The sequence below is a fragment of the Micromonospora terminaliae genome, from assembly GCF_009671205.1.
Taxonomy (GTDB): Bacteria; Actinomycetota; Actinomycetes; order Mycobacteriales; family Micromonosporaceae; genus Micromonospora; species Micromonospora terminaliae.
Map to the genome: position 1 here is coordinate 5,573,297 of NZ_CP045309.1, position 111,415 is coordinate 5,684,711.

The following is a 111,415-nucleotide window of genomic DNA, read 5'->3' on the forward strand; positions in this document are numbered from 1 at the left end:
GCCGGGCCACCCGGTCGAAGTGGTCGCCATGCAGGTGGGACAGGACCACGGCGTCCAGCGCGGGCAGCTCGGGAATGGTCAGCGCCGGGTCCGTGCTCCGCTTCGACCACAGCCCCTTGCCCAGGTAGGCCCGCTGCCCGCGGTGCAGGAAGTTCGGATCGGTGAGCAGGGTGAATCCGCCGATCCGCAACAGGGTCGTCGCCGTACCGACGAAGGTCACCTCAGGACTCATGCTCCTCGCCGTACCCCTGATCGGCCTCGCCATGCGGATGGGTGCCGGGTTGGGGCAGGCGGTCGACCAGCCGGGTCAGCGCGCCGTTGGCGAAGGTCGCGCCGAGCGCGGAGCCGGCGGCGATGCTCCAGCCCACCGGGCCGAGCGGGGTGCAGCCGAAGAACTGGCTGACCCCGGGCGTCTGCACGACGCCGATCAGGACGCCGACCGAGGCGACGGTGGAGGCCAGCACGGCGGGGCTGGTGCCGCCGGCCAGCACGGTCTGGCCGAGCTGGGTGCCGACCAGCGAGGCGAGCGCGACCGTGGCGGCCCGGCGTTCCCGGCCGGTCCAGCGGGCGAGCGTCCAGCCGGCGGTCGCGCCCAGCGTGGTGGCCGCGGCCCGGAGCGCGATCTCGCGGGTCAGCGTCTCGCCGAGCGAGGTGTCCGGTCCCTCCCGCAGCAGGTGGTCGGCACCGTCGGCGGCGGGCGGCCGGACCGCGATGGCCAGCGCCGGCACGAGGTCGGTGAGCAGGTTGACGAGGAGCAGTTGCCGGCCGGTGAGCGCCGACCGGCCGGTGCCCGCGGCGGTCAGCACGCTGAACGCGATCTCGCCGAGGTTGCCGCCGACCAGGATGCTCAGTGCGTGGCGGACCGACGACCACATGGCCCGTCCCTCCACGAGGGTGGCGATGATCGTCTCCAGCCGGTCGTCGGTGACCACCAGGTCGGCGGCGGCGCGGGCCGCCGGGGTGCCGCGCTGGCCGAGCGCGATGCCCACGTCGGCGAGGCGGATCGCCGGGGCGTCGTTGGCGCCGTCACCGGTCATGGCCACCGTCCGGCCCCGGTGCTGCAACGCCTGGATGATCCGCACCTTGTGCGCGGGGGTGCAGCGGGCCACCACGTCGGTGGTCATGAGCCGCTCCGCGAGGGCCTCGTCGTCGAGCCGGTCCAGCTCGGTGGCGGTGACCACCCGCTGCTCCCCGTGGTCGGGGCTGATGGTGGCGGCGATCGCCTCGGCGGTGGCCGGGTGGTCGCCGGTGATCATGACGGTGTGCACCCCGGCCTGCCGGATCCGCTGCACGGCGGGCGCGGCGCTCTCCCGCACCCCGTCGGCGAGGGCCAGGAAGCCGACGAAGACCAGCCCGTTGACCTGCTCGTCGGTCACCGTCTCGGCCCCCACGGCGCACTCGGCGACGGCCAGGATGCGGTGCCCGGCACCGGCCCGCTCGGCGAGCATCGCGTGCAGCGCGTTTCGGCCGCCCGGGTCCAGCGGGGTGTCGCCACCGGCGGTCCGCCGGGCGGCGCACCGGGGCAGCACCGACTCGGGCGCGCCCTTCACGCTGAGCAGCAGCCCGTCGGCGGTGCGGCCGACGGTGGCGTGGTAGCCGCGCGACGGCTCGAACGGCAGCCCGCCCACCGCGGTCCAGTCCGGCGCGCCGGTCCGCTCCACCACGCCGGCCGTGCCGGCGCCGCGGCGTACCGCGCGGTCGGTCTGCTGGGGCAGCTCGTCCGGGTCGGCCGCCGCGGGGGTGGCCCGCAGCGCCGCGGCCAGGGTCATCCGGAGCGGCGCGTCCAGGCGGTCCGGCGGGGCGTACCGGTCGTCCCCGCCACCCACCCCGGCCAGCAGCAGCTTGCCCTCGGTGAGGGTGCCGGTCTTGTCGAAGCAGAGCACGTCGACCCGGCCCAGCGCCTCGATGGTCCGCGGGTTGCGCACCAGCGCGCCGTGCTCGGCCAGCCGCCGCGCCGCCGCCAGCTGCGCGGCGCTGACCAGGAACGGCAGCCCCTCGGGCACCGAGGCCACGGCCAGGTTCGCGGCGGTCGCCGCCGTCTCCACCAGGGGTACGCCCCGGAGCAGCCCCGCCCCGGCCACCGCGACGGCCGAGCCGGCGGCCAGCGGCACGGCGGCACTCGTCAGCTTCCCGAGCCGGCTCTCCACGCCGCTGGCCGGAGGCGCCTGCCGGGCCAGGGCGAGGCTCCGTCCGGCCTCCGTCTCCTCGCCGGTGGCCACCACCACGGCGGTGCCGTGGCCCGCCGCGACCGTGGTGCCCTCGTAGACCATCGAGTGGCGCTCGGCGACCGCGGCGGCCACCACCGGCTCGGCGCTCTTGCCCACCGGCAGTGACTCGCCGGTCAGGGACGACTCGTCGGTCTCCAGCCCGTCGCTGGTCAGCACCCGGCAGTCGGCCGGGATGGCGTCGCCGGACTCCACGACGACCACGTCCCCGGCGACCAGTTCCTCGGCGGCCACCACCTGCTCGGCGCCGTCGCGCAGCACCCGGGCCGTCACCGCCGAGCGGGACAGCAGCTCGGCCAGCGAACGCTCGGTGTTGCGCTGGTGCACCGCGCCGATCAGTGCCGAGCCGCCCACCACGCCGCCGACCAGGGCCGCGTCGACCAGCGAACCGAACGTGGCGGAGAGCACCGCCCCAGCGGCGAGAACCGGGGTGAGCGGGTTCGACAGCTCGTCCACGAAGGCGCGGAGCAGCCCGGCCGGCCCGTGCCCGTCCCCGGTCGCCGCCCGCCGGCGGCGGGCCGCCTCCGCGCCGGTCAACCCCTCGGCGTGGGTGCCGAGCTGGTCGAGGACCGTCTCCACCGGCATGAGGTGCCAGGCGATGAGCGCGGGCACCGGCGTACGGGTGCGGTCGGGCAGCCGCTGGGCCCGCCAGACGCCGTGGGCGAAGGCGAGGGCGGCGGCGCCGTTCACCGCGGCGAGGGTCCGGCCGGGCAGCCGCTCGCGCTCGGCGGTGAACGCGCCCAGCGCGCCCAGGCCGGTGCCGGCCATCGCGATCCGGATGTTCTGCCCGGTCATCCGCCGGGCCACCCCGGTCGCGTCGATGAGCAGGGCGGGGATCCGCAGGTCGTCGCCGACCAGCAGGTGCGCGCCCCAGGGCGGCAGGTCCTCCGGGGCGGCGACGCCCAGCCCGCAGTCGGCGGCGCCCAGCGCGGCCCGGTCGCCGGAGACCACCATCACCACGGCGCCGTCGCGCTGCAGGTCGCGGACCGACTCGGCGAGCTGGTCGCCGCCGGGCACGAGGGCGTCGGCGAAGTCGTACCGGCCGTCCTCGTCCCCGGCGACCACGAGCCGCAGCCCGGCGTGCCGCGCGGCGGTCGCCAGGGCGTCCACCCCCGGCACGGGCTCCGGCTCGACCCGCAGCACGGCGGCGAGCCGCCCGTCCTCGGCCAGCCCCAGCAGCGGGCCGCCGTCCGCGCGCAGCCGGGCGCTGTCCGGGGTGTCGCCGGGGTCCTCGGCGTCCAGCCGGTCCAGCGGGCCGAGCCGCCAGCCGCCGGCGTTCCGCACGGCCTGCGGGGCGGCCGGGTCGAACAGGGCGAACGCCCGTGCGGCCACCTGACCGGTGTCCGCGCCGGGCAGCGGCGCCAGGTCGGCGAGCACACCCCGGTCGGAGCCGAGCACCGCGGCGTCCAGCAGCACCGTGTCGATCCGGTCCAGCTCGCGCAGCACGCTGCGGTCCATGGCGATCACGCCGCGCCGGGCGAGCATCCGGCCGAGCTGCGCCGCGTACCCCTCCCGGCCGCTGCCGGGCGCCTTCGGCAGTGACGACAGGGCCAGCGCGGCCGCCCGCTTTCCGCCGGCCACCGGCAGCGCCGCCGCCCCGGCCGCCGCTCCCGCCGCGAGCGACCGGCTCACGTAGCGCTCGGCCGGGCCGTCCGGGACCGGGCAGGGCCGCTCGCCGTCCGGCACCCGGGCGACCGCGCGGTCCGCCTCGCCGGTCAGCCTCGGCTCGGCCTTCGCCCACGCGGCGAGCTGGGCTCGCGCCTCGCCCCACTGCACGACCCGCTGCGCGCCGTCGAGCACGATGCCGGCCCAGCCGCCGGTGAGCCCCTGGACCACCGCCTCGGCGAGCGGGAAGAGCAGGTCGGCGCGGGGGTCGGCGCGCAGGCCACGGCCGGCGAACGCGTGCAGCTTCGGGTGCAGGTCGACCGCGCTGAGGAAGCCGGCCACCTCACCGGGGACCGGGGCGAACGGCAGGATCCGGGTGGCCGCCGAGATGGTCAGGCCGAGCGCGTCCGAGACCAGCGCGCCCATGGTGCGCGGCGTGCGCGGCCCCTCCTCGGGCGGATGCGGCGGCGGGATCTCCGGGTCCGGCTCGTGCGGGCACACCCGCTCGGTCCGCGCCACGGTGGCGATCAGGTCGCGCAGCTTCGGCTTCGGCTCCTCGACCGCCACGACCACCCGGCCCGACGGCGCGTTGACCCGGGCCCACGCCACCCCGGGCAGCGCCTCCAGGGCCGCCTCGACCTGCCGGGCCAGCCGGTCCCCGCCGTCCTGGCAGACGCCGTGCACCTCGATGTGGTGCCGGCCGTCCCGCGACCACACCCGGCGCCGGGTCAGCCCCGCGAAGCGGGCCAGCCGGACCGCGGCCCCGCTCACGCTTCCCGCCGCGTCGGCGACGCTGTCCGGCACGGCGTTCCGGGCCGTCTCCGGCAGGGCGGACCCGACGGTACGGGCGGTGTCCGGCACGGCGGTGGCGACGGTACGTGCCACCCGGGCCACCACGTCGGGCACGGTGGCCGGCGACAGCAGGAGGCCGGCGACGCGGCCCAGCGAGGTCATCGAGGCGTACGGCCGGGCTGTCGGCCCCGCTCCCCGGTGCTCCCGCGTTCGTAGCCGTACGCCATCTCGCCTCCCATGCCTGGTCCCGGCGGCCCGACTTCCCGGGGTGGCGTCCGTTATGCCCCTCCGGCGGGGCAAGTTTCCGCACTGCCCGGGGCATGGACGGGGAGGCCGGTGGAATGCCGACCGGAGATCGGTGTCGTCATCGGAACCGGGGAGGCGCGGATGAGCACGCTGACACGAAACCTCAGCGGGTCGCGAGAGATGATCAAAACGTACTGCCGCCGGGTAGAGATCCCGATCCTGGGCGAGGTGGCGGTGCCGCCGCCCGACAAGCTGACCTACTACGCGGGGCTCGGCGTGCTCGCCGCGCTCCAGGTCATCGAGTGGCCGCTGGCCCTCGTCATCACCGCCGGGCACCTCCTGGCCGACCAGCACTACTCGGGACTGGTCAAGGGCATCGGTGAGGCGCTGGAGTCGGCGTAACGAGACGGGGCTCACGGTTGACCTCAATCCCGGTTGAGGAACGAAGCTTGAGCCCATGTCGACCGTCACCGCCGCGCCGGCGGCCCCGCCCGCACACCTCTGGTCGCCGCGGCTGCGGGCCATGACCGTGGGCAGCGTCGCCCTGGTGTCGCTGCTCGCCTTCGAGGCGCTCGCCGTGGGCACCGCCATGCCCACGGTGGCCCGCACCCTGGACGGGCTCGGCCTCTACGCGCTCGCCTTCGGCGGCCCGTTCGCCTCGGGCGTGGTGGCCATGGTCGCCTCCGGCATCTGGTGCGACGCCCGGGGCCCGCGCCCGGCCATGTGGCACGGCGTGGCCTGGTTCGTGGCGGGCCTGGTGGTGGCGGGCGCCGCGCCCACCATGGAGGTACTGGTCGTCGGGCGGGTCGTCCAAGGCTTCGGCTCGGGCCTGCTGTCCGTGGCGCTCTACGTGATCGTCGGCCAGGCGTACCCGGAGGAGCTGCGGCGGCGCATCTTCGCCGCGTTCGCCGCGGCCTGGGTCGTCCCGTCGCTGGTCGGTCCGGCGGTGGCCGGGCTGATCGTCGAGCACCTGGGCTGGCGCTGGGTGTTCCTCGCGGTGCCGGCGGTGGCGCTGCCGGCCGTGCTGCTGGTGCAGCCGGGGCTGCGGGCGCTGGGTGCGGCCGTGCCGGTCCGGCCGCCGGCCGGTGCGCTGGCCCGGATCGGCTGGGCCTGTGGGGCGGGGGCGAGCGCCGCACTGCTGCACTACGGGGGGCAGCAGCGCGGCGCGTTCGCCGCCGGGCTGATCGGCGTGGCGCTGGCCGGGCTGCTGGCCTGCGTACCCCGGTTGCTGCCGGCCGGGTTCCTGCGGGCCGCGCGAGGGCTGCCGACCGTCATCGGCCTGCGCGGCCTGGCCTCCGCGGCATTCGCCGGGGCCGAGGTGGTGATCCCGCTGATGCTGTCCCGGGAGCGGGGCTTCTCGCCGACCGCGGCCGGGCTGGTGCTGACCGTCGGCGCGCTCTCCTGGTCGGTGGGTTCCGGGATCCAGGGCCGGATCGCCGCGCCACGGTCGGCCGCCACCCTGCCCCGGGTCGGGCTGGCCTGCATCGCCGTCGGCACGGCCGGCGTCGCCCTGGCCCTCCTGCCGGCCGTTCCGGTGGCGCTCGCCGTGCTGGCCTGGGCGGTCGCCGGCCTCGGCATGGGGCTGCTCTACCCGTCCCTGTCGGTGCTCACCCTGGCCCTCTCGGCCCCGGCCGAGCAGGGCCGGAACAGCTCGGCGCTGCAACTGGGCGACTCGCTCTCCGCCGCCACGGTGCTGGCGCTGACCGGGGCCGTGCTGGCCGCCGGCTCGGCGCCGGGCCCCGCGAGCTACGCGACCACGCTCGCCGTGGCGGCCGGCTGCGGGCTGCTCGGCGTGGTGCTCGCCGGACGGGTGGTCCTCGCCGACCGGTGATCGGGGCAAAGCGGCCCGGGGTCGGCTGACCGGCCGGGAGGATGGGCGGGCCATGAACTTCCTGACCATCCTGCCGCTGGCCGTGGTGATGGTGGCCGGGACGCAGGTGGTCGCGGCGGTGCTCCTCGCCTCCGCCGAGCGGCCCCGCGCCGCCTCGCTCGGCTACCTGACCGGGGCGGGAGCCGTGGTCGTCACCGGGGTGACGCTGAGCTGGCTGCTCACCAGAGTGCTCCGCGGCCCGGAGGCGAGAGCGGAGACCGACGTCGTACAGCTCGAACGGACCGCGAGCCGGATCGACTGGGTGGTGCTGGCGCTGCTGGTCGTCCTCGCGGTGATCGTCTACCTCCGCCGGCACCGGACCGGCCTGCCCCGCTGGATGGACCGGCTCCGCCGGGCCGAGCCGGGATACGCCCTGCGGCTCGGTGCGGTGCTCATCGCCAGCGCGCCTACCGACGACCTCACCATGGCGGCCGTCGGCGCCAGCGTCGCCCGGCACGACCTGGCGTGGTGGCACCTGCTGCCGTTCGTCCTGCTGACGGTCGGGCTGCTCGCCGTGCCGCTGCTCATCCTGCTGCTGGCCCGCGGGCGGGCCGCCACGGCGCTGCCCCGCCTCCGGGCCTGGACGGACCGGCACGGCTGGGTGGTCAGCGAGGTGGTGATCGCGTTCTTCGCGCTGGTGACCGTGCTCGACCTGGTGGAGTCGACCCGCCGGGGGTGAACTGCCGCACGGCACCCGCACCTGGGCCGACCACCTCGCCGACACGTACGGGGGAACCGGCCGGAGATGAAACCTCTTGCGGTTCCGGGCCGCCCTACCGTGGCCGCATGCTGGTCTTCGTCACCACCGTGATCCTGTACGTCTTCGGCTTCGTCTTCCTCTACGGCGTGATCCGGCTCGGAGTCCGGCACGGCATCGAGGACGTGGAGACCCACCGCGCCCAGGCCCTGCGGGCCGAGGAGCTGGCGGCCCACCAGGACCGCACGTTCGCCCGCGAGAACGCCTTCCTCACCGGCAGCTGACCGCCGGCTCGTGGCCGGCGCGCCGCCCGGCGGGTCGTGTCCGGGGCGCCGCCCGCCGCCCGCCGCGGCCGTCGTCCAGCATCCGGGCCGGTCGGCACGTCGGTCAGCGGAGCCGCTGGCCGGGTGCGAGGATCGCATCCGTGATGGGGACGCTGAAGACCGAGCCCGCCCGCACCCGACTGGACCTGCTGGCGCCGCCGGTGGCCGCCGCGATCGAGCGGTGGCCGGACGAGGCTCCGGTGGACGTGGACGAGGTGCTGGTCGCCGCGATCGACGCCGAGCTGGCCGACACGGCCGCGTTCTGCGCGGCGTACGAGGTGGGGCTGGAGGAGTCGGCCAACTGCGTGGTGGTCGCCGGCAAGCGGGGCGGCGAGACCCGGTACGCGGCCTGCATGGTGCTCGCCACCACCCGGGCCGACGTGAACGGCGTGGTCCGCCGGCTGCTCGACGCGCGCAAGGCGAGCTTCGCGCCCATGGACGACGCCGTCGAGCTGACCGGCATGGAGTACGGCGGGATCACCCCGATCGGCCTCCCCGAGGGCTGGCCGATCTTCGTCGACTCGCGGGTGATCGCCACGCCGCACGTGATCATCGGTTCGGGTGTCCGGCACAGCAAGATCGCGTTGCCCGGGCCGGCGCTCGGTGCGCTGCCCGGGGCAACCGTGGTGGAGGACCTGGCCCGACCGGCCTAGGCCGTCACCCGCATCGATCTTGTTCCACGTGAAACATCACGCGGAGGCTTCGCGCTGCGCCACCTCGTGGAGGGCGGCCAGCATGGTCTCCGGCTCCTGGGCGCCGGTGACGGCGTACTTCCCGGCGAGCACGAAGGTCGGCACGCTGGAGACCCCGAGCTGGTGGGCGGCACTCAGGTCGGCGGCCACCTCCCGGCGGCCGAGGTTCGACTCCAGGTAGTCGCGGGCCTCGGTCTCGTCCAGGCCGACCTCGGCGGCCAGCTTGACCAGCGCGTCGGTCGACCCGACGTCGATCCCGTCCTGGAAGTGCGCCCGGTAGAGCCGCTCGACCAGTTCGGCGGCCCGGCCCCGCTCGGTGGCGAACCGCACCAGCCGGTGCGCCTCGAAGGTGTTCGCGGCCACCGCGCGGTCGAAGTTCATGTCGATCCCGGCGCCCCGGGCGACCTTGGTGACATGGGCGGCCATGCCCTCGGCCTGGTCCCGGCCGCCGAACTTCGCGCCCAGCGCCTCGATGAGCGGCTTCGGCTCGGTCACCGGCGTCGGGTCGAGCTGGAACGGCCGGTACCGGACGGTCACCTCGCCGTCGTACCGCTCCAGGGCCTGCTCCAGGCGGCGCTTGCCGATCCAGCACCAGGGGCAGACGACGTCGGCGTAGATCTCGATCTCCATGACCAGCGACAACCCGTCGATCAGGAGATCTGTTCCCGGACCTGGCGCTTCAGCCGGGCCAGGATGGCGGTGCCGCCGCGGATCCGCAGCGGGCTGATCGCCTGGGCCAGACCCATCCGCTGGTAGAGGTCGTCCGGCACGGCCAGCACGTCCTCGGCGCTCGCCCCGGCCAGCCCCTCGGCGAGGATGCCGGCGAACGCCCGGGTGGTCGGCGCTTCCGGCGGGCAGTCGAAGATGGTGCTCACCGTCTTGTCCGGGTTGACCTCGGCGCGCAGGAAGAACGCGGTCTGGCACTCCGGGACCTGCTCCAGGTCCTCCCGGTCCACGCCTTCGGGCAGCGGTGGGATCACGTCGGAGAACTCCAGCAGCATCTCCAGCACCACGTCGCGCGGGGCGGCGGCGAACTCGTCGACGATCTCGGCCAGCTTGCTCGGCATCTCGGACATGACCGCCAGGCTACCGCCGGTGACCCGGTGCCCTCCGGGGTCGGCCGGGAGGGCACCGGGTCGGGCGGATCACACGTTCGGGGCGGCCTCGCTGATGTCGCTCAGCGCGGAGTTCGGGTCGAGCTGCATGGCCAGGTCGCCGAGGGAGACGATGCCGACCAGCTTGCGGTCGTTGTCGCAGACCAGCACCCGCCGGATGTTGCGCTCCCGCATCAGGGCGGCCGCCTCGTTCGCGGTGCAGTGCTGCTCGATCATCACGACCTCGCGGGTGACGATCGCACCGATCGTGGTGGTCGAGGGGTCGGCCCGCTCGGCCACGGCACGCACCACGATGTCCCGGTCGGTCAGCATGCCGGCCAACGTGGCGCCGTCGGTGACCACCACGTCGCCGATGTCCGACTCCTTCATCACCCTGGCCGCCTCGTCCAGGGGAGTCTCCGCGGGCAGGTAGACCACCTGCTTGGTCATCACGTCACTGACCCGGTACATGAGAGCCTCCGAAACACCTCGGTCGATCCGTGTGCGGTACCCCGTGGCGCGTCCGCTACACCCGGTCGCGGCGCGTGCCACCCGCCTCGTCGAGCAGGCGCTCGACCAGGCCGTCCACCGGCAACTCGATCCGCTCGCCGGAGGCCCGGTCGCGCAGTTCGACGTACCCCTCGGCCAGGCGGCGGCCGACCACGACGGCGCGCGGGATGCCGATCAGCTCGGCATCGGTGAACTTCACCCCCGCCGAGACGTGGGCGCGGTCGTCGACCAGCACCCGCAGGCTGGCGGCGGAGAGGCGCCCGCCGAGCTCCAGCGCCGCGTCGAGCTGCGGCCCCTTGCCGGCCGCCACGAGGTGTACGTCGCAGGGCGCGACCTCGGCGGGCCAGACCAGCCCCCGGTCGTCGTGGTGCTGCTCGGCGACCGACGCGACGGCCCGCGAGACGCCGATGCCGTAGCAGCCCATGGTGGGCCGGACCGGCTTGCCCTCCCGGCCGAGCACGTCGACCGCGAAGGCGTCGGTGTACCGGCGGCCGAGCTGGAAGATGTGCCCCACCTCGATGCCCCGGCGCATGGTCAGCTCGCCGTCGCCGCAGGCCGGGCAGGGATCGCCCGGGCGCACCTCGGCCGCCTCGATCGTGCCGTCTGGCACGAAGTCCCGCCCGCACACCACGTCGGTGGCGTGCCGGCCCGGCTCGTTCGCGCCGGTCAGCCAGGTGGTGCCGGTGACCACCCGGGGGTCGACCAGGTAGCGGACGCCGTGCTTGGCCAGGATCTGCGGCCCGAGGTAGCCCCGGACCAGCTCCGGGTGCGCCGCCCAGTCGTCGAAGACCGCCACGGTGGCCGGGGCGAGGGCCGCCTCGACCCGCTTCAGGTCCACCTCCCGGTCCCCGGGCAGGCCGATCACCAGCAGCTCCGCCCGTTCGGCACCCGGCCGGCGCACGGCCAGCACCACGTTCTTCAACGTGTCGGCGGCGGTCCAGTCGGTCCGGCCGGCCAGCGCGCGGCCGTTGGCCAGGTCGACCAGGGACGCGATGGTCGGCGTCTCCGGGGTGTCGTGCACCTCGGTGGCCGGGTGCGCGTGCGGGTCGCCGGCCGCCGGCGCGCGGGTCACCACGGCCTCGGTGTTGGCCGCGTAGTCGCAGGCGGTGCAGCCGACGTAGGTGTCCTCGCCGACCGGCGTGGCGGCCAGGAACTCCTCCGACGCCGAGCCGCCCATCGCACCGGACATCGCGTGCACCACGGTGAAGTCCAGCCCGAGCCGGGTGAAGATCCGCTGGTACGCCTCGCGGTGCCGGTCGTAGGCGGCCTGGAGCCCCGCCTCGTCGAGGTCGAACGAGTAGGCGTCCTTCATGAGGAACTCGCGCCCGCGCAGCACACCGGCCCGCGGCCGGGCCTCGTCCCGGAACTTGGTCTGGATCTGGAACAGCGTCACCGGGAAGTCCCGGTACGAGTTGAACAGGTCCTTCACCAGCAGCGCGGCCATCTCCTCGTGGGTCGGGGCGAGCAGGTGCTCGGCGCCCTTCCGGTCTTCGAGGGTGAAGATGTCGTCGCCGTACTCCGTCCACCGCCCGCTGGTCCGGTAGGGCTCGGCCGGGAGGAGCGCCGGGAAGTGCACCTCCTGGTCGCCGATCGCCGCCATCTCGGCGCGGACGATCTCGGTGACCCGGTCCAGCACGAGCTTGCCCAGCGGCAGCCAGGTGTAGCCGCCCGGTGCGGCGCGGCGGATGTAGCCGGCGCGGAGCAGGAGCCGGTGGCTCGGCACCTCCGCGTCCGCCGGGTCCTCGCGCAGGGTCCGGAGCAGCAGGGTCGACATGCGCAGCAGCATTGCCGCAGCGTACGGGGCGCCGAGCCGGCCGGGCGATCCAATTGGCTGCACATCGGCGAGGTGGCGGCATCCGGGCCCGTCCGATGCCCCCACCTCGCCGAGCTGGAGTGGATCAGGTGCGCCGGGTGGGTAGGGAGAGGGTCATGGATGAGAGGCCACGGATGACGCTGACGTCCACTGTGCTGGATTCGCCGGACGCGCGGGAGCTGGCCACGTTCTACGAACGCCTGCTCGGATGGTCGCGGCGGGACGACGAGTCGGACTGGGTCGTCCTCGTCCCGCCGGACGGCGGGGCGGGGCTCTCGTTCCAGACCGAGCCCGCGTACGAGCGGCCGGTCTGGCCCGCCGGCCCGGGCGAGCCGCAGATGCTGGCGCACCTCGACATCAAGGTCGACGACCTCGACGCGGCGTCGGCGTACGCGGTGTCGGTGGGCGCCACGGTGGCGGACTTCCAGCCGCAGGACGACGTGCGCGTGCACCTCGACCCGGCCGGCCACCCGTTCTGCCTCTACCTCTGAACCACGCCGAGCCACCCAGGGCTGCTTCGTCCCCGCTCCCGATCAGCGGAGCACGGTGATCGCCCGGTCCGCCACGACGTGCTTCCAGGGCACGATCACCACGACCCCGTCCCGTTCCATGACCTTGGCCTCCTCGCCCTCGAAGCCGGCCGACAGCGGCCCCTCGGCCACCGCGCTGACCGCGCCGGTGGCGGGGTCGATGCGGACCAGCCGTGGCGCCAGCTTCCGCCGGTCACCGGTCTCCCAGGCCAGCAACCCCTGGTCGTCGCGGCGGATGAGCTCGACCTTGCTGGCGTTGTGCCCGGACGAGATCCAGCGCCGCTTCCCGGTGGCCAGGTCGATGGCGATGATCTGGTTGGCCGCCCGGCCCGAGTTGGGGACGTTCTTCGGGAACGTCGGGTAGTAGAGCGTGTCGTCGTCGGCGAGGAACTGGTAGACGGCCGGGCCGTCGATCGCGTTGGACCGGTTGGGTGGCACGTCCCAGAGTTCGGTGCCCTCGATGGGGTCGGTGAACGACCCGGTCTCCCGGCCGGTCCTCGGGTCCCGCACCGTGTAGCTGTCGTGCCCCAGCCCGGGCAGGCTGATCAGCGGCCGCACACTCAGCACGCCGTCGGTGACCTTCGACTCCGGCAGCCGCTGCCGCCAGCGCACCTTGCCGGTGGCCGGGTCCACGCCGTCGACCTCACCACCGATGGAGCAGCCGTAGGTGACCACCACCAGGTCGTCGGCGGCCCGCATGTCCTTGAACCCGCAGTCCCGGCCGGGCAGCAGTTTCTCGCCGGTGGTGCGCCACAGCTGCTTCCCGTCGGCGAGCGAGAACCCGATCATGGTGTCGCCGGAGCGGACGATCACCTGCTGGCCGGCGACGGCGAGGTCCGGTGCGGCGAGCGCGTCCCGGCCCTCCCGGGCCGGTGCCGGGAACTTCGCCTGCCAGGTCACCTTGCCGCTGGTCAGGTCGAAGCCGGCGACGGTGTTGCAGGACTGCTCGGAGCCGACCGCCACCGCGCCCCGGCCCTCGGTCACCGCCTGCGCGGCGACGCAGAGCGAGGTGCCCTCCGGCGCGGGCGCACCCCACGCCTGCCCGCCGTCGGAGAGCCGGTAGGCGAGCAGCCCGTCACCCTGTGCCCGGACCACGTTGTCACTGGCCAGCCAGGCGCCGAACATGTCCTGCTGGTCGTAGGTGGTGAGGCCGGTGTCCTGCCGTTCGGGGAAGTCCAGCACCCAGGCGGTCTTCAGCTCACCGTCCGCAGCGGAGCCGCCGCCGACGAGCCGGGAGACTCCCCAGGCGGTGCCGGCGCCCACGGCCAGCACGGCCACCAGCCCGCCGGCGACCAGCAGGGCCACCCGCCCGCGCCGCTTGGGCGCCGCCGGGGGGTTACCTCCCGGCCCGGCCCAGCCGCTCGGCGGGTACGCGGGCTGCCCTGCCATCGGGTACGCCGGCTGCCCGGCCGGGGGGTAGGGCGGCTGCCCGGCGACCGGGTAGGGCGGCTGGCCGGTCACCGGATACGGCGGCTGGCCGGTCACCGGATACGGCGGCTGGCCGGTCACCGAGTGCGGCGGCTGCGGCGCTCCGGGATATGGCACCTGCGGCGCCGCGGCCGGCTGCTGCGGCCACGGCTGCTGTGGCGCGGCGGGCCAGCCGGTCGGTGCCCCGGGCTGGTTCACGGGGAACTCTGGGTTCGTCATCTCGTTCGCTCCGTTCCCGCTCAGCGCGCCTGCGCCCGCACGTACGCCGCCCAGCCGGTCTGGAACTCGGCGAGCGGGACGCCGAGCACCTGCCGGCTGGCCTGGTCGGCGGTCGCGCCCTGGTAGCGGGCGGTCACGAACTGGAACAGCTTCTGCTCGCCGTACTTCTCCGCCAGGTGGGTCATCGCCGCGTGCCCGAGCCAGTAGTGGAAGCTGACCCGCCCCGGGGAGTCCCAGTCGCCGTTGCCCGGCAGGGTGCCGTCCCAGTCGCCGGCGCGGACCAGCGACCGGGCCTGTGCCGTCCGCCCGCTGGACCGCAGGGGCTCGCCCCGGTGGGCCAGGTACTCGGCGAAGCCCTCCACGACCCAGTTCTCGATGCCGTCGAAGAAGTCCTGCTTGTCGGCGTCCTCCAGGCTGGCGACCAGCGAGTGGCCCACCTCGTGCCGGAAGATCTCCCGTGGCCCGCGGCTGTCGCCGGCGGTGAAGAACGACCGGTCGGCCACGTCGATCACGATCCGGGTGCCGCCGATGTCGACATCCTGCTTCCGGTCGGCGGAGACCATGCCGATCGAGACGCCGGCCTCGGTGGTCTCCTCCTTGTTGATCCGGTAGAGCGAGCCCAGGTCCTGTTTCCCCTTGACCAGGCTGATGACGAAGCCCTTCGGGATGTCCGCGGTGACCCCGCCGGCCTTCCAGGCGGCGAAGTCGTCGGCGACCGCCGCCTCGGCGACCGGGGCGTAGCGCTTCGCCTCGCCGGCCAGCGTGGCGTCGGTGATGACGAGGGTGTGCGGGGTGCGCTCGACGTGGATCTCGCGCCACTTGTCCCAGGGGGCGGGGTAGTAGACGGTCTTCGAGTTGCCCATCGCGGCGGGCGCCCCACTGACGGCGGTGACCTTCAGCGGCGCGCCCTGGCTCTCGCGGACGACGGTCCAGCGGTACCACTCGGCGACCGGGGTGAGGTCGTACCCCTCGAACTGGTGCACGAAGGAGACGTCGAGCTGGAAGCTGACCCCACGGCCGAAGCTGTCGGTGGTCCGCCCCTGCTGGGCGACGGTCCGGTACTGACCGACGGCCAGCGGCAGCTTGCCCAGGTTGGCGAAGAGGCGGCTCTGGGCGGCGACCAGGTCCTTGCGGGCCGGGTCGAAGGGCGCCAGGTAGGCCTTCAGGTCCTTGTCGGCGAGCGCCTTGCTGTGCCGGGCCAGCAGGTCGTCCAGGTCCTGCTGGGTGACGGTCACCCCGTTCGCCGCGGCGGCGGCCTTCGGGGCGTCCTCGCCGCGCTCGCTCAGCCCGACGCCCACGCCGATCGCCGTGCCGGCGCAGAGGGTCAGCACCAGCGCCCCGGCGCCGAGCCCGATCCAGAGCCCGCGCCGGGACTTCGGCCGCGGCGGCGGAACCGGCGGGTACGCCCCGAAGCCCGGCTGCCCCGGCCCACCCGGGTACGCGCCCGGCTGTCCCGGCCCGTTCGGGTACGCCCCCGGCGGCCCGTAGCCGGGCGGGGCGGGGAGACCCGGTGCTGCGGCCGGGTACGCCGGGCCCGGCGGGTGCGGGTGACCGTCGGCCGGGAAGGCGGCCGGGTGTCCCTGGGTCATGCGGTCCTCGTTCGCGCCGTCGCTGCCCAGCCGCAGCGGCGGGCGCCGCCCACCCCCCGACCGGATGACGGGCAACATCATCCCCGGTCGGCCGGACGGATTCTGCCCCGGATCCACCAAGCGGGACATTTGTCCCGATGACCTCCGCCACGTCCGGCGCGGGGGTCGGGCGGCGGGAGCCCGGTCGGTGCGAGACTGGCCGACGCAGCTCTGCCGGGTCAGTCAGAGGGAGGCGCAGTGCGCTGGCGCAGCTTCGTGGCGGTGGGCGACAGCTTCACCGAGGGCATGGACGACGCGTATCCGGACGGCACCTACCGGGGCTGGGCCGACCTGGTCGCCACCCGGCTCGCGGCCGAGGCCGGCCCCGACTTCGGTTACGCCAACCTGGCCATCCGCGGCCGCCTGTTCCCGAACATCGTGGCCGAGCAGGTGCCGGCCGCGCTGGCCATGAAGCCCGACCTCATCAGCTTCGCGGCCGGCGGCAACGACGTGCTGCGCCGTACCTTCGATCCGGACGCCTTCGTGCCGCGCTTCGACGCGGTGATCGCGGAGCTGCGTGCCGGCGGCGCCGACGTGGTGCTGTTCCGGTTCGCCGACGTGATGGCCCGGCTGCCCGGTCAGCGGCTGGTGGCCCCCCGGGTGAACCTGCTCAACCGGGTGGTCGGCGAGGTCGCCGAGCGGCACGGCGCCATCCTGGTCGACCTGTACGCCGACGACACCTACCTCAACCCGCTGCTCTGGAGCACCGACCGGCTGCACCTGTCGGCGGCCGGGCACCGCCGGGTGGCCGGGCAGGTGCTCGCCGCGCTGGGCGTGGCCTGTGACGAGGACTGGCTCCTGGTGCCGCCGCATCCGGCCCCCACCCCGTGGCTGGCCGCCCGGGCCGCCGACCTGCGCTGGGCCGGCCACCACCTGGCCCCCTGGATCAAGCGCCGGCTGACCGGCCGCTCGTCCGGCGACCTGATCACCGCCAAGCGGCCGGTGCTCGGGCCGATCACCCTCGACTGACCGTGCGCACCCTGCACGTCGCGCCCCTGCTGCGGTTCCACCTCGACGACGAGCCCCGGCCGGGTCACGCCGTGCTGGTGACCGGCGACCGGGTCGAGGCCGTGGCGCCGGTCGACGAGCTGACCGGGGCGTACCCGGAGGTGCGGGTGCGGCGGTGGAACGGCACCCTCGGGCCGGCGCTGGTGCACGACGGGCCGCTGCCGCCCGCGCCGACCCCGCGCGAACGGGTGCACGCCCTGTTCCGGCTCGGGGCCGCCGCGGTGCTCGCCGACCACGTCACCGACCCGGCGCTGCGGGCCGCCACCGTGCGCAACGAGGTGGCGGTGCTCGCCGCCGACCGGCCGCCGGCGCTGGTGGTCGGTGGCCGGGCCGACCTGGCGGTGTTCGCCGCCGACGGTTCCTGCCTCGCGACCGTGGTCGCCGGGCGGCTGGTGCACCGCCGCGCCTGACCGGTGTTCGCCCCACCACACGGGATGGCCGGTCGCGGTGCCGTGATCCGGCGTACTTTGGGGCTCATGCCTGTGCCGAGCGATCCGAATTCCCACCTCCAGTCCTACGCCGACCCCCAGCGTCTGGTCACCACGGAGTGGCTGGCCGAGCACCTGGGCGACGAGGGCCTCGTGGTCGTCGAGTCCGACGAGGACGTCCTCCTCTACGACACCGGCCACATCCCCGGCGCCGTGAAGGTCGACTGGCACACCGAGCTGAACGACCAGGTGACCCGGGACTACCTCGACGCGAAGAGCTTCGCCGAGCTGTGCGCCGCCAAGGGCATCGGCCGCGGCGACACGGTGGTCTTCTACGGCGACAACTTCAACTGGTGGGCGGCGTACGCCCTCTGGGTGTTCGCGCTCTTCGGCCACGCCGACGTCCGCCTGCTCGACGGCGGCCGGATGAAATGGGTCGCCGAGGGCCGCGAGATGTCCAAGGACACGGTGAACCGGCCGCGCGCCGACTACCCGGTGCCGGAGCGGAACGACAAGCCGATCCGGGCGTTCCGCGACGAGGTGATGGCGCACGTGACCGCCGGCCGGCCGCTGGTCGACGTGCGGTCGCCGGGTGAGTACACCGGCGAGATGCTGCACATGGCGGCCTACCCGCAGGAGGGCGCGCTGCGCGGCGGCCACATCCCGGGCGCGGTGAGCAAGCCGTGGAAGGCCGCCGCCAACGACGACGGCACCTTCAAGTCGGTGGACGAGCTGCGGGCGATCTACGTCGACCAGCTCGGGCTGAGCCCGTCCGACGACGTGGTGGCCTACTGCCGGATCGGCGAGCGGTCCAGCCACACCTGGTTCGTGCTGCACCACCTCCTCGGGTTCCCGCACGTCCGCAACTACGACGGCTCGTGGACCGAGTGGGGCAACCTGGTCCGCGCTCCCGTGGTGCAGGGCGAGGAGCCGGGCAGCTTCACCGGTTAGGGCCGGCCGGTCAGATAGCGCTGGAGGGTCGGGGCGATCCACTCGACCAGATCCTCCGGCGCCATCTCCACCACCGGCGGCAGCCGGACGATGTAGCGGGTGAAGGCCAGGCCGAGGGTCTGACTGGCCACCAGGCCGGCCCGGCGGGCGGTGGTCGCCGGGTCGGTGCCGAAACCGGCCACGGCCGCGGCGAGCTGATCGGCGAAGAGCAGGCGCATCCGCTCGGCCGCTCCCGGGTTGGTGCTGGCCGCCCGGAGCAGCGCCGCGAGGGTCTCGTCCCCCTCCCACCGGGCGAGGAAGTGGCGCACCAGCGTCTCGCCGAGCCGGTCCGGCGGCACGGCGGCCAGGTCGGGCAGGCGCAGGTCGAACTCGGCCGCCGCGGCGAACAGCCCCTCCTTGCTGCCGTAGTAGCGCATCACCATGGACGGGTCGATGTGCGCGTCGGCGGCGATGGCCCGGATGGTGGCCCGCTCGTAGCCGTCGGCGGCGAAGCGCTCCCGGGCGGCGCGCAGGATCGCCGCCCGCGTGGCGTCCGAGCGGCGGGCCCGGGGTGCCGTCTCAGTCATGCCCACAACTGTAGGCCAACAAGCGTTGACATGGAAACGGCGCCGCGCCTACCGTTGTCAACACCTGTTGGCAAACAGTTGTTGGCTACCTGGAGGTGGGGCATGCTTCCCGAGCGCACCGACGTCCTCGTGGTGGGGGCCGGGCCGACCGGTCTGGCCGTCGCCGCGACCCTGGCCGGGCACGGGGTGACCGCGACCGTGGTGGACCGGCTCGCCAGCCCGCCGGTCACCTCGCGGGCCGCCGTGGTGCACGCCGGCACCCTGGAGGTGCTGGACCGGATCGGCGCCGCCGCCCCGCTGGCCGCCCACGGGCTGCCGTCGACCCGGTTCACCGTCCGCGACCGCGACCGGGTGCTGCTCACCGTCCCCTTCGACCGGTTGCCGTCCCGCTACCCGTACGCGCTGCTCGTCTCCCAGGCCGAGACCGAGGCGGTGCTGGCCGACCGGATCGCCGCGCTCGGCGGGCGGGTGCTCCGGCCGTACGAGCTGACCGGCCTCGACCTCGACGGCGCCGGCGCCACCGCGACGTTCGCGGGCGGCGGGACGGTCCGGGCCCGCTGGGTGGTCGGCGCCGACGGCATGCGCAGCCCGGTTCGCGAGCTGGCCGGCATCGGGTTCGGCGGACCGGCCGACCCCGGTGAGTCGTTCCTGCTCGCGGACGTCCGGGTGGACAGCACGCTGCCCCGCGACCAGGTCAACCTGTTCCTGGCCCGGCAGGGTCCCCTGGTCTGGGCGCCGCTGCCCGGCGGCCTGGTCCGGCTGGTCGCCGCGGTGGCCGACGCGCCACGGGAGCCCGGGGCGCCGCACTTCCAGGCCCTGCTCGACGAGCGGGGGCCGGCCCGGCGGCCGGACCGGGTCACCGACGTGTGCTGGAGTTCCCGGTTCCGGATCCACCACCGGATCGCGAGCACCTACCGGTCCGGCCCGGTGCTGCTCGCCGGGGATGCGGCACACGTGCACAGCCCGGCGGGCGGGCAGGGGATGAACCTCGGCCTGCGCGACGGGGTCGTCCTCGGCGACACCCTCGCCGCGGTGCTCGCCGGGGGTCCCGACACGCTCCTCGACGGGTACGCGGCCGCCCGCCGCCCGCTCGCCGAGGAGGTGCTCGGCTTCGCCGCCGGGCTGACCCGGCTCACCGCCGTCCCACCGGCCGGCCGGCCGCTGCGCGACCTGGTGCTCCGGGCCGCCTCCGCGCTGCCCCCGATCCGGCAGCGGCTGGCCGTGCGGTTGGCCGGCTTCGAACCGGCCGCCGGTTGACCGTGATCCCGCGCCGCGCGGTGGTCCCTACGCGCCCGGCAACGGCTGGCCGGCCGCCGACGGTCGGCCCGCGCGGCGCAGCGTTCCCCACGCGCCGGCCGTGACCAGGGCGAACACCCCGGCCGCCGCCGCGACGACCCAGCCCACCCCGTACGCCTCGCCGGCGAACCCGGCCAGCGCCGCCCCGAGCGGAGCGGCGGCCAGGCCGACCACGCGTTGCGCCGCGCCGACCCGCCCGAGCAGGTCCGCCGGGACGTTCCGCTGCCCGTACGCCGACCAGAGGCTGTTCCAGATCGTGGTCCCCGACGCGAACACGGCCAGCGCCACGCCCCCGGTCAGCGGGCCGCGGGCCAGGGCGAACCCGGCCAGCGCCACGGTCTGCCCGAGCAGCACCGCGCGCAGCGCGGGCAGCGTGCCGAACCGGGTCGCCACCCGCCCGGCCACCAGTGCCCCGAGCAGCCCGCCGACCACCACTCCCGCCGCGAACAGCCCGTAGCCCTGGGGCGGCACCCGCAGCGCCCCGAGGGCGTAGAGCACCAGGACCGCCATCAGCCCGCTGATCGCCAGGTTCGACCCCGCCGAGGCGAGCGCGATCCCCCACAGCACCCGGTCCCGGCGCACCCACCGCACCCCGGCCCACGCCTCCCGCCACACCCCCGGCCCGGCCGGCCGGGGCGGCGCCGCCGGCAACGGGCGGAGAGCGAGGACGAGGGCGGCCGCCAGGGCGAAGGTCAGCGCGTCCACGGCGAACGGGAGCGCCGCGGCCAGGGCGAAGAGGAGCCCGGCCAGCGGGGTGCCGAGCAGGCCACCGGCCACGGACGTACCGGCCTGGAGCCGGCCGTTGGCGGTGGCCAGGGCGGCCGGCGACACCAGCGACGGCAGCAGGGCGAAGGCGGACGCGTCGAAGAGCGTGCCCAGGGTGGCGAGCAGGAACGCGGCGACGGCCAGCGCGGCGACCCCGGCCCGGCCGGTGGCGACCAGCACGGCCAGCGCCGCCACCACCACGGCCCGGGCCCCGTCCACCGCCGCCATGGTCCGGCGCCGGTCCCACCGGTCGGCGTACGCGCCGCCGAGCAGCCCGAACAGCAGCGGCGGGAGCTGCCCGGCCACGGTCACCGCGGCGATCGCCCGGGGGTCGCGGGTCAGCGCGGCGGCCAGCAGGGCGAGGGCCGGCGTGCGCAGCGCGTCGCCGAAGCGGGACGAGACGGCGGCGGACCAGAGCAACCGGTAGTCCCGGCCGAGTGCGGTAGCCGTAGCGGTCATGCCGACGGACCCTGCGGCCTGAACCCGGTCGAGGGTCAAGCGGCCCGGGATGTGAGGCGACCGACGGGTAACCGAGGCTCCACCGGCGCGGGCACGCGGACTAGGCTGGCCCGGTGGCGGTGGAACAGCAGGCGCGGGGCGCGGCGAACGGCGCGGGTGCGGGCCGGCGCCGGTCCCGGCGTGACGAGATCCTGGAGATCGCGGTCGGGCTCTTCGCGGCGCGCGGCTACCACGGGGTGTCGATGGACGACATCGGCGCCGCCGCCGGTGTCACCGGCCCGGCCCTCTACCACCACTTCGCCGGCAAGGAGGCCATGCTGGTCGCCGCGCTGATCCCGGTCAGCGAGGGGCTGCTCGCCGGCGGCCGGGAACGGGCCGCCGGCCACCCCGACGACCCGCGCGGCACGCTGGAGTCGCTGATCGACTTCCACGTCGACTTCGCGCTGGCCAACCCGGCCGTCATCGCCCTGCACCTGCACGAGCTGGACCGCCTCCCCGACGAGCCGCGCCGCCGGATCCGCCGGCTCCAGCGGATGTACGTCGAGGAGTGGGTGACCGTGCTGACCGCGCTGCACCCCGGGCTGCCGGACGGCGAGGCGCGGGTGCTCGCGCACGCCGCCTTCGGCCTCATGAACTCCACCCCGTTCCTCGGTGGCGAGGTGGACCGCCGCCGCCGTGCCGAGCTGCTGCGGGGCGCGACGCTGGCCGCGCTCCTCGCCCCCACGGACCCGGCCTGACGACCGGCGCTCCTTAACGTGCGTTAAGCACGCGCGCCCTCCGCGTGTTATGAAGGGGCCCCTGCTATGCAAGAGGCGTCAAGAAGGGACCCTTCCTTGTTCGAATCGCTGTTGGTGGCCAACCGTGGCGAGATCGCGCGCCGGATCATCCGCACCGCGAAGAGGCTCGGGATCCGCGCGATCGCGGTGCACTCGGAGGCCGACGCCGGGCTGCCCTTCGTCACCGAGGCCGACGAGGCCGTCTGCGTCGGCCCCGCCAATCCCGCGCTCAGCTACCGCAACGTCGAGGCGATCCTCGCCGCCGCGCGGGACACCGGCGCCCAGGCCATCCACCCCGGCTACGGCTTCCTGTCGGAGAACGCGGACTTCGCCCGTACCGTCGAGGCCGGCGGCCTGATCTGGGTCGGACCCGGCGCGGACGCGATCGCCGCGATGGGCGACAAGATCAATGCCCGGAACATCATGGCGGCGGCCGGGGTGCCGGTCGCCCCCGGCACCACCGACCCGGCGGCCGACCTGGACGCGGCGGTCACCGCCGCCGCGGAGATCGGCTACCCGGTGATGGTCAAGGCCGCGGCCGGTGGCGGCGGCATGGGCATGGGCGTGGCGACCGACGAGGCCGCGCTGCGCACGGAGTACGACAAGGTCCGCTCGTTCGCCGAGCGGATGTTCGGCGACGGCTCGGTGCTGATCGAGCGGTACTTCCCCCGGGTACGCCACGTCGAGGTGCAGATTCTCGGCCTGGCCGACGGGCGGGTGGTGGCGCTCGGCGAGCGCGAGTGCTCGGTGCAGCGGCGCAACCAGAAGCTCGTCGAGGAGTCCCCGTCCCCGGCGGTCTCGCCCGAGCTGCGGGCGCGGTTCCTGGCGGCGGCCGTGCGAGCGGGCGAGGCGGTCGGCTACCGCAACGCCGGCACCGTGGAGTGCCTCCTCGATCCCGCCACCGGTGAGTTCTTCTTCCTGGAGATGAACACGCGGCTCCAGGTCGAGCACCCGGTGACTGAGTACGTCTACGGCGTCGACCTGGTCGAGGAGCAGTTGCGGGTGGCGGCCGGCCTGGCCCCGACCTTCGACCCGGACGCGCTCGCGCCGCGCGGGCACGCCATCGAGCTGCGCATCAACGCCGAGGACCCGAAGCGCTTCCTGCCCGGTCCGGGCGCGATCAGCACCTGGAACGAACCGGCCGGCGAGGGCGTACGGGTCGACTCCGGCTACGTCGCCGGCAACACGGTCACCCCGTTCTACGACAGCCTCATGGCCAAGCTGATCGTCAGCGGCGCCACGCGGGACGAGGCGGTGCAGCGGGCGAAGGCGGCGGTGGCCCAGTTCGAGATCGCCGGCCCGAAGAACAACCTCCCGTTCTTCGCCGAGCTGCTGGAGAACCCGGAGTTCCTCTCCGGCGACTACGACACCGGCATCGTCCGACGCATGCGCTGACGCCCGGGTGGGATGCTGGAATTACCCATCACGTAACACCGTCACAGTGAGGTGACCCCTTATGGCGGAACTGCCGGACTTCGTCTCCATCCGGGAGGTCGGGCCGCGGGACGGGCTCCAGAACGAGGAGCCGATCCCCACCGACGCCAAGGTGCGGCTGCTCGACGCGCTCTCCGGCACCGGCGTGCGACGGATCGAGGCCGTCTCGTTCGTGCATCCGAAGGCGATCCCGCAGATGGCCGACGCCGACGAGGTGTGGCAGCGGGCCGCGAAGGCCGACGGGGTGCGCTACTCCGCGCTCGTGCCGAACACCCGCGGCGCGCAGCGCGCCCTCGCCGCCGGCTTCACCGAGATCGAGGTGGTGGTCTCGGCCAGCGACACGCACAACCGGCGCAACGTCAACCGGTCCACCGAGGAGTCGCTCGACGACATCGCCGAGCTGATCGACCTGCTGCACGGCGCGGGCGCGGCCGCCGAGGTGATCGTGGCGACCAGCTTCGGCTGCCCGTACGAGGGGGACGTCGACCCGAAGCGGGTGGCCGGCATCGTCGACCGGGTCGTCCGGGACGGCGCCGACCGGGTGGCCTTCGGCGACACCACGGGCATGGGTACGCCCCGGCGGGTCCGCGAGCTCGTCACGGCGGTCCGGGACCGCAACGCCCACGTGCCGGTGCTGCTGCACTTCCACAACACCCGGGGTACCGCGCTGGCCAACATGCTCACCGCCATGGAACTCGGCATCACCGAGTTCGACGCCAGCGTCGGCGGCCTCGGCGGCTGCCCGTACGCCCCGGGGGCCAGCGGCAACCTGGCCACCGAGGAGGCCGTGCACATGCTGCACGACATGGGCATCGACACCGGGATCGACCTGGACGCCCTCGTCGAGGCCGCCGAGCTGGCCGAGCACCTGGTCGGCAAGAAGCTCCCGTCGGGCGTCCTCCGCGCCGGCCCGCGCACCCGCCTGACCCCGATCCCCTCCTGACGCCAGCCCTCACTCCCGCCCCGCGCCCGCTCACCCCGCTCGCCCCGCGAAGCCCGCTCACCCCGCGAAGTTGATCAATAAGTTTGCGTCAGATTCCGGCCCCGTCCTGACGCAAACTTCTTGATCAACAACGGCAGCGGACGGGCGGCGGGTAGGCGGCGGGTCGGCGCGCGGGCAGGCAGGTCGCCGGACCGGGCGGGAATGCGCTAGCCTAACGATCGTTCAGGTCGGTCGGCGCGCTCACGAGGCGGCCGGTGGCAAGGGGAGTCGGCGTGACGCTCGACGGTGAGGCCCTGGAGCAGCTGCGCAAGCGCGCCAAGGCCGGCGGTGCGGACAAGTACCACGCGGCGAACGCCGCCAAGGGCAAGCTCTTCGCCCGCGAGCGGGTCGCGTACCTGGTCGACGAGGGCTCCTTCGTCGAGGACGGGCTCTACGCCAACGCGATGGCCGAGGGGCTGCCCGCCGACGGCGTGGTCACCGGTACGGCCACCATCGACGGCCGGCCGGTCTGCCTCATGGCGAACGACTCCACGGTGAAGGCCGGCAGCTGGGGCGCCCGGACGGTCGAGAAGATCATCCGGATCATCGAGCGGGCCTACTCGACCAGCGTGCCCATGGTCTACCTGGTCGACTCGGCCGGCGCCCGGATCACCGACCAGGTCGACCTCTTCCCCGGCCGCCGCGGCGCCGGCAAGATCTTCTGGAACCAGGTCCGCGCCTCTGGTTCGATCCCGCAGGTCTGCGCCCTGTTCGGGCCGAGCGCGGCGGGCGGCGCGTACATCCCGGCGTTCTGCGACGTGGTCGCCATGGTCGAGGGCAACGCCAGCATGTACCTCGGCTCGGACCGGATGGTCGAGATGGTCACCGGCGAGAAGACCACGCTGGAGGCGATGGGCGGGGCCAAGGTGCACTGCGCCGAGTCCGGCGTCGGTCACTTCCTCTGCAAGACCGAGAACGACGCGCTCGACGTGGTCCGGACGTACCTGTCCTACCTGCCGTCGAACTGGCAGCAGGAGCCGCCGGCCGCCGAGGCCGTGGACGCGCCGGAGAAGGCCGACCTGGCCGCGCTGGTCCCGGCCAGCGAGCGGCAGGCGTTCGACATGCGCCGGTACGTCAAGGGCCTGCTCGACGAGGGCAGCTTCTTCGAGATCCAGGCGCTCTGGGCCAAGGAGCTGACCATCGGCTTCGGCCGGCTGAACGGCGAGGTCGTCGGCGTGGTCGGCAACAACTCCATGTTCAAGGGCGGCGTGCTCTTCGTCGACTCGGCCGACAAGGCGACCCGGTTCGTGCAGCTCTGCGACGCGTTCAACGTGCCGCTGCTGTTCCTGTCCGACGTGCCCGGGTTCATGGTCGGCAGTGCCGTGGAGAAGCAGGGCATCATCCGGCACGGCGCCAAGATGATCACGGCGATCTCCGAGGCGACCGTACCCAAGATCTGCGTGGTGGTCCGCAAGGCCTACGGCGCCGGCCTCTACGCGATGGCCGGCCCCGGCTTCGAGCCGGACGCGACGATCGCGCTGCCCACCGCGAAGATCGCGGTGATGGGGGCGGAGGCCGCGGTCAACGCCGTCTACGCCAACAAGATCGCCGCGATCGAGGACGAGGCCGAGCGGGCCGCTTTCGTCGCCGCGAAGCGCGAGGAGTACGAGCGCGACATCGACATCGTCCGGCTCGCCAGCGAGCTGGTGGTGGACGCCATCGTCGAGCCGCACGAGCTGCGCGCCGAACTGGTCCGCCGGTTCGCCGCCGCGCGCGGCAAGGAGCGGCACTTCGCGAAGCGCCGGCACGGCGTCACCCCGGTCTGACCCACCCGATCCGCACCACCGACCCCGGCGTCACGAGCGCCCGGGCGGCCCGTCCACAGGGGCATCCCACAGGAGGATCAGATGGACTTCCGGCTCAGCGAGGAACAAGAGGCGCTGCGGGAGAGCGTGCGGGACTTCGCCCGCGAGGTGGTCGCGCCCGCCGTCGCCGAGCACTACGAGCAGCACACCTTCCCGTACGAGATCGTCCGCCAGATGGGCAAGATGGGCCTGTTCGGCCTTCCCTTCGCGGAGGAGCACGGCGGCATGGGCGGCGACTACTTCGCGCTCTGCCTGGCCCTGGAGGAGCTGGCCCGGGTCGACTCCAGCGTGGCCATCACCCTGGAGGCGGCGGTCTCGCTCGGCGCGATGCCCATCTACCGGTTCGGCACCGACGAGCAGAAGGCCCGGTGGCTGCCGAAGCTGCTGAGCGGCGAGGCCCTCGCGGGCTTCGGGCTCACCGAGCCGGGCACCGGCTCGGACGCGGGCGGCACGCAGACGCGGGCCGTCCTGGACGGCGACGAGTGGGTGATCAACGGCTCGAAGGCGTTCATCACGAACTCCGGCACCGACATCACCTCGCTGGTCACGGTCACGGCGGTCACCGGCACGAGGCCGGACGGCTCGAAGGAGCTGTCCACCATCATCGTCCCGTCCGGTACGCCGGGCTTCACCGTCGCGCCGGGCTACTCGAAGGTCGGCTGGACCGCCTCCGACACCCACGAGCTGACCTTCGACGACTGCCGGGTGCCGGCGGCGAACCTCCTCGGCGAGCGCGGCCGGGGCTTCGCCCAGTTCCTGCGCATCCTCGACGAGGGCCGGATCGCCATCGCGGCCCTGGCCGTCGGCCTCGCCCAGGGCTGCGTCGACGAGTCGATCAAGTACGCGAAGGAGCGCCAGGCGTTCGGCCGGCCGATCGGCGCGTACCAGGCGATCCAGTTCAAGATCGCCGACATGGAGCTGAAGGCGCACACCGCGCGGCTCGCCTACTACGACGCGGCCGCCCGGATGCTGGCCGGCGAGCCGTTCAAGCGGCAGGCCGCCATCGCCAAGCTGCACGCCAGCACCGTCGCGGTGGACAACGCCCGCGAGGCGACCCAGATCCACGGCGGCTACGGCTTCATGAACGAGTACCCGGTGGCCCGCTTCTGGCGCGACTCCAAGATCCTGGAGATCGGCGAGGGCACCAGCGAGGTGCAGCGCATGGTCATCGCCCGCGACCTCGGCATGTGAGTGGTGCCCCGCCCGGGCCGGTCGGGCCCGGGCGGGTTCACCGTCTGTCGGATATCGGCACCGGACGGTCGGCTGCCCGACGATGGGCTGTGGAGCGTCCGACCCGATCCGTACTCTTCGTGCCCATGACTCCCGATCATGATCGTTCGCGGAGCCCGGGCGGTCGTACCCCGCTGCCCGACCTGTTGCGCGGGCACCGGCTCGCCGCCGGCCTCACCCAGGCCGAACTGGCCACCCGGGCCGGAGTCGGCGTGCGGACCGTCCGCGATCTGGAGCGGGGCCGGGCGACCCGGCCCCAGCGCACCACCGTCGACCTGCTCGCCGACGCCCTCGGCCTGACCGGTCCGGCCCGGCAGGCGTTCCTGGCCGCCGCCCGGCCGGCCCAGGCCGCCCCGCCCGCCGACGCACCTCAGCCGCCGGTCGGTGGTCCCGACGCGGCCGACGCGCCGCGCCCGCCCGCGCGGCACCTCGCGGTCACCGGCTCGGCGGGCACCGATTCGGGTACGCCCATCGCGCTGCCCCAGCCGGTCCCGTTGCTCGGCCGGGACCGGGACGTCGCCGAGGTGACCGCCCTGCTCGCCGAGCATCCGGTGGTGAGCCTGGTCGGGCTGGCCGGCGTCGGCAAGACCGCACTCGCCCTCACCGTCGCCTACGCGGCGGCCACCGACCATCCGGCCGGCGTGACCGGGGTGCTGGTCGGCGAGGGCTCGGATGCTGCCGACGTGCTCGCCGCCTCGGTCGCGGTGCTCGGCGTGAACCGGCTGGCCGACCTCTCCTGCCGGCTCGGTGGCCAGCCCGCGCTGCTGCTGGTGGACGCGGTGGAGCGGGCGCCCGGCCCGGTCGCCGAGGCGCTGCGCACCCTGGTCGCGGCGGCGCCGACGCTGCGGGTGCTGGTCACCGGCCGGCGTCCCGCGGGAGTTCCCGGCGAGCTGGTCCGGCCGGTCGCGCCGCTCGACGTGCCGCCGGCCGGCCTGGAGCCGGCGGATCCCGCCGAGCTGGCCCGCTGGCCCGCGGCGACCCTGTTCCTCGCCCGCCTGGCCCGGGCACGCCGCGAGCCGCCCACCCCGGCCGAACTGCCGGCGCTCGCCGCGCTGGTGCGCCGCCTCGGTGGGCTGCCGCTGGCCATCGAGCTGATGGCCGCGCGCGGCCGGATCCTCGACGTCACCGAACTGCTCGACCGCTACGGCGACCGGGTCCTCGACCTGGCCGGCGTACGCCCCGGCTGGGAGCCCGCCGACCCGGCCGCCGGCACGGTGACCCTGCGCGAGGCCGTGGCGACCAGCTACCACCTGCTCGCGCCCGCCGAACGCGCGGCGCTGCGCCGGCTGTCCGCCTTCCGTAACCGCTGGTCGGTCGAGCTGGCCGAGGACCTGCTGGCCGACGGCGGGGAGCGGCGGGACGCCGTGCCCCTGCTGGACCGGCTGCGGGAGCTCGGTCTGCTCAGCGTCCGCGGCACCGGCCCGTTCCGGTTCCGCCTGCTGGACGCGGTCCGCGACTTCGCCACCGAACAGGCCGCCGTCGAGGGGGAGCTGACCGCCATCCGGCGGCGGCACGCCCTGGTCGTGGCCGGGCTCGTACGGCGTACCGCTCCGGGTCTGGTCGGCGCGGACGTGCCCACCGCCGTGCACCTGCTCGACGAGGCGACCAGCGACATCACGGCCGCCCTGGCCCATGCCGCCGAGGACGATCCGGCGACCGCGCTGCTCCTGGCGGCGGCACTGCCCCGCTGGTGGCGCCTGCGCGGGCGGGACGTCTCCGGTCGCCGCTGGCTGCGCCGGCTGCTGGCCGACCCGCGTACCGCCGGCGCCCCGCCCGTGCTGCGGGCCTGGGCGCTGCTCGGGTCGGCCCGCCTCGCCGCCGAGCACGGCGCGGGTGGCGGGGAGCTGCCGGCGGTCCGGGACGCGCTGGAGATCTTCCGGGCGGCCGGGGAGGTGACCGGCGAGCTGTCGGCCCGCTCGGTGCTCTGCGCGCTGCTCAGTTCCGCCGGCGCTCACCGGGAGGCCCGGGAGCAGGCCGAGGCGGCGCTGGAGGTGGCCACCCGGCACGGCCGGGTACGCGAGATGGCCGTGGCGCACCAGCACCTCACCTGGCACGACGTACGCGTGGCGGACCTAACCGGTGCGCGGCGCCGGCTGGCCACGGTCGACCGGCTGGCCACCCAGAGCGGGGAGCAGCGTCTCCGCCTGCTGGCCCGTGCCGACCTGGCCGAGGTGACCCGGCTGGAGGGCCGGTACGTCGACGCCGTGGAGCTGGGACGGCGGGCGGCGGACGCGCTCGTCGAGCTGGGCGACCCGGGGCGGTGGCGACGGGTGGTCGGGACGGTCGGGCTGGCGCTCGCCCTCGAGGGGAGGGTGGCCGAGGCGCTGGAGGTCGTGGCCGAGCTGCGGCCGGCGCACCCGGTCCCGGCGCAGCGCCGGCCGCCGGGCGTGGAGGACCCGGCCGGGGAACGCCGGGACGTCTCCCCGGAGGAGGTGGTCTGCGCGCTGATCGAGGGTCACCTCGCGCTGCACCGGGGTGATCGGGAGCTGGCCGCCGAGTGGTTCACGGCGGCGGCGGAGTCCGCGGGCGGCGGCGGGGAGCGGCGCGACGTGGTCGAGGCACTGGTGGGGCTGGCGGCCAGCACGGGTGAGGTGGCGGTGCTGGACCGGCTGGACCGGGCCTGCCGGGCCACGGGGATCCGGCTGCTGCCCCGGGAGGAGGCCCTGCTCTACGCACTGGTGGCCCGCCGGGAACGCGCCGTCCGAGGCAACTGACCGGGGCAGGAGACGAAGGCGCGGGGGTGGCGCGAGCGAAGAAGCCCCCTGGTGCTGCCCCTCGCTCAACGCTCGCGCCGGCACCCCCCGGTGCCCCCCGCTGCCGGAAGACTATCCAGCCGACGTGGGCGTTTCGAGGGTGTATGAGACGTTATGTAGTCGTGCTCGGGCGGTTCTGCCGGTCTTTCTGCCGGTGACCCGCAGGTAGACCCGAGCCGCCGGAGCTCAGCAGTCGGCGGGCCGTCCGGCGGGCACGGGTTCGGTGCTGCCGGCCGTCGCACCCGGGTGTACCGCGTCACGGACCCGGCGCAGACCGTCGAGGACCGCCTCCAGCTGGGCCGGAACGAGCTGGCCGGTGAACCACTCCTCGATGATCCGCAGGTGCCCGGGCAGGGTCTCGTCCAGCCGGCTGAGGCCGGCGGCGGTGACCACCGCGTACGAGCTGCGCCGGTCGGACGGGCACGCCCGGCGGCGGAGCAGGCCGTCGCGCTCCATCCGGTCGACCACGCGGGTGACCCCGCTGGTGGACAGGGAGGTCTGCGCCGCGAGGTCGGTCATCCGCAGCTGGTGCCCCGGCGACCGGGTGAGCCGCATCAGCACCTCGAACTCGACCGGGGAGAGGCCGTGCTCCTCGAACTGGGCGGCGAACCGGGCCGACAGCCCGGCGCTGACCTCGAAGAGGAGGCCGATGGCGGTGATCCGGGGATCGTCGAACACGTTCTTGTCCACGCAGCCATCCTAGCAGTCCTTGACACAGGGAATATTGCTGTGCCTATAGTTGCTCAGTCAGTCGTTGGGCTACTAAACAATCTCCACTGGAGGACACCAGCATGACCAGCAGCATCGAAGCCGTTACCCGCGACTGGGAGGGTCTCACCATCCCGACCGCCGGCACCTACCTGCTGGACGCGGCTCACAAGCGCGTCGGGTTCGTGGCCCGGCACATGATGGTCAGCAAGGTACGCGGTGAGTTCGCCGAGGCTACCGCCACCATCACCGTGGCCGAGGACCCCATGCAGTCGTCGGTGACCGCCACCATCCAGGCGGCCAGCATCAACACCGCCCAGGCCGACCGTGACGCGCACCTGCGCAGCCCGGAGTTCCTCGACGCCGAGCAGTTCCCGACCCTGGAGTTCCGCAGCACCGGCGTGAAGTCCCGCGACGGCAACGAGTTCGTCCTCACCGGTGAGCTCACCATCAAGGGTGTGACCCGTCCGGTCGACCTGGACGTCGAGTTCGAGGGCGTCGGCCGCAGCCCCTTCGGCCAGGACATCTTCGGCTTCTCCGCGTCAACCGAGATCGACCGCGAGGAGTTCGGCCTGACCTGGAACGTCGCCCTGGAGACCGGTGGCGTCCTGGTCGGCAAGAAGATCAAGATCGAGATCGAGGGCGAGGCCGTCCGCCAGGCCTGATCCCCGCGTACGACCCCACGGGCCCGCGCCGTCACCCGACGGCGCGGGCCCGTTCGTCGTACGCCGGGCCGGGTGCGAATTGTCACGTGTTGTTCGCAGGTCGACGGCGGTGCGGTGGCGGCCGGGTGGGTAGGAGTGCAGACCTGCGCCCGGCCTCCGGTCCGGCGGCCCGGGCGCTCTTACGCACTCAACGTGAATGGTTCACAATGCGTTGCGGAACCGTACGGTTCCGTGGCCCCGGCGCCGGGAGGACAGATGGGCAGAGACGTCGAGCAGGGCGCCTTCTCCCGGGAGGATCGGGTCCGCTACCGGCAGAAGGTCCGGCGATGCCTGGACGTCTTCGCGTTGATGCTGGACGACTTCGGCTTCGACGCCGACCGGCCGATGACCGGGCTGGAGATCGAACTCAACCTGGTCGACGCGGCCGCCGAGCCGGCCATGCGCAACGACCAGATCCTGGCCGACATCGCCGACCCGCTCTTCCAGACCGAGCTGGGGCAGTTCAACCTGGAGCTGAACGCCTCGCCCCGGCTCATCGAGGGGACCGGCTTCGCCGACTACGCGAAGGACCTGCGCAGCAGCCTGACCCGCGCCGACGAGCGCGCCGCCAAGTCCGACGCCAAGATCGTGATGGTCGGCATCCTGCCCACCCTCACCGAGCGGCACCTGGTCGCCGACAACCTCTCCACCAACGAGCGCTACCGGGTGCTCAACGACCAGATCGTCGGGGCCCGGGGCGAGGACATCGAGCTGGACATCCGCGGCGTCGAGCGGCTGCGTACGCACACCGACTCGATCGCGCCCGAGGCCGCCTGCACCAGCCTGCAGTTCCACCTCCAGGTCGCGCCGGACAGCTTCGCCGACTACTGGAACGCCTCGCAGGCCATCGCCGGCGTGCAGGTGGCGATCGGCGCCAACTCGCCGTTCCTCTACGGCCGGCAGCTCTGGGCGGAGACCCGGATCGCGCTGTTCGAGCAGGCCACCGACACCCGCCCGGACGAGCTGAAGGCCCAGGGCGTACGCCCCCGGGTCTGGTTCGGCGAGCGCTGGATCACCTCGATCTTCGACCTGTTCGAGGAGAACGTCCGCTACTTCCCGCCCCTGCTGCCCATCTGCGAGGACGAGGACCCGGTCGAGGTACTGCACGCCGGCGGGGTGCCCCAGCTCGGCGAGCTGCGGCTGCACAACGGCACCGTCTACCGGTGGAATCGGCCGGTCTACGACATCATGGACGGCCGCCCGCACCTGCGCGTGGAGAACCGCGTGCTGCCGGCGGGGCCGACCGTGGTCGACATGCTGGCCAACGCGGCCTTCTACTTCGGCCTGGCCCGCGGTCTCGCCGAGGCGGACCGGCCGATCTGGAGCCAGCTCACCTTCAGTTCGGCCGAGGAGAACTTCCACGCCGCCGCCCGGCGCGGCATCAACGCCGTGCTGCACTGGCCCCGGCTCGGCGACGTGCCGGTCACCACGCTCGTCCTCGACACGCTGCTGCCCACCGCGGCGCAGGGACTGGACCGGTTCGGCGTCGCCCCGGCCGAGCGGGACCGCCTCCTCGGGGTGATCGAGGAGCGCTGCCGCACGGGCCGCAACGGCGCGGTCTGGCAGACCGAGACGGTGTGGGCGGCCGAGCGGCACCGCGGCATGGACCGGGAAGCCGCGCTGCACCACATGGTCCAGCGCTACGCCGAACTGCAACGGGCCAACGAACCCGTGCACACCTGGCCGGTCGACTGACCCGCCCACCGACCCCCAGGTCGCCGAGGGCACCCGTCCACACCGCCAGATCGGCGAGATGGCGTCACGCTCAGCGGCCGCGGCGCGCCTTCGGTCCGGTGGTGGGCGCGGTCGGCCCGCTCCCCGGAGCCCGCTCCGCCGTCGCAGGTCCTGCCGGCTGGGGCTCGTCGCGGGTCGAGTCCGGCGGTACCGGGTCGGTGCTGACCGGCGAGCTGGACTCCGGCCTCCGCTGGGGCGGTACGGCCCGGCCACGCCGGCCGGCACCGCGCTCCGGTGCCGTGCCCGGATCCGCCACGACGCTCGTGCCACCGGCCGCCGCCCCACCGGGCAACGGATCCGTCGGCGTCGGCCGGCGCCCCGGGGCGGTGGCCTGCTCGCCGAGCGGGTCGTCCGACGTGGCCCCGGCCGGTCCGGCCTCGCCGGGCCCGGCGCTCGGCACGGCCGGTCCGGACGCGCGCCGGCCGAAGAACCGGCGGGCCGGCCGTTCCGGGGCGGGCGCCGCGCCGGCGGCGTCCGCCGGACCGGTTGCCGGTTCCCGGGGCGGGGCGGTGAGCGGGTCGTACCCGTCACTGTGGAGTCGGTCCGCCTCCCCGGTGCGCTGACGGGGCAGGCGGACGTCGGCGGCATCGGGCCGCTCGTCGGCGGCCTCGGTCCGCTCGGCGGCGCGGCGGTCGGCCCGCTGGGCGAGCGCGGCCACCAGGACCGAGCCACCGATCCCGGCGATCACCGCGTACGGGGCGATCAGGTGGGCCGACACCTGCTCGGCCGCGATACCGGCGAGCCTCGGCACGGCGAGCAGGTAGGCCAGTGCGACCAGCAGCGGGCCGGCCGCTCCGGAGGCCGCCGCCCCGACCCGTCGCTCGGGGGCGCGGACCGCCCGCCGGGCGGCCAGCAGCCCGATCACCAGGGCCGAACCGAGCGAGAGCAGCGCACCCGGCCAGTAGAAGTAGTCCCGGATCCAGAACCGGCCACTGTCGGCGCTGATCTGCCAGATGCCGAGCTGCGCGGTGCTGAGGCCGCGGCCGGAGAGCACCCCGTCGACCACCGACACCACGGCGAGCAGCCAGAGCCAGCCGGTGGTGGCGATGAGGTTCGTGGCGGCGGCCCGGGTGTGCAGCGCCCACGTCGCGAGGAGCACCCCGAGCACCAGCCCGGCGGCCGCGTATCCGGCGGCCACGGCCTGCGGGGAGGACGTGTCCGGCACCCGGGCGGCCCGGGCCGGCACGGCCACCAGCAGTACGGTGATCAACGCGCCCGCCCCGGCGGCCAGCGCCAGCCCGAGCCGCGGCAGGCTGCCGGCCGGCCCGTCGTCGTCCGCACCGCGCAGCCGCTGCGCGCAGACCGCGCCCGCGATCACCGAGGTCGCGGAGATCCAGGTTGCCCAGGCGAGACTGGCCACCCAGGTCGCGTCGATCCGGGCGGCGCCGGCCGGCGCCCAGTTGATGATGCCCAGCCCGTAGCCGAAGCCGAGCTGCGCGGCACCCGCACCGGCGGCGACGCCGAGTGCGGCGGCGGTCGATCCTCCCCAGCCCCGTCTGGCCATGCCGGGGAGCGTAGCGTCCCAAGGTCGACGCGGCGAGTGCTGGCGGAGGCCGGATCGCCCGCGAGCGGCTTGGCGGCGCCCGATACGGTCGCCGGTGACTGAGGCGGGGGACAGGATGACGCACGAGGGTTACCCGGACCGGCAGCCCGCGGGACGCGAGGAACCGGGGCCTGACCGGACCCGGCTGCTCCTCGGCGGCGGCCTGGCGGCGGTCCTGCTCGCGGTGATCGGGGCGAGCGGCGGCTGGGTCCTGGCCGGGGAGCCGGACCGGCCCACCCCACCGCCCGTCGCCGGCCCCACCACACCTGCCGTCGACGCCACCACGCCGACCGCCGCTCCGGCGAGCACCGCCGCCGACCGGCCGACCGGTACGCGCACCACCACCCCCGCCGGCCTGACCGTGCCGCAACTCGTGGGCACCGACTTCGAGCAGGCCCGGCAGGAGCTGCGGGACCGCCGGCTCGGCTGGCGGTTGGTGTTCGGCGGCGGCTCCGGCCGTACCGTCGAGCGCACCTCGCCCACTCCCGGCACGCCGGTGAAGCGTGGCGTCACGGTCACCCTGTGGGTCGCCGGCCCGGCGCCCGCCGTCGCCGTGCCCGACCTGCTCGCCCAGGGCTGTGCCGATGCGGCGGACGACCTGGTGGCCGCCGGCCTTTACCCGCGCTACCGCACCGGACGCGAGGGTCCGGTCACCGCGCAGGACCCGGTCCCCGGCAGCACGGCCCGGTGGAACGACCCGGTCACCCTCGCCTGCGGCGACGAGCCCGCCACCACGCCGACCGCCAGCCTGCTGCCCGCGCCGTGACGGGCGGCCCGGCGCGCTGATGCCCGCCGGTGGTGTGGCGGACCGCTACCGTGGACGATCGAGGGCCAGGCCGCCCTGCCCCGGTGGGGAAAGGACGTGCGATGAGCGACGACCGCCAGGAGCCACCCGCCGAGGACCCGGACGCGACCAGGGCGCTGCCCCCCGACCGGAGTGGCGCCGACCCGGACGCCACCCGCGCACTGCCGCCCGAGCGCCCCGCCGTGCCCGAGGATGCCGACGCCACCCGCGCGATGCCGCGGGAGCCGGCCGGTGACGCGACCCGGCCGCTGCCCCGCGGGGAGGGCGGTGCCGCAGCGGGCCGACCGGTCGACGCCACGAGCCCCCAGCAGCCGGTCAGCCCCGCCTGGTCCGGGCGCGCCGGGGTGCCGCCACCGCGGCCGGCCGGCTATCCGGAGCCTGGCGGCGAGTGGTACACCGAGGAGCAGGCGGGTCGTCGGTGGTGGATGCCGATCCTGCTGGGCGTCCTCGCGTTGCTGCTCATCGCGTTGATCGCCCTGGGTGTCTGGCTCGCCCTCCGGGCGGCGGACCGCGACGCCGAGCCGGGCCGGTCGCCCTCGGCCGTGCCGAGCACCGCCCCGCAGACCAGCGCCACGCCGACCACGGCCGCGCCCAGCAGTTCGCCGCCGAGCAGCCCGCCGACCACGACGGCGGCCGCCGAGGTGCCGATGCCCCCGCTCGTGGGGCTGCCGGAGTCCGCCGCCCGCGCGGCACTCGACCGGCTGGGCGTGGACTACCGGGTGCGGTACCGAACGTCGGACCAGCCGGCCGGGACGGTGATCGACACCGACCCCGAGGCCGGCGAGCCGGTCGCCGAGGGGGACCGGGTGAGCATCGTGGTGGCCCGGGCCGCGGATCCGACGACCGCCGCCCCCACCTCGGCGGCCCCGCCGACGGCCACCGCCACGCCCTGAGCCTTCACCACTGGCGACGTCTGGTGCCGACCAGGCCCAGCCCGGCCAGTGAGATGGCGAGGCCGAGCAGGCCGGAGTAGAACAGCGACCGGCTGAGGTCGGTGGCGGCCGACGGGCGCTCGGCGAGCGCGGCCTCGCCGGCCCCGGCGCCGCCCGCGGCCTGGTCGGGAATGGACGACGCGTCGGCGCCGCCCCGCGCACCGGCCACCGGTGGGTCGACCCAGTCGGGCTCGTCGTCCGGGTCGGTTGCCGGCCGGTTGCCCTCCCCGGCCACGGTGATCTCCGGAGCCGGGACCGGCTCCGTCAACTCCTGGGTCGCGGAGAAGGCGGGGTGGCGGACCACGAGCGCGAGTGCGGTCGCGGCGCCGAGGAACACGAGGAGTCCGAGGGCGTAGCTGATACGGGACCGGTGGTGCCGCCGCGCGGCGGGCAGATTGACCATGACCATCCCAGGTTCAGGGTCCGGAGCGCGCGGGGTGGAGCGTTGCCGGGGTGGGCGTACCGATTCTATGGCGGCGGCACGCCCCCCGATTGGGAAACGTGAGGTCAGCCGACCCGGACCGGGGTCCGGGACACCGGACGACGGGCCGTCCGGACGGTGTGCGGACGCGGGGCCGGCGCGGCCTGGAAGTGCCGCAACCCCTCCTGCTGTACGAAGATCGACCGCCGGTTGACCGCGTCCCCCGCCGCGTTCAACTCGTAGCCGTCGAGCCAGAGCCAACCGTCGTAGGTCGGCACGTCGAGCACCCGGATCACCCGGAACATGATCGGTCGGAGGAACTGGACACTCGCGGCGCGAGTCACGTGCAGTACGTCACCGGAGCGGGGAAGCACATGGGCTCCTGGGAAGGATCGGCCGGCGGGCGGGCCGGCGAGTCTGATCGGGGGGACGGGTCGGTCCGGTGACGGGGGATCTACCTCGTGGACCGGCGGATCAGTGGGTCGGTGCTGGTCGGGCCGTACCCGCGGTGGCGGACCGCCACCCGACCATCACCCGGCTGCTCCCGGTTACCGCTCCCGCCGCCACAGCCAAGCTGACGTGCAGCGGCGGGGTCTTCATCCCGGGGCAGGTCGCAGGGCGCGGGACGGCTCCCCTCCCGCCGTCCCGCGGCCCGTGGTGCGACCACGCCCGGAGATCATGCGAAGACGGTGAGTAACCCGTGCCATACCGACAGAGTGCATCAGCGACGTGCTTCATGCAAGTTGCACGTCGACTTTTGCCGATACGCGAGCACGACACGTGAACGGGACGCTTGAAGCCTCAGGTCCCGGGGCGGCACACTGGACGCCGGTTTCGCCCGTCGCGGCCGGTCGATGACCGGCACCACCCCCTGCCGCGAACGCTCGCCCGCCGTACGCCGGTCGCGCCCCGGCGGGCGTCCAACCGGGCGCGACCGACCGGAGGTAGCCGGGTGCGCGCGAGGAGTGGGAATCCCCGTCCATCGACCCGTGGGGTGTCGCCGTGAGCGAGCGGCGCAGCCCGACCATCCGGCGTCGGCGCCTGGGGGCGGAACTCCGCCGCCAGCGTGAAGCCGCCGGCATCACCATCGAGACGGTCGCCGAGCAGTTGGAGTGCTCGGCCTCCAAGATCTCCCGTATCGAGACCGGCCACACCACGGCGACCCCGCGGGACGTCCGGGACATGCTCCGCATCTACGGGGTGGTCGGCGCCGAGAGCGACGAGCTGGTGCAGATCGCCCGCGAGGCCCGGCAGAAGGGCTGGTGGCATCCGTACAGCACGGTGCTGGTCGGGGCGTACGTGGGACTGGAGGCGGCGGCCAGCTCGATCCGGGCCTATGAACAGCAGGTCGTGCCGGGCCTGCTGGAGACCGAGGAGTACGCGGGGGCGATGATCCGGGCCGCTCGGCCGGACTTCACCGCCGAACAGGTCGATCAGCGGGTGCGTGTCCGACTGGGCCGTCAGTCGTTGTTGACCCAGGACGATCCGGTCGATCTGTGGGTGGTGCTCGATGAGGCGGTGCTGAGCCGGCCGGTTGGCGGCGACGCGGTGATGCGTGGCCAGCTCAAACGGTTGGTGGAGATTGCCGAACTGCCGAACGTGACGTTGCAGGTCCTGCCCTTCGAGGTGGGCGCGCACGCCGGCATGGACGGCACCTTCACGATCCTCAGCTTCCCCGAACCGAGTGATCCCGATGTCGTGTACGCGGAGAACGCCACGGGTGGGCTCTTCCTCGAGAAGAGCGACGAACTACAGAAGTACAGCTTCATCTTCGATCACATTCGCGCGGCGGCCATTCGCCCGGAGGAATCCATCGCACACATCGCAAAACTTGCAGAGGAGCCGTTGTGGAAATGGCGACCAAGGAGTTCCCCGTGGACCTGACGCAGGCGACGTGGGTTAAGAGCTCGAAGAGCGGGCCGAACTGTGACAACTGCGTGGAGGTCGCGTACGTGACCGGGGCGGTCGGCGTCCGGGACTCGAAGGACAGGACGGGCCCGGCCCTGGTCTTCGCCCCCGGTGACTGGCACGCCTTCGTCGCCGGCGCACGGGGCGGTGCGTTCGCCGGGAAATGATCCGGCGCCGCGCCCTTTCCGAACGTGGTCCCGCCCGGCAACGTCGCCGGGCGGGACCATTTCGTTCGCGCCCGGCCGGGTGCGGGCACCCCGTCGCCAGTTCCGCTCCGCCTCGTTGAACCGCACAGATCGGCAACCGAGCGAGGCAGGCGAGACGGATGACGACGATCGGTTCGGAGAATCTGACCAACGGCCCGGGCAAGCCCGAGCGGTTCGGTGGCAAGTACCGCGGGGCACGCCGCGACAGCGTCCTCACCGAGGTGGGCTCGGGCGACACCGAGATCGGCGGCCGCGACACGGCCGCACCGGACCAGGCCGGGCCGCCGCTCTCCCTGCCGTCGCTCGACCCGAACCCGCTGACCGAGCCGTCCTTCCCGCCGACCGGCTGGCCCATGGAGCAGCCGGAGTCCCTCGTGGACCATCCGCTGCTGCGCGGGCTGCTCATGGAGTTGCCGCCGAAGGGCAGTGTCCCTCCGCCCGGCTGGCTCGACCGCTGGTTCGAGGCGACCCGGGCGATCCTGGAACTGCTATACGTGCAGGGGACGGCCCGCCCGCGCTGACACCGTGGCGGCCGGCGGCAGTGCCCGCTCGGCGAGGCGGTTGTGCCGCAGGGCATGGCGTACCCCGATCGCGATCACACCGAGCACCGCGACGGTGATCGCGGGTCCGGCGACAGCCGGCGTCGCGAACAGGTCGACGCCCGTGGCCGGTAGCACCGCGCCGACCGCCGCCAGGGCGGTCACCTGGAGCGGCAGCACGATCAGCGGGTGCGCCGCGGCGGCCCGCAGCCCGTGCGGGGCCGGGGTGTCCGGCGCGGCGGCGAACGCGCCCGCGCCGGCCCGCAGCCAGCGGACCCGCCGTACCGTGCAGACCGCGACGGCCAGCGCCGGAGCCGCCGCGAGGGTGAGCCCGGCGGCGGCCCGGTCGAGCGCCGTGGCGCCGGCGCTCTGCAGGCCCACCGCGAGGACGGCCGCGGTCAGCGCCAGGCCGGCGAGGACCAGGGCGGACAACCAGCCGGTACGCCGTCGCAGCGCGCGGGCGCGGTCCAGCCGGGGCAGCCCGTCCGCCACCACACTGGCGGCCACCCAGACGGCGGCGACGGGGATCAGCACGGTGAGAGGCTCGTCCATGGTGCCAGCCTGGTCCGGATCGACGGGTACCGAATCCGGGGCGGCACCCCGGTTCCTCCCGTACGCCCTCCCGTAGGGGTCATCCTGCCGGCGTTATGGCCGATCCGGAATCTTCACAGTGTTCCCACTGCTGACCTAGCCTCTTAACGATCGGTCAGCGTCGATTCGCCTGCGCCTCACCGGGCGGACGGTCCTGTGCCGGTCGGAGGGAGGTAGGGAGATGGGTCTCCCAGACAGGTCCGTACTCGTCGGAATGGCCGCCCTGACCATGCTCGCGGCCGCGTCACCCGCCTCGGCCGCCGAACCCACCGGCACCATCCGCGCCGCCGGTGGTCCCACCGCGGTGGCCGACAGCTACCTCGTCGTCCTGAAGGACAGCGCCGTCGCCCCGAGCCGGGTCGCCGAGACCGCCCACCGGCTCACCGCCCGGCACGGCGGCACCGTCGCCCGCACCTGGCGCGCCGCGCTGCGCGGCTTCGAAGTCAACGTCGGCGCGACGGCCGCCGCGCGGATCGCGGCCGACCCCGCCGTGGCGTACGTCGAACAGAACCACACGGTCACCATCGCCGGCACCCAGACGAACCCGCCCTCCTGGGGCCTGGACCGGATCGACCAGCGGAACCTGCCCCTGAACAGCTCCTACACCTACCCGAACACCGCCGGCAACGTGCGCGCCTACATCATCGACACCGGCGTGCTCTTCGGGCACAACGACTTCGGCGGCCGGGCCGTCTCCGGCTTCGACGCGGTGGACGGCGGCTCCGCCGACGACTGCAACGGCCACGGCACGCACGTCGCGGGCACGGTGGGCGGCTCGTCGTACGGGGTGGCGAAGGGCGTCCAGATCGTCGGCGTCCGGGTGCTCAACTGCCAGGGCAGCGGCACCAACGCCCAGGTCGTGTCGGGCATCGACTGGGTCACGGCGAACGCGGTGAAGCCGGCCGTGGCCAACATGAGCCTCGGCGGCTCCGCCAACAGCTCCATCGACACCGCGGTCACCAACTCCATCAACTCCGGCATCACGTACGCCGTGGCGGCCGGGAACGGCGACATCCTGGGCAACCGGCAGAACGCCTGCAACTACTCCCCGGCCCGGGTCGCGTCGGCGATCACCGTCGGGGCGACGCAGAACAACGACGCCGCCGCGAGCTTCTCCAACTACGGCACCTGCGTCGACATCCTGGCGCCGGGTGTCAACATCACCTCGGCCTGGTACACCGGCACGTCCGCCACCAACACGATCAGCGGCACCTCGATGGCGTCGCCGCACGTGGCCGGCGCCGCGGCGCTCGTGCTCTCGGCGAACCCGTCGTGGACCCCGCAGCAGGTGCGGGACAGCCTCGTCAACGACGCCACCCCGAACGTGGTGACCAACGTGGGCACCGGTACGCCGAACCGGCTGCTCTACGTGGCGAACGGCACGACCCCGCCGCCCACCAACGACTTCTCCGTCTCGGTCTCGCCCACCTCCGGCTCGACCGCGCCGGGCGGCTCGGTGACCGCCACGGTTGCCACCGCCACCACCAACGGCTCGGCCCAGTCCGTCAGCCTCTCCGCGAGCGGCCTGCCGGGCGGCGCCACCGCCTCGTTCAACCCGCCGACGGTGACCTCGGGCGGCTCGTCCACGCTCACCATCACCACGTCGGCGAGCACCCCGGCCGGCACCTACCCGGTGACGATCAGTGGCACCGCGGCGTCGGGCACGAAGACGGCGACGTACTCACTGACCGTCACCGGTGCCGGCGGCTGCACGGGCGCGGGTCAGAAGCTCGGTAACCCGGGCTTCGAGTCGGGCAACACGGTGTGGTCGTCGAGTTCGGGTGTGATCGGCCAGTACGGCTCCTCCGGGCAGCCGCCGCGTACCGGCACGTGGAACGCGTGGCTGGACGGCTACGGCAGCACCCACACCGACACGCTGTCGCAGTCGGTGAGCCTGCCGGCCGGCTGCACCTCCTACACCTTCACGTTCTGGCTGCACATCGACTCGGCCGAGACCACCAGCAGCGTCCAGTACGACAAGCTGACCGTGCAGGTGCTCAACTCCTCCGGCAGCGTGCTGGCCACCCTCGGGACCTGGTCGAACCTGAACAAGGCCAGCGGCTACAGCCAGAAGTCCTTCTCCCTGGCCGCGTACGCCGGCCAGACCGTCACCCTGAAGTTCACCGGCACCGAGGACTCCTCGCTGCAGACCTCATTCGTCATCGACGACACGGGGGTGAACGTCTCCTGAGCCAACCTCTCCCACCGGCGTCCGGCGGTCCCCCTCGGGGTGGCCGCCGGACGTCGTCGCGGGCTCAGACGTCGAAGGTGGTGAGGCGTTCCGTGGCCGGGGGCGGCGGGGTGGCCTTCCACACGCCGGTCTTCTGCGCGGCCAGCCGGGCCAGGTAGGCCGGGTTGAGGATGACGTAGCGGCGCCAGAGCCGCTTCGGCTCCAGGCCGAGCCGCCAGAACCACTCCAGGCCGGCGCGCTGCATCCACGGCGGCGGGTTGCGCAGCAGCCCGGCGTGGTAGTCGAACGCCGCGCCGACGGCCATCAGCGGCATGTCGAGCAGCGGCCGCATGGCGTACGTGAAGATCTCCTGCCGGGGGCAGCCCAGCCCGACCAGGACGAGGCGGGCCCCGCTGGCCTTGATCCGGTCGGCGATCTCGGTGTCCTCACCCGGCTGGAGCGACCGGAACTTGGACGGCTCGACACCGGCGATCTTCAGCGCCGGGAACCTGCGCTCCAGGGCCGGGACCAGGCGGGACAGGGTCGCCTCGGTGGAGCCGTAGAGGTAGACCGGCAGCCCCTCGTCGGCGAAGCGGGCCAGCACCCGGAGGGTGAGCTCCGGCCCGTAGACCCGGTCGGTGAGGCCGGCGCCGTGGAGCAGGTTGAGCGCCCAGCGCACCGGCTGCCCGTCGGGCGTGACGACGTCGAAGGAGTTGAGCCGGGCGTTGTGCGCCCGGTCGAGCACCCCGGTCATCACCCCGTGCACCGCCAGCGCGGTGAGGGCCAGCGGACGGCGCTCGTGCGCAGCCGCCACCACGGCCTCGGTCGCCCGGGCGTAGTCGGTGGCGTCGACGAGTACGCCGAGCACGTTCCGCTTGGTGCCGGTGGTCATGCCTTCGGCACCCACTTGTCGACGTTCGCCTCGTAGATCTCGCGGAGGATCATCGGCACGTCGTAGGTGATCTTCCAGTTCGGGTAGTGCTCCTCGAACCGGGCCATGCTGCTCACGTACCACTGGTGGTCGCCGGTGCGGGCCTGCTCGACGTAGTTGATCTTCGCCACCCGGCCGGTGATCTCCTCGGCGATCCGGAACGCCTCGATGTGCGAGGTGTTCGAGTGCCGGCCCCCGCCGAGGTTGTAGACCTGCGCCGAGCGCGGCTCGCGGAAGAACGCCTCGAACGCGGTGAGCACGTCCCGCGAGTGGATCGCGTCCCGGACCATCTTCCCCTTGTAGCCGAAGAGGTTGTACGTCCGGCCCTCCATCACGCAGCGCATCAGGTACGCCAGGAATCCGTGCAGCTCGGCGGCGGAGTGCGCCGGACCGGTCAGCGTGCCGCCCCGGAAGCAGGCCGTCTTCATGTCGAAGTACCGGCCGTACTCCTGGACCATCACGTCCGAGGCGACCTTGGAGGCGCCGAAGATCGAGTGCAGCGACTCGTCGATCGACATGTCCTCGGTGATGCCGTCGTACCAGGGGTGGTCCTCCGGCAGCTCGTAGCGCGTCTCCAGCTCGATCAGCGGCAGGGTGTTCGGGCGGTCGCCGTAGACCTTGTTGGTCGAACAGTGGATGAACGGCGCGTCGATGGCGTGCCGCCGGGTGTTCTCCAGCACGTTGAGGGTGCCGCCGGCGTTGACGTCGAAGTCGGTGTACGGCTCCTTGGCGGCCCAGTCGTGGCTCGGCTGGGCGGCGCTGTGGATCACCACGGCGATGTCCGAGCCGTACTTCTTGAAGACCTGCTCCAGGGCGTCCCGGTCGCGGATGTCCACGGCGTGGTGGGTGTAGGAGCGGCCCAGCTCGCCGGCGAGGCGGTCGAGGCTCCAGGCGGTCGAACCGTCCTCGCCGAAGAAGTACCGGCGCATGTCGTTGTCGATGCCGACCACGTCGAGACCGAGGCCGGCGAAGTGCCGGGCCGCCTCGGAGCCGATCAGACCGCCCGAACCGGTCACCAACGCGACACTCACACGCCACTCCTGGTCCATTGGGGGCAGGGAAACCACCGGAGCATAGCGTGATGTCCGGCACGCCCCGATATGGCGCGAGGGCCCCGCTGATTGCGGAGCCCTCGTGATGGTGGGGAAGGGGGGAGTTGAACCCCCACGCCCTTTCGGGCACACGGACCTGAACCGTGCGCGTCTGCCATTCCGCCACTTCCCCGTGGCCTGACCTGCAACACCGTAGCTCATCCCGCTCCCGCCGTCTGCGGCGGGTGCCCGGACATATTACGCTGTTCCCGGTCATCGCCACGAGCGATCACCGTTCGTGGCGGACGAAACTTTAGCACGTCCGCGGGGCTGGTCACGAACGGGCCGCCGGCAGCCGGCCGAGCGGCGTGTGAGCTGCGGAGGCGGTGTCCGGATACCATCATTGCCTCGGGACCCGAGGAGGAGCCGGTGAGCGTGCTGCAACGCTTCGAGAAGCGTCTGGAAGGCCTGGTCGAGGGGGCCTTTGCCAAGGTCTTCAAAGGGGTGGTCCACCCCGTGGAGATCCTCAACGCCATGCAGCGGGAGGCCGAGGCGCACAAGGCGATCCTGGCCGGTGGGCGCACGTTGGTGCCCAACCGCTACGTGATCGATCTCTCGCCGTACGACCACAGTCGGCTGGCGCCGTACGCCGCCGCGCTGGCCCAGGAACTGGCCCAGTCGCAGGCGGAGTTCATCGGCGAGCAGGCGTGGACGGTCTACGGCGACGTGATCGTCGAGGTCGAGCGTGGTGAGGGGCTGGACACCGGCATGTTCCGGGTCACCGCGGAGGTCTACACCGGCGGCGACGTCGCCCCGGTCTCCGCGCCCGGCGGCTACGACGCCGGCCCGGCCTACCCGCCGGCCTACGACCAGGGCGGCGGCTACGGCCCGCCTCCGGGGCACGGCGGCGGCCGCAACGTCCGCCTGGTCTCCGGCGACGGCCGCACCTACCCCCTCCAGATGGGCTCGACGGTGATCGGCCGCGGCGACCAGGCCAACCTGCGCCTGCCCGACGTCGGCATCTCCCGCCGCCACGCCCGGCTGGACTTCGACGGCGGCCAGGTCGTGCTGACCGACCTCGGCTCCACCAACGGCACGATGGTCAACGGCCAGCGCGTCTCCGCGGTCGCCCTCAACCCGGGCGACATGATCCAGCTCGGCACGACCACCCTGACCTTCCGCGTGGACGGCTGACCCGCGTTGCCGGAACTCGTCATCACCGTCGCCCGGTTCGGGTTCCTCATCCTGCTGTGGATCTTCGTGTTCACGGTGGTCGGCGTGATCCGGCGGGACCTCTTCGCGGGGGCCCGGTCGGGCCGCCTGGTGGCCGCGCCGCGCGCGGTCGGGGCCTCGACCGGGCAGCCGGCGAAGCCGGCGAAGGTGAAGCGGGGCAGGGCGGCGCACCAGCTGGTGGTCACCGCCGGCCAGCTGGCCGGCACCCGGATCACCCTCGGCGAGGCTCAGATCACCATCGGCCGGGCCGAGGACTCCACGCTGGTGATCACCGACGACTACGCCTCGGCGCGGCACGCCCGGCTCGTGCCGCGCGAGGGGCAGTGGTTCGTCGAGGACCTCGGATCGACTAACGGCACCTACCTGGATCGCGCTAAGGTCACCGGACCAACCCCCGTCCCCCTCGGCGTGCCGATCCGGATCGGCCGCACTTCCCTCGAATTACGGCCATGACTCTGACCCTGCGCTACGCGGCCCACAGTGACCGCGGTCTGATCCGAGACGGGAACCAGGATTCCGTCTACGCCGGACCGCGGCTCCTTGCCGTTGCCGACGGCATGGGCGGCATGGCCGCCGGTGACGTCGCCAGCAACATCGTCATCGGTGCCATGGCGCCCCTGGACGAGGACGTCCCTGGGGACGCCCTCGTCGACGCGCTGCGTTCCGCCGTCGGCACCGCCAACCAACAGCTCCGCGACACCGTGGACGCCAACCCGCAGCTGGAGGGGATGGGCACCACGCTCACCGCGACCCTCTTCTCGGGCAGCAAGCTCGGCATGGTCCACATCGGTGACTCGCGGGCCTATCTCCTGCGCAACGGTGAGTTCGCCCAGATCACCAAGGACGACACGTACGTCCAGATGCTCGTCGACGAGGGCCGGATCAGCGCGGAGGAGGCGAGCAGCCACCCTCAGCGCTCGCTGCTCACCCGCGCCCTGGACGGCCGGGACATCGACCCGGAATACAGCGTCCGGCAGGTGCTCCCGGGTGACCGCTACCTGATCTGCTCGGACGGCCTCTCCGGCGTGGTCAGCGCGGACACCATCGCCGACACCATGCGGGAGTACACCGACCCGCAGCAGTGCGTCGAGCGCCTCGTGCAGCTCGCCCTGCGCGGTGGCGGTCCGGACAACATCACCGTGATCATCGCCGACGCCACCGACCAGGACATCGTCGAGGCGTCCCCGATCGTCGGCGGCGCCGCCGCCCGGGACCGCGGGATGGCCACCTCGGCCGACGTCTCCACCCCGGCGGCCCGCGCCTCCGCGCTGTCGGCTCCGCGCGCGCCCGCGCCGGAGGAACCCACGGACAACCGCGACGACGAGCCCGAGCGGCGCCGCCGGCACCCGCTGCGCACCGCGGCCATGCTGCTGGCGCTGCTGGTCATCGTCGGCGGCGGCCTGTTCGGCGGATGGAACTACACGCAGCGCCAGTACTACGTCGGCGCCACCGACGACGGGCAGCTCGCCGTGTTCCGGGGGGTCCCGGGCCAGGTCGCCGGGCTCGACCTGTCCAACGTGCACGCCACCAGCGACGCCCGGCTCGACGACCTCACCCAGGCCGCCCAGGAGCAGGTCAAGCAGGGCATCCAGGCGCGGAGCGAGCCGGACGCCGAGCGCCGGCTGGCCGAGCTGACCAGCGACGACCCGGCCAACCCGAACCTGAAGCCCCTGTGCCCGCCCAGCCCGACCCCAGGTGCGGTCTCGCCGACCCCGAGCCCGTCCGCGGCCGGCGGCTCGCTGGCCCCGGCGGTCAGCGGCAGCGCCGTCCCGCCGGCCTCGGCCACGGCCACCCCGGGCACGACGCCCACAGCGACGCCGACCACCACGCCCGACGCCGTCCCCTCCGACACGGTCTCGCCGGTCGACCCGACCGGCTGCCGGTCGCCCGAGTGAGCACCGGCTCGATCCCGAGGACACATCCGTGACCGCAGCCGCCGCACCGGCCGCCTCGCCCGCCTCGACGGGCGAGCAGCCCGGCGTGCGCCTGGCCCGGTCCCGGCGCAACGCCGAGCTGTCCCTGCTCCTGCTCGCCATGGTCCTGGTGGCGGCGTACGCGGCGACGGTCGAGGCCAACGTGCTGGACACCGTCACCCCGGACTTCTGGATCCCGGCCGCCGCGCTGGGGCTGGTCTTCCTGGGCCTGCACCTGGTGATCCGGTGGCTGGCGCCGTTCGCCGACCCCGCGCTGCTGCCGGCCGTGGCCCTGCTCAACGGCATCGGCGTGGGGTTCCTGCGACGCTACGACCTGGCCAACGCCGCTCCCGAGCAGCGGGAGAGCCTGGCCATCTTCGCCGGCACCGGCGGGCGCCAGCTCGCCTGGACGCTGGGGGCGGTGATCCTCGCCGCCGCCCTGCTGGCGATCATGCGGGACCACCGCTCGCTGTCGCGCTACGCGTATACCCTGGGGCTTGCCGGCATCGTGCTGGTGATGATCCCGGCGGTGCTGCCGGGCCGGTTCTCCGAGGTCAACGGGGCGAAGCTCTGGATCCGCCTCGGCGGCTTCCAGATCCAGCCCGGTGAGTTCGCCAAGCTGGCCCTGCTCACCTTCTTCGCGTACTACCTGGTCCGTAAGCGGGAGGTGCTCTCGCTGGCCAGCCGGCGGGTGCTCGGCATCGACTTCCCGCGGGGCCGCGACCTCGGCCCGGTCCTCGTGGTCTGGCTGATCAGCATCCTGGTCCTGGTGTTCGAGAAGGACCTGGGCACGTCGCTGCTCTACTTCGGCATGTTCGTGGTGACCCTCTACATCGCCACCGAACGGGTGAGCTGGCTGCTCATCGGTCTCATCCTGTTCTTCGGCGGCGCCTACCTGGCGTACGTGCTGGGCAGCACGGTGGGTGGCCCGTTCGCCAACTTCTACGATCGGGCGCAGATCTGGCTGGACCCCTTCGCCGAGCCGTACGACCGGGGCTACCAGCTCGTCCAGGGCCTGCTCACGCTCGGCACCGGCGGCCTGTTCGGGGCCGGCCCGGGCGGCGGTCAGCCGACCCTGCTGCCCGAGGTGCAGACCGACTTCATCTTCGCCGGCATCGGTGAGGAGATCGGCCTGTTCGGCCTCTCCGCGCTGCTGGTGGTCTACCTGCTGATCGTCGAGCGGGGGCTGCGTGCCGCGCTGGCGGTCCGGGACTCGTTCGGCAAGCTGCTCGCCGGTGGCCTGGCCTTCACCCTGGGTCTCCAGGTCTTCGTCATCGTCGGCGGGATCAGCAAGCTCATCCCGCTGACCGGCCAGACCACGCCGTTCCTCTCCGCCGGTGGCTCCTCGCTGATGGCGAACTGGCTGCTGATCGCGGTGCTGCTCCGGGTCTCCGACGGCGCGCGCCGGCCGGTGACCGGGGGCGGCGGCCCGGCGGCCCGGCCGTCGGGTGGCCCGCCGGAGCAGCTGCACGGTGCCCCCACGGAGGTGATCCGGCCGTGAACGCCCCCCTGCGCCGCGTCGGCGTGGTCGTCATGATCCTGTTCGGGCTGCTCTTCGCCAACCTGAACTGGATTCAGGCCTACAAGGCCGACGAATACCGCAACAGCGACTACAACGGCCGGGTCCAGGTCGCCGAGTACGAGCGCAAGCGCGGCAACATCGAGGTCGGCGGCACCGCGGTCGCACTCAGCAAGGAGACCAGCGGGAAGCTGAAGTTCCAGCGCAGCTACCCCGGTGGGGCCATGTACGCGCACGTGCTCGGCTACAAGCCGGTCAACCTGGCCGACACGGGCATCGAGCGGCTGGAGAACGACTTCCTCGCCGGCACCAGCGACCAGCTCATCGCCAACCGGATCAAGGACATGTTCACCGGTGACCAGACCGGTGGCGGCAACGTGCTGCTGACGCTGTCGAAGCGGGCCCAGGAGACGGCGTACAAGCAGCTCAACGACAACCAGGTCGGCGCCAAGCGGGGCGCGGCCATCGCCATCGATCCGCGGACCGGGGCCCTGCAGGCCCTGGTGTCCATGCCGAGCTTCGACCCGAATCCGCTGGCCAGCCACGACACGGGCGCCGCCTCCAAGGCACACAACGCGCTCGAGCAGGACAAGGACCGCCCGCTGGCGAACCGGGCGCTCGCCGAGACCCTGCCGCCCGGCTCCACCTTCAAGATCGTGGTGGCCGCCGCGGCGCTGGAGAACGGCGTCACCCAGCAGACCGAGATCCCGGCCGGGCCCAGCTTCACGCCGCCGACCTCGGGCACGCCGATCCGCAACGCCGCCCCGTCGATCTGTCCGGAGCCCCAGGTCACTCTCCGCGAAGCGGTGACCGAGTCGTGCAACACCGGCTTCGCCCAGCTCGGCTTGCGGCTCGGTGCGGACAAGATCAAGGAGAAGGCCCGCGCGTTCGGCTTCGAGCAGGACGACCTCACCGTCGGCGAGACGGGCGAGGACGGCGGCCTGCCGGTGGCGGCCAGCCGCACTGGTGAGATGGCCGCGCCCGGCGGCGGCACCGACCCGGCCGCGCTGGCCCAGTCCTCCATCGGCCAGCGCGACGTGCGGATGACCCCGCTGCAGGGTGCGTTGATCGCCGCCACGGTCGCCAACGGCGGCAGCCAGATGCGGCCCTACCTGGTCAAGCAGCTGCTCGGGCCGGACCGCACCACGGTCTACGACGCCGCCAAGCCGCGTGAGCTGCGCCAGCCGGTCAGCGGTCCGGTCGCGGCCGACCTGCGGGACATGATGGTCAACGTGGTGAAGGAGGGCACCGGCCGGAAGGCCGCCATCGAGGGCTACACGGTCGGCGGCAAGACCGGCACCGCCCAGTCCGGCCCGAACACCCCGGACCACGGCTGGTTCATCGGCTTCGCGCTGGACAAGAACGGCACCCCGGTCTCGGCGGTGTGCGTGGAGCTGGAGCAGGCCGGCAGCGGCGGCAGCGCCGAGGCGGCCCGGATCGGCGGCCGGATCATGGCGGCGGCCATCATGGAAGGCCGCTGACATGCTCAGCCCGGGTGTGCAGCTCGGCAACCGCTACCGCCTCGACGAGCGGATCGCCAGCGGTGGCATGGGCGACGTCTGGCGCGGCACCGACCAGGTGCTGGGCCGTACCGTCGCCGTCAAGAGCCTGCTCCCCGCCCTGCTCGACGAGCCGGGCTTCGCCGAGCGGTTCCGCGGCGAGGCGCGCACCATGGCCACCATCAACCACCCCGGCGTGGTCGACGTCTACGACTTCGGCAGCGACCAGCAGATCGCCTTCCTGGTCATGGAGTACGTGGAGGGCGACGCGCTCTCCTCGACGCTCAGCCGGGTCGGCCGGCTCACCCCGGCCCGCACGATGGCCCTGCTGGCCCAGGCTGCCGACGCCCTGCACGCCGCGCACGAGAAGGGCATCGTGCACCGCGACGTGAAGCCCGGCAACCTCCTGGTCCGGCCGAACGGCACGCTGGTGCTCACCGACTTCGGCATCGCCCGCTCCGACCTGGTCGGCCAGCTCACCGCCGCCGGCTCGGTGCTGGGCACCGCCTCCTACATCTCGCCCGAGCAGGCCACCGGCGCCGTCGCCACCCCCGCCTCCGACGTCTACGCGCTCGGCGTGGTCGCGTACCAGTGCCTGGCCGGCCGGCGGCCCTTCGAGGGGGACAACCCGCTCGAGATCGCCATGAAGCACGTGCGCGAGACGCCCCGGCCGCTCCCCGCCGACATCCCGCCCCAGGTGCGGGCCATCGTCGAGCGGGCCCTCGCGAAGGACCCGGCGGCCCGCTGGCCCAGCGCCGCCGCCCTGGCGAGCGTCGCCCGGCAGGCCAAGCTCGCCCTGTCGCAGCAGGCGCGGGGCGGCCGCCCCATCTCCGGCGTACCCGCCTCCCCGGCCGCGCCGGCCGCTCGCGCGCAGGTCCCCACGGCCACGCGGCCGCAGCCCCGCCCGCCCGCGGTGGCCGCGCACCCGCCGGCGGCGGCCCGTCCGGCCGCCGTGGCGCAGCCCGCCCCGCCGCCGCGCCCGCCGGTGGCGCCGCGCGGCGCGGCGGCCGTTCCACCGCCCCGCCAGCACAACCCGCTCGGGTACGCCCCGCCGCCCGTCGCGCCCAGGCCGCGCCGGTCCCACGCCGGGCGGTGGCTGCTGGCCATCGTGGTGGCCGTACTGATCCTTGTCTGCTCCGGCGTGATTTCCTACCGGATCCGGAACGACGCGGCGGCCGGTGATCCCGGTCTGCCTGCTCCGGTGGGCGTGACCTCCGGCGCGGTGCGGGCCCACGGGGGCGACTATGCGGTTCCCACGTCGTACCGTCGTGGGGTACGGCTCCAGCCGGCTGCCGGCGAGACGACGACGAGCGAAGGACGAGAGACGCGATGACAGCGCAGGCCCGCCTGCTCGGTGGCAGGTACCAGGTCGGCGAGCTGCTCGGCTACGGCGGCATGGCGGAGGTGCACCGCGGTCGTGACCTCCGGCTCGGTCGGGATGTCGCGATCAAGATGCTCCGCGCCGACCTTGCCCGGGACGCGACCTTCCAGATGCGGTTCCGCCGGGAGGCGCAGAACGCCGCCTCGCTGAACCACCCGGCCATCGTCGCCGTGTACGACACCGGCGAGGAGACCGCCCCGACCGGCGAGACGCTGCCCTTCATCGTCATGGAGTTCGTCAACGGGCGGACCCTCAAGGAGGTGCTGGGCGCCGAGGGCCGGCTCCAGCCCCGCCGGGCGCTGGAGATCTGTGCCGACATGTGCGCGGCGCTGGAGTTCAGCCACCGGCACGGGATCATCCACCGGGACATCAAGCCCGGCAACGTGATGCTCACCCAGACCGGCCAGGTCAAGGTGATGGACTTCGGCATCGCCCGGGCCCTGGCCAGCGGCGCCACCACCATGACGCAGACCAGCGCGGTCATCGGCACGGCGCAGTACCTCTCCCCGGAGCAGGCGCGCGGCGAGGCGGTCGACGCCCGCTCGGACGTCTACGCGGCCGGCTGCGTGCTGTTCGAGCTGCTCTGCGGGCACCCGCCGTTCGTCGGGGACAGCCCGGTCAGCGTCGCCTACCAGCACGTACGGGAGCAGCCGCCCACGCCGAGCACCATCAACCCGGACGTCAACCCGGCCGTGGACGCCATCGTCCTCAAGGCGCTCTCCAAGAACCCGCTCAACCGCTACCAGAGCGCCGGCGAGATGCGGGCGGACCTGCTCCGCGCCGCCGCCGGCCGGCCGGTGCTGGCCACCCCGGTCATGCCGGCCGAGGAGACCATGCCGATGGCGCCGGCTGGGGCCGCCGGCGGCTACCAGCAGACCCAGGTGATGGGCCCGCAGACCCGCGAGCAGCCCCCGGCCCGGGTCGGCGACGCCCGCAAGCGCAAGAGCTCGGCCTGGGTGATCGCCACCTTCGCGGCGCTCGGCGTGCTGGCGGTGATCGCCCTGGCCACGGCGCTCTGGCTCAACCAGACCGGCGCCGAGAAGGTCTCCGTACCGCCGCTGGAGGGCAAGAGCCAGGCGGTGGCGACCGCCGATCTCCAGCGGGCGGGGCTGCGCGTCTCAATCGGGGATCCGATCCTCAACAGCGACTGCACGAAGAACACGGTGGCCGCCCAGAACCCGCAGTCCGGCGCGTCGGTGGCGAAGAACAGCCCGGTGACGATCCAGATCTGCGGCGGGAAGCCGGTGGTGACGATCCCCTCCGGCATCAAGGGCAGCACCTACACCAGCGCCAAGGCCCGCCTCGAAGACCTGAACCTCGTCGTGAACCGCAAGGAGGTCAACAGCGGCGCACCGGAGGGCCAGGTCGTCGCCCTGGACCCGGACGAGGGCAGCTCGGTGGCCGAGCGGAGCACGGTGACCCTGGAGGTTTCGAAGGGCAACGTGAACGAGGTGCCGAACGTCAAGGGTTACACCCGGGACCTGGCGGAGCAGCGGCTGAAGGAAGCCGGCTACGGCGTCCGCGTCCGGGAGGGCAACGAGGTGCCCCCGGATCAGGCGGGCAAGGTCAGCGCTCAGAACCCGCGCGCCGGCACCAAGCTGGCAAAGGGCGAGACGGTGACCATCGAGGTTGACATCCCGGCCCCCGAGGAAACCGAGAGCCCCAGCCCGGGCACCCCGTCGCCGGGCACGACGCCCACCACCCCTGGCACCGGCGGCGGCGGTGGATTCCCGTTCCCGAACAGCACGCCGCCGACGAGGTTCAGCCAGCCCTGACCCGACGGCTCCAGACAGGCGAGGTGGCGGTGTCCGGTCGACCGGACACCGCCACCTCGCCTATCTGGCGTAGGACGAGCCTCAGGCGGCGGCGAACGCGGCCCGGCGCCGGGCGTCGACCTCGGCGGCCAGCTCCGGGGCCCGCTCCAGCGCCTCCGGGAAGCCGCAGACGGCCAGCCAGTTGGCCAGCATGAGGTGCCCGCCCTCGGTCAGCACCGACTCCGGGTGGAACTGGACTCCCTCGATCGGCAGGGTGCGGTGCCGCATGGCCATGACCACGCCGGAGCCGGTCCGGCCGGTGACCTCCAGCTCGTCGGGCAGCGTCTCGGGCAGCACGGCGAGCGAGTGGTAGCGGGTGGCCGTGAACGGGTCGGGCAGGCCGGCGAGCACTCCGACGCCTTGGTGGCGTACCTCGGAGGTCTTGCCGTGCAGCAGCTCCGGCGCCCGGGTCACGGTCGCGCCGAACGCCTCGCCGATGGCCTGGTGACCGAGGCAGACCCCGAACAGGGGGAGCTTGCCGGCGTACTCCTTGACGACGTCCAGGCAGATGCCGGCCCGGTCGGGGCTGCCCGGTCCTGGCGAGAGCAGCACCCCGGCGGCGCCCACCCGGCCCACCTCGGCCACGTCGATCTCGTCGTTGCGCCGCACCTCGCAGTCCACGCCGAGCTGGCCGAGGTACTGCACCAGGTTGAAGACGAACGAGTCGTAGTTGTCGATTACGAGGACGCGCATCGGGTCACCTGCTCGGGGTGGAGGGCGGGGCGTTGTTCGACTCGGTGCTGTACGGGATCTCCTCCTCGGACGGCCGCTCGGTCGGCTCGGTGAGCCCGCCGTCCCCCGGCACGCCGGAGTCCTGGGTGACCTGCACGTCGTCGAAGGGCAGAAGTGGCTCGGCCCACGGGAAGACCACGAACCAGAGCAGGGCCACCGTCGCGGCGGCCAGCAGCACCGAGCCGATCAGCTTTCCGGGCAGCCCGAGGGGGAGCTTGCGCCAGATCCAGCCGTACACGCCTCAGCCCTCCAGCTCCGCCGGGCGACCCGCCACCTTGGCCTGCACGTGGTCGAGCCGCGCGTGGACGATCAGCCGCTGGTAGTTGTCGAACTTCGGGTTGCAGGTGGTCAGCGTCAGCAGCTTCTCGGTGGGCGGCTCGTTCGGTTTGCCCGGCACCGGCGCCACGACCTCGACCTGGTACGGCTTCACGATCTGCTGCTGGTAGACGCGGTAGACGAGCCAGTCGGTCTTGGTCTCGACCACGATGGCGTCGCCCGACTTCAACTCGTCGAGCCGCCAGAAGGTGGACCGGATGCGGTGGCCGGCGACGGAGAAGTTGCCCACCTCGCCCGGCATCGCGCTCTTCGGGTAGTGGCCGGGCGCGTACCGGATGTCGTCGGGGGTGACGCCTTCGACCACCACCCAGTGCTTGTCGAGCTTCGGGATGTAGAGGCCGGCCACCGGCTTGCCCTCGGCGGGCGGCTTCGGTTTGACGCTCGGGCCGGCGGACGGGGTCGGCCCGACCGTCGGGTCCGCTCCCCACTCCTGGGCGAGCTGGCTGTTCAGGTCGTTCTGGTGGGCGTCGACGATGACCGACTTGCCCCAGATCTCGTAGCCGGCGAAGAGCAGCACCACCAGGCCGAAGGTGATCAGCACCTCGCCGGTGCCCCGCACGATCGTCCGCAGCCGGGATCCGACGGTGGGCCGAGTCAGCTCGGAGTAGACGCTCCTGTACCCCTCGCCGATCTGCTCCGGCCGGAGCTGCACCACCCGCTCGCCGCGGCGGGGCCGCGGCGGCTCGGCCGGTGGGTCGGTCGGGTCGCCGTCCCCGGTGTCCGGGGCCGGGGGGACGGCACCCATCAGGGCGGTGGAGTCCAGCGCGGCCGAGCGGGCCGCCGGGCGGCTGACGGCCGGGATCACGGCGGTCGCTCCCGGGTCCGCCGGGCCGGTCGCGGCCGGACGGGCCGCCTCGCAGCCGGGCCGCTCGGCCGGGTTCCCGGCCGCGGGGCGCTCGCGCCGATCGCCGAGCGGCGGGATGAACGCGGTCGGCGCATCACCGGGACTGGACGGCCGCACCGCGGCAGGGCCGTGCGGCGCGACAGGACCGTGCGGCCCGACTGGGCCGTGCGGCGCGGCAGGACCGTGCGGCGCGGCAGGACCACGCGGCCCGACTGGGCCGTGCGGCGCGGCGGGGGCATGCGGCGCTGCGGGGCTGTGCGGCGCTGTGGGGCTGTGTGGCGCGGCCGGGCTGTGCGGCCCGACTCTGCCCTGCGGCCCGACTGGGCCCTGCGGCGCGGCGGGCGGCGGTGACACCGGTCGGCTGGCGGGGGCCGGGGGGCGACTGCGGTCGCCAGGCCAGGCCGGTGGCGGGGCCGCGTGCGGGCGCGGGCGGGCCGGCTGCTGGTCGGTCGCCGAGGGGGGCGCGGCCCGGTCCGGCCAGGGCAGGTCGAGCGGCGGGGAGGGCGGCGGCGCGGGCGGCGGGGGCGCCGGCCGGTCGAGCTTCGGGAGGAAGGCGGTCGGGTCGTCGTTCTGGTCGCGATGGCGCCCGTCCCGCTCCCGGTGGTCGTCCGGTGTCACCTAAGGACCTTCGCCGACTGCAGCGCGGTCGAGTCCTCGAATGCCGGCACCGTGACCGTGGAGATGGTCTCGGAGTAGCCGAGCTGGTAGTGGTCGACGGCTTCCCTGAACAACCGGACTCCCTTGGACGCGGCGAGTTCCCGCTGGAAGGCGGCGGGATCGCCGATTGCCACGATCTTGAAAGGAGGGGAGTACACCCGGCCGTGCAGCAGCAGAGTGTTACCGACGCAGCGTACCGCGCTGGTGCTGAGCACGCGGACATTCATGATTGACATGGCCTCCGCGCCGCCCGCCCAGAGCGCGTTCACGACGGCCTGGACGTCGCCCTGGTGGACCACCAGGTCGTCGTTGCTCGCGCCCTTGGGCAGGGGCTGGTCGGCACGCCGGGGCGCGTCGTTCAGTTCGATGGTGATGCCGTTGCCGGTGAGCGCCGTGAAGCCGGCGGCCTGCCGGCTGGCCGCGGCCCGGTCCCGTTGCGCCTTGATCGGGCCGTCGGCGCCCGCGAGGGCCCCGGTCTGCTCCTCGACCTCGGCGCGCAGCCGGGCGGCCTTCGCCTCGCTGGCCGCGACCTCCTCGCGCCGGTCCTCGATCAACTGGGTGAGCTGGGGACGCCGGTCCTCCCGCAGCGGGGTGCCACCGGCGGTGGTCGCGGTCGTGGTGAACAGGAGCCCGGCCGCGGCGGCGATCAGGGGTACGCCGATCGACCAGCCCGGGCGGCGCTGCCGCGGCCGGCGCGGCAACAGGCCGACCACCGCGCGCCGGAGGACCTTCTGCCAGGAGGCGGCGCCGGACGTGTACTCCACCGGGCGTTCCCTTCCCCGTCGTCTCGTTCCGGCCCGCAACGGCGCGGACCGGTGTGCTCGACCCGAAAAGTCCCACCCTTTTCGGTCACTGCGTGCACCGGCCTGACCCCATTCGTGGCCTGGACCGTCCGTCCGGACTACGCTAGCTGTCGAACATTATTGGCCATGGACCGTCGCCCCCGCGCCCGGTTGTCAGGCCGGACGAGGTCGTACCCCCCTCTGGAGAGCGTCGTGCCCAAGTCTCAGGTCCGCAAGAAGAAGGTGTACACCCCGCCGACGGACGTGCGTCCGACGGCGACGGCGGCGACGCGCAAGCCTAGCCCGGTCTGGCTGCCGATCACCGCGGTCGCGTTGATCGTGGTCGGCATCGGCTGGCTGGTCGTCTACTACCTCTCCGAGCAGGCCTACCCGGTCGCGACGTGGGGCTACTGGAACCTCGCGGTGGGCTTCGGCGCGATGGTCTCCTCGCTGATCCTGCTCTCTCGCTGGCGCTGATCCCGACCGGCTCCGCCGCCCTGCGCCCACGGCGTAGGTCACGCCGGGACGCCCCTGACCGGCGCCCGGCGCCCGCTGCCCCTAAGGTGTCGGCAGGGCGGCGTGGCCGGTGCGAGATGACTCACGTTACTGCTGGGTAACCTTGCGCGTAGGCTGCACTGACAAGCAGCAGACCGGGAGGCCAACTCGATGGGCAGCGTCCAGATCGTCACCACGATCCTCGCAGCCGCCGTCACCGCCGTGGCGGTGTGGCTTGCGGTGCGCGCGGTCATGAAGATGACGGCCGTCATCCGGCTCGGCCAGCCCGCGCCGGAGCGGTTCGCCGATAAGGGCGCCCGCACCACGAAGATGCTGGTGGAGACCGCCGGCCACACCCGCATGCTCAAGTGGAGCGTGGTGGGCGCGGCGCACTGGTTCGTGATGGTCGGCTTCATCGTGCTGTCGCTGCTGGTGCTCGAGGCGTACTTCGAGGTGGTCACGCCCGGTGGCGGGCTGCCGATCATCGGGCACTGGACGATCTTCGGTCTGGCCACCGAGTGGATCGGGATCCTGGGTCTGGCCGGCATCCTGGTGCTGATGGGGATCCGGCTGCGCAACCGGCCCACCCGGCCGGGCGGGCGCTCCCGGTTCACCGGCTCGACCATGTGGCAGGGCTACTTCGTCGAGTGGGTCGTGCTGCTGGTCCTGATCTTCGGCTTCGTGATCCGCGGCTTCAAGGTCGCCACCGATCACTTCGAGTACCCGGTCTGGGCCACCCCGCTGAGCCACGCGGTCGGCGCCGCGCTCCCGGCCTGGACGGCCGGCGTCAGCGTCGCCGCCCTCATCAAGATCGCCATCTCGATGACCTGGCTCATCGTGATCTCGCTGAACGTCACCATGGGTGTGGCCTGGCACCGCTTCCTGGCGTTCCCGAACATCTTCTTCAAGCGCGACCCGGAGAAGCCGGCCGGCTCCGGTCTCGGCCCGCTGCGCCCCATGACGAGCGAGGGCAAGCCGCTCGACTTCGAGGAGGCCGACCCCGAGAAGGACCAGTTCGGCGTCGCCCAGGTCGAGCAGTTCACCTGGAAGGGCCTGCTGGACTTCAGCACCTGCACCGAGTGCGGCCGCTGCCAGTCGCAGTGCCCGGCCTGGAACACCGGCAAGCCCCTGTCGCCGAAGCTGCTCGTGCTGAGCCTGCGCGACCACGCGTACGCCAAGGCGCCGTATCTGCTGGCCGGTGGGGGCAAGGACCTGACCGGCGAGGAGAAGGCCACCCAGGAGCAGCTGGCGGGCGTCGACGTGCTGGCCATGGCCGAGGCCGACCGGCCGCTGATCGGCACCGCCGAGGAGGGCGGTGTCATCGACCCGGACGTGCTCTGGTCCTGCACCACCTGCGGCGCCTGCGTCGAGCAGTGCCCGGTGGACATCGAGCACGTCGACCACATCGTCGACATGCGTCGCTACCAGGTGCTGATCGAGTCGAGCTTCCCGTCCGAGGCCGGCGTGATGCTCCGCAACCTGGAGAACAAGGGCAACCCGTGGGGCGCCCCGCAGAACACCCGCGAGGACTGGACCAAGGGCCTCGGCTTCGAGGTGCCGCGGGTCGGCGAGGTCGACGACTTCGAGTACCTGTTCTGGGTCGGCTGCGCCGGCGCGTTCGAGGACCGGGCCAAGAAGACCACCCGCGCGGTCGCCACGCTGCTCAACGAGGCCGGCGTCTCCTTCGCCATCCTCGGCGAGGGCGAGACCTGCTCGGGTGACCCGGCCCGCCGGATCGGCAACGAGTTCGTCTTCCAGATGCTCGCCCAGCAGAACGTCGAGACGCTGAACGAGGCGTTCGAGGGCCGGGAGAAGAGCAAGCGCAAGATCGTCGCCACCTGCCCGCACTGCTTCAACACCCTGGGCAACGAGTACGGCCAGCTCGGTGGCGAGTTCGAGGTCGTGCACCACACCCAGCTGCTGGCCCACCTGGTGGCCGCCGGCAAGCTCACCCCGGTGCAGCCGGTCGACGGCGGCGTGACCTACCACGACCCCTGCTACCTGGGCCGGCACAACCGGGTCTTCGCCGCGCCCCGCGAGGTGCTCGGCGACGCCATCCAGGGCGGGCTGACCGAGATGCCGCGCAACAGCGAGCGCTCCTTCTGCTGCGGTGCCGGCGGCGCCCGGATGTGGATGGAGGAGAAGATCGGCAAGCGGATCAACGTGGACCGGGTCGAGGAGGCCATGTCCACCGGCGCGAAGACCATCGCGGTCGGCTGCCCGTTCTGCTCGACGATGCTCAACGACGGGGTCAACGGGAAGGGCGCCGGCGAGCAGGTCGAGGTGGTCGACGTGGCGAGCGTGCTGCTCCGCTCGGTCAAGCCGGACGCCCCGGCGGGCGAGAAGGAGACCGAGACGGTCGCCGGCTGAGGCGTACCCCGGCACAGCTGAACCACGACGGCGGCGGCACCCGAGGCGGGTGCCGCCGCCGTCGTCGGTCGCGGGTTCGTGCCGGCTGCCGGCCCGTGGAACAATCGCGCTCATCGACGGCCTGCTGGTTACCACGCTGTTGCCCCTGGTCGGCTTCGTGCTGCTGACCGCCGGCAACGCGTTCTTCGTCGCGGCCGAGTTCGCCCTGGTCACCGTCGACCGGGCGGAGATCGACCGGCGGGCCGGCGAGGGCGACGGTCGGGCCGCCACGGTACGCCGGGCGCTGCGCGAGCTGTCCTTCCAGCTCTCCGGCGCCCAGCTCGGCATCACGATCACCGCGCTGCTCACCGGCTACCTGGCCGAGCCGGCGCTGGCCCGGCTCTTCGCCCCGCTGCTGCGCCCGGTCGGCGGGGCCGAACGGTTCTCCGGCCTGCTCGCCCTGGCGCTGGCCACCCTCATCTCGATGCTCTTCGGCGAGCTGGTGCCGAAGAACCTCGCGCTGGCCCGGCCGATGCCTACCGCGCTCGGCACCGCCGGGCCGATGCGCACCTTCTCCCGCACCTTCGGCTGGCTGATCCGGCTGCTCAACGACTCGGCCAACCGGCTGGTCCGGCGCCTCGGCGTGGAGCCGCAGGAGGAGTTGGCCAGCGCCCGGTCACCGGAGGAGCTGGGCCTGCTCGCCGCCATCTCGGCCCGGGCCGGGGCGCTGCCACCGGACACCGCGATGCTGCTGCGGCGCACCATCCGGTTCGGCGACAAGCGGGCCGCCGAGGCCATGACGCCGCGGGTCGACGTGATCGCGCTGCGGGCCACCGCCACGGTCGCCGAGCTGCTGGACCTGTCCCGGCAGACCGGCCGCACCCGGTTCCCGGTCTACGAGGAGACGCTGGACCTGGTCACCGGCGTGGCCGGGGTGCCCGACGCGCTCGGCGTGCCGCTGGCCCGCCGGGCCGCCACGACGGTCGCCGCGGTGGCCCGCGAGCCGGTGTACGTCCCGGAGAGCCTCGACCTCGACGGCGTGCTGGCCGCGTTGAAGGATGCCGGCGCCGACCTCGCCATCGTGGTCGACGAGTACGGCGGCACCGACGGCGTGGTGACCGTGGAGGACCTGGTCGAGGAGCTGGTCGGTGAGATCGCCGACGAGTTCGACCCGGCCGCGGTCGACGATGCCGGGCCGGTCGAGCTGACCGTGCCGGGCGGCGAGCGCACCGTGCTGGTCGACGGCGTGCTCCGCGAGGACGAACTGGTCGAGCAGACCGGTTTCCGGCTGCCCGAGGGGCCGTACGAGACCCTGGCCGGCTTCCTGATGGCCCGGCTGGGGCACATCCCGGTGCCGGGCGAGACGGTCGAGGAGGCCGGGTACGAGTTCACCGTGGTCGAGGTCGACCGGCACCGGATCGAGCAGGTCCGGGTGGTCCGCCCGGAGGAGCCCGACGACGGTGAGTGAGCTGCTGATCGCCCTCGTGCTGCTGCTCGGCAACGCCTTCTTCGTGGGCAGCGAGTTCGCCCTGATCGCCTCCCGCCGCACGGTGCTCGAACCGCTGGCGGCCACCTCGAAGCGGGCCCGCTGGGCACTGTCGGCGATGAACCAGATCCCGCTGATGATCGCCGGGGCGCAGCTCGGCATCACGGTCTGCTCGCTGGGGCTCGGCGCGATCGCCGAGCCGGCGCTGGCCCACCTGCTGGAGACCCCGTTCGAGGCGCTCGGCCTGCCCGCCTCGGCGGTGCACCCGGTGGCCTTCGTGATCGCCCTCGGTGTGGTGGTCTTCCTGCACACCGTCGTCGGCGAGATGGTGCCGAAGAACATCACCCTGGCCGGTCCGGAACCGTCCGCGCTCTGGCTCGGCCCGGCCATGCTCGCGTTCTGCCTGGGCACCAAGCCGCTGCTGCTGGCCATGAAGTGGTCGGCCCGGCAGGTGCTGTGGCTGTGGCGGGTCGAGGCGACCGACGCCGTGAAGACCGTGTTCACGGCGGAGGAACTGGCCGGCCTGGTCTCGCAGGCGCGTACCGAGGGGTTGCTGGACGCCGAGGAGCACGCCCGGATCACCGGCGCGCTGGCCCTGCACAGCCGGACGGCCGCCGACGCCCTGCAACCGTGGTCGACGGTGACCACGGTGGCCGAGGACGTCTCACCGGCGTCGCTGGAGGTGCTGGCCACCCGCACCGGCCGGTCCCGTTTCCCGGTGGTGCAGCGGTCCACCCGGCGGGTGCTCGGTTTCGTCCACGTGAAGGACGTGCTGGGCTACGCGGGCGCCAGCCGCCGGGCACCGGTGCCGGCCGGCATCTACCGGCCGCTGGCCGTGGTCCCGCCCGACCGTACGCTGGCCGACCTGTTGCTCTCGATGCGCCGCGAGCGGCGGCACATGGTGCTGGTGAGCGACGGCCGTCGACCCCTGGGCGTGGTGACGCTCGACGACGTATTGACGGCAATCGTTGGCAAGTGAATGAATACCCTTGGTACGCAAGCGGTTGCGCAGACGTGATTGAACCAAAGGTCGCCTTGATTCCACCCCGGTGCCTTCCCTAATGTGGGGCACCGACCGCTGTGGGTCGTCTGCCTCGACCTTCCCTCTCGCGAGGCGCCCGGCGGTCGGTTGCAAAGGAGTCCGTGCCGGTGGCAACCATGCCCCCTGATCGTCACGCCCCGAGCCAGCCGCCCGTCCGACCGGCCGGGATGCGCCGGGTGGTACGCCGTCTCCTCACCCTGGTCGCAGCCGTCGCGGTCGGCGCCGGGATGCTGACGGCCCCGGCGCACGCGGCGCCGTCGGTGGACGAGATCGACGCGCAGATCGACAAGCAGTGGGAGCAGCTCGAGCCCACGATCGAGCAGTACAACAAGGTGCGCGCCCAGCTCAAGGTCAACAAGAAGAAGTCGGCCGACCTCGAGAAGAAGATGGCGCCGCTGGAGCTGGAGTCGGCGCTCGCCATGAACAAGGTCGGCGACATCGCCGCCCGGTACTACATCCAGGGCCCGTCCCAGGACCTCGGCGCCCTGCTGGTGAACACCAAGCCCGGCACGCTCGCCGAGCAGCTGGTCATCCTCGACCGCCTCGCCGACGACCAGCGCAAGCAGATCGCCGGGGTGCTCGCGGTGCGCGACAAGTACAACCGGCAGAAGCAGAAGCTGGACGCGCTGATCGCCACCGAGCAGAAGCAGAGCAACGAGCTGGCGGCGAAGAAGAAGCAGATCGACTCCGAGATCAAGCGGCTGACCGCGATGCTGCCGGTGACCTCGATCCGCCCGGACGGCTGCCCGGCCATCGACGGTGTGGTGAGCAGCGCCGCACGCACCGCGATCAAGACGGCCTGCGCGCAGGTCGGTGACCCGTACGTGTGGGGCGCCACCGGTCCGAACTCGTTCGACTGCTCCGGCCTCACCCAGTACGCCTACAAGGCGGCGGGCATCTCGCTGACCCACTTCACCGGCGCGCAGTGGAACGAGGGCAGGAAGATCGCGTCCAGCGACGCCCGACCGGGTGACCTGGTCTTCTTCTACAGCGACCTGCACCATGTCGGGCTCTACCTCGGCAACGGGCTGATGGTGCACGCGCCCCGAACCGGGAAACCGGTCCAGGTCTCCAAGGTGGGCTACATGCCGGTCGCCGGCTACCGCAGGCCGTACTGATCCACCCCGAGCAGAACGAAGGCCCCCGGTCCACGCGGACCGGGGGCCTTCGTCGTCAGGTCGGTCAGGCGGGTCCGCCGACGGAGGCGGGCTGGATCTGGACGTCGTCGAGGTTCACGAACATCACGCGGTGCCCGAACTGGATCTGCACGTACCGGTTCTCGCCGCGGATGACCGTCCAGTCACCCGGCGCCGAGCCGTCGAAGGTGACGGCCCGGTAGTACTCGCCCGGCAGGACCCCGCCGACCGCGTACCGCTGGCCCGCGGAGAGGGAGTACTGCAACGGGGAGATGGTCTGGTACGGCACCCCGGCCGGGTAGGCCGCCCGCTCGGGGTAGGCGCGCCCGTACACCGGGATGGTGGTCTTCCCGGCCTTGGGGGTCACCACGAAGCCGTTCGCCCACTTGGCCGTCGGCGCGGAGGCCGGGTTGTAGAACCAGGCCTTCTGGTTGAGGTACCAGATGGCGGTCCAGTCACCCTGGATGTCCGCGAGGGCGTACGTCTGGCCGGCCGAGGCGCGGGCGCCGTGGTCGGAGATGTACATGGTGTCCGGCGTGCCGTTCGGTCGCAGACCGAGGTCGTTGACCAGCGGGGCGGTCGCGCTCGGCGCCGTCCGCAGGATGACCGCCGACGAGCCGCGCAGCGGGCACGGCGCGGCCGGCGGCGTGGGCTTCGGCACGCCCGGCGGCTGCTGGTTGCAACCGGTGAAGGCGGGCTGGTTGGTGGCGAAGTCCGGGTCGATGGTGACCAGGCCGGTGTGCGGCGTGCCGGTGGAGTGGAACGGCGCCTTCATGAGGTCGAAGTAGTGCGACCAGTCCCAGTACGGGCCCGGGTCCCAGTGCATGCCGGCCACGGTGCCGGCGGTGGTGCCGGGCACGTTGTCGTGGCCGATGATGTGCTGCCGGTCCAGCGGGATCTGGAACTTCAGCGCCAGGTGCCGGACCAGCTTGGCCGAGGCCCGGTACATCGCCTCGGTGTACCAGGTGCCGTGCCCGGCGAAGCCCTCGTGCTCCAGCCCGATGGACTTGGCGTTGACGTACCAGTTGCCGGCGTGCCAGCCGACGTCCTTGGCCTTGATGTGCTGGGCGACGTAGCCGTCCACCGAACGCAGCGTGTAGTGCCAGCCCAGGTAGGTCGGGTCCTTCACCAGGTTCACGCTCGGGCCGAAGTAGCCCTCGGTGTCGTGGATGACGATGTACTCGATCTTCTGCTGGGCCGGCCGGTTCCCGAGGTCGTGGTTGCCGTAGTCCCCCGGGTCCGCGCTGAGCTGCTTGTAGGGGGCCGGGATCCACTCGCAGGCGAGCCGGACCGGGCACTCCAGGCCGTCCGGCCGCTCGGCGCGGCGCAGGCCCAGCTTGTGCAGCCCGGACTGGTCCGGCGTCACCGTGGTGGCGGCCAGGGTCACCCGCTGGCCGTCGTCGGTGGTCCGGCTCGCGCCCAGGCCGAGCTGGTCGTAGACCTCGTCCGCGAAGGCCGCCGCCGCGTCCTCGGTGTCCGCGCCGGAGTAGCGGGCCACCGCGCCGTACCAGGCCGCCGGGTCGGTGGCGGCGCCGACCGGAGCATCCAACTGCTTCTGGTACGAGGCGAGCAGCGCCGCCCCGCCCCGGATGTTCGCGGAGGCGTCCGTGCGCAGCGTCTCCTCGGCGAGGCCGGTGAGCGCCGCGGCGGCGTCGAGCGTCTGCAGGGAGGCCTGCGGCAGCACGTCCTCCGTCGGCGCGGCCGCGACGGCCGGGTCGAGGGTGAGCGGACGCGAGTCGTCGCCCCGCGGGTCCTCGTCCTCGTCGACGTGGCCGCTGGCCGGGGTCGCGAGGACGTGTTCGGCGTCGGTGAGGTGCATCGGGCCGTAGCCGCCGCTGGTGCTCGGCTGGCCCGGGTGGGTGTCCCAGCGGGACTCCAGGTACGAGACGCCGAGCAGGACGCTCTGCGGCACGCCGTACTCCGCCGCGGCGGCGGCGTACTGGTCCTGGCGGTCGGTGGCGGGTTGGGTGGTGAGCGGTTCGGCGGCGACCGATCCGGTCGCCACGAGTGCGGTGGCAGCCGCGACAGCGGCTGCCAGCAGCATCCGTCTGCCCGACGGCGGGGGTGTGAGGTGCATCGAACCTCCAGACAGGGATGGGGGTCACTGCGTCCCCACCCTCACCCCGCGCACCCTCCGGGTCAATACCTTTCCAGCAAGTAATCTCTCGTGAAGAAAACCTTCACGTACGGTGTGTCACGGCGCTTTGGGTTGCGGAACGATAACGACGCTCTCTACTCTGGTCAATCGTCGACCGGCGGTTTCACCGTCCATCCCGGGTGGTGACGGTCCGACACCGCCGAGTCGCCCGCGGGCGAACCGGGGACCCAGGTACCTGGGGTGAATCCGCAGCCACTGCGGTAGGGCGGCTCCCTTCCCGCCCGAACCCGTCAGCTAACCCGGTAGGCGGCCAGGAAGAAGGAGTACGGAAGCCCGGTGGCACACCATGCCCCGCGGCCACCGTCGGGCCGGTCGGTCGACCGCTCGACGGCTGCGCCGCGTTCCCGCTGGTCCCGCTTCACCACCGCCCTCGCCGCTCTGGTGGGCACCGCCGTCGTCCTGACCGGCGGCGCCACGGCGGCACACGCCGACCCGTCGGTCGCCGAGATCGAGCGCCAGATCGACGAGGACTGGAACAAGCTCGAACCGATCATCGAACAGGTCAACGCCACCCGCGAGCAGCTCGCCGCCAAGCGGAAGCAGGCCGACGCGCTGGCCAAGCAGATCGCCCCGCTCCAGGCCCGGGTGGACGCCGCCCTCGGTCAGGTGGGCGGGCTCGCCGCCGACGCCTACAAGGGCGACAACAACCTCTCCACCGTCAACGCCCTGCTGGGCAGCCGGTCGCCGAGCGACCTGGTCGACGGCCTCGCCCTGCTCGACCGCTTCGCGAACCGCCAGCAGCAGCAGGTACGCGCCGTCGCCGAGCTGCGCGACGACCTCGCGGCCAAGAAGCGGCCGCTCGACGAGATGATCGCCGGGCTGGCGCGCACCGAGGCCCAGCTCGCGGCCAAGAAGAAGCAGATCGACGCCGAGATCGCCAAGCTGCAGAAGCTGCGCCTCAAGGTCTACGGCAACGGTGGCGGCGGCCCGCTGCGACCGGCGCCGTGCCCCGCCGGCTACCCCGGTGGCCCGGCCGGCGTCGCGGTCAAGTTCGCCTGCGCCCAGATCGGCAAGATCTACGTCTGGGGCGCCGCCGGGCCGGACCACTACGACTGCTCCGGCCTCACCATGGCGGCCTGGGCCAAGGCCGGCGTCTCGCTGCCGCACAACGCACGGCAGCAGCACGACGTGACCAGGCGGGTGAGCCGGAGCGAGCTGCGCGCCGGTGATCTCGTCTTCTACTACAGCGACCTGCACCACGTCGGTATGTACGTCGGTGACGGCTGGGTGGTGCACGCCTCCCAGTCCGGCAAGCCGATCACCATGAAGCGCGTCGACGACGGCCAGATCAACAGCTACGGCCGCCCGGGCTGACCGGTCCGCAGGGGCTCCCGTGCCGCGGGGGTCCCTGCGCCGTTCCGGCGTGCCGGTCGGTCAGCGGGTCGGCCAGGTCCGCCAGTTCTGCCAGGACCGGCTCGGGGTGGGGCCGCGCTGCCCCTGGTAGCGCGAACCGTAGACGGCCGAGCCGTACGGGTGCTCGGCCGGCGACGAGAGCCGGAAGATGCAGAGCTGGCCGATCTTCATGCCCGGCCAGAGCGTGATCGGCAGGTTCGCCACGTTGGACAGTTCCAGCGTGACGTGACCGGAGAAGCCGGGGTCGATGAAGCCGGCGGTGGAGTGGGTGAGCAGGCCGAGCCGGCCCAGGCTGGACTTGCCCTCCAGGCGCCCGGCGAGCTGGTCGCCCAGCGAGATCACCTCCAGCGTGGAGGCGAGCACGAACTCGCCCGGGTGCAGCACGAACGGCTGGCCCTCGGCCACCTCCACCATCGAGGTGAGGTCGTCCTGCTGCACGGACGGGTCGATGTGTGTGTAGAGATGGTTGTTGAAGACGCGGAACAGGCGGTCCAGACGGACGTCGATGCTGGACGGCTGCACCAGCGTGGGCTCGAAGGGCTCCAGCGCGAGCGTGCCCGCCTTGATCTCGGAGACCAGGTCGCGGTCGGAGAGCAGCATCGGAACACCATAGCGACCGGTACGGGTGACCTGCGTGTCGGACTACATCTTCGTACACCTGTTCGATAGAATGTCCGCATGGCTTCCTGGTCCGAATTCGCCGCCGACGAGCCCCGACTCGCCGACGAGATCCGCCTCCTGTTGCAGCAGTACGGGCCGGGTTTCGGCTACCTCGCCACGGTCCGCGCCGACGGCGGCCCGCGCGTGCACCCGGTCTCCCCGGTCCTCACCGACGACGGCCTCTGGTGCTTCGTCATCGACTCACCCAAGCGCCGCGACCTCGAACGCGACGGCCGCTACGCCCTGCACTCCTTCCCACCGGAGGAGAGCGACGACGAGGCCTACGTGGCCGGTCGGGCGCGCCCGGTGACCGATCCGGCGACCGTCGCCCGGCTGGCCCGCATCGGCCGGGCCGCGCCGCAGGGCGACTGGCGGTTGTTCGAGTTCACCGTCGACGTGGCGATGCTGACCCGCCGCGACCAGGCGGCCCGCCCCGGTGCCGGCCGGCCGGAGGTGCGCGTCTGGCTCGACCCGCGGGCGACCGCACCCGCCCGCCGTGACCCGCTCGCCCCGGAGGGCCGCCGCGGCCGGCACGGCTTCGACACCCGCCGCCCGGCGGCCTGAACCCCGCGGAAAACGCCGGTGCCGGCCCTGTCCGAGGACGGGACCGGCACCGGCGTGTGGTGCGGGACGGTCAGGCCGCGCGGTAGGCGTTCCACGCGGTCAGCATGCGGCTCGCCTGACCAGGGGTGAACTGGTACATGCACGAGTCGTAGGTGTAGTCCATGAAGTTGGTGATCGGGTCCAGGCCGGCGGTGGTGCAGGTGTCGCGGCCGGTCGGGCACTCGAAGGCCGGCGAGGCCTCGGCCGGGGTGTCGGAGACGCTGTCGCCCGAGCCCGAGCAGCCACCCTGGAAGGTGTGGTAGAGGTTCAGCCAGTGGCCGACCTCGTGGGTGCCGGTGTCGCCCTGGTTGTAGTTGGTCGCCGTGCCGCCCGGCAGCGACTCGCTCAGCGCGACCACGCCGTCCATGCTGCTCAGCTTGCGCTGCGGGAAGGTCGCCCAGCCGAGCAGGTCGTCGCTCAGCTCGCCCAGGTAGAGGTTGAGCGTGTTCTTTCCGCCCTCGCGCAGCGAGGTCTTCATCGAGCGCTCGGCCGAGGAACCCTGCACGATCGGGTACCAGGCGGCGTTGGTGACGTGGTGCACCTTGGTGAGCTGGAAGCTGAAGGCGGTCGGGGCGCCACCGGTGCCACCGGCGTACGCGGTGTTCAGCACGGCGATCTGCTGGGTCACCATCGAGTCCGGGATGTTGCCGCCGGCCCGGGTGCTGTCCCGCTGGATGACGTGGACGACGACGGGGATGGTGACCGTGGCGAGCGGGGCGGCGGCACCGGCGCCGGCGCGGAACCTGGCCCGCTCGCCCAGCGCGGCGGTGAGGTCCGCCTCGCGCTCGCGGACCTGCTTGGCGGTCAGCGCGTTCGGGTCCAGCTTGGCGTGGCCGCCCTTCTTCACCCGCGCGTCCGAGTGGACGTCGGCGGGCTCGACGCAGGAACCGGACGGGGCGGCCGAGAAGGCCGAGGCTGCGGGGACGACGCCTACGGCGGCGGTGCTGAGCAGCAGCGCCAGCGTCGTCGACGCGACACCGGCGGTACGCCGGGTCAGCAGGTTGGGACGGAGTCCCATGGGCCCACCTCTTTCTGCGGGCATGACAGGGGGTATGTCACGCCCGGTCGGAGAACGTGGAGGAGACGTTACATCCGATCGACAGATTTGAGAACGGCCATATGTTGCCGTGGGGAAACTTCTTCGTGCTGGCCGCGGCGCTGTGCCCCCGGCGGGCGTGTGGTCGACGCGCGGGGTACCTGGGTGCACGGGGGTGGTGACCTCAGGTACAGTGGTGCCGCCTGCGGGTGTAGTTCAATGGCAGAACATCAGCTTCCCAAGCTGACAGTGCGGGTTCGATTCCCGTCACCCGCTCCACGCGAAAGGCCCTGGCCAGGACGATAGTCCCAGCCAGGGCCTTCGATGTTCCAAGATCGGCAATCACGCGACGTGCCATTAGCGTGCCATTAGCCCTGGTGATTCCCGGCCGCCGGCCGCTTCTTGCCCCTCCCGCTGCCCGCCTGGTCCTTGCCCTTGGCCGCGCCGCCGGACGACTTCCTGGCCCTCTTCCGGTCCGCCCGCAGCGTCGCGTGCAGCGCGTTGTCCGGGGCACAAAACGATCGGCGGACGCCTACAGCTGCGTCCGTGCCTCCTCCAGCCGCCGGAGAACACCCTGTGCATCGCAGGCCTCCGCGATCGCGCTTGCCTCCTCGACCAGCGCCAGCGCGTCGTCGCGTTGCCCCTCTCCGGCGGTCAGGTAGGCCAGCGCAAGCAAGCCCGCGGCGACGCCGGCTGAGAACCCGATTTCCCGGCGAAGCCGTACAGATTCCTCCAACTGCTCACGCGCCCTACTACCGGCTCCGGCGGCCATGTTCGCAAAGCCGAGGTGCCGAACCGCATACGACAGCGTCAGCTTGTCACCGGCTTGCGTCGCCAGCTCGTACGACCGCGCAAGAGGCGGAACGGCGCCGTCATTGTCACGCCTGACCACTTGGTGGAAGGTGCCGACCCAGAACAGCGCCTCGGCCTCGCCGCGCACGTCCCCGAGCAGTTGATACAGCTGCGCCGCACGCTCGAATAGCGCTAGCTCGTGTGGATCTTCGTTACCGTCTTCAAGGAACCGCGCATGAAGGATCCGGCCACGGGCCAGGGCGAGATCTGCCTCGACTCCGTCCAGTTCCCGCTCGGCGATCCCCAGCGCGTCGGCGTCGCCGCCGAAGACGGCTCGTTCGTAGAGCAGCTGGGCGTGTTCGATTCGTTGTTCAGCGCTCATCGCCGCCCCGTCTCCCAGCCCCGCCTGTCGATTGCGTATCGCCCAACACGGATCCCACGGTAGCCGAGCATGATCCGACGGCCATTGCCGAGCAGCGCAGCCGCGTGCCATTAGCGTGCCATTGAGCCGGGACAGCAGGGGTCAGCTGATGCCGCGAGGGTCCGCCGAGACCAAGCCGCCGACCCAGTAGACAGGCGGATATCGACAATTCCCAGCTGACAGTGCGGGTTCGATTCCCGTCACCCGCTCCACGCGAAAGGCCCTGGCCAGGACGCGAGTCCGAGCCAGGGCCTTCGACCTTCCAAGATCGGTTACGCCAAAAAGCCCGGCAGGAGCCGCCGACGAAACGTTCTGTCCTGCCGGTGTGAGTGCGACGGTTGACCGGTTGACAGAAATCAAGCTGGCGAGTGTCGGATCGGCCGGATGCCGTTCGTAGCGTCTGCAGAGACGGACGTCGGGTCCGGGGACGGTCAGAGGGAGCGGACATGCCTGAGTACCTCATCTACTTCAACCAGCAGTGGGTGGGTGACCACACCGAGGAGTGGTTCCGCGGGCGCGGTCCACTCGCCAGGGCGGTTGTTGATGAGATCAAGGCCGCCGGGGCTTTCGTCTTCGCCGGGGGCCTGGAGGAAGAGGACGGCCCGGTCTTCAGCGCAGACGCCACAAGCGGTGCGGTGGTCTTCACCGACGGACCCTATGTCGAGAGCAAGGAGTTCCTGGGTGGCCTGACCATCGTGGACGTGCCGGATGAGGCGACCGCCCGGATATGGGCCGGCAAAATCGCGGAGGCATGCGGCTGGCCGCAGGAGGTTCGCCGGTTCAAGCCGCGGCGCGTCTTGCAGGGATGAGACTTTCGCTCGTCGGCTGAGGCTTGAGCCGAGGCGTGGCCGGCGCCGGGGTGACGCCGCTGCTGCGGTATCGGCAAGGATTCGACCAGGCACGGGGGCGGCCAGAAGAGTGCCGCCCCCGGAGCCGGCCGACGAAGGCGCTTCGCGTACTCACCGCGTCGGTTGCCGAATTGTTCCATCTCACCCGAGAGTCAGCACGAACGGCGATCCGGGATGGCCCGGCTGCCATCCGCGCTCAAGCGCTTGGCGTATGGCGCTGGCGACGGCCGAAGGCAGCACGGGAGATGCGGCGGCGTTCATCCAGTTGTCTGGACGAGGGGACGCTGACCGGACGATGAGGGTGGCGCAGCCAGGCGCGTCCGTTCGGTCAACGGCGAAGCTCAGCGGCGACCAGGTCAAGCCTTGGCTGTACGTCGGCTTCCTACGGATCAACCAGCGATAGCCCTTGCCATCGACAACGATGGGCCTACTGCCTCGCTTGTTGATTGCCACCCTTCCTCCCGCCGCGCACGGAACCATCCCGCAAGCCGTACAGCCATTCGTACAGCCAAGGCGGCCGGCCAAACCCGACGCGACCAGACAGCGGCGGACGACCTGAACAGGGGCGGACTACCGTGACGAGCCGTCCGTGATCTTCTGTTAATCCAGGGCCACCAGGCTTACAACATTCCGCTACGGTGCGGCCCATGCTCAGGGAGTTTCGGCGGCGGGAGTTTTCCAGCCTGATCGCGTGGACCGGCAGCGACGGTCCGATGCCGGCCGAGGTTGGCGTCGTCGGCGTTGAGTACCGGGGCCGTCTGGGGCACCCGTCTTCGTATGGCTTGCTGATGGCGCGTGCTACCGACTCTCCGGGAGTCCAGCTCGATCTCCATCCGATGCCCGTTGCGCTCTCTGTTCCGTGTGATGAAGTCACGCTCGGGTCAACCGAGCCGGAGTACGCCGAGGCCCTCCGCGCTGCGGGCCGCGGCCTTGCTCGCGGTCTGGTCGTCACGGGCATAGGCGAGGGCTTGTACGGCTCCTCGGTTGTGGTCTTCACCCGACTGGTCGCTGTCATCTCTCTGCTGCTGGCAATGGGTCTGGCTTCGGCTGACGAGGTCGATGTTTGGGCGAGCTGGGACAGCGCGTGGCCGGAACCGCCTCACAAGGCTTGAGCAGCCGCCTCGGCCGCCGGGCCACCCGGGCCACAAGGTGGTTTCACGGGAGTCTCGGGATGAGTGGTGAGCGGCGCGGCTGGAAGATTTCGAGTTGGCCGGGGTAAGGCGCCGGTGGCTCTGGCGGGGGCAGAAGGTCCGGCAGCGCATCGAGGTGGACCTCGTCAAGGTCCCACGAGATCACCCGCTGCACGTCGGCGTCGTCGGTGACGACCTCGACCTCAGCGACGGCGTCGAGGATTGGTTCTCGTCGCCGGCCTGCTCTGGGAGGCTTCTGGGGTGGGTAGGAACGTGCATCCGGATGAGCTTGCGGGTTGCGTGGTCGTGGAGGTCGGTGAGCGGCAGGCTTGGCCGTTCATCACCTTCGCCGACGGTGGCCGCGGCCCGTCGCGTGAGGCTCGGCTCTACCTTGACAGCCGGTGGCAGGTTCGGCCGCCTTCCGAGTCGGGCGAAGCGTTACCGCCTTCGGCAGACGTATGCGGGCTGCTCGACCTGAACAGCCTGACGGTGGAGCGGGCTCGGGTGAGTGAGGCAGGCGACCTGGAAATCCGCTTCGCGGATGGGTCCGGGCTCATCGTGTCCGGTGCGGGGGCGCCCGACATCGCCGGGGAGCCCTGGTGGTTCACGCCTTGGACGGCTCAGGGGTGACCCGGGTTCATGTACGGTCATGCGGCCCGCAGGGAGAACCAGTACGTGGAGCAGCCGATGGGTCTCTTCAGCAAGTTCAAGCGCAGCCGCGAAGACGAACTTGTCGATCTCGATGACCGCTCACCGAGACTCGGCGTCAAGTATCGGGACCTGCTGCTCATGAACGAGATCGCGAAGCGGGCAGCGGATCTGTCGCAGCCGCGGCATGTCATCTTCTACCTCTACGCCCCTTCGGACGACATCGGGCGGCTCATCGCTGCCGAGGCCCGCACCCACGGGTTCGAGGCTCAGGTGCGTCAGCCTCTCCCCGAGTACCCGGGCAGCTGGACCGTGGCGTGCGAGACGCACGTGGTGTTGACGCCACAGTTCGTCCGGGAGAGCGTCGACCTGTTCGAGGCTCTGGCCGAGCGCCATCATGCCGACTACGACGGCTGGGAAGCGGCGGCGTGACTTGCCGCCCGTGACCGGTGCGGCGGTCTGACATGGTCCACCTGTGGCGCGTAGGCGAGCCTCAATCGAGCCGCTCCCTGAACAGGGCCCTCGACGTTGCTGCGGCCCGCTGCCTAGCTCGGCCAGCCGATCGCGTCGAGGAACTCCTCCACGGCGACCACGACTCGACCGAGAACGGCGACGGAATCGGTTAGTGGACCGGGCACGTACAACCCGTGATCCGCGCCCTCCACCTCCAACACGTGGGGTGTCAACCGGCGGGCCACCGCGCCGTCCCACACCCTGTCGGCGGTGCCACCCACGAGCAGGAACGGCGCGGTCGCACGGCTCAGGGCAGCAACAACCCAGGGCAGGGTGAGCAGTGGCGTGAGCCACACGGCGGGCAGGGATCTCTCGGCGGCGATTGCTGCCGCATTCGTGCCGAGCGACTTGCCGATCAGCAGTGGGCGGCCGCCGATGGTGTCGATCAGCGGATCGATCTCACCGCCGACCCAGCCCTCGATCTCCGGCTGATCGAGTTCGGGAAGCTCCCGGGACCACGAGTGCCGATGTACCGATGCGCCACGCTGCTCAGCCACATCGCCGGAATACATCAGCAGGGGAGCGCCCGGTCCGAACCGGGCGCCGGGAATCACGACCGCATCAGCCACGCGGACGACCTTACCGATCGGTCAAGGCCGGCCCGGCGCAGTGGGCGGCCGCCGGTCACCCGGCGAGTTCTCGCAGGAGGCTTGTCCGGTCCGCGCTCCACAGCTCGATCGAGTAGCGCAGGCCGAAACCCGCGAGGATGGCACCGAGCTCGTCCACGCGGGAGGGATCGACGACGCCGCTGAAGAGGCATTCATCCGGTGACGGCTCGACCAGTTCGATGCACACCCAATCGTGCTCGACCTCGTACTCGTTCCACGAGCTGGCACGGGCACGCCACCCGGCACGCACGAACATCTCAGCCAGGATCTTCGCCTTCGGGGCCTGCTGGAGGCGGCCATAGAGGTTGTTGTCGAGAGCGGCCAGACGGTCGGCAAGTCGGGGCCCGGGGGTACCACCAGACGTGATTTCCATGTGCTCTCCCGACCTCGCTCAGTCCTCGTCGACGGCCAGGACCACGACGAGGACACCGCCACCCGCGCCGATCACCAGGGCATCCATCGTGTGCCGGGTGACCGGATCCCAGCTTGTGACGTCCTCGGTGTTCGACCACCAGCGCGTCTGAGGCCCCAGCAGATCTGCCAGCCGGCCGAACAGCTCTCGCGCTCTGCCCTCGGAGTAGCGCCCCTTCGTCTGGTACGCGAGCGTTACGGATGAGATCCCTACCAGCACCGCCAAGGCGGTCTCCTGGTCCAGCTCCGACAGCCGGCCGTGCAGCTGCGCGGCATTCTGTGGCGCCTGGGGCGGGCTACCGAACCTGCTCACCGAATCGACCACTCCGCATTCCCCGAGGAACGCGAACACCTTGTCGAACATCTCGACGCCGTCGAGCACGTCCACAAACGTCCACAGGTGCTCGTTGCCGTACGGCCCCGCCAAGCCGGCCAACAGGTGCTTGACCCGGGCCAGCCGCTCCGAGGAGTCCACGGTCGCTCACCTCCGTCTCCTCGATCGGCCCGTGCAGACGTCCGGGTCGTCAAGTATCACTCCGAGGTCGGCTAGCCTGTGTCCGATCTTGGAGAGGGTGGATCGGATGCGCCGCTGGCTTGTGACGCCTGCTGTGATGCTCCTCGGGCTGTTTCCGGCCGGCTGCGGCACAGCATCGGTGGACCCGGCCACGGCTGACAACACCGTGCCGGTCTGTCGCGACTTCCGCACAATCTATGAGCGGTACTCGAACGGCGACGCGCCGGAGCGGCTCGCCTACGTGCAGGCGGCGGAGGCGGCCTACAAAGGCAACGGCAAGCCGGGTGCGACAAGCGCGGCGAAGGCTGCCTATTTCCAGGCCTGGGCTCGTGATCTCCGTCCAGTCGCACGTCAGGCGAGTGACGCGACGCTCAAGACGGCATTGAACCGGGCAGCCGACGTTCTCGACGAGGTGGCCGGTGGGCGGGCACTGACCGCCGCGGATGTGAACGGCACATGGCAGCCGCTCCTCGACACCTGTCCGGCGACTTCGCCCGGTGCCTCGCCCACGAGTTAGACGTCCTGCCTGATGGGCCTCTGGCGCAGGCCGTCAGCTCGAGCCGATCAGGGGTTGGAGGCCGGCCACCTCTCCGTGGCAAGATCCGCTAGGTGCAGATCGGGATGCTGGGACCGTTCGAGGTGCGCATCGACGGCCACGTCCTGGCCGACGTACCGGGCGCCCGGTTGCGCGCGTTGTTGATCGCGCTCGCGCTCGAACCCGGTCACGTGGTGCCGAAGGCGACGCTCGTCGACTGGATCTGGGGTGAGCGCCCGCCCGCCGAGGCGGCGAACGCCTTGCAACGCCTGGTCTCCCGGCTGCGGAAGGCGCTGCCGGAGGGGTCGGTCGAGGGGCTGACGGACGGCTACCGGTTGGCGGTGGAACCCGAGGCCGTCGACGCCGTACGGTTCGAACGCCTGGTCAGCCAGGCCCGGAACGACGAGGACCCCCGACGGGTACGGCTGTTGCGCGAGGCCCTCGCCCTGTGGCGCGGTGGCGCCATGCAGGATGTCGGTCTCACCGACAGCGCGGCGTTCGACGCCGCGGTCACCCGGCTGGAGGGACTGCGCCTGGGTGCCCTGGAGGACCGGTTCGACGCGGAGATCAGCCTCGGCAACGGCGCGGAGCTGGTCACCGAACTGACCGACCTGGTGGCCGCGCACCCGGTGCGGGAGCGGCTGGTCGCCGCGCTGATGCGTGCTCTCGTCGCGGCCGGTCGCGACACCGAGGCGCTGCTCGTCTACCAGCGCGCGCGGGAGTCCCTGGCCGACGCGCTGGGTGTCGACCCGTCGCCGGAGCTGTCCGCCCTGCACGTCGCACTGCTGCGGGGCGAGTCGGGACGGCGGCGGGAGGAGAACCGGAAGACCAACCTGCGGGCCGAGCTGACCAGCTTCGTCGGCAAGGACGCGGATGTCGCCGCGGTCCGCGAACTCATCGCCGAGCATCGGCTCACCACCCTGATCGGCCCGGGCGGCTCGGGGAAGACCAGGCTGGCCACGGAGACCGCGCGTACCCTGCTCGACGACCTGCCGGACGGCGCCTGGCTGGTGGAGCTCGCGGCCATCGGCGCGGACGGCGACGTGGCGCAGGCGACCCTCACGGGGCTCGGCCTCCGCGACGCCCTGCTGGGCGGGGCGCCGAACCTGGACGTGACGGACCGGCTCATCGCGGCGATCCACGACCGGGACGCCCTGCTCATCCTCGACAACTGTGAGCACGTGATCGAGTCGGCGGCGACGTTCGCCCACCGGGTGCTCGGGGAGTGCCAACGGCTGCGGATCCTCGCGACGAGCCGGGAACCGCTCGGTATCACCGGGGAGGCGCTGTGGCTGGTCGAGCCACTGGCCCTGCCGGCGGGCGACGCTGCACCCGCCGAGATTGAGTCCTCTCCCGCCGTCCGGCTGCTGCGGGACCGGGCGGGCGCGGTGCGCAAGGATCTCGGCGCCGACGCCCGCACGTTGGCGACGATGGTGCGGGTCTGCCGGGCGCTGGACGGTATGCCGCTCGCGATCGAGCTGGCCGCGGCCCGGTTGCGCACCATGTCCGTCGACCAGCTCGCCAACCGCCTCGACGACCGGTTCCGGCTGCTGACCGGCGGTAGCCGTACCGCCCTGCCGCGGCACCGGACGCTGCGCGCGATGGTCGACTGGAGCTGGGAGCTGCTCAGCGACGCGGAACGGACGGTGTTGCGGCGGCTCGCGGTGTTCTCGGGCGAGGCCAGCCTGGAAGCGGCCGAGCGGGTCTGCGCCGGCGATGCGGTCGAGCCGGAGGACGTGCTCGAACTGCTCACCGCGCTGGCCGAGAAGTCGCTGCTGGTCGCCGCGGGCGACGGCGCGCCGCGGTACCGGATGATCGGCACGATCAAGGAGTACGCCGGGCACCGGCTCGCGGAGGCGGGGGAGGCGGACCTGGCTCGCCGGGCGCATCTCGCCTACTTCACCGAACTCACCGAGACCGCGGAGCCGCACCTCCGCCGCGCCGAGCAGCTGGACTGGCTCGCCACCCTCGGTGCCGAGCACGACAACATCAGTTCCGCCATGCGGGGAGCGCTCGCGGCCGGCGACGCCCACGCGGCGATGCGGCTCGCGGCCGGCGCCGGCTGGTACTGGTGGCTCAGCGGGCACAAGGCCGAAGGCATCGAGCTGGTCATCGCGGCCACCGAGACGCCCGGCGACGTGCCCGACGAGATCAGGGCCATCGTGTACGCGCTCGTCGTGCTGTTCGAGGGCTCCGGGCGCGGCGACGAGCACGACGCGGCGGAGTGGATCCACAAGGCGTACCGGTTCAGCCGGAGCAGCCAGTCCCGCAACCCGCTGCTCGGGTTGGTCGTGCCGCTGGAGCGCATGTTGGCGGCGCCGGGCGAATTCCTGCCCGCGTGGGAACCACTGCTCGACGACGGGGACCCCTGGGTACGCGCACTGGCCCGGTTCCACCTCGGCAAGATGCGGATCATGCTCGGCCAGGGCGGTCGGGACGCGGATGCGTACCTGGAAGGGGCGCTCGCCGAGTTCCGGGCCCTCGGCGAGCGGTACGGAATCTCGATGGCCCTGTGCGAGCTGGCGGACCGCATCGCCGTGCGCGGCGAGTTCGCCCGCGCGGGTGAGCTCTACGAACAGGCGATCGCGGCCGTCACCGAGGTCGGTGCTCTCGAGGACGTCATCCGGATGCGGGCGCGGCAGGCGCAGCTGTACTGGTTGCTGGGCGATGAGGAGTCCAGCGCTGCGGCGCTGGCTCAGGCGAGCCGGTGCGCGGAAGGCGTCACCTGGCCGGACGCGCTGGCCGAGCTGGCCCTCTCGACGGCCGAACTCGCCCGCTGGCGCGGCAACGTCGAGGAGGCGTACCAGCAGCTCGCCATCGGGACGACCCTGCTGGGTGACGACGCGGAGCAGCCGAGCATCCGCGCGGCGACGCACCACCAGCTGGGCTGCCTGGCCGGCGCTCTCGGGGAGGCCCGTACGCACCACGCGGCGGCCTGCCGGGCGGCCGCCGAGGCGGGACACGCGCCCCTGGTCGCGCAGGTGCTTGTCGGGGTGGCGGACCTGGCACTGCGCGGCGAGGACTTCGAGCAGGCCGCGCGGCTGCTCGGGGCAAGCGCCGGGGTACGCGGCCTGCCGGATCGTTCCCACCCCGACGTGGCGCGGATCGAGCAGGCCGCGCGGAGCCGCCTCGGCGACACGCGGTACGCCGAGGCGGCTCGGGAGGGCGCGCAGACCAACTGGTCCGAGCTGGTCACGGTCACCCTCGCCTCCTGAACGTGGCGAGCGCCCTCAGCTCGCGGCGCGGTGCACGGTGATGTCGCCGTGCCGTGTGCGGGCGTGCACGGTGAGCGTGTCGCCGGACGTGCCGGGGTTGTCCCGGGACGGAACGGAGTTGCGTACCGATCCACGCTTGCTGTCGGCGTCCACCCGGGCGGCGGTGCCCTCGCCGATGCCGACCTCGATGTTCCCGGCGTGGTTCCACAGCTCCGCCCGGCCACGCGTCAACCGGCCGATCCGGATGGCGCCGTCGCCGGTCTTGGCGGTGACGCTGCCGTCGGCGCGGTCGATGTCGAAGCCGCCGCTGCCGCTGCTGAGGTCGAGGTCGGCCGACGCGTGGCCGATCCAGACCCGCCCGCCGGAGCTCGACAACGTAACCGTGTCCGCGACCTCGCCAATCCGCAGGGCGAACGCCGCGCCCTCGATGGTCGCGGGCTCGGCGATGTGGCCGATGGTGACCTCGCCGCCCCCGATGTTCGCCTGGAGTGCCCGGATGCGGTCGAGCCGCACGCCGCCGGACGCCATGTGCAGCTCGCACTCCCCGAACGAGCCGTCCGCCTGGACGTCCGAGTGCGCCAGGTACGACACCAGGCTGGAGCCGGCGGGCAGGTCGATCGTGATGGCGACCGAACCGTTCCGGTCCCCGGAGGCGGTCGTCTTGACCGACAGGCGACCGTTGGCGAAGTCGACCCTGGTCTTGTCGGCCACCCGGACGTCCGACGGGCTGGCCTTGTCGACGGGTTCGACCAGCACCACGGTGTCGGTGCGGTCGCTCGCGGTGACCCGCACATGAGCGCCGGCGACGACGACGGTGGCGGCTACGGGTCCGGGCGTGGCGAAGGTGGGCATGCTGTTACTCCTCTTGTCGGTGCGTGATCTGTCGTCGGGTGGCCCGGACGGTGACGGCGCGCGCTCGCCGCGGGCGAACGCGCGCCGTCGGGTCGTCGGAGGTCAGGCGCGCTTGTTGAAGGTCGACCGCGCCCAGAGGTAGCCGACCAGGGCGATGCCGATGCACCAGGCGACGGCGGTGATCGCGTCGCCGGTGTCCGGTGCGCCGTTGAGCAGCCCGCGCAGGGTCTCGATGATCGGCGTGAAGGGCTGGTACTCGGCGAACTGCCGCAGGCCCGGCCCCATCTTGTCTGCCGGCACGATCGCGCTGCTGAAGAACGGCAGCATGACCAGCGGCACCGCGGCCAGGCCCGCCGTCTCCGGCGACTTCGCCGCCAGCCCCAGGGCGACCGTGAGCCAGCCGGCCGCGACACCGAGCAGCAGGACGATGCCGACCACGCCGAGCCAGTCGAGGGAACTCGCCGAGGGGTCGAATCCCAGCAGGAAGGCCACCCCGACGAGCGCCCCGATGGCGATCAGGTTGGTCAGTACGCTGGCGACGACGTGACCGGCCAGCACCGCGCCCCGGGAGACGTCCATGGCTTTGAACCGGTTGATGATGCCCTTGGTCATGTCGGAGTTCACCGATGTCGCGGTGGCCCCGAGCCCGTAGCAGACGGCCAGCAGCATCAGCCCCGGCGTCGCGTAGTCGATGTAGTCGACACCGACGTTGAACGCGTCTCCGAACATGTAGACGAACATCAACATGATCACGAGCGGCATCAGGACGGCGTTGAACACCGAGGTCGGGTTCCGGGTGATGTGCTTGAAGTTGCGACGCAACATGATGATCGAGTGGGACTTGGCGCTCATTTGGCGGTCACCTCCGTGCCGTGGCCCGTCAGGGCGAGGAAGACGTCATCGAGATCCGGGGTGTGGACGGAGAATTCGTCGGCGCTGATCGCGTGCTCGTCGAGGCGGTCCAGCAGGGCCCGCAGCGACTTCGTCCCCCCGTCGCCGGGGACCCGCAGCGCCAGCGCCTCGTCGTCCCGCTTGGCGTCGGTGAGGACCCGCGCGGCCGCGTCGAGCTCGGCGGCGGTGGCGAACCGGAGCCGGACGTGACTGCCGGGGACCTGCCGCTTGAGGTCGTCGGGAGTGCCCTGGGCGACCAGGCGGCCCTGGTCGAGCACCGCGACCCGGTCGGCGAGCTGATCGGCTTCCTCGAGGTACTGGGTGGTGAGGAAGATGGTGACGCCATCGGCCACCAACTCGCGGATGATCTCCCACATCGTGCGTCGGCTGCGCGGGTCCAGCCCCGTCGTCGGCTCGTCCAGGAAGATGATCCGCGGCTTGCCGACCAGCGTCATCGCCAGATCCAGCTTCCGGCGCATACCGCCCGAGTAGGTCGAGGCCGGCTTCTGCGCCGACTCCACCAGGTCGAACCGCTCCAGCAACTCCGCGACGACCCGCTCGCCGGAACCGACGCGCTTGAGGTCCGCCATGAGCTGCAGGTTCTCCTGCCCCGTGAGCAGCTCGTCCACCGCCGCGAACTGACCGGTGACCCCGATGGCCGCCCGCACCGCCCGGGTCTCGGTCGCGACGTCGTGCCCGGCGACCCGTACCGTCCCGGCGTCGGCCTTCATCAACGTGGTCAGGACGTTCACCGTCGTCGTCTTGCCCGCCCCGTTCGGGCCGAGCAGGGAGAAGATCGAGCCGGCGCGAACGTCGAGGTCGATGCCATCGAGCACGACCTTGTCCTTGTAGGCCTTTCGTAGCCCTGATACCTCAATCGCTGCTGTCATGCGGCCAACTATCGGGAGCCGGCCTGTCACCCCCCTGACACGGCACTGACACGACCACTGACATGGCCTGCCACCTGGCCGTTCGGTGTGATCGGGCGGGGGACGAGAAGGTCTTCGTGCTGGCTCCACAGCCACCGGAGGTACTGCTGCACCTCCTCCGGTGGGGCGGTCCAGCCACTGTCCCGGTAGGCGAGGATGCGCTTGACCTCCCCGGGCACGAGATCGTAGGCCGCCGCTCCCGTTTCCGGAACCGGCGTGTCAGGGGCAACCGTCACGGGCAGCGGGATGATCGGGAGGCGAACACCCCGTCGAGGCGACGAAGGCCGAGACTCCGTAGGTGATCGAGGGTGATCTCGATGTAGGTCTCTTCGGCGGGATTCCCGTTCGCGACCAGCAGATGGCGGAGCGACGAGTTCGCCTCCCAGGCACGGATCGCATGGGTGAGACGCCATTCCTCGCCCTGACCGGTGGCCACGACGAGCGCGTCGACGCGGTCGGCGGCCGACTGCGGCAGCGTCAGGATGACGGTGAGGATCTTCAGCACGTCCAGGAATTGGCCGGTGGTGACGTCGGCGAGATCCTCTTTTCCGACGATTCGGGGGGTTGCCGCGCTGGATCGAGGCAGGGAGGGCATGCATCCGATCCTCCCAGCCGTGGCGTAGGCCGGTCCCGCAACCGCCGCTGAGGCGCGCCCCGTCAGGAACGCTGACCGGATGGCCGGGTGCTGCCCGTGACCGGTCGACGCCATGATGAGCGCATGGGATTCGGTTTCAAGACCACGTGGCTCGCCGTGCGGGAGCGGAGCCCGGAGGAGGTCGCCGACGCGCTGCGGTTGGCCGCCCGCGAGCGGCTCTCCTGGGACGAGGGCACCGACCGTGCCTACGTCTCCGGTGTCTACGTCGCCGGTCCCGTGGACGGGTGGACGCTGGCGCACGGCCGGCGGGATCTCGCCACGTTCGACTACAGCGCCACCGACCCGCGGTTTCCGGAGTGGTTCGCAGCCCTGAGCGCGCGCCTGGGTGAGGTCCAGTTCTTCGTCAACGAGCGGGGCTGGTTCTCCCACGGATGGGCGCACGCGGTCGACGGGGTCGTCGTGCGGGCGTTCGCCACCTTCGACGGTGACGTCCCGCTGTTCATCGGTGAGCCCACCCCCGAGGAGCGCGAGGTCGGCAAGGGCCTCCGGGGCTGGGGGGACAACTGGCGGGACTGGCAGGAGGAGGACTGGGACGCCTGGTACGAGTCGGCGCCCAACGAACAGGACGTGCTCAAGCTGGCAGCCCGGTGGAGCGTCCACCCGCTCCTGGTCGACAGCGCGCAGTTCGGCGACCAGGGCATCTACGGCATGCCCGTACGCCCGTCCTGACCGTCGGCCTCACGTCAGGTCGAGGACGTGGCGGAGGGAGGGTTGGCCGTTGAGCAGCGCCTCCTCGACCGGCACGAACCCCGTCCGCCGGAGCACCGCCAGCGAGGCCGGGTTCGCCAGCGCCGCCGAGGCGACCAACTGCCGCAGCCCGTACTCCTCGCGGGCCAGCGTGGCGACGCGCCGCACACCCTCCCGGGCCAGGCCGCGCCCGGCGGCCCGCTCGGCCACCCGGTAGCCGAGCTCGGCGCTGCCCTCGGCGACGTCCACCAGGTTGAACCGGCCCAGCACGGCGCCGTCCTCGGGCTCGACCAGGACGTGGAAGTGGCACAGCCCGGTGCCCTGTTCCGCCAGCAGGCCGAGGAGCCGGTCGCTGAACTCGCGGAAGTAGTCGTCGCCGCGGTCCGGCACGAACCGGGCGAAGTACGCCCGGTTCACCTGCTCGAAGCGGAGCAGCGCCGGAGCGTGCCGGAGGGCGAGCCGTTCGAGTTCGGGCATCAGGCGACGCTAGCAACCCGCAGGTCGGCCAGCAGTTCCTCCACGGCGGCGAACTCGTCCGGCCGCAGCGGGCCCTGGGCGAGCGCACCCGCGTTCTGCTCGACCTGGGCGACCGTGCGGAAGCCGGGGATCGGGACGGTGGTCCCGCTGCGTGCCCAGAGCCAGGCCAGCGCGCCCTGCGTCGGCGTACGGCCGCCGGTGGCGAACACCTCCCGCAGGGCCTCCACCCGGGCCAGCCACTCGGGCGCCCCGGCGCCGTCGCGGAAATACGTCATCCAGTCGTAGCTCTGCGACCGCACGTCGTCCCGGGCGACCGTGCGGCCGTCGGCGTACTTGCCGCTGAGCAGTCCCATGGCGAGCGGCCCCCGGTTGATGCTGGCCAGCCCGGCCCGCTCGCACAGCTCGATCATCGCCGGCCGGTCGGCCAGCACCGACATGTCGTGCTGGACGGCCGTGCAGTGCGGGCCGGCGGCGGCGAAGGCGGCGGCGCGTTCCGGGTCGTCGGTGCTCCAGCCGTACGCCCGGATCTTGCCGTCGGTGACCAGGTCCTCCAGCGGGGCGACGAGGTCCAGGGCCTCCGCGACCGGCAGGTCGCCGAGGTGGAGCTGGTAGAGGTCGACGTGGTCGGTGCCCAGCCGCCGCAGCGAGCCGTCCAGGCATTCGCGCAGGTACGCGACGCTGCTGTCCGTGCCGAGCGCCTCCCGGGTGCGCTCGTCGAAGGTGAACCCCCACTTCGTGGCGATCACGACCCGGTCCCGGTCGGTGCCGAGCGCCCGGCCGAGCACCACCTCGCTGTGCCCGGCGCCGTAGCTGCTCGCCGTGTCGAAGAAGGTGACGCCGAGGTCGAGGGCCCGGCGGACGGCCCGGGTCGACTCGGCGTCGTCGACCCGGCCCCAGCCGTACTGGTTCTCGCCGCCGGCGTACGGGCCGCCGATCGCCCAGCAGCCCATGCCCAGCGCGCTGACCTCGATGCCGCTCCGCCCCAACGTGCGCTTCATGATCCGCTCCCGTCCCGTCGTGGATCCGCCGGTTGCCACTCTGCGGCTTCGAGCGGACTGGAAGTCAAGACCCCGGGTACCAGCGCAGCTCGACGGTGTTGCCGTCCGGGTCGCGGACGTAGATCGACGTGGCCGTCCCGCGCGCCCCGAAGCGCGGCACCGGCCCGGTCAGCACCGTGAACACACCGGATTCGACCACGGCAGCCCAGTCGAGCGGCTCGACCACCAGGCAGAAGTGGTCCACGTTCGACCCCTCCGGCTCGCCGCAGACCAGGTCGATGATGGTGTCGGCGCTGACGCGTACCGAGGGGAAGGGCACCTCGCCGGCGCGCCAGCGGTCGACGCGTACCGGTGCCAGGCCGAGGGTGTCGCAGTAGAACGCCAGGGACCGTTCGACGTCGGTGACGGCGAGGACCAGGTGGTCGAAGCCGGTCACCCGCACGGCGCTCACCGGGTCTCCAGCGCGTACGCGTCGCGCAGCCAGCCGGTGAACAGTTCCGGGTCGATCTCGTCCACGGCGCGCAGCTTCACCGAGGCCATGCGACGGGCGCCCGGGACGAGCAGGCCGGAGTCGTCGGCAACGTCCTGCCCCCGCCACAGGCCGAAGGTGACGTACGCCGGGTACGCCTTGACCAGGCAGACCGGGGTCTGTCCGGGCCGGTCGCCCAGCCCCCACACCGGGTGGCCGTGCCACATCGCGCCGGTGGCCTCGGGCAGTGCGGCCTCGATGACGGAACGCAGCTTCTCGGCGGTCTCGCGCAGCGGAGCGTCGAGGCCGGTCAGATAGGTGGTGACGGGATTCATGTGGTCCTCCTGAGTGCGGTGGGAACACCGTCAACACTCGTCCGCGGCGCCGTCCGGACCAAGACGCGATCGGGCTACGATCGTTGACCAGGATTCAACGATGGGGGGTCGGTGGTGCTGGAGCGGTACGAGGTCGAGACGTTCCTGACCCTCGCCGAGGAGCTCCACTTCGGGCGGACCGCCGAGCGGCTGCGGGTGACCACCGGCCGGATCAGCCACGTGGTGCGGAAGCTGGAACGCCGGATCGGTGCGCCGCTCTTCGAGCGGACCAGCCGGGTGGTCCGCCTCACCCCGATCGGCGCCCGCCTCGCCGACGACCTGCGTCCCCTGGTCGCCGGCATCGAGGACGCCGTCCAGCGCGCCGTCGACGCCGGGCGCGGGCTCGCCGGCGAGCTGCGGGTGGCGTACGTGGGTGAGTCGACCGCACCGGTGCTGCTGCGGGCCGTCACCCTGTTCGGCGAGCGCCACCCGGACTGCGTGGTGCACGTCCACGAGGCCCCGCTCGCCACCACCCGGTCGAGCCTGCGGGACGGCTCGATCGACGTGCTGATCGCCTCGTACCCCTTCGACGGCATGGCGAACGGCCCGGCGCTGCTGCACGAGGCCCGGGTGCTCGCGGTGGCCGCGAACCATCCGCTGGCCGGCGCGGAGTCGGTGTCGCTGGAGGTGCTGGGCGACCATCCCGTGGTGCAGTACCCGGCGGTGACCTCGGCCGCGTTCAAGCGGGACCGCACCCCGGACCGCACCCCGGCGGGGCGGCCGGTGCCGCGGGGCCCGGTCGGCGGCAGCTTCTCCGAGATGCTGGCCCTGGTCGCCATGGGACGCGGGGTGCTGCCGGTGGGCGAGCAGACCCGGCACTACCACGCCCGCCCCGACCTGGCGTACGTGCCGATCCACGACGCGCCGCCGATCCGGCGCGGCCCGGTGTGGCTGGCCAGCAACACCACCACCCGGGTACGCGAGTTCGTCCGCGCCGCGGTCGACGCCAACCCCGCCCCGGCGGACTGAGGCTGTCGGACCCGGCTGGCAGCATGACGGCGTGCGGGACGAGATCCGGGCGCTGGTCGAGGCGTTGACGCCGGGCGACGAGCTGGAGGCGCGGCACCGCGCCACGACGCTGGCCTGGCTGGCCACGACCGAGGACATCTTCCGCCGGGCGAAGCCGCGCACGCCCTCGCCGCACCTGGTGGCCTATTTCCTGCTCCGCGACGAGACGGACGGGGCCGTGCTGCTGGTCGACCACCGCAAGGCCGGGATGTGGCTGCCCAGCGGCGGTCACGTCGAGCCGGGCGAGCACCCCGCGCAGACCGTACGCCGGGAGATGGTCGAGGAGTTGGGCGTGCCGGCCGTCTTCGCGCCGGCCCTCGGCGAGCGCCCGGCCTTCCTCACGGTGACCGGGACGGTCGGCCCGCCGGAGGAGCGGCACACCGACGTCAGCCTCTGGTTCGTGCTGTCCGGCAGCCGCGACCAGCAGCTGATCCCCGACCCGGCCGAGTTCCGGGCCGTCCGCTGGTGGACGCCGCGCGAGGTGGCCGAGGCCGCGCCGGGCAGCGTCGAGCCGCACCTCGGCAGGATGCTGGCGAAACTCAGCCGAGGCGCGCGGTCAGCGGGCGCGGGTCCCGGCGTGGCGTGAGTGCCGTGAGCAGCAGGGCGAGCGCGCTGGCCAGGCCGATCAGGAAGAACAGCGAGAGGGTCGGCTGACCCAGCCACTCCCAGAGCGGGTGCCAGCTCGGGTGCGGCTCGTCGAGGTGGTGCCGGGCCAGCGACGACGTGGCGAGCAGCACCGGCACCCACCAGAAGAACAGGGTGACCCCCAGCAGCAGGGGCGCCCGCCGCCTGCCCTCGGTGCGTCGGCTCGCCCAGCCGAAGACCAGCCAGGCCAGCGCGCCACCGAGCAGCCCGGCCAGCACGGCGGCGGGCAGCACGGCCGGCGGTGCGGCCCGCTGCAACGCCACCCCGAGGTACGAGCCGAAGGACCGGGGATCGTCGAAGGTGGCCGTCAGCACGGTGTCGCCCCGGCGGGCCACCAGGACGGTCTCGACCGGCTGGCTCGCCGGGTCGCAGCGCGGGTCGGCGCAGGTCTGGAGCACCTCGGAGGTCGGCTCGTACACCTGCCAGCCGGCGGCCCGGAGACGCTGCTGCGCGGTCGCCAGCGTCTCCGCCTCGGACGTCGGCATCGGGCCGGTCGCCGAGCCGCCGGCCGACCCCTCCTGGTATTCGCCGCCGTCGCCGAGCAGCAGGCCGCGCAGGGACGCCCGGGAAACCGGCTGGCCGTAGAAGACGAACAGCGCGCGGGCGGTCGACACGTCCTCGCCAAGGCGGTGCCCGGGGAACGCCTCGGCGAAGACCGCGACGAACTCGGCCCGGTCCGGCTGCGGCCGGGAGGTCTCCCAGGCGACCCGGCTGGCCAGCGCGGCGGTGAACAGCCCGCAGATCAGCGCGGTGAGGACGGCCCACACGCCGACCGTGCTGCTGGCCGGCCGGCCGAGGCGGCAGCGCAGGCCGGCCCGGACCAGGTCGGCCGCCTCGCGCAGGGTGGGGCGGGTCCGCCCGGCGGGAGCACCGTCGAGCAGCAGGCCGAGGATCTCCTCACCGCGCTCCCGCCGGTACGCGCGGGGGTAGGCGAGCAGCAGGCGCCGGTAGCGGCGGGCGAGCGACATGGTCTCCCCTGCGGTCGGAAGGCGTGCGGTCGGAAGGCGTGGGCGGGACGCGGGTCAGGCGGTGCGGGGGCGCAGGGCGCGCAGCCGGGCCTCGGCGGCGGTGGTGAGTTGACGCAGCCGGGCGGTCTCGGCCCGGAGGGCGTCGAGGCCGACCGAGGTGAGCCGGTAGTAGCGGCGCAGCCGGCCGTCGACCACCTCCTCGTGGTCGGGCTCGACCAGGCCCTGCGCGGTGAGCCGGTCCAGCGCCGTGTAGAGGGTGCCGGGCAGCAGGGTGACGCGCTCGGCGGAGAGCGTGGTGACCTCCTGGATGATCCCGTAGCCGTGCCGGGGGCTGCCGGCGAGCGCCGTGAGGATCAGGAACGTGGGCTCCCGCATCTGCGTCACACCGGGAACATATATAAGTGATCGATACATCGTCAACGCCTTGACCCTGCCCCTGCGGCAAGGCCCAGCGTGGTCCGTGCCGGTCGCCGCGACCGGCACGAGGAACGCGACCGGCGCGAGGAGGATGGGTCCGTGGAGCTGCTGACGATCGGGGCGTTCGCCCGCGCGGCGCGCCTGACGCCGAAGGCGCTGCGGCTCTACGACGAGCTGGGGCTGCTGCCACCGGCCGCCGTCGACCCGCACTCGGGCTACCGGTACTACGCGCCGGCCCAGCTCGACCGGGCCCGGCTGATCGCCGCGCTGCGCCGGGCCGGGATGCCGCTGGCCGAGATCCAGGCCGTCTGCGGCCTGCCGCCGGACGCCGCCGCCGAGGCGGTGGACGCCTGGTGGCGGCGGGTCAGCGCCGACACGGCGGCCCGCGGTCGTGCCGTCGCGCTCCTCGTCGAACAGCTCACCGAGAGGGGCACCACCATGTCCGAGACCACCTTCCGGTACGCCACCCGCTGCGAGACCGGCACCGTCCGGGACTCCAACGAGGACACCGTGTACGCCAGCGGGAGCCTGCTCGCCGTGGCGGACGGCATGCGGGGCCTGGGCGGGGCCGCCGCCAGCACCGCCGCCGTGGACGCCCTGCGGCCGCTGGAACCGGCCGACGAGCCGGCCACCGAACTGCTCGCCGCGCTGGCCGACGCGGTGGACGCCGCCGACCGGGCGGTACGCGCACACGCCACCGACGCCCACCAGCCGGTCACCACCCTCACCGCCATCCTGCGGCGCGGCACCCGGCTGGGCCTCGTGCACGTCGGGGACACCCGGGCGTACCTGTTGCGCGGCGGCGAGCTGTCCCGGCTCACCCAGGACCACACCTACGTCCAGTCACTGGTCGACCAGGGCCGGCTCACCCCGGCCGAGGCCCTGGCGCACCCGCAGCGGGCCCTGCTGGCCCGGGCGCTCGGTGCCGGCGAGGTCGAGGCCGATCTGGCGCTGCGCACGGCCCTGGCCGGGGACCGCTACCTGCTCTGCTCCGACGGGCTCGCCGCAGTGGTCGAGCCCGAGGCGCTGCACGCCGCGCTCGCCGGGGCCGACGACCCGGAGACCGCCGTCGGGCGCCTGGTCGACCTCGCGTACGAGGCCGGTGCGCCCGACAACATCGCCTGCGTGGTCGCCGATCTGGTGGAGGCGTAGTCGGTCGACCCGGGCCGGGCTGTCCGGCCCGGGTCGTACCCTGGCGATCATGCGGATTGGCATCGTGATCCTCCCCGACCAGCGCTGGTCGGATTCCCGGCGGCGCTGGCAGCAGGCGGACGAGTGGGGCTTCGACCACGCCTGGACCTACGACCACCTGGGGTGGCGCGACCTGGTCGACGGCCCCTGGTTCGACTCGATGACCACGCTGACCGCCGCCGCGACGGTGACCTCCCGGATCCGCCTCGGCACCCTGGTCGCCTCGCCCAACTTCCGGCACCCGGCGGCGTTCGCCCGGCAGGTCACCGCGCTGGACGACGTCTCCGGGGGCCGGGTGCTGCTCGGCCTCGGGGCCGGCGGCATCGGCTTCGACTCGGCGGTCCTCGGCGGCGAGACCCTGCCGCCGCGGCAGCGGGTAGACCGGTTCGCCGAGTTCACCGAGCTGCTCGACCTGATCCTGCGCGAGGACGGCACGACCTGGCGCGGCGAGTGGTTCGCCGCGGTCGACGCGCGGAACAATCCCGGCTGCGTCCAGCAGCCCCGGGTGCCGTTCGTGGTCGCCGCGAACGGGCCCCGCTCGATGCGGCTGGTCGCCCGCTTCGGGCAGGGCTGGGTGACCACCGGTCTCGGGGGCGACGACCTGGAGAGCTGGTGGTCGAGCGTGGCGGAGCTGTCCGCCCGGCTCGACGCGACGCTGGAGCAGGCCGGGCGTGACCCGGTCACCCTCGACCGCTACCTGTCGCTGGACTCGGCACCCGCGTTCTCACTCACCAGCGCCGACTTCTTCGCCGAGCAGGTCGCCCGGGCCGCCCGGCTGGGCTTCACCGACGTGGTGACGCACTGGCCCCGGGCCAGCAGCTGGTACGCGGGCGACGAGGCGGTGCTGGTCCGGGCGGCGGAGCTGCTGCCGGAGCTGCGCCGGGCCTGACCGGTCAGGTGCCCAGGTCGCCGGTGCTGATCCCGCCGTCGCCGGCGGAGACCAGCCGGAACCGGATGCAGACCACCTTGGTGTCGTCGTCGACCGGGAAGCCCACCCGGGCCCAGTAGCGGCGGTGGCCCTCGCGCCACTCCTCGATGGACCGGTCACCCTCACCTTCGGAGCGGGCGAAGTCCCAGGACACGTCGGCGAAGCGGACCACCTCGACGCCGGTGACCTCGACCACGCCGATGAGCTTGTCGTCGTCGTCCACCAGGACGAGCCGCTCGCCGACCTGTTCCAGCTCCTCGTTCTCGGCGGCGTACTCGTCGGTCAGCAGGCCGGCCGTCGCGGTCTTCACGCCGGAGAGCACGAGGGTGTTGAGGGTGGTGCGCAGCTCACCGGGCGTGCCGAGGGCGAGGGTGCGGAGTCCACCGATGCGGGGCCACATCCTGCCGAGGCTAACGGCCGGCCGCCGGCCCGTCGCGGGATTTCGCCGGCCGTTCCGCCGAGGTGCCGGGCCGGGTCCGCACCGCCGTCGAGGATCTCGTCAGATGAGCTGACCGGCGTAGCCGGCGGCGGCCAGCACCCGTGCGTCGCCGGTCGCCGCGTGCGCCTCCAGCACCGCGTCGGCGAGCTTCACCACGTGTGCGTCGCCGTGCCGGGCCGCCCGGGCGAACACCTCCGCGGGACCGCCGTCCGTGACCTTCGGTGCGGGGGCCGGCGTGGGTGGGGCGTACACCGAGGTCACGGCGGCCGTGGCCGACCAGGCCGCGGCGACGCTCGGCGCCCAGAGCGCCGGATCCAGGGCCGGCAGGGTACGCAGGACCGCGGTCGGCGCGGTCACCGCGTGCACCAGCATCACCGGGTTGCCGTGCCCGAACCGCAGGTAGTCCAGCCCGGCCCGGTGCACCAGTTCGGTGAGGGTCCGCTCGGCATCGGCGGGGTCGGCCGGTGGGCGTAGTCCCGTCGCCGCGCCGGACCAGCCGGGCAGGTCGGGCAGCCGGCCCAACCGGTCCCGGATCCCGCCGGTCTGCACCGGGATCCGGGGCACCGCCGCGAGGGCGGCCGGCACGTCGGACCGCCCGGTGAGCGGGCCGGCGCCGGGTACGGGCTGCCAGCGCGCGGCCCAGTAGCCGAGGGCCTGGCCCAGCTCGGCCAGCCGCTGCGGATTCTCCCCGTCGGTACGCAGCACCCGCACCGCGTGCCCGACCCGGATCACCCCGTGGGTCGCCCCGGCCGCGATGCCCGGCAGCAGCCGCGGCCACCACTCGCCGAGCACCTGGCGCCAGGGGCGCTCGTGCAGTTCCCGGTCGAAGTGGGCGAGCCAGTCGCCGGCCCGCTTCGGGTCGCCGAGCGCGGCCCGCCAGTCGTCGATCGGCCGCAGCCCGCGCGGCAGTTCGTCCAGCCGGCGCACGTAGTCGTCCAGCCAGCGGTGCACCCGCGGGCCGTGGCCGTGGCGCACCAGCGCCTCGACCGCCATCGGTCCGTGGTTGGAGAGCCAGCCTTCGAACTCGGGGCCGGTCCGGTGCAGCCGTTGGTACGCCTCGTCGAGGATGCCGTCGTCCATGCGTCGATCTTCGGAGTTGAAGCTCCCTTGAGGTCAACCCTCAGGGCAGTTGCTCCCCGGTGAGCAGGGCGCGCAGCCCGAGCCGCGCGGCGACCGGCGCCGGACAGGTGGCGACGAGCGCGGCCGTCCCCAGGAACTCGGCCCCGCTGCCGTCCACCAGGCGGCGCAGCGCGTCGAGCTGCGCCCCGGTGGCCACCCAGTCGTCGGCCAGCAGCACCCGGTCACCGGGGCCGAGGCGGCGGGCGTCCACGCCGATCCGGAGCTGCCGGCCCCGGTAGTCGGGGGGTGTCTCGGCCCAGCGCATCGGCCCGACCCGGCGCCGCTCCCCGCCGTCCCTGTACGCCGGCAGGAACCCGGCCCCGGCGGCCACCGCGACCAGCGGGCCGAGCAGCAGCCCGGTCACCTCGGGGGAGATCACGACGGTCGGCCGGGCGGCCGGGAAGAGACCGGCCAGCGCGGGCCCGACCCCGGCCAGCACCTGCGGATCCCGCCACCAGCCGGAGAGGTCGCTGACCAGGTGGCTGCTCGCGGGGCCGGGGTCGACCCAGCGGAACAGCTCGACCAGGCGTCGGCTCAGCACGCCGTCCATCCTGGTGCACCGGCACCAGGCATCGCCGCACCGGTCCCGGCCAGCGCTCCTTCCGTCGTTCGGCTGAGGGGTACTCGCCTGAACGGCTACACGTACCAGGGTAAATGCGGGCATAGCACCATGATCACGTTGACTTCCGAAGTGCTTCTCTCGTTACGGTCCGAGCCGGTTTGTTCCGCAGACGAAAGGACCGGGCGGTGGCTGGTAGGCACCTTCGTACCCGCAAGTTCTCCTCGCCGGCCGGCATCGCCGCCACCGCGGCCGTCGGCGTGGTGCTCGCCATCGGCGGCACCGTCGGCGCGGTCCAGCTCACCTCCGCCGAGCCCGCCGCCGAGCCGGCCGCCGTCGAGGCCCTGCCCAGCACCCTCGCCCCCACGTCGGCGTCTCCCTCGGCCTCGCCGAGCGCGTCGCCGAGCCTCAGCCCCTCGCCGAAGGCCACCCCGAGCCCGACGGCCACCCGGACGCAGGCGGCGTCCCGGAGCAAGACCCGGACCGCCAGCCCGAAGCCGACCGCGAAGAAGACCACCACGTCCGCGAAGGTCATCGACAGCGGTTCCTGCGGCGCGTCCTTCTACGACGAGGGGCAGATGACCGCGAACGGCGAGACGTTCAACCCGGACGCGCTGACCGCCGCCCACAAGACCCTGCCGTTCAACACGAAGGTCCGGGTCACCAACCCGGCCAACGGCAAGTCGGTCGTGGTCCGGATCAACGACCGTGGGCCGTACATCGACGGCCGGTGCCTCGACCTGTCCCGGGCCGCCTTCGCGGCGATCGCCTCGACCGACCTCGGCGAGCTGACGGTGAGGTACGAGGTCCTCGGCTGACCGGGTGGCCGGCGGCGATCGGGTCGGTGACGGGATCCGGCCGGCCAGAACATCCTCGGACGACGGGTCAGGTTCATTCACCCGTTCACGTCCATCAGGCATGCTGTCCGATGTACGCACGCAACCCTTCCAGTCGGGCCACGGCCCGCTGAGCCCCGGATCCCGCGCCGGCCTCGGCGCGGCCCTCGCGCTGCTCGCGATCGTCTCGGCCGTCGAGCTTGCCGACGGGCGCCCGGCGCACTACGTCGCGCTGATGGTGGCCGCCCCGTTCCTCGCCGCCGCGCTCGCGTCCTGGCGAGTGGTGCTCGGGGTGGGCCTGCTCGCCACCGGGATCGGGGCCGCGTTCGCCCTGGCGGAGCAGACGATGTCGCTGGTCACCGCGGTCAACGTGGCCGGGATCGCGCTGGCCACCGCCATCGCCGGCGCGGTGGCGGCGGTCCGTCAGCGCCAGTCCGAGCGGATCGCGGAGCTGTCCCGGCTCGCCTCGGTGGCCCAGCAGGCGGTGCTGCGCTCGCTGGGCCCGCAGGTCGGCACTCTGGCCGTGGCCGCCCGCTACATCTCCTCGACGGCGACCGCCGAGATCGGCGGTGACCTGTACGAGGCCATGGACACCCCGTACGGCGTCCGGATGATCATCGGCGACGTACGCGGCAAGGGGCTGGACGCGGTCCGGCTGGCCAGCATCGTGCTGGGCTCCTACCGGCACGTGGCGTACGAGCGGGCGGACCTGCGGGCCGTGGTGACCGACCTGGACCGCGCCGTGGCCCGCAACGTCGGCGACGAGGACTTCGTCACCGCCGCGCTGGTCGAGGAACGGGGTGGCACCCTCACCATCGTCAACTGCGGCCACCCGCCACCGCTGCTGCTGCGCCGGGGGGCGGTCATCCCGCTCGAACCGCCGGCGCCCGCGCCGCCGCTCGGCTTCATGCCGGTGGTCCGGCCCCGGGTCGAGCGGCTGGAGCCGGGCGACCGGCTGCTGCTCTTCACCGACGGGCTCGGCGAGGCGCGCCGGGACGGGGAGTTCTTCCCGACCGCCGACCGGGCCTGGCGGCTGCTCGGCCACGGGACGGTCGCCGACGGTCTGGCCTCCCTGGAGACCGCCCTGGTCGAGTGGGTGCACGGCCGGCTGGACGACGACATCGCGCTGGTGCTGATGGAGTACACCGGGCCGCGCAGCGCCGCGGCCACGCCTGTGCCGAGCTGGGAGGTCGGCGCGGCCGAGACCTGAGCCGGGCCGGGCCACGATCGGGTGAACCGGAAGTGTGTAATCGCTGTCACTTCGGAGATCGGCTTGTCGTTGGCTACCCGCGAGTAATACAGTCTGGAGTTACTGATCGGTAACACCTGTCCGGAAGCGGGGCCAGCGAGCATGACCCACTACAAGAGCAACCTTCGGGACCTCGAGTTCAACCTGTTCGAGGTCTTCGGGGCGGACCGGACGTTCGGCCAGGAGCCGTACACGGACCTGGACGTCGACACCGCCCGTAGCTTCCTCTCCGAGGTCGACCGCCTGGCCCGCGAGGACCTGGCCGCCAGCTACTCGGACAGCGATCGCAACCCCCCGGTCTTCGACCCCGCGACGCACACCGCGCCGCTGCCGGAGTCGTTCAAGAAGTCCTACCAGGCGTTCATGGACTCCGAGTTCTGGCGGCTCGACCTGCCGGAGGTCCTCGGTGGCACCAACGCCCCGCGCGCCCTCTGGTGGTCGCTCGCCGAGCTGGTGCTCGGCGCCAACGCCCCGATCTGGATGTACGCCTCCGGCCCGTCCTTCGCGCACGTGCTGCACGTCGAGGGCACCGAGCAGCAGAAGAAATGGGCCCGGCTCTTCATCGAGAAGCAGTGGGGCTCGACCATGGTGCTGACCGAGCCGGACGCCGGCTCGGACGTCGGCGCCGGCCGTACCCGCGCCGTCCCGCAGCCGGACGGCTCCTGGCACATCGAGGGCGTCAAGCGCTTCATCACCTCGGGTGAGCACGACCTGACCGACAACATCGTCCACTACGTCCTGGCCCGCCCGGTCGGCGTCGAGGGCGTCGGTGGCCCGGGCACCAAGGGCCTGTCCCTCTTCGTCGTGCCGAAGTTCCACTTCGACGAGGAGACCGGCGAGCTGGGCGAGCGCAACGGCGTCTTCGCCACCAACGTCGAGCACAAGATGGGCCTGAAGGTCTCCAACACCTGCGAGGTGACCTTCGGCGAGCACGGCGTGCCGGCCAAGGGTTGGCTGCTCGGCGAGAAGCACGACGGCATCCGGCAGATGTTCATGATCATCGAGTACGCCCGGATGATGGTCGGCACCAAGGCGATCGCCACCCTCTCCACCGGCTACCTGAACGCCCTGGAGTACGCCAAGAACCGGGTGCAGGGCGCCGACCTGGTCCAGCAGGCCGACAAGGCCGCCCCGCGGGTGACCATCACCCACCACCCGGACGTGCGCCGCTCGCTGCTCATGCAGAAGTCGTACGCCGAGGGCCTGCGCGCGCTGGTCTGCTACACGGCCACCTGGCAGGACAAGGTCGCGGTCGCCGAGGCGGCCGGTGACGAGAAGGCCACCAAGCTGGCCAAGCGGGTCAACGACCTGCTCCTGCCGCTGGTCAAGGGCGTCGGCTCGGAGCGGGCGTACGAGCTGCTCGGCCACGAGTCGCTGCAGACCTTCGGCGGCTCCGGCTTCCTCCAGGACTACCCGCTGGAGCAGTACGTCCGGGACGCCAAGATCGACACCCTCTACGAGGGCACCACGGCGATCCAGAGCCTCGACCTGATCTTCCGGAAGATCGTCCGGGACAACGGCAAGGCCCTCATGGCGGTCGCCGGCGAGATCCAGGAGTTCATCGCCTCCGAGGCCGGCAACGGCCAGCTCAAGGAGGAGCGGCAGGCGCTCGGCAAGGCGCTCGGCGAGATCCAGAACATCCTCGGCGTGATGACGGGCTGGCTGGCCGAGGCACAGGGCGGCGACACCCGGGCCCTCTACAAGGTCGGCCTGAGCAGCCGCCGGTTCCTGCTGGCGATCGGCGACCTGGTGGTCGGCTGGCTGCTGCAGAAGCAGGCGGACGTGGCGTTGCAGGCGCTCGGCGGCGAGGTCTCCGCCACCGATAAGGCGTTCTACACCGGCAAGGTGGCCGCCGCCCGGTTCTTCGCCCGCGAGGTGCTCCCGCGCATCGGCGCCGACCGGCGGATCATCGAGGGCGCCGACCTGGAGATCATGGACCTCCCGGAGGAGGCGTTCTGATCCCCGCTGGGGTTTTCGGCCCTGACGACCGGCGGCCGGCGAGCGCACAGCTCGCCGGCCGCCGCCGTGTTTTCCCCCCGCGGCCGGTAGCCCGGCCCCCTGGCGGGTAACCGCCGTGGACCACGACAGGAGCACGCCCAAGGGCCACCGCACAGGGGAGTGCAGCGCACATGGGCATTGGCAGCGCCATCTTTCTCATCGCGCTCGGCGCGATCATGACCTTCGCCATCCGGGCCAACGTCTGGTGGATCGACCTGCGCGCGGTCGGCTGGGTGTTCATCCTGGCCGGGCTGGGCGTGCTGCTCACCACGCTCTGGTTCTGGCAGGACCGCCGCAAGCGGGCACGCACGCTCATCGTGGAGGAGAACCGGCTCTCGCACCCGACCGCCATGATGCCCCCGCCGCCGGATCCGCCGCCGCCCACCGCCCCACCGTCCTGACCGGCTGAGCCCGCCGCACGGCGGGCTCAGCCGCGTGCGGTGTGCCGGCCGGTGACTCAGCCGCGTGCGGTGTGCCGGCCGGTGATGGGCGCCCCGCCCGGCCCCAGCTCGGCCCACCGGGTGGTGGGCCGGTGCACGACCAGGTCCGTGGTGCGCAGCCCGTCCGGATCCGCCCGCTCCGGGTCCAGCAGCGCGGAGAGCAGCGAGATGCCCGGGTTGTGGGCGATCAGCAGCACGTAGGCGGCCTTGGGGTCGACCGTCCGGACCACCTCCAGCAGCGCGTCCGGGTGCGCGTCGTACGCGGCCGGCTCGTAGCGCACCGCGGGCGCCGACCCCGCCGGACCCCCTTCCGGCGGGGATCCCGTCGCGCCCAGCGCGACCCCGTGCCAGGTCTGCCGGGTCCGTTTGGCGGTCGAGCAGAGCACCACGTCGGGAAGGAGCGCGTGCCGGGCCAGCCAGGCGCCGGCCGCGGCCGCGTCGGCGTGCCCCCGCGCGGTCAGCGGCCGCTCCTCGTCCGGCATCTCCTGGGACTGCTCCGCCTTGGCGTGTCGCAGCAGCACCAACGTCCGCTGCTGGTTCCTGCCGTCGGTCATGCGCTCAGCTTGCCTGATTGGCGATCTCCGCGCCTGGGTATGTCGATGTGCGCCGCTACCTCAACCATGGCCGCGGCGGGCAGAAACGCCAGCAGGACGCCAAGGAGGCGACGTCATGGGCATCGGTGCCAGCATCTTCCTCATCGCGCTCGGCGCGATCTTCGCGTTCGCCATCGACGCCAACCTGGGATGGCTGAACCTGAACGTGGTGGGCTGGGTGCTCATGCTCGCCGGAGTGGCGGGCCTGATCACCACGCTCTACTTCTGGAACAGCCGCCGCCGGGTGGTGGCCGCCCCGGTGCGGGAGCGCGTCGTCGCCGAGCCGGTCGTGCCCGTGCAGGACGACCGGGTCGTGCGCGAGGAGTACCGCGAGGTGCGCCGCCCGGGCTCGGGCTACCCGGCCTGACCCGCACCACGAACTGTCGAGGGCCCCGCAACGGCGCGGGGCCCTCGCGTGCGTTCCGGACCGGCCGGCGTCAGGCGAACAGCGCGAAGTAGATCGCCACGTGGTGGCAGATGGCCGCGACCAGCGTGCAGGCGTGGAAGAACTCGTGGTGGCCGAAGACGGTCGGCCACGGGTTGGGCCGGCGCAGCGCGTAGAAGACCGCGCCCACGCTGTAGATCGCCCCGCCGACGCTGAGCAGGACCAGGGCGGTGACTCCACCGGCGTGCAGGATCTCCGGCAGCATCGCCACCGCGACCCAGCCGAGCGCCAGGTAGAGCGGGGCGGAGACCCACCGCGGGGCGTGCGGCCAGATCAGCTTGAGCGCCACTCCGGCCAGGGCCCCGCCCCACACCAGGCTGAGCATGATCGTGGCGTGCCGGGTGTCGAGCAGCAGGGCGCAGAACGGCGTGTAGGTGCCGGCGATGAACACGAAGATCATCGAATGGTCCAGCCGGCGCATGACCTGGTAGCCCCGCTCCGACCAGACCCGGCGGTGGTAGAGCGCGCTGGTCCCGAAGAGACCGCACACCGTCAGGCTGTAGATGAGGCAGCTCACCAGCGGGGCCCAGCCGGGGCGGGCGGCGGCGATGGAGCACAGCACGATGCCGCAGACCAGCGCGGCGAAGAACGCGTAGGTGTGCAGCCAGCCGCGCATGCGGGGTTTCCCGATGTCGACCGGCTTGAGCCGGAGCGGTGCGGAGGTGGTCACGCCAAACAGGTTACGACACCGTAGGTTACTTGCAAGTAGTGTGGACCGTCACGGTCGCCGACGCGAGGATGACGGGATGCGGATCCGGCCCGTCGGCGCGCACGCCCTGCTGCTCGACTGCGACGGCCCCGAGCAGGTGGAGGCCTGGCGGGCTGAGCTGTGGCGCCGCCGGACAACGGGGGAGCTGAGCGCCGTCGAGATCGTCCCGGCGGCGGCCACCGTCCTGCTCGACGGCGTGCCGGACCCGGTGCCGGCCGCCGCGCGGATCGCCCGGTGGACCCCGAAGGGTGCCAGCGCCACCACCGGCACCGCCGAGGTCCGGGTCCCCACGGTGTACGACGGCGCGGACCTGCCCGCCGTGGCCGAGCACTGGGGCGTCGACGTGCCCGCCGTGGTCGAGCGGCTCCGGCGGACGGAGTTCCGGGTGGCGTTCTGCGGGTTCGCGCCGGGGTTCGCGTACCTCACCGGCTTGCCCGCCGAGCTGGCCGTGCCCCGGCTCGCCACCCCGCGTACCCGGGTGCCGGCCGGCTCGGTGGCGCTCGCCGGCCCGTACGCCGGGATCTACCCGACCGCCTCGCCCGGCGGCTGGCTGCTCGTCGGGCGGACCGACCTGGTCCTCTTCGACGTGCACGCCGACCCGCCGGCCCGGCTCACCCCGGGTACCCGCGTCCGGCTGGTCGACCCGTGATCGAGGTGCTCCGGGCCGGTGCCCTCACCACCGTGCAGGACCAGGGCCGCCCCGGCTGGGCCCACCTCGGCGTGCCCCGCTCCGGCGCGCTCGACCCGGCCGCCCTGCGGCTGGCCAACCGGCTCGTCGGCAACCCCGAGCACGCCGCCGGACTGGAGATCACCCTGACCGGCTGCACGCTGCGGTTCGGCCGGGCCGTCGGCGTGGCCCTCACCGGCGCGCCGGTGGACGTGCTGGTCGAGCGCGGGCCCTTCGACGCGTCGCGCGGCGGGCGCCGGCCGGCCGGGCCTCGGCCCGCCGAAGCGCCGCCTGTCGAACGTCGGCCCGGGGACGTGGGCCGGCCGCTGTCCCTGCCCGCCGGGGCGACCCTGCGGATCGGTCCCGCGCGGGCGGGGGTGCGCACCTGGCTCGCCGTCTCCGGCGGGATCGCCGTCGAGCCGGTGCTCGGCAGTCGCGCCACCGACACCCTCTCCGGCCTCGGCCCGCCACCGCTGCGCGACGGCGACCGGCTCCCCCTGGGCACCCCGACCGGGCCGCCGGCACCGGTCGACCTCACCGTCGCCCCCGCCCCGACGGCCGTGCTGCGGCTGGCCCTGCGCCCCGGCCCGCGGCAGGACTGGTTCACCCCCGCGGCGCTCGACCGGCTGCTGACCACCGCGTACGCGATCAGCCCCGCCAGCAACCGGGTCGGCGCGCGACTGGCCGGCGCGACCCTGCCCCGCGCGGTCGCCGGCGAACTGCCCAGCGAGGGCCTCGTCCTCGGCGCGGTCCAGGTGCCGCCGGACGGCCAACCGCTGATCTTCCTGGCCGACCACCCCACCACCGGCGGGTACCCGGTCATCGGGGTGGTGGAGGACGTGACCCCGCTCGCGCAGGCCCGCCCAGGGACTACGGTGACGTTCCATGGACCTCAACGCTGACCTCGGTGAGGGATTCGGCATCTGGCGGCTGGGCGACGACGAGGCACTGCTGGGGCTGGTCACCTCCGCCAACGTCGCCTGCGGGTTCCACGGCGGGGACGCGTCCACGATGCACCGGGTCACCGCGGCCGCCGCCCGCCGCGGGGTCACCGTCGGCGCCCAGGTCGGCTACCGGGACCTCGCCGGCTTCGGACGGCGGCACATCGCGTACGAATTCGCCGCCCTGCGCGACGAGACGATCTACCAGCTCGGGGCGCTGGACGCCTTCTGCCGGCTGGCCGGCACCCGGGTGCGCTACCTCAAGCCCCACGGCGCGCTCTACCACGCGGCCGCCTGCGACGAGGCCCAGGCCGCCGCGCTGGTGGCCGCGGTGAGCGGCTACGACCGGGAGCTGCCGGTGCTCTGCCCGCCGGGTTCGGTGCTCGCCCAGCTCGCCGTGGGCGCGGGCCTGCGGGCGGTCGCCGAGGGCTTCGCCGACCGGAACTACCTGCCCAACGGGCAGCTGGTGCCCCGGAGTGCCGCGAACGCGCTGGTCAGCGACCCGGACGAGGTGGCCACCCGGGCGGTCCGGATGGCCACCGAGCGGACCGTGGTGGCGGTCGACGGCAGCGTGGTGCCCTGCCCGGTCGAGTCGATCTGCCTGCACGGCGACACACCGGGCGCGGTGCGCTGCGCCGAGCTGGTCCGGGCCGCCCTCATCGACGCCGGGGTCACTCCCACCCCGTTCGCCTGAAGGGCGGCTTCAGCCCTCGTCGAGGCCGCGCAGCACCAGCGGCAGGCGGGTCGCCCCGCCGGCCACCACCCGGATCGGCACGCCCCAGTCCTGGCGGGTGAGGTGGCAGGCGGCGTGCTCGACGTCGGCGTCGCAGGTGGCCGCCTGGGCGGTCACCTGGAGCACGCCCTCGGTCACGTCGCCGCTGAGCACCAGCCGGCGGGACAGGTCGGTGCTCGTCCCGGCGCCCTCGACCAGCAGCTCCGGCGGGGACGCCGAGACCACCACCCGCGTCGACGGCCCGTACGTCTCGTCCAGCTTCTGCCCGGGCGCGGGCGTGAAGACCACGTCGAGGGTCAGCTCGCCGGCCGCCACGTCGGTGGGCTTGCGCTCCAGCTTGTGCCGCGGGCCGTCCACGGTGTTCGCGCCCGCCGCGGTCAGCGCGCCCGGTGCCAGCCGGGTCAGCCGGTGCGCGGCCGACTCGACCACCAGCACCTCGCCGTCGGCGGTGAGCACCAGGTCGCTCGGCTCGGCCAGCCCGTCGGCCACGGTGGCGACCTGGTTCGTCTCCGGGTCGAAGCGGCGCACCGCGCCGTTGTAGGTGTCCGCGATCAGCACCGAGCCGTCCGGCAGCGCGCAGACGCCCAGCGGGTGCTGGAGCAGCGCCCGGTCGGCCGGGCCGTCGACGTGGCCGAAGTCGAACAGGCCCTGCCCCACGGCGGTGCCCATCACGCCGTTCTCCACGTAGCGGATCGCGCTGGTCTCGCTGTCGGCGACCCAGAGGCGGGCGCCGTCGGCCGAGACGGAGAGGCCGGAGGGCTGGGCCATCCAGACGTCCGGCAGCGGGCCGTCGCGCAGCGCCTCCACCGTGGTCCCGGCGTACATGCCGGCGGTCCGCTTCGCCGGGTCGAACCACCAGAGCTGGTGGATGCCCGCCATGGCGACGACGACTCGGTCGTCGTACCAGGCCACGTCCCACGGGGAGGAGAGGTCGACCGAGCGGGCGTCGTGCGAGTGGTCGTCGACCGTCGAGCGCCACTGCCGCCCGGTGCCGGCGACCGTGACCACCTCGCCGGTCTCCAGCTTCACGCCGCGCAGCAGGTGGTTGACGGTGTCGGCCACGACCACGTCGTAGCCGGCCACCTCGGCCACGTGCGGGGGCAGCAGGCAGAGCCCCTGCGGCTCGGCGAAGGTGGCCGCCTCCGCCGGACCGTCGGAGTGGCCGCGGTCACCCGTGCCGATCCGCCGGACCAGGGTCTCGCCGTCCGGGGCCAGCTCGACCAGGGAGTGCCGGGCCGAGTCGGAGACCAGCAGGTTGCCGCCGTCGAGCACCACGGCCTTGCCGGGGAAGCGCAGCGGGGTCTCGGGCTCGGCCGGCGGCACGTACGGGCCCTCGCCCCGGTGCAGGGTGCCCTTCGCCTCGTGGGTGGCGATCAGGTCGTCGATGAGCCGGGCCAGCCCCTCGGCGTGCCCCTCGCCGGCCATGGTGGCGACCACGTAGCCCTCGGGGTCGACCACCGACAGGGTCGGCCAGGCCTTCGCGGCGTACTGCTGCCACATGTCCATCTCGGGGTCGTCGAGCACCGGGTGGTGCACGCCGTAGCGCTCGACGGCGGCCGCGAGGGCTGCGGCGTCCTTCTCGTGCTCGAACTTCGGCGAGTGCACCCCGATCACGACCAGCACGTCGCCGTACTTCTCCTCGAGCGGGCGCAGCTCGTCGAGCACGTGCAGGCAGTTGATGCAGCAGAAGGTCCAGAAGTCCAGCAGGACGATCTTGCCGCGCAGGTCGGCCAGCGTGACGTCCTTGCCGCCGGTGTTCAGCCAGCCCCGGCCGCGCAGCTCGGGTGCCCGTACTCGTGCGCTCATGCCCCCATCGTGCCGCACCGACCGTGGCGGCCGGCCCGATGGGGCGGTGAAGAGCGACACGGTCACCGGGCGGAGCGGGCCCGCCAGCGGGCCACCAGGTCCTCCTGCCGCGCCGGGGTGCCGGGGAGCGGGGCCTCGACGGGGTTGTGCAACGCCTGGAGCAGCAGGGCCAGGTAGCGGTGCCGCAGGGCGGCGCCCCGGTCGGCACCGGGAAGGTCCACCAGCATGACCGTCTCCAGCAGCAGCACGATGTCGGCGCCGCTGACGTCCTCGCGCAGGTCGCCCGACTCGCGTACCCGGTCGAGAAGCGTGTCGGCCAGCCGGGTCGCCTGCTCGGCCATCCGCCTCAGCTCCGGGGTCGGGTCGAAGGTGCCGGCCAGCCGTTGCGCGAGCGCCTGGCCGCCGCCCTCGACGACCCGGTGCAGGCAGGCCACGTAGGCGTCCCACGGTGGCGCCTCGGCGGTGAGCGCGGCCTCCAGGTCGGCGATGTAGCGGGCCAGACCGTCGGCCGCCAGCGCACGCAGCAGGTCCTGCTTGCCGGGGTAACGCCGGTAGAGGGCGCTCATGCCGACGCCCGCGCGGGCGGCCACCGCCGCGACGGGCGCGTCGGGGTCGGCCAGGAAGACCTCGCGGGCGGCGTCGAGGATCCGGGTGTCGTTGCGGGCCGCCTGGGCGCGTCGGCCGCTGAGCGGGCCGTGATCGGGTGCGGACATGGGCTGACCATAGCAGTGGAACAGATCGTTCCGTTCTGCTACGCTGAAGTGGAACGAAACATTCCGTTCCCCGAAAGGACCGGCCACGTGAGCTTCCCCGTACTCACCACCGCCCTGGACCTCCTGCGCCGCGCCGCCGAGGGGGTTCCGGCCGACCGGCTCGACGACCCGACTCCGTGCGACCAATGGACGGTCGGGCAGGTGCTCATGCACGCCGCCGGTGACCAGCACGCCTGGGCGGCGCAGGTCGGTGCCGGCGCGTTGCCGGCGTACAACCCGTTCGACCCGCCGCGCGGCCACGACGAGGGCGTCCAGGGTGTCGTGCGGGTCGCGATCGAGGCGGCCACCGCGACGTGGGAGCGGATCGACCCGGCGGGCGGGCCGGTGGGCACGCCGCTGCCGCCCGTACCGACCATGGACCCGCAGCTCGCCGCCGCCGCCTGCGCACTGGACGCCGCGGTCCACGCGTGGGACGTCGCGGTCGCCACGGGGCAGCCGGCGCCGCTCACCGCCGAGCTGGCCGAACAGCTCATGCCGGCGGCCCGGGCGACCGCCGAGCCGCTGCGCGGATTCGCGTACGCGGCCGAGCTGCCCACGCAGCCCGGTGCCGACCCGGTCGCCGTCCTGCTGGCCTACCTCGGGCGCGACCCCCACTGGCAGCGCTGAGATACGACGGCGGGGCCACGGATCACCGTGGCCCCGCCGTCGTGTGCGTTGCTACTGGCCGGCCGGCTTGAGGCAGAGCACCCGGTTGCTCCCGTCGCCGGGAAGGACCACCTGGGGCTGGGCCGGGTCGGCGCACTTGTCCTTGCTGTCGACCTTCGACACCACGGTGAACGCGCCCTGCTCGCCGCAGCCGGCCTTCACCGCGGTCGTGCCGGACTGCTTGACGCAGGAGCCCACCGCCGGGTCGAAGCCCGCCGGCTTGTCGTCCCCACCGATCTTGCCGAGCAGGGTGAGCAGGCCGAGCGGCACCGCGAGGATGAGCACCGCGGCGATCAGCACCAAGGCCAGCACCCGGCCGTTGCGCACCTTCGGTGTGGGCACCTCGGTCTTCGGCTCCGACTCCGGCTTGAACGAGTCGAAGCGGCCCTGGTCCGGGTCACCGCCCGGACCCGCCTGCGGCCAGGCCGGCGGCCCCTGCTGTGGCGGCGGCGGGAACGCGGGCGGGAAGCCGCCCGGCTCGCCCATCGGCCCCTGCCCCGGTACGCCCACCGAGGCCCGGCCGCCGGCCGGCCCGCCGAACGGGTCGCCCGCTCCGGGACCGCCGAACGGGTCGTGAGGGCCGCTCGGCGCGTTGAACGGGTCCTGGTGTCCGGTGGGAGCGCCGAACCGGTCGTGCGGCCCGCCGGGGCCACCGAACGGGTCGTGCGGCCCACCCGGGCGCTCGCCGTTGTGCGGGTGCACCCCGTTGACCGGCCGGCCGTTGGCGGGCGGGTCCACGAAGGACGGCACGCCGGGCGGGAAGGGCGGCGGAGCGGCGGGCGACGACGGCGGGGCCGAGTGCACCGGAGGGGCTTCGGCGTAGCCGTGCGGCCGCTCCGACTCGTCCGGGCGGGACTGCGGGCCCGGCTCGGCGAAGCCGTTCGGGCCGTCCTGCCCGGGCGGCTCCTCCGGCTCCGGACGGGCCGGCCGGCCGTAGACCCGGGGGCCCGGCACACCGGCCGTCGGCAGCGGCTGGTCGGTAGGCGGCGTGACGCGGCTGGTCATCGGCACCGAGGCGCTGGCCGAGACCGCACCACCCCCGCCGGCCTCCGGCGAGGTACGCGGCGCGGGCACCATCGGCCCGGCCGGCGAGTGCGGCTCCTCGTGCGCCGGGCCGGCGGTGCCCCGGCCGGCGTCGGCAGCCGGCTCCGGCTCGTACGCCTGCGGGTTGCGGTCGCCCGGGTCGCCGCCGGAGGTGAACGGCGCGTAGTCGGCGGGCGGCGCCGCGGCCAGGGCGGCGCCCGGCACCCGCTGCTCCTGCGGCGGCAGCGGCACCGCGTTGGCCGGGGAGATCCCGGGGCCCGGGGCCGGCTGGTAGATCGGCCCGTCGTCGGCGCGGGCCGGCTCCCAGCCCGGCGACGAGGACTGCTCGGGCTGGGCCTCGCCGGCCCGGCCCCAGGCCGCGCCGGGCTCCCACGGCTCGGCCTCCGGGATGGCCGGGCGCTCGCGCGACCACTGCCCCGGGTTGTCCTGGTTGCCGCCCCAGGCGGGCGGCGAGTCGGGGGACGGGACGGACGCGCTGGCCCGGGCCGGCACCTCGGCAGCCGCGGGCGCGGCGGCGGAACCCCAGCCCGGCTGCCCCGGCTCGTCGGCGGACCGCTCCGGCTCGCGCTGCTGCGGCACCGCCGCGGCAGCGCCCCACGCCGGACGCTGCTCCTCGGCGGCGCCCCAGGCACCCGGCTGCGGCGCCTCGGCCGCTCCGGCGGACCGGCCCGCGGCCCAGCCGCCGGAGCGGTCCGGATCGTCGTCCTGCGCCGTCGAGCCGTGCTGCCAGCCGCCGGACTGTCCCTGGTCGTCGCCGTGTGCGGCGGGGGCGTGCTGCCAGCCGCCGGACTGTCCCTGGTCGTCGTCCTGCGCCGTCGAGCCGTGCTGCCAGCCGCCGGACTGGTTCGGGTCGTCGCCGTGCGTGGCTGGGCCGTTCTGCCAGCGACCGGCTTGGCGCTGATCGTCCGGTGCGGGCCAGGCGTTCTCGGGACGGACGGCACCCGGGACGGAGACCTTGGCGGCGGCGCGGGCCGTCGGCTCGGCCGGCGACCAGCCGGGGGCAGCCTGCTCGCCCTGCTGCCCCCATGCGGGCTGGTCGTCCTGCTGCCGGGCGCCAGCCCCAACGGCCCAGCCGCCGGAATTGTCGTCCTGCGCGGCGCGCCAGCCGCCGGAGCGGCCCGGGTCGTCGTCCTGCTGCCCGGTCGCCGGGGTCCACCCGCCGGGCCGGTTCGGGTCGTCCTGCCCGGCCGGCGTGGCCCAGGACTCGTTGGGCACGGTGGCGGGCGCGGGCACCTGGGCGGCGCCCCGGCCACCCGGCTCACCGGCCTGCGCCCAGTCGGGCTGCTCACCCGACGGGGCCGGAGCGGCACCCCAGGCGGGTTGGTTCGGTTCGGCGGGGTTGCCCGGCGGGGCGGCGGCCCAGGTGGGCGGCGCCGGCTCGGCGCCGCGCTGGGGACCGGCCTGCTCGGGCGCGCCCCAGGCGGGTGCTCCCTGGCCGGGCGTCTCCCAGGCCGGGGCGGCCTGCTCGCGCGAGCCCCAGGCGGGCTGCGCCGGGGGACCCCAGCCGCCCGGCTCGGCCGGTGGCGGCACCTGGGCGGCGGCCCGGCCGGCGGCGGGCTGCCCGCCCGGCGGTGTCCAGGCGGGGGGCTGGTCGTCGGCTGCGGCCCACGCGGGGGCCGACTGGGCGGGCCGACCGGCCGGCGGGGGCGGAGCCCAGCCGAGGTCGGGCGCGCCGTACCCGTTGTCCTGCTGCGCCGGGCGGTCGCCGTACGGCACCGGTCCGCCGGCGCCCGGCGACACCTCGCCCGGCTCCTGGCCGGGGCGGTGCGGGGCCTCGGACGTCATGGGTGCGCCTCCTCCATCACATGTCGGCCGCCGACTGCCGATCGGGACCGTCGGCATGGCTGCCGGCGTCGCCGGCAGGTACCGGCCGTGCGGGCTCCCCGCACCGTATCCGGTGGCCGCCCGGAGGCGCCCGGGGGAGCACGGGCCGTCACCGAACGTCACCGGACGATATCGATCGGTTGCTCTCGAAGTGATCGGTCCGGGGGCGGGCGGTTGGCGACCGAGCCCCACCGTACCGGGCGGTGCGGCGGGGTGGAATCCCGGTGCCAATCGACGTGAAACGCCGAAGACCCGCCCGGTGGTCCCGGGCGGGTCTTCGAACTGGAGGAGGTGAGGAAAGTAGTGGAGCGTCAGCTCATGTGACGCTGGGCGATGGCGAGAAGCTCCTCGCGGACCGCGGGCGAGTTGGCGGAACGCAGCGCGTGCTCGATGGCACGGGCGCGGCGGTTGGCGTCGCGGCGGTTGCGGATTCGCTCGATCATGCTCATCTGGGTCTCTCCTCCTGGCTATTCGGTTGTCAGCCCCTTGATGTCTCTATTGAACAGCATGACGGCCCCAGATTCCATCGATTATTAGGTGAGCTGAGCCACGTGCCTAAGGATCGTAGGTCAGGAAGCCCGGTGCCCCGATGTTTCTTCCCCCAACGGCAACGGCCGGTGTGCCGGGCGTTAACCCGTGGCACACCGGCCGTGACCTGGTGCTGTGCGACCGTCAGGTCCAGGCGAGCAGCGCCGCCTCCGGGTCGGCCAGGAAGTCCCCGATGTCGCGGAGGAACTTCGAGCCGAGCTCACCGTCGATGATCCGGTGGTCGAAGGAGAGGCCCAGGGTGGTGACCAGGCGCGGCTTGACCTTGCCCTTGTGCACCCAGGGCTGTTCCCGGACCGCGCCGAAGGCGAGGATCGCGGACTCACCCGGCGGCAGGATCGGAGTGCCGGTGTCGACGCCGAACACGCCGACGTTGGTGATCGTCAGCGTGCCGCCGGACATGTCGGCCGGCGAGGTCTTCCCCGCCTTGGCCGTCTGGACGAGGGCGGTCATCGCGTCCGCCAACTCGCGCAGCGAGAGCCGGCCGGCGTCCTTGATGTTCGGCACGATCAGGCCACGCTCGGTGGCCGCCGCGATGCCCAGGTTCACGTAGTCCTTGACCACGATCTCCTCGCCGGCCCAGGTCGAGTTGACCATCGGGTGGCGCTTGACCGCGAGCAGCACCGCCTTGGCGACCAGCAGCAGCGGCGAGACCCGGACGTCCCGCCACTCGCGCCGCTCGCGGAGCCGTTCCAGGGCCTTCATGGCCCGGGTCACGTCGACGGTCAGGAACTCCGTGACGTGCGGCGCCGTGAACGCGGAGCGGGCCATGTTCTCCGCCGTGAGCTTGCGTACCCCCTTGACCGGGATGCGCTGCTCGCGGTCGGCGCCGAAGCTCGCGGCGGCCGTGGCCGGCGCCGCGACGGTCAGCGGCTCGGCCGCCGCCGGCGCCGCGGCCGCCCGCTGGACATCCTCCCGGGTGATCGAGCCCAGCGGGCCCGAGCCGGTCAGCGTGGCGAGGTCGACGCCGAGGTCCTTGGCGAGCTTGCGGACCGGCGGCTTGGCCAGCACCGCGCCGGTCGCCCGGCCGCTGCCGTTCGCCACCGGGGCGACCGGCGCCGGGACCACCGGTGCCGGGGTCGGCTGGACCGGGGCGGCCGGGGCCGCCGCGGCCTGGGCCGGGACGCCGCCCTTGCGCGGCCGCCGCTTGGCCGGCGCGTTCCGCGGGCCGTAGCCGACCAGCACGGCGGTACGCCCGCCCGGCGCGACGCCTCCGATGAGGCCCGGCTCGACCATGCCCTCCTCGGGCGCGACCTCGACGGCGGCCAGCGAGGCCGCCGACGGGGTGGGGAGGTCGGCGGCCGGCGCACCGGTCGTCGACTCCTCGATCGGCCCGGCGTTCGGGTCGGTGTCGATCGCGATGATCGGGCTGCCCACCTCGACGGTGGCACCCTCCGGGTGGAAGATCGCCTGCACCCGGCCGGCCCACTTCGCCGGGATCTCGACCGCCGCCTTGGCGGTCTCCACCTCGACGATCGGCTGGTTCAGCTCGATGTCGTCGCCCACCTTGACCAGCCAGGCGAGGATCTCGCCCTCGGTCAGGCCCTCGCCCAGGTCGGGGAGGTTGAACGTCTTGATCCGTGACATTCCGCTCACCAGCCGAAGGTGCGGTCGACGGCGTCGAGCACCCGGTCGAGGTCGGGCAGGTACTCCTCCTCCACCCGGGCGGCCGGGTAGGGGGTGTCGAAGCCGGTGACCCGCAGCACCGGGGACTCCAGGGAGTAGAAGCACTCCTCGGTGATCCGGGCGGCGATCTCCGACCCGAGGCCCAGGTTGCCCGGGGCCTCGTGGACGACCACGCAGCGGCCGGTGCGCTTCACCGACTCGTACGCGGCGGTCAGGTCCAGCGGCGAGAGCGTGCGCAGGTCGACGACCTCCAGCTTCCGGCCGTCCTCGGCGGCGGCGGTGGCCGCGTCCAGGGCGGTACGCACCATCGGGCCGTACGCCAGCACGGTGGCGTCGGTGCCCGGCCGCGCGACCCGGGCGGCGTGCAGCGGGTACGCCTCGCCGAGCGGGGCGTCCAGCTCGACGGGGCCCTTCTCCCAGTAGCGCCGCTTCGGCTCCAAGAAGACGATCGGGTCGTCGGAGGCGATCGCCTGCTGGATCATCGAGTACGCGTCCTGCGGGTTCGCGCAGGTCACGACCTTCAGGCCGGCGGTGTGCGCGAAGTACGCCTCGGGCGACTCCGAGTGGTGCTCGACCGCGCCGATGCCGCCGCCGTAGGGGATCCGGATGACCATGGGGATCCGTACCTTGCCCTGCGAGCGGTAGTGCATCTTCGCCACCTGCGACACGATCTGGTCGTACGCCGGGTAGACGAAGCCGTCGAACTGGATCTCGCAGACCGGCCGGAAGCCGCGGATGGCCAGGCCGACCGCGGTGCCGATGATGCCGGACTCGGCGAGCGGGGTGTCGATCACCCGCTGGTCGCCGAAGTCCTTCTGGAGGCCGTCGGTGATCCGGAAGACGCCGCCGAGCTTACCGACGTCCTCGCCCATGATGACGACCTTCGGGTCGTTCTCCAGGGCCTTGCGCAGGCCGGCGTTGAGGGCCTTGCCGAGGGTGAGCGTCTCCGTGGCCATCAGTGGGCGCTCCCCTCGAACGACTCCATGTACTTGGCGAACTGGGCCCGCTGCTCGTCGAGCTCGGGGGACCCGTTGGGGTAGACGTGGTCGAACATGCTCACCGGCTCCGGGTTCGGCATGTTCAGCACCCGCTCGCGCAGGTGCACCGACTCGGCACGGGCCTGCTCGTCGACCTCGGCGAAGAACGACTCGTCGACGATTTGCTGCTTGGTGAGGAACGCCTTCATCCGGGCGATCGGGTCCTTGGCCTGCCAGGCCTCGACCTCGCTGGCGATCCGGTAGCGGGTCGGGTCGTCGGAGGTGGTGTGCGCGCCCATCCGGTAGGTGTACGCCTCGATGAGGCTCGGGCCCTGACCGAGCCGCGCGTTGTCCAGCGCGTGCCGGGTCACCGCGTACGACGCGAGCACGTCGTTTCCGTCCACCCGCACGCCGGGGAAGCCGAAGCCGCCGGCCCGCTGGTAGAGCGGGACGCGGGTCTGCCGCTCGAGCGGCTCGGAGATGGCGTACTGGTTGTTCTGGCAGAAGAACACCAGCGGGGCGTTGAAGACGCTGGCCCAGACGAACGACTCGTTGACGTCACCCTGGCTGGTGGCGCCGTCGCCGAAGTAGGCGATCACCGCCTCGCCGTCGTCGCTGCCGGTCTTGCCGTCCATGGCGACACCCATGGCGTACCCGGTCGCGTGCAGGGTCTGCGCCCCGATGACGATCGTGTACATGTTGAACTTGAACTCGTTCGGGTCCCAGCCGCCCTGGTCGACGCCGCGGAACAGGCCGAGCGGCATGATCGGGTCGATGCCCCGGCAGTAGAGGACGCCGTGCTCCCGGTAGGTCGGGAAGGCCATGTCCTGCGTACGCAGCGCCCGGCCGGAGCCGACCTGCGCCGCCTCCTGGCCCAGCAGGCTGGCCCAGAGGCCCAGCTCGCCCTGGCGCTGGAGCGCCGTGGCCTCGGCGTCGAGCTTCCGCA

108 protein-coding genes, 2 tRNA genes and 1 riboswitch (2 of these 111 cut by a window edge) are annotated in these 111,415 nt (G+C 73.2%); of the genes, 59 read left to right on the forward strand and 51 right to left on the reverse strand.

Annotated elements, in window-relative coordinates; translation table 11 throughout:
- Positions 1-232: the 5' portion of an MBL fold metallo-hydrolase gene (locus tag GCE86_RS25690; RefSeq protein ID WP_154229285.1), read on the reverse strand. Its footprint begins 557 nt before the window's first position; the window shows 232 of its 789 coding nt (coding positions 1-232); the start codon lies at positions 230-232; its stop codon lies off the left edge, out of view.
- Positions 222-4,784 carry a cation-translocating P-type ATPase gene (locus GCE86_RS25695; RefSeq protein WP_154229286.1) on the reverse strand — a complete coding sequence of 1,521 codons (4,563 nt, stop codon included), beginning with the start codon at positions 4,782-4,784 and terminating at the stop codon, positions 222-224. Before GCE86_RS25695 ends, GCE86_RS25690 begins: the two co-directional genes overlap by 11 nt.
- A gap of 225 nt (positions 4,785-5,009) precedes the next feature.
- Here GCE86_RS25695 and GCE86_RS25700 point away from each other — a divergent pair, with 225 nt between their 5' ends.
- The 5 genes from GCE86_RS25700 to GCE86_RS25720 all read left to right on the forward strand — a co-directional run bounded on the left by GCE86_RS25700 (position 5,010) and on the right by GCE86_RS25720 (position 8,411).
- Positions 5,010-5,270, forward strand: coding sequence for a hypothetical protein (locus GCE86_RS25700; protein ID WP_154229287.1), 261 nt, complete (start codon positions 5,010-5,012; stop codon positions 5,268-5,270).
- Between the two features lie 55 nt (positions 5,271-5,325).
- Positions 5,326-6,699, forward strand: a complete 1,374-nt coding sequence (locus GCE86_RS25705) for an MFS transporter (RefSeq protein WP_154229288.1) — start codon at positions 5,326-5,328, stop codon at positions 6,697-6,699.
- 52 nt (positions 6,700-6,751) lie between these two features.
- Positions 6,752-7,417 carry a GAP family protein gene (locus GCE86_RS25710; protein WP_154229289.1) on the forward strand — a complete coding sequence of 222 codons (666 nt, stop codon included), beginning with the start codon at positions 6,752-6,754 and terminating at the stop codon, positions 7,415-7,417.
- A 107-nt stretch (positions 7,418-7,524) separates the two neighbouring features.
- Positions 7,525-7,719: a hypothetical protein gene (locus GCE86_RS25715; RefSeq protein ID WP_154229290.1), complete on the forward strand. Its 195-nt coding sequence runs from the start codon at positions 7,525-7,527 to the stop codon at positions 7,717-7,719.
- A gap of 143 nt (positions 7,720-7,862) precedes the next feature.
- Complete coding sequence (locus GCE86_RS25720) at positions 7,863-8,411, forward strand: YbaK/EbsC family protein (protein ID WP_154229291.1); 549 nt, start codon at positions 7,863-7,865, stop codon at positions 8,409-8,411.
- A 36-nt stretch (positions 8,412-8,447) separates the two neighbouring features.
- Here the strand turns inward: GCE86_RS25720 and GCE86_RS25725 are convergent, their stop codons facing one another.
- The 4 genes from GCE86_RS25725 to GCE86_RS25740 form a co-directional block, all read right to left on the reverse strand.
- Entirely contained in the window at positions 8,448-9,080 is a 633-nt protein-coding gene (locus GCE86_RS25725) for a DsbA family oxidoreductase (protein ID WP_154229292.1), read from the reverse strand.
- A 20-nt stretch (positions 9,081-9,100) separates the two neighbouring features.
- Positions 9,101-9,526, reverse strand: coding sequence for a SufE family protein (locus GCE86_RS25730; RefSeq protein WP_154229293.1), 426 nt, complete (start codon positions 9,524-9,526; stop codon positions 9,101-9,103).
- A 69-nt stretch (positions 9,527-9,595) separates the two neighbouring features.
- A complete protein-coding gene (locus GCE86_RS25735; protein WP_154229294.1) occupies positions 9,596-10,015 on the reverse strand; it encodes a CBS domain-containing protein in 420 nt (139 codons plus the stop codon).
- A 55-nt stretch (positions 10,016-10,070) separates the two neighbouring features.
- Entirely contained in the window at positions 10,071-11,840 is a 1,770-nt protein-coding gene (locus GCE86_RS25740; RefSeq protein WP_154229295.1) for a proline--tRNA ligase, read from the reverse strand.
- Between the two features lie 143 nt (positions 11,841-11,983).
- On the opposite strand from GCE86_RS25740, the gene GCE86_RS25745 reads away from it, so the two are divergent.
- The gene (locus GCE86_RS25745) at positions 11,984-12,358 is read left to right on the forward strand and encodes a VOC family protein (RefSeq protein ID WP_154229296.1); all 375 of its coding nucleotides are present in this window, start codon (positions 11,984-11,986) and stop codon (positions 12,356-12,358) included.
- 42 nt (positions 12,359-12,400) lie between these two features.
- Here the strand turns inward: GCE86_RS25745 and GCE86_RS25750 are convergent, their stop codons facing one another.
- Positions 12,401-14,044 carry an outer membrane protein assembly factor BamB family protein gene (locus GCE86_RS25750; protein ID WP_239542961.1) on the reverse strand — a complete coding sequence of 548 codons (1,644 nt, stop codon included), beginning with the start codon at positions 14,042-14,044 and terminating at the stop codon, positions 12,401-12,403.
- 20 nt (positions 14,045-14,064) lie between these two features.
- Positions 14,065-15,633 carry a hypothetical protein gene (locus GCE86_RS25755; RefSeq protein WP_154229297.1) on the reverse strand — a complete coding sequence of 523 codons (1,569 nt, stop codon included), beginning with the start codon at positions 15,631-15,633 and terminating at the stop codon, positions 14,065-14,067.
- Between the two features lie 285 nt (positions 15,634-15,918).
- Between GCE86_RS25755 and GCE86_RS25760 the strand changes: the two genes are divergently transcribed.
- The 3 genes from GCE86_RS25760 to GCE86_RS25770 all read left to right on the forward strand — a co-directional run bounded on the left by GCE86_RS25760 (position 15,919) and on the right by GCE86_RS25770 (position 18,059).
- Entirely contained in the window at positions 15,919-16,641 is a 723-nt protein-coding gene (locus GCE86_RS25760) for an SGNH/GDSL hydrolase family protein (protein WP_204342724.1), read from the forward strand.
- A gap of 2 nt (positions 16,642-16,643) precedes the next feature.
- Positions 16,644-17,090 (forward strand): hypothetical protein, encoded by a 447-nt coding sequence (locus tag GCE86_RS25765; protein WP_154229299.1) that lies wholly within the window; start codon positions 16,644-16,646, stop codon positions 17,088-17,090.
- A 66-nt stretch (positions 17,091-17,156) separates the two neighbouring features.
- Positions 17,157-18,059 (forward strand): sulfurtransferase, encoded by a 903-nt coding sequence (locus tag GCE86_RS25770; RefSeq protein WP_154229300.1) that lies wholly within the window; start codon positions 17,157-17,159, stop codon positions 18,057-18,059.
- On the opposite strand, the gene GCE86_RS25775 is transcribed toward GCE86_RS25770, so the two are convergent.
- Complete coding sequence (locus GCE86_RS25775; protein WP_204342712.1) at positions 18,056-18,625, reverse strand: TetR/AcrR family transcriptional regulator; 570 nt, start codon at positions 18,623-18,625, stop codon at positions 18,056-18,058. The genes GCE86_RS25770 and GCE86_RS25775 overlap by 4 nt on opposite strands.
- 102 nt (positions 18,626-18,727) lie before the next feature.
- On the opposite strand from GCE86_RS25775, the gene GCE86_RS25780 reads away from it, so the two are divergent.
- Positions 18,728-19,882: an FAD-dependent monooxygenase gene (locus GCE86_RS25780; protein WP_154229302.1), complete on the forward strand. Its 1,155-nt coding sequence runs from the start codon at positions 18,728-18,730 to the stop codon at positions 19,880-19,882.
- 27 nt (positions 19,883-19,909) lie between these two features.
- Here GCE86_RS25780 and GCE86_RS25785 read toward each other — a convergent pair whose 3' ends face one another.
- Positions 19,910-21,145: an MFS transporter gene (locus GCE86_RS25785; protein ID WP_154229303.1), complete on the reverse strand. Its 1,236-nt coding sequence runs from the start codon at positions 21,143-21,145 to the stop codon at positions 19,910-19,912.
- A 113-nt stretch (positions 21,146-21,258) separates the two neighbouring features.
- On the opposite strand from GCE86_RS25785, the gene GCE86_RS25790 reads away from it, so the two are divergent.
- From GCE86_RS25790 to GCE86_RS25815, 6 genes are all read left to right on the forward strand, one after another.
- On the forward strand, positions 21,259-21,882 hold the full coding sequence (locus GCE86_RS25790; RefSeq protein WP_154229304.1) for a TetR/AcrR family transcriptional regulator: 624 nt from the start codon (positions 21,259-21,261) through the stop codon (positions 21,880-21,882).
- A gap of 96 nt (positions 21,883-21,978) precedes the next feature.
- Positions 21,979-23,316 (forward strand): acetyl-CoA carboxylase biotin carboxylase subunit, encoded by a 1,338-nt coding sequence (locus GCE86_RS25795; protein WP_154229305.1) that lies wholly within the window; start codon positions 21,979-21,981, stop codon positions 23,314-23,316.
- A 61-nt stretch (positions 23,317-23,377) separates the two neighbouring features.
- A complete protein-coding gene (locus tag GCE86_RS25800) occupies positions 23,378-24,298 on the forward strand; it encodes a hydroxymethylglutaryl-CoA lyase (RefSeq protein WP_154229306.1) in 921 nt (306 codons plus the stop codon).
- Positions 24,299-24,570: 272 nt separating this feature from the next.
- Positions 24,571-26,103 (forward strand): acyl-CoA carboxylase subunit beta, encoded by a 1,533-nt coding sequence (locus tag GCE86_RS25805; protein ID WP_154229307.1) that lies wholly within the window; start codon positions 24,571-24,573, stop codon positions 26,101-26,103.
- 81 nt (positions 26,104-26,184) lie between these two features.
- Positions 26,185-27,333, forward strand: coding sequence for an acyl-CoA dehydrogenase family protein (locus GCE86_RS25810; protein WP_154229308.1), 1,149 nt, complete (start codon positions 26,185-26,187; stop codon positions 27,331-27,333).
- Positions 27,334-27,458: 125 nt separating this feature from the next.
- Positions 27,459-30,086: an ATP-binding protein gene (locus GCE86_RS25815; RefSeq protein WP_154229309.1), complete on the forward strand. Its 2,628-nt coding sequence runs from the start codon at positions 27,459-27,461 to the stop codon at positions 30,084-30,086.
- A gap of 225 nt (positions 30,087-30,311) precedes the next feature.
- Here GCE86_RS25815 and GCE86_RS25820 read toward each other — a convergent pair whose 3' ends face one another.
- The gene (locus tag GCE86_RS25820; RefSeq protein WP_154229310.1) at positions 30,312-30,815 is read right to left on the reverse strand and encodes a MarR family winged helix-turn-helix transcriptional regulator; all 504 of its coding nucleotides are present in this window, start codon (positions 30,813-30,815) and stop codon (positions 30,312-30,314) included.
- A gap of 101 nt (positions 30,816-30,916) precedes the next feature.
- Between GCE86_RS25820 and GCE86_RS25825 the strand changes: the two genes are divergently transcribed.
- On the forward strand, positions 30,917-31,498 hold the full coding sequence (locus GCE86_RS25825; RefSeq protein WP_154229311.1) for a YceI family protein: 582 nt from the start codon (positions 30,917-30,919) through the stop codon (positions 31,496-31,498).
- Positions 31,499-31,753: 255 nt separating this feature from the next.
- Complete coding sequence (locus tag GCE86_RS25830; protein ID WP_154229312.1) at positions 31,754-33,232, forward strand: glutamate-cysteine ligase family protein; 1,479 nt, start codon at positions 31,754-31,756, stop codon at positions 33,230-33,232.
- 70 nt (positions 33,233-33,302) lie between these two features.
- Here GCE86_RS25830 and GCE86_RS32650 read toward each other — a convergent pair whose 3' ends face one another.
- The gene (locus GCE86_RS32650) at positions 33,303-34,775 is read right to left on the reverse strand and encodes a hypothetical protein (RefSeq protein ID WP_239542960.1); all 1,473 of its coding nucleotides are present in this window, start codon (positions 34,773-34,775) and stop codon (positions 33,303-33,305) included.
- Between the two features lie 115 nt (positions 34,776-34,890).
- On the opposite strand from GCE86_RS32650, the gene GCE86_RS25840 reads away from it, so the two are divergent.
- Both GCE86_RS25840 and GCE86_RS25845 read left to right on the forward strand, forming a co-directional pair.
- Complete coding sequence (locus GCE86_RS25840; protein ID WP_154229313.1) at positions 34,891-35,580, forward strand: PASTA domain-containing protein; 690 nt, start codon at positions 34,891-34,893, stop codon at positions 35,578-35,580.
- A 101-nt stretch (positions 35,581-35,681) separates the two neighbouring features.
- On the forward strand, positions 35,682-36,512 hold the full coding sequence (locus tag GCE86_RS25845; RefSeq protein WP_154229314.1) for a PASTA domain-containing protein: 831 nt from the start codon (positions 35,682-35,684) through the stop codon (positions 36,510-36,512).
- 4 nt (positions 36,513-36,516) lie between these two features.
- Here the strand turns inward: GCE86_RS25845 and GCE86_RS25850 are convergent, their stop codons facing one another.
- On the reverse strand, positions 36,517-36,960 hold the full coding sequence (locus GCE86_RS25850; protein ID WP_154229315.1) for a hypothetical protein: 444 nt from the start codon (positions 36,958-36,960) through the stop codon (positions 36,517-36,519).
- Positions 36,961-37,058: 98 nt separating this feature from the next.
- Positions 37,059-37,346: a hypothetical protein gene (locus tag GCE86_RS25855; RefSeq protein WP_154229316.1), complete on the reverse strand. Its 288-nt coding sequence runs from the start codon at positions 37,344-37,346 to the stop codon at positions 37,059-37,061.
- Positions 37,347-37,974: 628 nt separating this feature from the next.
- On the opposite strand from GCE86_RS25855, the gene GCE86_RS25860 reads away from it, so the two are divergent.
- From GCE86_RS25860 to GCE86_RS25870, 3 genes are all read left to right on the forward strand, one after another.
- Positions 37,975-38,856, forward strand: coding sequence for a helix-turn-helix domain-containing protein (locus GCE86_RS25860; protein ID WP_154229317.1), 882 nt, complete (start codon positions 37,975-37,977; stop codon positions 38,854-38,856).
- Complete coding sequence (locus GCE86_RS25865) at positions 38,826-39,047, forward strand: DUF397 domain-containing protein (RefSeq protein WP_154229318.1); 222 nt, start codon at positions 38,826-38,828, stop codon at positions 39,045-39,047. Before GCE86_RS25860 ends, GCE86_RS25865 begins: the two co-directional genes overlap by 31 nt.
- Before the next feature lie 158 nt (positions 39,048-39,205).
- Positions 39,206-39,607, forward strand: coding sequence for a hypothetical protein (locus tag GCE86_RS25870; protein ID WP_154229319.1), 402 nt, complete (start codon positions 39,206-39,208; stop codon positions 39,605-39,607).
- Here the strand turns inward: GCE86_RS25870 and GCE86_RS25875 are convergent.
- Entirely contained in the window at positions 39,575-40,177 is a 603-nt protein-coding gene (locus GCE86_RS25875) for a hypothetical protein (RefSeq protein WP_154229320.1), read from the reverse strand. The two genes, GCE86_RS25870 and GCE86_RS25875, sit on opposite strands and share 33 nt — an antisense overlap.
- Positions 40,178-40,397: 220 nt before the next feature.
- Here GCE86_RS25875 and GCE86_RS32520 point away from each other — a divergent pair, with 220 nt between their 5' ends.
- Entirely contained in the window at positions 40,398-42,407 is a 2,010-nt protein-coding gene (locus GCE86_RS32520) for a S8 family peptidase (RefSeq protein ID WP_154229321.1), read from the forward strand.
- Positions 42,408-42,471: 64 nt separating this feature from the next.
- Here the strand turns inward: GCE86_RS32520 and GCE86_RS25885 are convergent, their stop codons facing one another.
- The 3 genes from GCE86_RS25885 to GCE86_RS25895 form a co-directional block, all read right to left on the reverse strand.
- A complete protein-coding gene (locus tag GCE86_RS25885; protein ID WP_154229322.1) occupies positions 42,472-43,278 on the reverse strand; it encodes a WecB/TagA/CpsF family glycosyltransferase in 807 nt (268 codons plus the stop codon).
- Entirely contained in the window at positions 43,275-44,348 is a 1,074-nt protein-coding gene (locus tag GCE86_RS25890; protein WP_154229323.1) for an NAD-dependent epimerase/dehydratase family protein, read from the reverse strand. The genes GCE86_RS25885 and GCE86_RS25890 overlap by 4 nt, the downstream gene beginning before the upstream one ends.
- Before the next feature lie 107 nt (positions 44,349-44,455).
- Positions 44,456-44,541, reverse strand: a tRNA-Leu gene (locus GCE86_RS25895).
- 209 nt (positions 44,542-44,750) lie between these two features.
- Here GCE86_RS25895 and GCE86_RS25900 point away from each other — a divergent pair.
- From GCE86_RS25900 to pknB, 7 genes are all read left to right on the forward strand, one after another.
- Positions 44,751-45,542: an FhaA domain-containing protein gene (locus tag GCE86_RS25900; protein WP_154229324.1), complete on the forward strand. Its 792-nt coding sequence runs from the start codon at positions 44,751-44,753 to the stop codon at positions 45,540-45,542.
- 6 nt (positions 45,543-45,548) lie between these two features.
- Positions 45,549-46,034 carry an FHA domain-containing protein FhaB/FipA gene (locus tag GCE86_RS25905; RefSeq protein WP_091264705.1) on the forward strand — a complete coding sequence of 162 codons (486 nt, stop codon included), beginning with the start codon at positions 45,549-45,551 and terminating at the stop codon, positions 46,032-46,034.
- On the forward strand, positions 46,031-47,476 hold the full coding sequence (locus GCE86_RS25910; RefSeq protein ID WP_154229325.1) for a PP2C family protein-serine/threonine phosphatase: 1,446 nt from the start codon (positions 46,031-46,033) through the stop codon (positions 47,474-47,476). The genes GCE86_RS25905 and GCE86_RS25910 overlap by 4 nt, the downstream gene beginning before the upstream one ends.
- Before the next feature lie 85 nt (positions 47,477-47,561).
- Positions 47,562-48,995, forward strand: coding sequence for an FtsW/RodA/SpoVE family cell cycle protein (locus tag GCE86_RS25915; RefSeq protein ID WP_208818142.1), 1,434 nt, complete (start codon positions 47,562-47,564; stop codon positions 48,993-48,995).
- A complete protein-coding gene (locus GCE86_RS25920) occupies positions 48,992-50,494 on the forward strand; it encodes a peptidoglycan D,D-transpeptidase FtsI family protein (RefSeq protein WP_154229327.1) in 1,503 nt (500 codons plus the stop codon). The genes GCE86_RS25915 and GCE86_RS25920 overlap by 4 nt, the downstream gene beginning before the upstream one ends.
- A gap of 1 nt (position 50,495) precedes the next feature.
- Positions 50,496-51,845 carry a serine/threonine-protein kinase gene (locus tag GCE86_RS25925; protein WP_154229328.1) on the forward strand — a complete coding sequence of 450 codons (1,350 nt, stop codon included), beginning with the start codon at positions 50,496-50,498 and terminating at the stop codon, positions 51,843-51,845.
- A complete protein-coding gene (gene pknB / locus GCE86_RS25930) occupies positions 51,842-53,668 on the forward strand; it encodes a Stk1 family PASTA domain-containing Ser/Thr kinase (protein ID WP_154229329.1) in 1,827 nt (608 codons plus the stop codon). The genes GCE86_RS25925 and pknB overlap by 4 nt, the downstream gene beginning before the upstream one ends.
- Positions 53,669-53,749: 81 nt before the next feature.
- Here pknB and GCE86_RS25935 read toward each other — a convergent pair whose 3' ends face one another.
- Genes GCE86_RS25935 through GCE86_RS25950 form a run of 4 tightly spaced genes read right to left on the reverse strand, consistent with a single transcriptional unit; the run spans position 53,750 to position 57,040 of the window.
- Positions 53,750-54,400, reverse strand: a complete 651-nt coding sequence (locus GCE86_RS25935) for an aminodeoxychorismate/anthranilate synthase component II (protein ID WP_154229330.1) — start codon at positions 54,398-54,400, stop codon at positions 53,750-53,752.
- Positions 54,401-54,404: 4 nt separating this feature from the next.
- Complete coding sequence (locus tag GCE86_RS25940) at positions 54,405-54,677, reverse strand: hypothetical protein (RefSeq protein WP_091264681.1); 273 nt, start codon at positions 54,675-54,677, stop codon at positions 54,405-54,407.
- Between the two features lie 3 nt (positions 54,678-54,680).
- On the reverse strand, positions 54,681-56,237 hold the full coding sequence (locus tag GCE86_RS32220; protein WP_167537075.1) for a class E sortase: 1,557 nt from the start codon (positions 56,235-56,237) through the stop codon (positions 54,681-54,683).
- A complete protein-coding gene (locus tag GCE86_RS25950; protein WP_154229331.1) occupies positions 56,234-57,040 on the reverse strand; it encodes a DUF881 domain-containing protein in 807 nt (268 codons plus the stop codon). Before GCE86_RS25950 ends, GCE86_RS32220 begins: the two co-directional genes overlap by 4 nt.
- 231 nt (positions 57,041-57,271) lie before the next feature.
- Here GCE86_RS25950 and GCE86_RS25955 point away from each other — a divergent pair, with 231 nt between their 5' ends.
- The 5 genes from GCE86_RS25955 (at position 57,272) to GCE86_RS25975 (ending at position 63,548) form a co-directional block, all read left to right on the forward strand.
- Positions 57,272-57,535: a cell division protein CrgA gene (locus tag GCE86_RS25955; protein WP_091264673.1), complete on the forward strand. Its 264-nt coding sequence runs from the start codon at positions 57,272-57,274 to the stop codon at positions 57,533-57,535.
- Positions 57,536-57,724: 189 nt separating this feature from the next.
- Positions 57,725-59,923, forward strand: coding sequence for a (Fe-S)-binding protein (locus tag GCE86_RS25960; protein ID WP_154229332.1), 2,199 nt, complete (start codon positions 57,725-57,727; stop codon positions 59,921-59,923).
- A gap of 139 nt (positions 59,924-60,062) precedes the next feature.
- Entirely contained in the window at positions 60,063-61,370 is a 1,308-nt protein-coding gene (locus tag GCE86_RS25965; protein ID WP_154230677.1) for a hemolysin family protein, read from the forward strand.
- Positions 61,363-62,367, forward strand: a complete 1,005-nt coding sequence (locus tag GCE86_RS25970) for a hemolysin family protein (RefSeq protein ID WP_154229333.1) — start codon at positions 61,363-61,365, stop codon at positions 62,365-62,367. Before GCE86_RS25965 ends, GCE86_RS25970 begins: the two co-directional genes overlap by 8 nt.
- A 164-nt stretch (positions 62,368-62,531) precedes the next feature.
- Complete coding sequence (locus GCE86_RS25975; protein WP_425280842.1) at positions 62,532-63,548, forward strand: NlpC/P60 family protein; 1,017 nt, start codon at positions 62,532-62,534, stop codon at positions 63,546-63,548.
- A 64-nt stretch (positions 63,549-63,612) separates the two neighbouring features.
- On the opposite strand, the gene GCE86_RS25980 is transcribed toward GCE86_RS25975, so the two are convergent.
- Entirely contained in the window at positions 63,613-65,643 is a 2,031-nt protein-coding gene (locus GCE86_RS25980; protein WP_154229335.1) for an N-acetylmuramoyl-L-alanine amidase, read from the reverse strand.
- A gap of 208 nt (positions 65,644-65,851) precedes the next feature.
- Positions 65,852-65,987: riboswitch (cyclic di-AMP (ydaO/yuaA leader) on the forward strand.
- A gap of 13 nt (positions 65,988-66,000) precedes the next feature.
- Between GCE86_RS25980 and GCE86_RS25985 the strand changes: the two genes are divergently transcribed.
- Entirely contained in the window at positions 66,001-67,038 is a 1,038-nt protein-coding gene (locus GCE86_RS25985; RefSeq protein ID WP_154229336.1) for a C40 family peptidase, read from the forward strand.
- Between the two features lie 60 nt (positions 67,039-67,098).
- Here GCE86_RS25985 and dcd read toward each other — a convergent pair whose 3' ends face one another.
- The gene (dcd, locus tag GCE86_RS25990) at positions 67,099-67,677 is read right to left on the reverse strand and encodes a dCTP deaminase (protein ID WP_091316093.1); all 579 of its coding nucleotides are present in this window, start codon (positions 67,675-67,677) and stop codon (positions 67,099-67,101) included.
- A gap of 78 nt (positions 67,678-67,755) precedes the next feature.
- Here dcd and GCE86_RS25995 point away from each other — a divergent pair, with 78 nt between their 5' ends.
- Positions 67,756-68,301, forward strand: a complete 546-nt coding sequence (locus GCE86_RS25995) for a pyridoxamine 5'-phosphate oxidase family protein (RefSeq protein WP_154229337.1) — start codon at positions 67,756-67,758, stop codon at positions 68,299-68,301.
- 70 nt (positions 68,302-68,371) lie between these two features.
- Here the strand turns inward: GCE86_RS25995 and GCE86_RS26000 are convergent, their stop codons facing one another.
- Entirely contained in the window at positions 68,372-69,358 is a 987-nt protein-coding gene (locus GCE86_RS26000) for a zinc metalloprotease (protein ID WP_154229338.1), read from the reverse strand.
- Between the two features lie 223 nt (positions 69,359-69,581).
- Between GCE86_RS26000 and GCE86_RS26005 the strand changes: the two genes are divergently transcribed.
- A tRNA-Gly gene (locus GCE86_RS26005) sits at positions 69,582-69,655 on the forward strand.
- 253 nt (positions 69,656-69,908) lie between these two features.
- Here the strand turns inward: GCE86_RS26005 and GCE86_RS26010 are convergent.
- Complete coding sequence (locus tag GCE86_RS26010; protein WP_154229339.1) at positions 69,909-70,550, reverse strand: tetratricopeptide repeat protein; 642 nt, start codon at positions 70,548-70,550, stop codon at positions 69,909-69,911.
- A 485-nt stretch (positions 70,551-71,035) separates the two neighbouring features.
- Here GCE86_RS26010 and GCE86_RS26015 point away from each other — a divergent pair, with 485 nt between their 5' ends.
- From GCE86_RS26015 to GCE86_RS26030, 4 genes are all read left to right on the forward strand, one after another.
- On the forward strand, positions 71,036-71,398 hold the full coding sequence (locus GCE86_RS26015; protein ID WP_154229340.1) for a YciI family protein: 363 nt from the start codon (positions 71,036-71,038) through the stop codon (positions 71,396-71,398).
- A gap of 686 nt (positions 71,399-72,084) precedes the next feature.
- The gene (locus tag GCE86_RS26020; protein ID WP_154229341.1) at positions 72,085-72,549 is read left to right on the forward strand and encodes a hypothetical protein; all 465 of its coding nucleotides are present in this window, start codon (positions 72,085-72,087) and stop codon (positions 72,547-72,549) included.
- Positions 72,550-72,840: 291 nt separating this feature from the next.
- Positions 72,841-73,197, forward strand: coding sequence for a hypothetical protein (locus GCE86_RS26025; RefSeq protein ID WP_154229342.1), 357 nt, complete (start codon positions 72,841-72,843; stop codon positions 73,195-73,197).
- A gap of 45 nt (positions 73,198-73,242) precedes the next feature.
- Positions 73,243-73,647: a ribonuclease E inhibitor RraB gene (locus GCE86_RS26030; RefSeq protein ID WP_163636699.1), complete on the forward strand. Its 405-nt coding sequence runs from the start codon at positions 73,243-73,245 to the stop codon at positions 73,645-73,647.
- 113 nt (positions 73,648-73,760) lie between these two features.
- Here the strand turns inward: GCE86_RS26030 and GCE86_RS26035 are convergent, their stop codons facing one another.
- The 3 genes from GCE86_RS26035 to GCE86_RS26045 are packed head-to-tail and all read right to left on the reverse strand — an operon-like array spanning position 73,761 to position 75,222.
- The gene (locus GCE86_RS26035) at positions 73,761-74,297 is read right to left on the reverse strand and encodes an alpha/beta fold hydrolase (protein ID WP_244317080.1); all 537 of its coding nucleotides are present in this window, start codon (positions 74,295-74,297) and stop codon (positions 73,761-73,763) included.
- Between the two features lie 55 nt (positions 74,298-74,352).
- Complete coding sequence (locus tag GCE86_RS26040) at positions 74,353-74,709, reverse strand: hypothetical protein (protein WP_154229344.1); 357 nt, start codon at positions 74,707-74,709, stop codon at positions 74,353-74,355.
- 18 nt (positions 74,710-74,727) lie between these two features.
- Entirely contained in the window at positions 74,728-75,222 is a 495-nt protein-coding gene (locus GCE86_RS26045) for a hypothetical protein (RefSeq protein ID WP_154229345.1), read from the reverse strand.
- 106 nt (positions 75,223-75,328) lie between these two features.
- Between GCE86_RS26045 and GCE86_RS26050 the strand changes: the two genes are divergently transcribed.
- Positions 75,329-75,778, forward strand: coding sequence for a hypothetical protein (locus tag GCE86_RS26050; protein WP_154229346.1), 450 nt, complete (start codon positions 75,329-75,331; stop codon positions 75,776-75,778).
- Positions 75,779-75,870: 92 nt separating this feature from the next.
- Positions 75,871-79,011 (forward strand): ATP-binding protein, encoded by a 3,141-nt coding sequence (locus GCE86_RS26055; protein ID WP_154229347.1) that lies wholly within the window; start codon positions 75,871-75,873, stop codon positions 79,009-79,011.
- A 15-nt stretch (positions 79,012-79,026) separates the two neighbouring features.
- Here the strand turns inward: GCE86_RS26055 and GCE86_RS26060 are convergent, their stop codons facing one another.
- The 4 genes from GCE86_RS26060 to GCE86_RS26075 form a co-directional block, all read right to left on the reverse strand.
- Positions 79,027-79,863, reverse strand: a complete 837-nt coding sequence (locus GCE86_RS26060; protein ID WP_154229348.1) for a DUF4097 family beta strand repeat-containing protein — start codon at positions 79,861-79,863, stop codon at positions 79,027-79,029.
- 102 nt (positions 79,864-79,965) lie between these two features.
- Positions 79,966-80,715 carry an ABC transporter permease gene (locus tag GCE86_RS26065; RefSeq protein WP_154229349.1) on the reverse strand — a complete coding sequence of 250 codons (750 nt, stop codon included), beginning with the start codon at positions 80,713-80,715 and terminating at the stop codon, positions 79,966-79,968.
- Positions 80,712-81,644, reverse strand: a complete 933-nt coding sequence (locus tag GCE86_RS26070; RefSeq protein WP_154229350.1) for an ATP-binding cassette domain-containing protein — start codon at positions 81,642-81,644, stop codon at positions 80,712-80,714. The genes GCE86_RS26065 and GCE86_RS26070 overlap by 4 nt, the downstream gene beginning before the upstream one ends.
- Before the next feature lie 271 nt (positions 81,645-81,915).
- Entirely contained in the window at positions 81,916-82,278 is a 363-nt protein-coding gene (locus GCE86_RS26075; RefSeq protein ID WP_338106328.1) for a hypothetical protein, read from the reverse strand.
- Between the two features lie 123 nt (positions 82,279-82,401).
- On the opposite strand from GCE86_RS26075, the gene GCE86_RS26080 reads away from it, so the two are divergent.
- The gene (locus GCE86_RS26080; RefSeq protein ID WP_154229351.1) at positions 82,402-83,007 is read left to right on the forward strand and encodes a hypothetical protein; all 606 of its coding nucleotides are present in this window, start codon (positions 82,402-82,404) and stop codon (positions 83,005-83,007) included.
- A 9-nt stretch (positions 83,008-83,016) separates the two neighbouring features.
- Here GCE86_RS26080 and GCE86_RS26085 read toward each other — a convergent pair whose 3' ends face one another.
- The 4 genes from GCE86_RS26085 to GCE86_RS26100 form a co-directional block, all read right to left on the reverse strand.
- On the reverse strand, positions 83,017-83,502 hold the full coding sequence (locus GCE86_RS26085; protein WP_154229352.1) for a GNAT family N-acetyltransferase: 486 nt from the start codon (positions 83,500-83,502) through the stop codon (positions 83,017-83,019).
- A complete protein-coding gene (locus tag GCE86_RS26090) occupies positions 83,502-84,500 on the reverse strand; it encodes an aldo/keto reductase (RefSeq protein ID WP_154229353.1) in 999 nt (332 codons plus the stop codon). The genes GCE86_RS26085 and GCE86_RS26090 overlap by 1 nt, the downstream gene beginning before the upstream one ends.
- Positions 84,501-84,564: 64 nt before the next feature.
- Entirely contained in the window at positions 84,565-84,951 is a 387-nt protein-coding gene (locus GCE86_RS26095) for a VOC family protein (protein WP_154229354.1), read from the reverse strand.
- Positions 84,948-85,304 (reverse strand): DUF1801 domain-containing protein, encoded by a 357-nt coding sequence (locus GCE86_RS26100; protein ID WP_154229355.1) that lies wholly within the window; start codon positions 85,302-85,304, stop codon positions 84,948-84,950. Before GCE86_RS26100 ends, GCE86_RS26095 begins: the two co-directional genes overlap by 4 nt.
- 114 nt (positions 85,305-85,418) lie before the next feature.
- Between GCE86_RS26100 and GCE86_RS26105 the strand changes: the two genes are divergently transcribed.
- Both GCE86_RS26105 and GCE86_RS26110 read left to right on the forward strand, forming a co-directional pair.
- Entirely contained in the window at positions 85,419-86,312 is an 894-nt protein-coding gene (locus GCE86_RS26105; RefSeq protein WP_154230679.1) for a LysR family transcriptional regulator, read from the forward strand.
- Between the two features lie 31 nt (positions 86,313-86,343).
- Complete coding sequence (locus GCE86_RS26110) at positions 86,344-86,937, forward strand: NUDIX hydrolase (protein WP_154229356.1); 594 nt, start codon at positions 86,344-86,346, stop codon at positions 86,935-86,937.
- Here the strand turns inward: GCE86_RS26110 and GCE86_RS26115 are convergent.
- Entirely contained in the window at positions 86,891-87,964 is a 1,074-nt protein-coding gene (locus GCE86_RS26115; RefSeq protein ID WP_154229357.1) for a hypothetical protein, read from the reverse strand. The genes GCE86_RS26110 and GCE86_RS26115 overlap by 47 nt on opposite strands.
- Positions 87,965-88,018: 54 nt before the next feature.
- Positions 88,019-88,339, reverse strand: coding sequence for a PadR family transcriptional regulator (locus GCE86_RS26120; RefSeq protein ID WP_154230680.1), 321 nt, complete (start codon positions 88,337-88,339; stop codon positions 88,019-88,021).
- A gap of 141 nt (positions 88,340-88,480) precedes the next feature.
- Here GCE86_RS26120 and GCE86_RS26125 point away from each other — a divergent pair, with 141 nt between their 5' ends.
- Together GCE86_RS26125 and GCE86_RS26130 are read left to right on the forward strand one after the other, a co-directional pair.
- Positions 88,481-89,533, forward strand: a complete 1,053-nt coding sequence (locus GCE86_RS26125; RefSeq protein WP_154229358.1) for a MerR family transcriptional regulator — start codon at positions 88,481-88,483, stop codon at positions 89,531-89,533.
- A gap of 49 nt (positions 89,534-89,582) precedes the next feature.
- Positions 89,583-90,461 (forward strand): LLM class flavin-dependent oxidoreductase, encoded by an 879-nt coding sequence (locus GCE86_RS26130; RefSeq protein ID WP_154229359.1) that lies wholly within the window; start codon positions 89,583-89,585, stop codon positions 90,459-90,461.
- 4 nt (positions 90,462-90,465) lie between these two features.
- Here the strand turns inward: GCE86_RS26130 and GCE86_RS26135 are convergent, their stop codons facing one another.
- The 3 genes from GCE86_RS26135 to GCE86_RS26145 form a co-directional block, all read right to left on the reverse strand.
- Entirely contained in the window at positions 90,466-90,900 is a 435-nt protein-coding gene (locus GCE86_RS26135) for an ASCH domain-containing protein (protein WP_154229360.1), read from the reverse strand.
- Between the two features lie 99 nt (positions 90,901-90,999).
- Positions 91,000-92,019, reverse strand: a complete 1,020-nt coding sequence (locus GCE86_RS26140) for a questin oxidase family protein (protein ID WP_154229361.1) — start codon at positions 92,017-92,019, stop codon at positions 91,000-91,002.
- 40 nt (positions 92,020-92,059) lie between these two features.
- Positions 92,060-92,608, reverse strand: coding sequence for a phosphoribosyltransferase (locus tag GCE86_RS26145; protein ID WP_204341648.1), 549 nt, complete (start codon positions 92,606-92,608; stop codon positions 92,060-92,062).
- Positions 92,609-92,805: 197 nt separating this feature from the next.
- On the opposite strand from GCE86_RS26145, the gene GCE86_RS26150 reads away from it, so the two are divergent.
- The 4 genes from GCE86_RS26150 to GCE86_RS26165 all read left to right on the forward strand — a co-directional run bounded on the left by GCE86_RS26150 (position 92,806) and on the right by GCE86_RS26165 (position 97,101).
- Positions 92,806-93,435 carry a septal ring lytic transglycosylase RlpA family protein gene (locus GCE86_RS26150; RefSeq protein WP_154229363.1) on the forward strand — a complete coding sequence of 210 codons (630 nt, stop codon included), beginning with the start codon at positions 92,806-92,808 and terminating at the stop codon, positions 93,433-93,435.
- A gap of 100 nt (positions 93,436-93,535) precedes the next feature.
- Positions 93,536-94,663 (forward strand): PP2C family protein-serine/threonine phosphatase, encoded by a 1,128-nt coding sequence (locus tag GCE86_RS26155; RefSeq protein ID WP_154229364.1) that lies wholly within the window; start codon positions 93,536-93,538, stop codon positions 94,661-94,663.
- A gap of 141 nt (positions 94,664-94,804) precedes the next feature.
- Positions 94,805-96,661 (forward strand): acyl-CoA dehydrogenase, encoded by a 1,857-nt coding sequence (locus tag GCE86_RS26160; RefSeq protein WP_154229365.1) that lies wholly within the window; start codon positions 94,805-94,807, stop codon positions 96,659-96,661.
- Positions 96,662-96,831: 170 nt separating this feature from the next.
- Positions 96,832-97,101, forward strand: a complete 270-nt coding sequence (locus GCE86_RS26165; RefSeq protein ID WP_013283345.1) for a DUF6458 family protein — start codon at positions 96,832-96,834, stop codon at positions 97,099-97,101.
- A gap of 56 nt (positions 97,102-97,157) precedes the next feature.
- Here the strand turns inward: GCE86_RS26165 and GCE86_RS26170 are convergent, their stop codons facing one another.
- Positions 97,158-97,694 (reverse strand): SixA phosphatase family protein, encoded by a 537-nt coding sequence (locus GCE86_RS26170; RefSeq protein ID WP_154229366.1) that lies wholly within the window; start codon positions 97,692-97,694, stop codon positions 97,158-97,160.
- 115 nt (positions 97,695-97,809) lie between these two features.
- Between GCE86_RS26170 and GCE86_RS26175 the strand changes: the two genes are divergently transcribed.
- On the forward strand, positions 97,810-98,100 hold the full coding sequence (locus GCE86_RS26175) for a DUF6458 family protein (protein WP_091264555.1): 291 nt from the start codon (positions 97,810-97,812) through the stop codon (positions 98,098-98,100).
- Between the two features lie 70 nt (positions 98,101-98,170).
- Here the strand turns inward: GCE86_RS26175 and trhA are convergent, their stop codons facing one another.
- Complete coding sequence (gene trhA / locus GCE86_RS26180; RefSeq protein ID WP_154229367.1) at positions 98,171-98,848, reverse strand: PAQR family membrane homeostasis protein TrhA; 678 nt, start codon at positions 98,846-98,848, stop codon at positions 98,171-98,173.
- Positions 98,849-98,924: 76 nt separating this feature from the next.
- Between trhA and GCE86_RS26185 the strand changes: the two genes are divergently transcribed.
- Genes GCE86_RS26185 through GCE86_RS26195 form a run of 3 tightly spaced genes read left to right on the forward strand, consistent with a single transcriptional unit; the run spans position 98,925 to position 101,189 of the window.
- A complete protein-coding gene (locus GCE86_RS26185) occupies positions 98,925-99,536 on the forward strand; it encodes a 5-oxoprolinase subunit B family protein (RefSeq protein ID WP_154229368.1) in 612 nt (203 codons plus the stop codon).
- Positions 99,434-100,456 carry a 5-oxoprolinase subunit C family protein gene (locus GCE86_RS26190; protein WP_204341718.1) on the forward strand — a complete coding sequence of 341 codons (1,023 nt, stop codon included), beginning with the start codon at positions 99,434-99,436 and terminating at the stop codon, positions 100,454-100,456. Before GCE86_RS26185 ends, GCE86_RS26190 begins: the two co-directional genes overlap by 103 nt.
- A complete protein-coding gene (locus tag GCE86_RS26195) occupies positions 100,440-101,189 on the forward strand; it encodes a LamB/YcsF family protein (RefSeq protein ID WP_154229370.1) in 750 nt (249 codons plus the stop codon). Before GCE86_RS26190 ends, GCE86_RS26195 begins: the two co-directional genes overlap by 17 nt.
- Before the next feature lie 9 nt (positions 101,190-101,198).
- Here the strand turns inward: GCE86_RS26195 and GCE86_RS26200 are convergent, their stop codons facing one another.
- Together GCE86_RS26200 and GCE86_RS26205 are read right to left on the reverse strand one after the other, a co-directional pair.
- Positions 101,199-103,034 (reverse strand): NHL domain-containing thioredoxin family protein, encoded by a 1,836-nt coding sequence (locus GCE86_RS26200; RefSeq protein WP_154229371.1) that lies wholly within the window; start codon positions 103,032-103,034, stop codon positions 101,199-101,201.
- 62 nt (positions 103,035-103,096) lie between these two features.
- Entirely contained in the window at positions 103,097-103,747 is a 651-nt protein-coding gene (locus tag GCE86_RS26205) for a TetR/AcrR family transcriptional regulator (protein WP_154229372.1), read from the reverse strand.
- A gap of 87 nt (positions 103,748-103,834) precedes the next feature.
- Here GCE86_RS26205 and GCE86_RS26210 point away from each other — a divergent pair, with 87 nt between their 5' ends.
- On the forward strand, positions 103,835-104,413 hold the full coding sequence (locus GCE86_RS26210) for a TIGR03086 family metal-binding protein (RefSeq protein ID WP_154229373.1): 579 nt from the start codon (positions 103,835-103,837) through the stop codon (positions 104,411-104,413).
- A gap of 51 nt (positions 104,414-104,464) precedes the next feature.
- On the opposite strand, the gene GCE86_RS26215 is transcribed toward GCE86_RS26210, so the two are convergent.
- The 5 genes from GCE86_RS26215 to pdhA form a co-directional block, all read right to left on the reverse strand.
- On the reverse strand, positions 104,465-107,281 hold the full coding sequence (locus GCE86_RS26215; RefSeq protein ID WP_154229374.1) for an LppU/SCO3897 family protein: 2,817 nt from the start codon (positions 107,279-107,281) through the stop codon (positions 104,465-104,467).
- 350 nt (positions 107,282-107,631) lie between these two features.
- Positions 107,632-107,769 carry a hypothetical protein gene (locus GCE86_RS31750; protein ID WP_165823299.1) on the reverse strand — a complete coding sequence of 46 codons (138 nt, stop codon included), beginning with the start codon at positions 107,767-107,769 and terminating at the stop codon, positions 107,632-107,634.
- Positions 107,770-107,992: 223 nt separating this feature from the next.
- Positions 107,993-109,453: a dihydrolipoamide acetyltransferase family protein gene (locus GCE86_RS26220; RefSeq protein ID WP_154230681.1), complete on the reverse strand. Its 1,461-nt coding sequence runs from the start codon at positions 109,451-109,453 to the stop codon at positions 107,993-107,995.
- Between the two features lie 5 nt (positions 109,454-109,458).
- Positions 109,459-110,448: an alpha-ketoacid dehydrogenase subunit beta gene (locus tag GCE86_RS26225; protein ID WP_154229375.1), complete on the reverse strand. Its 990-nt coding sequence runs from the start codon at positions 110,446-110,448 to the stop codon at positions 109,459-109,461.
- Positions 110,448-111,415, reverse strand: the 3' portion of a protein-coding gene (gene pdhA / locus GCE86_RS26230; RefSeq protein ID WP_154229376.1) for a pyruvate dehydrogenase (acetyl-transferring) E1 component subunit alpha. The gene runs 211 nt beyond the window's last position; the window shows 968 of its 1,179 coding nt (coding positions 212-1,179); its start codon lies beyond the right edge, outside the window — the gene reads right to left on this strand; it ends in the stop codon at positions 110,448-110,450. Before pdhA ends, GCE86_RS26225 begins: the two co-directional genes overlap by 1 nt.

Coding starts and splice junctions, on each gene's coding strand:
- GCE86_RS25960 (WP_154229332.1), top strand. CDS start 57,725: ATGGGCAGCGTCCAGATCGTCACCACGATCCTCGCAGCCGCCGTCACC.
- GCE86_RS26070 (WP_154229350.1), bottom strand. CDS start 81,644: ATGACAGCAGCGATTGAGGTATCAGGGCTACGAAAGGCCTACAAGGAC.
- GCE86_RS25780 (WP_154229302.1), top strand. CDS start 18,728: ATGCTTCCCGAGCGCACCGACGTCCTCGTGGTGGGGGCCGGGCCGACC.
- GCE86_RS26085 (WP_154229352.1), bottom strand. CDS start 83,502: ATGCCCGAACTCGAACGGCTCGCCCTCCGGCACGCTCCGGCGCTGCTC.
- GCE86_RS25785 (WP_154229303.1), bottom strand. CDS start 21,145: ATGACCGCTACGGCTACCGCACTCGGCCGGGACTACCGGTTGCTCTGG.
- GCE86_RS26050 (WP_154229346.1), top strand. CDS start 75,329: ATGCGCCGCTGGCTTGTGACGCCTGCTGTGATGCTCCTCGGGCTGTTT.
- GCE86_RS26155 (WP_154229364.1), top strand. CDS start 93,536: ATGCTGTCCGATGTACGCACGCAACCCTTCCAGTCGGGCCACGGCCCG.
- GCE86_RS25710 (WP_154229289.1), top strand. CDS start 6,752: ATGAACTTCCTGACCATCCTGCCGCTGGCCGTGGTGATGGTGGCCGGG.
- GCE86_RS26130 (WP_154229359.1), top strand. CDS start 89,583: ATGCGGATTGGCATCGTGATCCTCCCCGACCAGCGCTGGTCGGATTCC.
- GCE86_RS25725 (WP_154229292.1), bottom strand. CDS start 9,080: ATGGAGATCGAGATCTACGCCGACGTCGTCTGCCCCTGGTGCTGGATC.
- GCE86_RS26140 (WP_154229361.1), bottom strand. CDS start 92,019: ATGGACGACGGCATCCTCGACGAGGCGTACCAACGGCTGCACCGGACC.
- GCE86_RS26135 (WP_154229360.1), bottom strand. CDS start 90,900: ATGTGGCCCCGCATCGGTGGACTCCGCACCCTCGCCCTCGGCACGCCC.
- GCE86_RS25850 (WP_154229315.1), bottom strand. CDS start 36,960: ATGGTCATGGTCAATCTGCCCGCCGCGCGGCGGCACCACCGGTCCCGT.
- GCE86_RS25760 (WP_204342724.1), top strand. CDS start 15,919: ATGGACGACGCGTATCCGGACGGCACCTACCGGGGCTGGGCCGACCTG.
- GCE86_RS26160 (WP_154229365.1), top strand. CDS start 94,805: ATGACCCACTACAAGAGCAACCTTCGGGACCTCGAGTTCAACCTGTTC.
- GCE86_RS25815 (WP_154229309.1), top strand. CDS start 27,459: ATGACTCCCGATCATGATCGTTCGCGGAGCCCGGGCGGTCGTACCCCG.
- GCE86_RS31750 (WP_165823299.1), bottom strand. CDS start 107,769: ATGAGCATGATCGAGCGAATCCGCAACCGCCGCGACGCCAACCGCCGC.
- GCE86_RS25980 (WP_154229335.1), bottom strand. CDS start 65,643: ATGCACCTCACACCCCCGCCGTCGGGCAGACGGATGCTGCTGGCAGCC.
- GCE86_RS25870 (WP_154229319.1), top strand. CDS start 39,206: ATGACGACGATCGGTTCGGAGAATCTGACCAACGGCCCGGGCAAGCCC.
- GCE86_RS25695 (WP_154229286.1), bottom strand. CDS start 4,784: ATGACCTCGCTGGGCCGCGTCGCCGGCCTCCTGCTGTCGCCGGCCACC.
- GCE86_RS25770 (WP_154229300.1), top strand. CDS start 17,157: ATGCCTGTGCCGAGCGATCCGAATTCCCACCTCCAGTCCTACGCCGAC.
- GCE86_RS25865 (WP_154229318.1), top strand. CDS start 38,826: ATGGCGACCAAGGAGTTCCCCGTGGACCTGACGCAGGCGACGTGGGTT.
- GCE86_RS25885 (WP_154229322.1), bottom strand. CDS start 43,278: ATGACCACCGGCACCAAGCGGAACGTGCTCGGCGTACTCGTCGACGCC.
- GCE86_RS25830 (WP_154229312.1), top strand. CDS start 31,754: ATGGGCAGAGACGTCGAGCAGGGCGCCTTCTCCCGGGAGGATCGGGTC.
- GCE86_RS32650 (WP_239542960.1), bottom strand. CDS start 34,775: ATGGCCAGACGGGGCTGGGGAGGATCGACCGCCGCCGCACTCGGCGTC.
- GCE86_RS32520 (WP_154229321.1), top strand. CDS start 40,398: ATGGGTCTCCCAGACAGGTCCGTACTCGTCGGAATGGCCGCCCTGACC.
- GCE86_RS26120 (WP_154230680.1), bottom strand. CDS start 88,339: ATGCGGGAGCCCACGTTCCTGATCCTCACGGCGCTCGCCGGCAGCCCC.
- GCE86_RS25910 (WP_154229325.1), top strand. CDS start 46,031: ATGACTCTGACCCTGCGCTACGCGGCCCACAGTGACCGCGGTCTGATC.
- GCE86_RS25995 (WP_154229337.1), top strand. CDS start 67,756: ATGGCTTCCTGGTCCGAATTCGCCGCCGACGAGCCCCGACTCGCCGAC.
- GCE86_RS25800 (WP_154229306.1), top strand. CDS start 23,378: ATGGCGGAACTGCCGGACTTCGTCTCCATCCGGGAGGTCGGGCCGCGG.
- GCE86_RS25755 (WP_154229297.1), bottom strand. CDS start 15,633: ATGACCCAGGGACACCCGGCCGCCTTCCCGGCCGACGGTCACCCGCAC.
- GCE86_RS26075 (WP_338106328.1), bottom strand. CDS start 82,278: ATGCCCTCCCTGCCTCGATCCAGCGCGGCAACCCCCCGAATCGTCGGA.
- GCE86_RS26205 (WP_154229372.1), bottom strand. CDS start 103,747: ATGTCCGCACCCGATCACGGCCCGCTCAGCGGCCGACGCGCCCAGGCG.
- dcd (WP_091316093.1), bottom strand. CDS start 67,677: ATGCTGCTCTCCGACCGCGACCTGGTCTCCGAGATCAAGGCGGGCACG.
- GCE86_RS26015 (WP_154229340.1), top strand. CDS start 71,036: ATGCCTGAGTACCTCATCTACTTCAACCAGCAGTGGGTGGGTGACCAC.
- GCE86_RS26080 (WP_154229351.1), top strand. CDS start 82,402: ATGGGATTCGGTTTCAAGACCACGTGGCTCGCCGTGCGGGAGCGGAGC.
- GCE86_RS25720 (WP_154229291.1), top strand. CDS start 7,863: ATGGGGACGCTGAAGACCGAGCCCGCCCGCACCCGACTGGACCTGCTG.
- GCE86_RS25745 (WP_154229296.1), top strand. CDS start 11,984: ATGGATGAGAGGCCACGGATGACGCTGACGTCCACTGTGCTGGATTCG.
- GCE86_RS26225 (WP_154229375.1), bottom strand. CDS start 110,448: ATGGCCACGGAGACGCTCACCCTCGGCAAGGCCCTCAACGCCGGCCTG.
- GCE86_RS25875 (WP_154229320.1), bottom strand. CDS start 40,177: ATGGACGAGCCTCTCACCGTGCTGATCCCCGTCGCCGCCGTCTGGGTG.
- GCE86_RS26185 (WP_154229368.1), top strand. CDS start 98,925: ATGCGGATCCGGCCCGTCGGCGCGCACGCCCTGCTGCTCGACTGCGAC.
- GCE86_RS25750 (WP_239542961.1), bottom strand. CDS start 14,044: ATGACGAACCCAGAGTTCCCCGTGAACCAGCCCGGGGCACCGACCGGC.
- GCE86_RS26020 (WP_154229341.1), top strand. CDS start 72,085: ATGCTCAGGGAGTTTCGGCGGCGGGAGTTTTCCAGCCTGATCGCGTGG.
- GCE86_RS25775 (WP_204342712.1), bottom strand. CDS start 18,625: ATGACTGAGACGGCACCCCGGGCCCGCCGCTCGGACGCCACGCGGGCG.
- GCE86_RS26065 (WP_154229349.1), bottom strand. CDS start 80,715: ATGAGCGCCAAGTCCCACTCGATCATCATGTTGCGTCGCAACTTCAAG.
- GCE86_RS26175 (WP_091264555.1), top strand. CDS start 97,810: ATGGGCATCGGTGCCAGCATCTTCCTCATCGCGCTCGGCGCGATCTTC.
- pknB (WP_154229329.1), top strand. CDS start 51,842: ATGACAGCGCAGGCCCGCCTGCTCGGTGGCAGGTACCAGGTCGGCGAG.
- GCE86_RS25825 (WP_154229311.1), top strand. CDS start 30,917: ATGACCAGCAGCATCGAAGCCGTTACCCGCGACTGGGAGGGTCTCACC.
- GCE86_RS26195 (WP_154229370.1), top strand. CDS start 100,440: ATGGACCTCAACGCTGACCTCGGTGAGGGATTCGGCATCTGGCGGCTG.
- GCE86_RS26060 (WP_154229348.1), bottom strand. CDS start 79,863: ATGCCCACCTTCGCCACGCCCGGACCCGTAGCCGCCACCGTCGTCGTC.
- GCE86_RS26220 (WP_154230681.1), bottom strand. CDS start 109,453: ATGTCACGGATCAAGACGTTCAACCTCCCCGACCTGGGCGAGGGCCTG.
- GCE86_RS26115 (WP_154229357.1), bottom strand. CDS start 87,964: ATGTCGCTCGCCCGCCGCTACCGGCGCCTGCTGCTCGCCTACCCCCGC.
- GCE86_RS26200 (WP_154229371.1), bottom strand. CDS start 103,034: ATGAGCGCACGAGTACGGGCACCCGAGCTGCGCGGCCGGGGCTGGCTG.
- GCE86_RS26215 (WP_154229374.1), bottom strand. CDS start 107,281: ATGACGTCCGAGGCCCCGCACCGCCCCGGCCAGGAGCCGGGCGAGGTG.
- GCE86_RS26010 (WP_154229339.1), bottom strand. CDS start 70,550: ATGAGCGCTGAACAACGAATCGAACACGCCCAGCTGCTCTACGAACGA.
- GCE86_RS25810 (WP_154229308.1), top strand. CDS start 26,185: ATGGACTTCCGGCTCAGCGAGGAACAAGAGGCGCTGCGGGAGAGCGTG.
- GCE86_RS26145 (WP_204341648.1), bottom strand. CDS start 92,608: ATGGACGGCGTGCTGAGCCGACGCCTGGTCGAGCTGTTCCGCTGGGTC.
- GCE86_RS25705 (WP_154229288.1), top strand. CDS start 5,326: ATGTCGACCGTCACCGCCGCGCCGGCGGCCCCGCCCGCACACCTCTGG.
- GCE86_RS25715 (WP_154229290.1), top strand. CDS start 7,525: ATGCTGGTCTTCGTCACCACCGTGATCCTGTACGTCTTCGGCTTCGTC.
- GCE86_RS25925 (WP_154229328.1), top strand. CDS start 50,496: ATGCTCAGCCCGGGTGTGCAGCTCGGCAACCGCTACCGCCTCGACGAG.
- GCE86_RS26100 (WP_154229355.1), bottom strand. CDS start 85,304: ATGAATCCCGTCACCACCTATCTGACCGGCCTCGACGCTCCGCTGCGC.
- GCE86_RS26090 (WP_154229353.1), bottom strand. CDS start 84,500: ATGAAGCGCACGTTGGGGCGGAGCGGCATCGAGGTCAGCGCGCTGGGC.
- GCE86_RS25840 (WP_154229313.1), top strand. CDS start 34,891: ATGACGCACGAGGGTTACCCGGACCGGCAGCCCGCGGGACGCGAGGAA.
- GCE86_RS25740 (WP_154229295.1), bottom strand. CDS start 11,840: ATGCTGCTGCGCATGTCGACCCTGCTGCTCCGGACCCTGCGCGAGGAC.
- GCE86_RS26040 (WP_154229344.1), bottom strand. CDS start 74,709: ATGGAAATCACGTCTGGTGGTACCCCCGGGCCCCGACTTGCCGACCGT.
- GCE86_RS25845 (WP_154229314.1), top strand. CDS start 35,682: ATGAGCGACGACCGCCAGGAGCCACCCGCCGAGGACCCGGACGCGACC.
- GCE86_RS25935 (WP_154229330.1), bottom strand. CDS start 54,400: ATGCGCGTCCTCGTAATCGACAACTACGACTCGTTCGTCTTCAACCTG.
- GCE86_RS26170 (WP_154229366.1), bottom strand. CDS start 97,694: ATGACCGACGGCAGGAACCAGCAGCGGACGTTGGTGCTGCTGCGACAC.
- GCE86_RS25735 (WP_154229294.1), bottom strand. CDS start 10,015: ATGTACCGGGTCAGTGACGTGATGACCAAGCAGGTGGTCTACCTGCCC.
- GCE86_RS25700 (WP_154229287.1), top strand. CDS start 5,010: ATGAGCACGCTGACACGAAACCTCAGCGGGTCGCGAGAGATGATCAAA.
- GCE86_RS25730 (WP_154229293.1), bottom strand. CDS start 9,526: ATGTCCGAGATGCCGAGCAAGCTGGCCGAGATCGTCGACGAGTTCGCC.
- GCE86_RS26000 (WP_154229338.1), bottom strand. CDS start 69,358: ATGGGACTCCGTCCCAACCTGCTGACCCGGCGTACCGCCGGTGTCGCG.
- GCE86_RS26165 (WP_013283345.1), top strand. CDS start 96,832: ATGGGCATTGGCAGCGCCATCTTTCTCATCGCGCTCGGCGCGATCATG.